The sequence below is a fragment of the Streptomyces spiroverticillatus genome, from assembly GCA_014650415.1.
GTDB classification, from domain to species: domain Bacteria; phylum Actinomycetota; class Actinomycetes; order Streptomycetales; family Streptomycetaceae; genus Streptomyces; species Streptomyces spiroverticillatus.
The window spans coordinates 1-114670 of sequence record BMUX01000019.1 but is presented as its reverse complement, the minus strand read 5'-3'; the positions used below and the strand labels follow the sequence as shown (position 1 = coordinate 114670).

The window sequence follows — 114670 nt, the reverse complement described above, 5'->3', positions numbered from 1 at the left end:
CCGCGTCACCCTCGGCGGCGACGCCCTGCGGAACTTCGTGCCGATGGGGTACGACCAGTGGTTCCGCGTCTTCCTCCCCACCGCCAAGGGTGTGCTCCGCCTCCCCAAGCGCACCAACGGCCTCTGGGTCGCCGAGTACATGCTCATGTCCAAGGACACCCGCCCCATCGGCCGCAACTACACCGTGCGCCACCACCGCACCGAGGGCCTCTACGGCGAAGGACCGGAGCTCGACGTCGACTTCGTCCTCCACGAGGACGCCGACGGCAAGCTCGGCCCCGCCTCCGCCTGGGCCCGCGACGCCGCGCCCGGCGACGAGATCGGCATCTTCGACGAGGGCATCACCTACCTGCCCCCGGCGCACACGACCTGGCGCCTCCTCGTCGGCGACGAAAGCGCGCTTCCCGCCCTCCTCGGCATCCTCGCCTCGGCCACCGACGACACCCCCACCGAGGTGTACGTCGAACTCCCCGACCCCGACGACGCCCAGCCCCTCCCCGCCCCCCGCCCGAACACCACCGTCCACTGGCTGACCCGACCCCCCGGCACCCCCGTCGGCGACACAGCCCTCGCCGCCCTCCGCGCCGCCACCCTCCCGGAAGGCCCCGGCTACGCCTGGACGGCGGGCGGCCGGCGCCTCGCCACGGGAGTCCGCCGCCACCTGGTCACCGACCGCGGCTTCCCCAAGGACACGGTGACCTTCACGGGCTACTGGCGCTGAGGCCCCAACGCCGTACCGGAGGCCGACGCCCACCCGGCCCCGCGTGCCCGGCCCGCACCGGAGCGATCTATTCTTCCGCTCGCGATCGGCTCGCGATCGGCTCGCGATCGGCTCGCGAAGCGAGAACGCGGGGGCGAGCAGGAAGCCGGGGCAGCAGGGCCGACGGCCGAGCCTGAGTGCCGGCACGGGTGCAGCGCCCGCCCGTCCTCGGCCGGGACGTCTCCGGCCGTGCCTTCCTGCTGATCGGACCGGCGACTCATGACGGGACGGGGCACGGATGAACATGGGCGGGACAACGCTCGAAGCGGCGGTCCGGCGCGGAGACGCGGATGCGGTGACCGCGTCGCTGGAGGCGGGAGCGGCCGCGGACACGGTCACTGACGACGGACTGCCCGTGCTGTGCCTGGCGATCGCCGCCCATGACGCCACCGTCGCGGAGGCGCTCGTCGAGGGCGGCGCGGACCCGGACCGCAGGCTGCCGGACGGAACGACTCCGCTGGTTCGGGCAGTCGACGGCGGCTCTCCAGCGGTGGCGCAGGCCGTGCTGGGCCGGGAACCCCGGCTGCGCCTCCCGGAGCCCGAACGGGAGCAACTGCTCGCCTTGGCCCGGCGCTGGTACGAGCGGGGCGCGCCGGACGAACTGCGCCGCCGGACGGGCCGGTCGGGCTCCCTGCGCCAGGCCCGAGTGATGGACGACGAATACGGCCATGTGACGCAGCTGACGCTCGGCGGCCTCACGGTCCGCGCCGGGCACGGCGCGATCCTCACCAACCTGGAGTGGGCCTTCCGGATCCTGACCCCGGTCGACGAGCTGGTGGCCAGGGCAGTGGCGCGACGTGACCCGGACCATGTCGACTGGGCGGCCGCCATGTGGGTCCTCAGCGAACGCCGCAGCAAGGAGACGTGGTCGGCCCTCACGGTGCACCGCCGCAATCCGGCTCCGGAGTACCGTCGCTTCGTCCTCGACGTCCTCCGCTGGTACGTGCTGACGCCGTTCAGCTGGCGGAACTCCTACGAGAAGGAGACGGCGGAACTGCTGGTCGCCTGGGCCGTCGACGGCGAGGACGACCCCGGCGTCCTCGCCGAGGTGCTCCGCGTCCTGAACGAGACGGAGCACCGGGAATCAGTGGCCGTGGGACTGCGGTACGCCGATCACCCGGACCCGCGCGTCCGCGCCCGGGTCCCCGACCTCCTGCTCTGCCGCGACACCGTTGGCCCCTCCCTCCGCGCGGAGGCCGGGACCGTACTGCTGGCGCTCGCCGGGGACCAGGACGGGGCGGTGCGGGCCGAAGCCGCCGAGGTGCTGATCGCGGCCCACGACGGCAGCTCCGGGTGCACGGACGCCGTCGTCCGGCTGCTCCAAGATCCGGTGGCCGAGGTGCGGGCCCGCGCCGCGTCGGCGGTCGCAGGCGGTGCGGACCGTACGGCAGCGGTCGCCGACGCCCTCCTGGCCCTGCTCGACGAGGACGACTTCGCGACACGGCTCAACGCCGCCTACGGCCTCCTGCGGCGGGACGACCCGCGCACGGGGGAGGCGATCGAACGGGTGGGCCCGCTCGATCGCCCCGGCTTCGAGCACGACCACCGTCTTTGTGCGGTCAGGAGTTGGCAGAGGAGCCGCGAGGACGGTTCCGCCCCCGGATAGGACCCGCGTTCCGGCGCCCTCGGCCGCACCCGCTCCGTACCACCCCCTGCCGCTCTTTGCATAAACCTGCGCTCGTACGTATAGTCATGCCATCGACAAGGAGGGTCCGATGGTGGTCAGGGCAGCAGTGGCGGGAGCGAGCGGATACGCGGGCGGGGAACTGCTGCGCTTCCTCCTCGTGCACCCCGACGTGGAGATCGGCGCCCTCACCGGCCACTCCAACGCAGGTCAGACGCTCGGCAGCGTCCAGCCGCACCTCGCGCCGCTCGCGGACCGCGTGCTGGAGCCGACCACGGCCGAGGTCCTCGCCGGACACGACGTCGTCTTCCTCGCGCTGCCGCACGGTCAGTCCGCCGCAGTGGCGGAGCAGCTCGGCGACGACGTGCTGATCGTCGACATGGGGGCCGACTTCCGGCTCACCGACGCCGCCGACTGGGAGAAGTTCTACGGCTCCCCGCACGCCGGCACCTGGCCCTACGGCCTGCCCGAACTGCCGGGTGCCCGCGCCGCGCTGGAGGGGTCCAAGCGCATCGCGGTGCCCGGTTGCTACCCCACGGCCGTCTCGCTGGGCCTCGTACCGGCGTACGCGGCCGGACTCGCCGAGCCCGAGGCCGTCATCGTCGCCGCGTCCGGCACCTCCGGCGCGGGCAAGGCCGCCAAGCCGCACCTGCTCGGCTCCGAGGTCATGGGCTCCATGTCCCCGTACGGCGTCGGCGGCGGCCACCGGCACACCCCCGAGATGATCCAGAACCTCAGCGCGGTCGCGGGGGAGCGGGTCACCGTCTCCTTCACCCCGACCCTGGCCCCGATGCCGCGCGGCATCCTCGCCACCAGCAGCGCGAAGGCCAGGCCCGGGGTGACGTACACGGACGTACGAGCCGCGTACGAAAAGGCATACGCGGACGAGCCGTTCGTCCGCCTCCTCCCCGAGGGGCAGTGGCCCGCCACCGCCTCCGTGTACGGGGCCAACGCCGCGCAGATCCAGGTCGCGTACGACGAGGCCGCGCACCGCGTCATCGTCGTCAGCGCCATCGACAACCTCGCCAAGGGCACCGCCGGCGGCGCGGTGCAGAGCATGAACATCGCCCTCGGACTCGACGAGTCCACGGGCCTCACTTCGATCGGAGTAGCACCGTGAGCGTCACGGCAGCACAGGGATTCACGGCGGCGGGCATCGCCGCCGGGATCAAGGCGAACGGCAACCCGGACCTGGCCCTCGTGGTCAACACCGGGCCGCGCCGCGCCGCCGCGGGCGTCTTCACCTCCAACCGCGTCAAGGCCGCCCCCGTCCTCTGGTCCGAGCAGGTCGTCAAGACCGGCGAGATCACCGCCGTCGTCCTCAACTCCGGTGGCGCCAACGCCTGTACGGGACCGAAGGGCTTCCAGGACACCCACGCCACCGCCGAGAAGGCGGCCGAGGTCCTGGAGATCGGCGCGGGCGAGGTCGCCGTCGCGTCGACCGGGCTCATCGGCGTGCTCCTCCCCATGGACAAACTGCTCCCCGGCATCGACAAGGCCGCCGCCGAGCTCTCCGTCCACGGCGGCGAGAAGGCCGCCATCGCCATCAAGACCACCGACACCGTGCACAAGACGTCCGTGCACACCAGCCCCGCGGGCTGGACCGTCGGCGGCATGGCCAAGGGTGCGGGCATGCTCGCCCCGGGCCTCGCCACCATGCTGGTCGTCCTCACCACCGACGCCGACCTCGAGGCCCCCGTCCTCGACAAGGCGCTGCGGGACGCCACCCGGCAGACCTTCGACCGGGTCGACTCCGACGGCTGCATGTCGACCAACGACACCGTGCTGCTGCTGGCCTCCGGTGCGTCCGAAGTCGCCCCCGGATACGAGGAGTTCGCGGCCGCCGTACGTACCGTCTGCGACGACCTCGCCCGCCAGCTCATCGGCGACGCCGAGGGGGCCAGCAAGGACATCCGTATCGAGGTGATCAACGCGGCCACCGAGGACGACGCCGTCGAGGTCGGCCGGTCCATCGCCCGCAACAACCTCCTCAAGTGCGCCCTGCACGGCGAGGACCCCAACTGGGGCCGGGTGCTCTCCGCCATCGGTACGACGAAGGCGGCCTTCGACCCGGACGAGCTGAACGTCGCCATCAACGGCGTCTGGGTCTGCAAGAAGGGCTCCGTCGGCGACGACCGCGACCTGGTCGACATGCGCTACCGGGAGATCAAGATCACCGCCGACCTCGCCGAGGGCTCCGAGTCCGCCGTGATCTGGGCGAACGACCTCACCGCCGACTACGTCCACGAGAACAGCGCGTACTCCTCATGAGCAGCCCCCAGAAGGCCTCCGCCCGCAAGCACACCGCCCTGCCCAAGGCGCAGATCCTCATCGAGGCCCTGCCGTGGCTGACCCGCCACCAGGGCAAGACCGTCGTGATCAAGTTCGGCGGCAACGCCATGGTCGACGAGGACCTGAAGGCCGCCTTCGCGCAGGACGTCGTCTTCCTGCACCACGCGGGCCTGAGGCCCGTCGTCGTGCACGGCGGCGGCCCGCAGATCAGCCGGCAGCTCGACGCGGCGGGCATCGTCAGCGAGTTCAAGGCGGGCCTGCGGGTCACCACGCCCGAGGCCATGGACGTCGTACGGATGGTCCTGGCGGGCCAGGTCCAGCGCGAGCTGGTCGGCCTGCTCAACCAGCACGGTCCCCTCGCGGTCGGCCTGACCGGCGAGGACGCGCACACCATCACCGCCACCCAGCACTTCCCGCAGATCGACGGCGAGTCCGTCGACATCGGCCGGGTCGGCGAAATCACCGCGATCGACACGGGCGCCATCGAGGCGCTCCTGGCGGACGGCCGCATCCCGGTCGTCTCCTCGATCGCCCGCTCCCAGGACGCTTCTGAGGGGGGACGTGTCTACAACGTCAATGCTGATACGGCGGCTGCGGCACTCGCTGCGGCGCTGGACGCCGAAACGCTGATGGTCCTCACCGACGTCGAGGGCCTCTACGAGGACTGGCCCAACAGCGACGACGTCATCAGCCGACTGACCGCCACCGAACTGGAGAAACTCCTGCCGGAGCTGGCCAGCGGCATGGTGCCCAAGATGCAGGGCTGCCTGCACGCCGTGCGCAACGGCGTCACCACCGCCCGCGTCATCGACGGACGGGTCCCGCACTCGATCCTGCTGGAGATCTTCACGGACGAGGGCATCGGCACGATGGTCGTCCCGGACGCCCCATACGCAGACCACGACACCCAGGGGGAGCCCCAGTCATGAGCAACGCCGACCTCACCGGACGGTGGCAGCACGCCCTCACCAACAACTACGGCACCCCGCAGCTCGCCCTCGTCCACGGCGAGGGCTCCACCCTCCGGGACGCCGACGGCAAGGAATACGCCGATTTCGTCGGCGGCATCGCGGTCAACGCCCTCGGCCACGCCCACCCGGCGATCGTCGAGGCCGTCTCCTCGCAGATCGCCTCCCTGAGCCACGTCTCCAACCTCTTCGTCGCCGAGCCGCCCGTCGCGCTCGCCGAGCGGATCGTCGAGCTGTCCGGCCGCCCCGGCAAGGTCTACTTCTGCAACTCCGGCGCCGAGGCCAACGAAGCCGCCTTCAAGATCGGCCGGCTCACCGGCCGCACCCACATGGTCGCCACCACCGGCGGCTTCCACGGCCGCACCATGGGCGCCCTGGCGCTCACCGGCCAGGAGGGCAAGCGGGCACCGTTCCAGCCGCTTCCCGGCGACGTCACGCACGTACCGTACGGAGACGTGGAAGCCCTGCGGGCAGCCGTCACCGAGGACACCGCCCTCGTGATCATCGAGCCCATCCAGGGCGAACTCGGCGTCGTGGTCCCCCCGCCCGGCTACCTCAAGGCCGCCCGGGAGATCACCCGCGCCACCGGCACCCTCCTGGTCCTCGACGAGGTCCAGACCGGCACGGGACGCACCGGCCACTTCCTCGCCCACCAGGCGGAAGAGGGCATCGACCCGGACATCGTGACCCTCGCCAAGGGCCTCGGCGGCGGTCTCCCGCTGGGCGCGACCGTCGCGTACGGAGCGGCCGCAGACCTTCTCAAGCCCGGCCACCACGGCTCCACCTTCGGCGGGAACCCGACCGCCTGCGCCGCCGGACTGGCCGTCCTGGACACCATCGCCGCCGACGGACTCCTCGACGAGACCAAGCGCAAGGGCGAGAAACTGCGGGACGGAATCCAGTCACTCGGACACCCGTTGGTATCCCACGTCCGGGGTGCGGGCCTGCTCCTGGGTATCGTCTTGTCCGAGTCCCTCGCTCCCCAGGTGCAGCAGGCGGCTCAGGACGCCGGTTTCCTCGTGAACGCGCCCGCCCCGGATGTCGTACGGCTCATGCCCGCCCTGACCATCGGCGACGACCTCCTGGACGCGTTCCTTGTGGCCCTGCCAGGCGTTCTCGACACGGCACACGGGGACCAACGATCCGGAGAATGACGCAGATGACCGAGGCGCACGCGCGGGACAACGAACACGGCGGCAACGGCGGCCCCGCCGTACCCCAGACCCGGACCGCACGCCACCGCCGGATCGTGGACATCCTCAACCGGCAGCCGGTGCGCTCGCAGAGCCAGCTCGCCAAGCTCCTCAGCGACGACGGGCTGAGCGTCACCCAGGCGACGCTCAGCCGGGACCTGGACGAGCTGGGCGCGGTGAAGATCCGCAACACCGGCGGCGAGCTGATCTACGCGGTGCCCAGCGAGGGCGGCTTCCGCACCCCGCAGGCGCCGCTGGGGGAGTCCGCCAAGGAGGAGCGGATGCGCCGCCTCTCCGCCGAACTGCTGATCTCGGCGGAGGCCTCGGCCAACCTGGTCGTCCTGCGTACGCCGCCGGGAGCCGCCCAGTTCCTGGCCTCGGCCATCGACCAGGCGGAACTGCGGGCGATCCTCGGCACGATCGCGGGCGACGACACGCTGATGCTGATCAGCCGCGACCCGGCGGGCGGCCAGGCCCTGGCCGACCACCTGCTGCGCCTCGCGCAGAAGGAGCGCTAGTCCTCCGCGAGGAGAGCTAGTCCCCGCTCTTCTTGCTGCGGTACGACATCCAGGCCGCCACCAGCGCGCCCGACACGTTGTGCCACACCGAGAAGACCGCCGACGGCAGCGCGGCCAGCGGGCTGAAGTGGGCGGTGGCCAGGGAGGCGGCGAGCCCGGAGTTCTGCATGCCGACCTCGAAGGCCATCGCCCGGCTCGCGGGCTTCCCGAGCCGGCCGAGCTTCCCCGCCCCGTACCCGAGGGCAAGCCCCAGCCCGTTGTGCAGCACGACGGCGACGAAGACGAGCAGTGCCGCCGACTTGATCGCGGCGGCGCTGCCCGCCACCACCACGGCCACGATGACCGCGATCGTGACGGCCGACAGCCACGGCAGCGCCCCGAGCACCCGCTCCAGATACCGCCCCGCCACCAGCCGCACCACGAGCCCCGCGATCACCGGCAGCAGCACGGTCTTCAGGATGTCCTCGACCATCGACCCGGCGTCGACGGGGAGGTACTCCCCGGCCAGCAGCAGTGTCAGCGGCGGCGTGACCAGCGGGGCCAGCATGGTCGACACGGTCGCGACGGATACCGACAGTGCCACATCGCCCCTGGCCAGATACGTCACCACATTCGACGCGGTCCCACTGGGCGCACACCCCACCAGAATCACCCCCGCCGCGAGCTGCGGCGGCAGACTCAGCGCGTGGGCGATGAGCCACCCGAGCCCCGGCATGATCACGTAGTGCGCCACGAGTCCGAGCAGCACCGCCCACGGCCGCTGGGCCACCCCCTTGAAGTCCACCGGCGTCATCGTCAGCCCCATGCAGAACATCACGATGCCCAGCAGGTACGGCACGGAGGTCTTCCAGTCGGCGAAGGTGCCCGGGGTCAGCAGCCCCAGGGCACCGGCGACGAGCACCAGCACGGGGAAGACCGTGACCGCCCGTCGGGCGGTCCTGTCGGTGTCGTCCTGGCTGGTCGGAGCGGGTGTCTCGGTTTCGGTACGCACGTCGTGATGCAACGCCCGTCCGCCCCGCCCATGCAACACCGTCTCGATATGTGGTCGCTACACGTACGCCTCAGTAGCGGGTGATCGCGGTCTTCCCCCTCATGGTCCCGACGGCGATATGCGGCTTCTGCCCCGGATCGACCCACCGCAGAATCTTCCGCATCGCCCCCTTCGGCACGGACACACAACCGGCCGTCGCACCGGGCCCGTTGACGTGCAGAAAGATGCCCGCACCCCGCCCGCGCACCGGCCGGTCATAGTTGAACCCCACCACCAACGCGTGCGCGTACTGCACCCCGTACGCATCCAGCTTCTCGGCCTCGCCCGCCCGGCAGTCCTCCGGAAGCCCCTCCACCCACCGGTTGTACGCGCGCGACCGATTGTCCTGACACCACCACGACGCCGCCCCGACCCGCCGGTACACGACCCGCGCCCCCTTCGGCGCGGCCTCGGTCCCGAACCCGTAGGGAAGCTCGTACAGCCCGGTCGGCGTCGTATTCGTGCTCTGCACCCTGACCGCCCCCTCGACCAGCCCCTTCGCCCCGAACCGCGCCGGAGCACTCCCGGCCGCCACCCACCGGGACCCCCGCCGCTCCCACCAGGTGACGGTCCCCGTGGTGGAGGCCGTGCCGTCCGCCACAGCGGTGACGAGCTGCCGCCCCCCACCGGTGTCGGCCATCCGCGCGGGAAGCGGGACTTCGGGGGTGTCCGGAGCGAGCAGACAGGACACCAGGACGGCACAACCGAGGGCGCGCGTGAGGATCATGTTCCGACGTTACGAAGCCCTCGGCGGCGGAAGCGGCAACGGCACCGTAGGCCACGGTGTGCTCGTCCTTCCGGCTCAACCGACCTGCCGTACCGGTGATTTCACCAGGTGGACGGGTGCTTGCCGGTCACGGCCTGGTACAGCCTCCGGGCGGCGAGCCGGGTCGGGGGCGGCACCTCCTCGCCGAGCCGTGCGGCGAACCAGGCCTCGGGGAGCCGGCCCGGCGACGGCAACAGCGCGTCGACGGCGGCGCGGACCACGGCGGGGTCCGGGTCGTCGACGAGGGGAAGCAACTCTGCGACGGCCACGACGTCGAGCGCCTTCAGGCCGGCCACGGCCTGGGCCCGGACCCGGGGAACGGGATGGGCGAGCAACGGCCGCAGCAGCGCGGCGTCCGCGCGCTCACCGCACTCGCCGAGTCCGGCGGCGGCAGCGGCCTGCGCGTGGTCCAACCGCCCCGCATCCGAGCACAGTTCGCGATACCGGGGCAGCGCAGGGGAACCGTGCTGCCGCAGCACCCACCGGGCACAGGCGCGTACGACGGGCGCCCGGTCGGTGAGGAACGGCTCGGCGCGCGCGGCCGAACCGAACCGGTTGAGCGCGCTGACACCGGTGGCACGGACCCTGGACTGCCGGGAGTCGAGCAACAGTGCCAGCACTGCCTCGGTCTCCTCGCCCGGAAGCGCGGCGACGGCCGCCTGCGCGAACCGGTCCTGGACCGTGACGTCGGACCCCTTCGCGGCGAACCGGGCGAGCTCGACGGGGGAGAACAGCTCCCGCTCGACGGCCTCCCGGGCGGCGAGCCGTCGCACCCGCCGTTCGGGCGCGCTCAGGCAGCGGGCGACGAAGTCGGGCGCAGAGTACCGGAGTTGGTGCTCCGCGAGTGCGAGCACACCCGCGCCGTGCCGCCGTTCCGCCACTCTTACGATCACTGCCGCGACGTCGCAGAAGGCCTGGACGGGGAGGGCGGGCAGGGCCGTGCGCAGGAGAGCCAGTGCTCGCTCCCGCACCGGAGCCGCCCAGTCCGTGCCGCGGATCGCGACAAGGGGCAGCAGCGCGGGAACGCCGGGCACGCGCGCGAGCGCCGCCTCCCGGACACGCCCGTCCGCGTGGCACAGCGCCACCGCCAGTTCCCGCTCGGTGGACCCGGGACCGAGGGGCACCGGCTTCGCCGGCTCGTCCCAGGGCCGCCACTCCCGGCGCAGGACGTCCCGGATGTCGAGATCCAGCGCGATCCAGGCACGCGGGTCGCGGACGTCCACGAGGTCCCGGATGCGGTCGGGCTCGGAACCGGAATTCCCGGTCGCCTGTTCGATGCTGTTCACCGGGCGAGCTTACGGCCAGGCTCACCCGGTGCGGGCCGGGACACCTGCGGGCCGGACCCCTACAGCTGCGCCCGCACGCCCGCCCCGTACTCCTTGACTTCCGCCGGGGACAGGTACGCCTTCGTCTGCTCGAAGTCCTGGAGGGTCTTCGGCTTGTTGTCCTGGAAGCCCGTGCGGACGAAATCGTCGCCCGCGACCGCGTTGAGGCCCCAGTTGACGACCACTCGGGCGCGGGCCGTCAGTGTGGGGAGGGCCATCACGTGGTAGCCGCGGGCCACCACCTGGGCCGGGAGGCCGTGCAGTTCCACGCCCAGGGGCTTGGAGACCGCGTCCGCGCCGCCCAGGTCGACGACCAGGCCCAGGTCCTTGTGGATGTACGGCTTGAGGGGCGCACCCGTCATGCTCGCCACGATGTTGTCCGCCAGGACCTTGCCCTGGCGCTGCGCGTGCTGTGCGGTCGGCGGGCAGATCGCGTCGCCGCCCTTGGCCACGTCCGGCACCGCCGCGACGTCTCCGGCCGCGTACAGGCCGTCGTATCCCGGCACCTTGAGGTGGTCGGAGGAGATGATCCGGCCTCGGACGGTCTCCGCGCCCAGTGTCGTGACCAGCGGGGACGCGGCGACGCCCGCCGTCCAGATGAGGGTGCGGGAGGGGAGGGTGCGGCCGTCGGTCAGCTTGACGGTCGTCTCGTCGACGGAGGCGACGGAGGTGTTGAGCGAGAACTCGATGCCGCGCTCGCGCAGCATCGCCATCGCCTTCACTCCGAGCCGCTCGCCCAGTTCGGGGAGCAGGCGCGGGGCCACGTCGACCAGGTGCCAGCGCACCAGGGACGGGTCCAGGCGGGAGTACCGCTTGAGGGCGTTGGTGGTGAGGCGCTGGAGGCAGGCGGCCGTCTCGACGCCCGCGTAGCCGCCGCCCACGACCACGAATTGCAGGCGCGCCCGGCGCTCCTCCTCGTCCACGGCGGCCGCAGCCAGGTCGAGCTGCTCGATCACGTGGTCGCGGATGTACGCGCCCTGGCCGAGGGTCTTCACGCCCAGCGCATGGTCGGTGAGGCCGGGGATGTCGAAGGTACGGGTCGTGGACCCGGCGGCGATGACCAGGTGGTCGTACGGCTTGGCGGTGATCTCGCCCGTCGTCTTGCGGACGATGCACACCTTCGCCTCGGCGTCGATGCCGATGGCCACGCCCGGCACGATCTTCGTACGGCGCAGTCGGCGGCGCAGCGAGACCGCGACGGACTGGGGGGTCAGGACGCCCGCCGCCACGTGCGGGAGGAGGGGGAGGTAGAGCTGGTAGTCCTGCGGGGAGATCAGGATCAGTTCGGCGTCGCGCGGGGAGAGCTTGCGCTCCAGGCGGTGCAGGCACTCGATCCCGACGAAGCCTGCGCCGACCACCACAATCCTCGGTCGCGTCATCGTGTCCACTGCTCCTTCGCTCCGGCGGGGAATCAGAGAAATCGCAGAACTGCAGAACTGGAGAAATCGCAGAACCAACAGAAAACGTCTCCAGCATCGGCGCTCTTGCGCCTGCCCGCTCGTTGGCAGGGGATTCGCGCGGCATCCGAGGGAGGCCGTCCCGTACCCCACCCGCAGTCCTTTGACAAAACATACGGACCTCTGCATAGTTATGCTTATCGCTGGATGGGCGACGTCGCCCGGCCGTCACTCGTTACTCGTACGAACCCGCCTCCTCCCCGTTCCTCCGCGCGGGGAGGAGGCAGCACATCCACACTGATCGAGGAGTTCCCGCTGTGAGCAGCAACACCGGTGAAGGTCGGCTCTGGGGCGGCCGGTTCGCCGACGGTCCGGCCGAGGCCCTGGCCAAACTGTCCGCGTCCGTCCACTTCGACTGGGTGCTCGCCCCGTACGACATCGCCGGCTCCCGCGCCCACGCCCGCGTCCTGCACAAGGCCGGACTGCTCACCGCCGACGAACTCACCCGCATGCTGGCCGGACTCGACCTGCTCGAAGAGGACGTCGCGTCCGGCGACTTCGTCGGCACGGTCGCCGACGAGGACGTCCACTCCGCCCTGGAGCGTGGCCTCATCGAGCGCCTCGGCGCCGACCTCGGCGGCAAGCTCCGGGCCGGCCGCTCCCGCAACGACCAGGTCGCCACCCTCTTCCGGATGTACCTGCGCGACCACGCCCGCACCATCGGCGGCCTCCTCGCCGAACTCCAGGACGCCCTGGTCGGGCTGGCCGAGGCGCACCCGGACGTCGCGATGCCCGGCCGCACCCACCTCCAGCACGCCCAGCCGGTCCTCTTCGCGCACCACATGCTGGCCCACGTCCAGCCCCTGGCCCGGGACGCGGAGCGGCTGCGGCAGTGGGACACCCGTACCGCCGTATCCCCTTACGGATCGGGCGCGTTGGCGGGATCCTCGCTCGGCCTGGACCCCGAGGCGGTCGCCGCCGACCTCGGCTTCGAGCACGGCTCGGTCGGCAACTCCATCGACGGCACGGCCTCCCGGGACTTCGTCGCCGAGTTCGCGTTCATCACCGCGATGATCGGCGTGAACCTCTCCCGGATCGCCGAGGAGATCATCATCTGGAACACGAAGGAGTTCTCCTTCGTCACCCTCCACGACGCCTTCTCCACCGGCTCCTCGATCATGCCGCAGAAGAAGAACCCGGACATCGCGGAGCTGGCGCGCGGCAAGTCGGGGCGCCTCATCGGCAACCTGACCGGCCTGATGGCGACCCTCAAGGCGCTGCCCCTGGCCTACAACCGGGACCTCCAGGAGGACAAGGAGCCCGTCTTCGACTCCTGCGAGACCCTCGAGGTCCTGCTGCCCGCCTTCACCGGCATGATGGCCACCCTCACCGTCAACCGCGAGCGCATGGAGGAGCTGGCCCCGGCGGGCTTCTCGCTCGCCACCGACATCGCCGAGTGGCTGGTCAAGCAGGGCGTGCCGTTCCGGGTGGCGCACGAGGTCGCGGGCGAGTGCGTGAAGGTGTGCGAGGCGGAGGGCATCGAGCTGGACCAGCTGACGGACGATCAGTTCGCCAAGATCTCCGAGCACTTGAAGCCCGAGGTGCGTACGGTCCTCAACGTCCCCGGCGCACTGGCCTCCCGCAGCGGCCGCGGCGGCACGGCCCCCTCGGCGGTCGCCGTGCAGCTCGCCGAACTGAAGGCGGACCTGGCGACGCAGCACGCGTGGGCCTCGGCGAAGCGGTAACGAGCGGTACGAACAGTGAGGGGCCCGGCCATCCCGTCCGGGCCCCTCTTCATGCCGCCCCCCGGAGGTGCCCCTTGCCGTCGCCGCCCCCCGGGCAAGGGGGTGGCCCACCCGATGCCGGGCCACCCCGGCTCCGCCCCTTGCCCCCGGCCGCACCCGTGAAAGGGGGCCCGGCCAACCCCGTACACCCCTTCGTGAGACACCCGCGTCTCATTCGGGCTATCCTCGTCTCATGACAGTCGACCGCGACCGCGTCCTCCGCTCCGCCGCCGCCCTCCTCACCCGCAAAGCCACCGCGACCATGGACGAGGTCGCCAAGGCCGCCGGCATCGGGCGGGCCACCCTGCACCGCCACTTCGCCGGGCGTGACGCCCTCATCAAGGCACTGGAGGACCTCGGTATCCGGGAGCTCGACGCCGCGCTCGACAAGGCCGCGCTCGACGAGGGCACCGCCACGGACGCCCTGCGCCGCCTCATCGCCGGATCCGAGCCCGTCGCCGGGCTCTTCGCCTTCCTCATCACCGAGAACCAGCTCTTCGAGGGCGAGCAGCACCAGGGCTGGGACCGCATCGACGCCCGCATCGCGGCCCTCTTCCGGCGCGGCCAGGAGAGCGGCGAATTCCGCATCGACCTCGGCCCCGCCTGGCTGACCGACGCCCTCTACGGGCTCGTCACCTCCGCCGCCTGGTCCATCCAGGACGGCCGGACCGCGGGCAAGGACTACCAGCACATGATCGTCGAGTTGCTGCTCGGCGGTGTACGACGGAGCGTGGAGAAATGACAAGCACCGAACAGCAGCACGCGGGAGCGGCGGAGTCCGGAGGCATAGCCAGCCCGGGCCGCTGGCTCGCGCTGGCCGTGCTCGTCTTCGCCGTACTCCTGGTGGCCGTCGACGCCACCGTCCTGGGCCTCGCGACGCCGTTCCTCAGCGAGGACCTGAAGCCCTCGGGCACCCAACTCCTGTGGATCGGCGACGTCTACTCCTTCATCATCGCGGGCCTGCTCGTGTCGATGGGCAGCCTCGGCGACCGGATCGGGCGCAAGAAGCTCCTGCTCACCGGTGCCGTCGCGTTCGGCGCGGTGTCCGTGCTCAACGCGTACGCCACCAGCCCCGAGATGATGATCGTCGCCCGCGCCCTGCTCGGCGTCGCCGGTGCGACCCTCATGCCGTCCACCCTCGCGCTGATCCGCAACATCTTCCACGACCCCAAGGAACGCAGCCTCGCCGTCGGCATCTGGGGCGCGGCGGCCTCCGCCGGTGCGGCCGTCGGCCCGGTCGTCGGCGGATTCCTCCTCGAGAACTTCTGGTGGGGCTCGGTCTTCCTGATCAACCTCCCGGTCATGGCCGTCCTGGTCGTCGTCGGCATCAAGCTGCTGCCCGAGTCCAAGGACCCCTCGCCCGGCCCCTGGGACCTGCTCAGCGTGCTGCTCTCGCTGGTCGGCATGGTCGCCGTCGTGTACGCCATCAAGGAAGCGGCCGTGCACGGCTTCCGCTGGGACATCGCGGCCGCGGCGGTCGTCGGACTGGGCGCGCTCTACTGGTTCGTACGCCGCCAACGCACCCTTCAGTCCCCGCTGCTGGACATGCGGCTCTTCCAGCACCGCGGCTTCTCCGGCGCTGTCCTGGCCGACCTGCTGACCATCCTCGGGCTCTCCGGACTGGTCTTCTTCCTCTCCCAGTTCCTCCAACTGGTCCAGGAACGCTCGCCGTTGCAGGCCGGACTCATCGAACTCCCGGCCGCCGTCGGTGCGGTGGGCGCGGGCCTGACCGCCGGATTCCTGGCCCGTCGTACGTCGGTGCGCCTCGCGGTGTCGGGCGGTCTGACCGCCGTCGGCCTCTCGCTGGCCGCGTGCACCCTGCTCACCGCCGACACCGGGATCGTGGCGCTCGGCTGCGCGCTGTTCCTCGGCGGGCTCGGAGCGGGCCTCGCCTTCACCGTCACCGCCGACGTGATCCTCTCCAGCGTCCCCAAGGAGCAGGCGGGCGCGGCCTCCGCCGTCTCGGAGACCGCCTACGAACTGGGCGCGGCCCTCGGCATCGCCCTGCTCGGCTCCATCGTCACCGGCATCTACCGGGGCTTCCCCGTCCCGGACGGCGTCCCGGCCGACGTGTCGGCGGCCGCCCACGACTCGCTGGGCGGGGCCGTGGAGTCGGCGGGCGTGCTGCCCCAGGACCAGGCGACGGCCCTTTTGGTGTCCGCCCGCGACTCCTTCACCGACGGCTTCCAGACCGCCGCCCTGGTCGGCGCGCTGGTGCTGTTCGCGACGGCCTGCGCGGCCTGGTTCATGCTGCGCGGCCAGAAGCTCGAAGAGGGCATCGAGCACTGACGTACGGCTGCACATGGATACGGGAGAGGGCCCGCCGGAATCGTCCGGCGGGCCCTCTCCCGTATCAACTTCCCTGCGGTCAGGCCGCCTTGGCCTTCGTGGCGTACATGTCCACGTACTCCTGGCCGGACAGCTGCATGACCTCCGACATCACCGAGTCGGTCACCGCGCGCAGCACGTACCGGTCGCGGTCCATGCCCTCGTAGCGGGAGAACTCCATCGGCTTGCCGAAGCGCACCGTCACCTTGCCCGGACGCGGCAGGCCCGCACCGCCGGGCTGGATCTTGTCGGTGCCGATCATCGCGAACGGGACGACCGGGGCGCCGGTCATCAGGGTCAGCCGCGCGATGCCGGTGCGGCCGCGGTAGAGGCGGCCGTCGGGGGAGCGGGTGCCCTCGGGGTAGATCGAGAACATCTTGCCCTCCTCCAGCACCCGGCGGCCGGTCATCAGGGCCGCGACGCCGCCGCGGCCGCCGTCCCGGTCGACCGGGATCATGCCGCAGCTGGTGAAGAACCACGCCATGAGACGGCCCTTGAGGCCCTTGCCCGTGACGTACTCGTCCTTGCCGATGTAGTGGACCTGGCGCTCCAGGCAGATCGGCATGATCATCGAGTCGATGAAGGTGAGGTGATTGCCGGCGAGGATCACCGGACCCGTCCCCGGGATGTTCTCCGCGCCCTCCACCTGGGGGCGGAACATCAGACGCAGGATCGGTCCGAGCACTGCCTTGATGAGCCCGAGACGGGACAACGGTTCCTCCGAAGTCGTGGGTTTCCGGCGAGCGGAATCAGGTTTACGCGGGACGGCGCAGGTGAGGACGATACTCGCGGGTCACCGCTGATCGCACATCGGGTTCACCAGTTGGATACGCAGTGTTGACGTGTGTTTGCGGTGCGTTCCGTCCAGTGTCTCCCCTCCTTCATGCGTACGCGTCTACGATCGGGCCGCCATCGGGGCACGGGCCGGTCAAGCCCGGGTCAAGAACTCGCCGTGCAGCGACAGGACATCGAGGAGATTTCATGACACAAGGTGCGGAATTCGGCCCCGGGCGGCGGGCGTTGCTCGGCGCGGCGGTTCTCGGCGCGTCCGGTGCGGCTCTCGGATTCTCCGGTACGGCACAGGCGGCCGAACCCGTGAGACGTGGCGACGGTCACGGTGGACCCGCCTACAAGCGGCTGCCCGTCCCGACCGTCGTCGCGCACCGGGGAGCGAGCGGCTACCGCCCCGAGCACACCCTCGGCTCCTACCAGCTCGCCCTCGACATGGGTGCGCACGTCATCGAGCAGGACCTCGTCCCCACCAAGGACGGCCACCTGGTCTGCCGCCACGAGAACGACATCACGGGCACCACGGACGTCGCCGACCACCCCGAGTTCACGGCCCGCAAGACCACCAAGACCGTGGACGGCGTGAAGCTCACCGGCTGGTTCACCGAGGACTTCACCCTCGCCGAACTCAAGACCCTCCGCGCCAAGGAGCGCATCCCGGCCGTCCGCCAGCGCAACACGATCTACGACGGCCGCTGGCAGATACCCACCTTCGAGGAGGTGCTGCGCTGGGCCGAGAAGGAGGGCCGCAAGCGTGACCGCCCGGTCTGGCTGCACGTCGAGACCAAGCACCCCACCTACTTCCGCGGCCTCGGCCTGGGCCTGGAAGAACCCCTCGCCCGCCTCCTGCGCAAGTACGGCCGCCACACCACGAACTCCCCGACCTTCCTCCAGTCCTTCGAGCCCAGCAGCATGCAGCGCATGGCCAAACTGGTCTCGGGCCCCCGGGTGGTCCTCCTGGGCGCCGCCACCGACCGCCCCTGGGACTTCGTCCAGTCCGGCGACCCGCGCACGGTGGCCGACCTGGTCAAGCCCGAGGGCCTGAAGTGGATCTCCTCGTACGCCCAGGGCATCGGCCCCACCCTCGACCTGGTCATCCCGCGCGACGCCTCCGGCAAGCTCGGCAAGCCCACCACCCTGGTCCGCGACGCCCACGCGCGCGGCCTGGTGCTCCACCCCTACACGGCCCGCAACGAGAACGCCTTCCTGCCCGCCGACTTCCGCAAGGGCACCGACCAGACCGCCTACGGCGACGTCTTCGCGGCCTTCCGCACCTACTTCGCCACGGGTATCGACGGCATCTTCTCGGACAACCCGGACACGGCCCTCCTCGCGGCCGCCGACCACCGCGCGTCGTAACTGCACTCCGTAATCAATCCGTTACCCGTACGAGTGAGACGCGCCCGGACCGGCAACCGCACCGGCTCCGGGCCGCGTCCCGCCGGGCATGGATCTACAGCCACAAGAGGTGCAGGCCCTCACCCCCCTCCTCGCCGCCGAGGCCGCGGCGGAGGCGCCGGGCGCGGGAGTCGACGCCGCCGACCTCGAACAGGCCGTCTGGGTAAGGCTGTTGGAGCACCCGGACGCGGCCCTCCCGGCGGAGCCCGCCGGCTGGGTGCGCGGCGCCGTCCGCGCGGAGGCCCGCCTCGCCCGCCGCCGGGTCAGGCGGGAGACCCCGTACGCCGCCGAACCGCCCACGGCGTACGAGACGGGCCCCGAACCGGAGATGCTCGCCGCCGAACGCCGCCGCGCCCTGCGCGCGGCAGTCCGCCGCCTCCCGGCCCGCTGCCGCCCGCTCCTGTCACTGTTGTTGTCGCCCTCCGACCCCACCTACCGGGAAATCGCAGGGGAGTTGGGAATGTCACAAGGGAGTTTGGGGCCCATGCGTTCCCGTTGCCTGGGATGCCTGCGCAGAATGCTCGCGGCGGAGGTTGCGCCCCCTGCGCGCAGGGGAATGGAGCCGTAGAACCGGCCGGTGGAGCGGGCGAGCAGGAGGCAGCACATGGGCACGAGCGTGATCATCTCTGTGGTGGCGGACGAACGGGACGCCGAGCAGATCCTCAAACTCCAGTACCTCTGCTACCAGAGCGAGGCGGAGCTGTACGACGACTACACGATCGAACCCCTCACGCAGTCCCTCGCGGACCTGACCGCCGAACTAGGCCGGGGTCACGCGCTGGTTGCCCGTCTCGGCGATGAGGTGGTCGGCTCGGTCCGGGCGACGGTCGACGAGGACGGCACGGCGCACATCGGTAAACTCGTCGTCCACCCGCGCATGCGCCACCACGGCCTGGGCGGCCGCCTGCTCGCGGCCATAGAGGCCCACGTCGCCGCATCCCTGGACGCCAAGCGCTTCCGCCTCTTCACGGGCCACCGCAGCGAACCGAACCTCAGCCTCTACCGCAGCAGGGGCTACGCAACGGTCTCCAAGCACCAGTCCACCCCGAAACTGACCCTGATCACCCTCGAAAAAGAGGCCGAAACCTACGCCACAAGCGCCCCATAGGGGCGCGGGGAACTGCGCGAGCAACCAAAAACCAAGCCGCGCGGCGAGCGCTTTAGGGAAGGGGCGGGTCAGGGGCCAAACCGGGGATCCGGGGGCAGCGCCCCCGGCCGGAACCGCAACCACCCGCCCACCCGCACAGCGCCTAAGCGCCCCGCCGAGCCCTCAGCCACAAGAGCCCCGTCACCGGCAGAATCACCGGAATCAGCAAATACCCCAACCCGAACTTCGACCACACGGTCGCATCGGGGAACGACCCCGGCGACACCAGCGTCCACGTCCCCACGACCAGCACACCCACCAGCTCCACCGCACAACACCCCAGTGCGACCCGCCGCGCGGTCTCCCCACCCCGCACCAGCGTGTACGTGATGAAGGCATAGACCACCGCCGCCACCGCCGACAGCGTGTACGCCAACGGCGCCCGGTCGAACTCCGTCGCGATCTGGTACGCCGACCGCGACACGGCCCCCACCGACATCACCCCGTACAACCACACGAGCAGCAGCCCGGGCCCCTTCACAAGCCTCTTCCGCTGCCCCGGGGCCGTCTCGGCACTCATCTCAGCCACTCCAGATGTCATACAGCCGTACCTCCAGCACCGCGAGCACCACCGCACCCGCCGCCACCGTGATCGACCCCCACTTGGTCCGCTCCGCCAGCGACATGAACCCGGCCGCCGGAACAGCGGCGAACGAGCCGATCAGATACGACACGAAGATCACGTTCCCCTCCGCCGGCTTCTCGCCCCGCGCGAGCTGCACGATGCCGATCACCAACTGGGCGAGCGCGAGAACCGACACCACGGCCATGCCGATGAAGTGCCAGTCCTTGGTGGGCTGGTCGCGGAAGGCGGCGTAACCGCACCACGCGGCGAGGGCGAGCGCGGCCACGGCGACCGCGACCGTCAGGGCGTCAAGCATGAGAGGGAGCGTACTGGGCGCTTCCGGACGCTTCCCCCGCAGCCCCCCACCCCCGCGCCCGGCGTGGCGGAGGCGTTACGGCCGCGTTGCCGCGCACGCGACGCCGACGTGGCGTTGACCACACGCCCCCACCCGCCCCCCTTGCCAGCAAAGGCCCGCACCCCCGAAAGGTGTCCACCCCTGGACACAACCTGTCCGCTATTCGGACAGAAGTGATCCCTCCGTACACCCGTCTGGTTTACTCGTTCCCATGACCACGACGAGCAGCCGCACCCTTGCGACCGAGGCGATGATGACGCCCGGTGCTCGTTGTATGTGTCGAATGTGCGACTTCTGAGGGCCCCCGCCTGAGCCTCGCGCCCCGAAGCGAGACCTGGTCCGGCAGCAACCGTACGCACCGCACCCAGCCCGCGTACGACCGCGCCGCCCGCCCGCGCGCCCTCGGCTCCCCAAGACCCCCCGAGCCGAGCTGAGCCGCGCCCCCGGACACCTGCCCCGTGCGTCCGGCGGACACGAACCGCCCCGCACTCGACAACAGTGATGGAAACCCTGTGATCACCACTACTGGCCTGACCAAGGTCTACGACTCGCGCGGCCGTGAGGTCACCGCCCTCGACGGCGTCGATCTGCACGTCCGCGAGGGCGAGGTGTTCGGCGTGATCGGTCAGAGCGGCGCCGGCAAGTCCTCGCTCATCCGCTGCGTCAACCTGCTGGAGCGCCCCACCTCCGGCACCGTGACCGTCGACGGCGTCGACCTCACCGCCCTCGCCGGACGCGGCCAGCGCGCGAGCAAGGAGCTGCGCGCCGCCCGCTCCCGCATCGGCATGGTCTTCCAGCACTTCAACCTGCTGTCCTCGCGCACCGTGCAGGGCAACATCGAGCTGCCCCTGGAGATCCTCGGCGTCTCCGGCAAGGAGCGCAGCCGCAAGGCTCTGGAGCTCCTCGACCTCGTAGGGCTGGCCGACAAGGCGAAGTCCTACCCCGGCCAGCTCTCCGGCGGCCAGAAGCAGCGCGTCGGCATCGCCCGCGCCCTGGCCGGCGACCCGAAGGTGCTGCTCTCCGACGAGGCCACCAGCGCCCTCGACCCCGAGACCACCCGCTCGATCCTCCAGCTCCTGCGCGACCTGAACCAGCAGCTCGGCCTGACCGTCCTGCTGATCACGCACGAGATGGACGTCGTCAAGACGATTTGCGACTCGGCCGCCCTGATGAAGCGCGGACGCGTCGTGGAGACCGGCACCGTCGCCGAACTGCTCGCCACCCCCGGCTCCGAGCTGGCCTCCGAGCTGTTCCCGGTGACCGGCCACGCGACCGGCCCCGGCCGCACCGTCGTCGACGTCACCTTCCAGGGCGAGGCCGCCAGCCAGCCGGTCATCTCCCAGCTCTCCCGGACGTACAACATCGACATCTCGATCCTGGGCGCCGCGATGGACACCGTCGGCGGCAAGCAGATCGGCCGGATGCGCATCGAGCTGCCCGGTCCGTACGAGGAGAACGTCGTGCCGATCGGCTTCCTGCGCGAGCAGGGCCTCCAGGTCGACGCCGTCGAGGACGCCGACGAGCCCACCGACGTACCGGCGCAGATTCCCGCCCTGGTCAAGGAGAACGCGAAGTGACCTGGTCCGAAATGCAGCCGCTGCTCTCGCAGGGCATCATCGACACCCTCTACATGGTCCTGTGGGCCACGATCGTCTCCGTGCTCGGCGGTCTGCCGCTCGGCCTGCTCCTCGTCCTCACCGACAAGGGCGGCCTGCTCCAGAACGCGGTGGTGAACAAGGTCGTCGGCGTGATCGTCAACATCGGCCGCTCCCTCCCCTTCATCGTGCTGCTGATCGCGCTGATCCCCTTCACGACCCTCGTGGTCGGTACGTTCATCGGCCCCAGCGCCATGGTCGTACCGCTCGCCATCGGTGCGATCCCCTTCTTCGCCCGCCTGGTCGAGACGGCCGTCCGCGAGGTCGACCACGGACTCGTCGAGGCCGCCCAGGCGATGGGCGGCGGCGTGCCGACGGTCGTCTTCAAGGTGCTTCTCCCGCAGGCCCTGCCCACCCTGATCTCCGCCGTCACCACCACGGTGATCGTCCTCGTCGGCTACTCGGCGATGGCGGGCGCGGTCGGCGGCGGCGGACTCGGCAGCGTGGCCGTCAACTACGGCTACAACCGCTTCGAGACCAACTTCATGCTCATCACCGTGGCGGTCCTGATCGTCCTGGTGACGGTCGTCCAGCTGATCGGCGACGGCGCGGTGCGCCTGCTCGCCCGCCGGGGCCGCACCTCCTGAACTTTCTTCCCCCGAGCCCGCACTCCTTGTCCGGGCGATCCATCCGCAAGATCAAGAAAGAGGCACTTTTCGTGCGCAAGAACATCAAGATCTCCCTCGCCGCCGCCGCTGTCACCGCGCTCGCCCTGGGCGTCTCCGCCTGCGGCACGGCCTCCGACCCGGGTGCCAAGAGCAAGACCGACGGTGCCAAGGCCGACACCAGCAAGCCGCTGACGGTGGCCGCGTCTCCGACGCCGCACGCCGACATCCTGGGCTTCGTCAAGAAGAACCTGGCGGAGAAGGCCGGCCTCAAGCTGGAGGTGAAGGAGTTCTCGGACTACGTCCTGCCGAACACCGCCACCCAGTCCGGCGAGGTCGACGCCAACTTCTTCCAGCACAAGCCCTACCTCGACGACTTCAACAAGAAGCGCGGCACGGACATCGTCCCGGTCGTCAACGTCGAGCTGGAGCCCCTCGCGCTCTACTCCAAGAAGATCGAGGACCTCAAGGGTCTCAAGCCCGGCCAGACCATCGCCGTGCCCAACGACACCACCAACGAGGGCCGCGCCCTGCACCTGCTCGCCGACAACGGCGTGATCGTCCTCCAGGACGGCGTGGGCATCGACGCCAAGCTGTCCGACATCAAGGACAAGAAGGGCCTGGAGTTCAAGGAGCTGGAGGCCGCCTCCGTGCCCCGCGCCCTGGACCAGGTCGACGCCGCCGTCATCAACGGCAACTACGCCATCCAGGCCAAGCTGAAGCCGTCCGAGGACGCCCTCGCCTCCGAGAAGGCCGACGGCAACCCGTACGCGAACTTCCTCGCCGTCAAGAAGGGCAACGAGAAGGACCCGCGCGTCGAGAAGCTCGCCAAGCTCCTCAACTCCGACGAGGTCAAGAAGTTCATCGAGGACAAGTACACCGGCCTGGTCGTCCCGTCCTTCGGCGCCGTCAAGTAACCCCGGCGCCCCGCGCCACCGCCAAGTGACCGTTCCCGTACGGCACTTGGCGCCCGGGCCCCGTACTCCCGCGCGGAGTGCGGGGCTTCGCGCATGTGACCGGGCGTCACCCGCACCACCGACCCGGCCATGCGCGTCGCCCGGGGCGTGCGGCATGCTGTGCGTTCACGCCCGTACGACCGCGGAATCGTTTCCCGTACGAACTTGGCCCGACGCCCCTTCGGTATGGAGCAGCGCATGACAACCACCTTCCCGGACGTCTCCATCAGCACGGACCGGCTGGTGCTGCGCCCCTACGAGGAGGCGGACATCCCCGCGCACATCGAGATGATGAACGACGAGGCGGTGACCGCCTGGACGAGTGCCCCGCACCCCTACACCGCGCGCGACGCCGAACGCTGGGTGCGCCGCATCGCGCCCACCGAGCGCACCCAGGGCCGCGGCATCGTCTTCGCCGTCACCGAGTTCCTCACCCAGCGCCTGGTCGGCCTCATCCACCTCTCCCGCACCGACTGGCACATTCAGGCCGCCGAAATCTCGTACGTGACCGCCCCCTGGGCCCGCGGCGAGGGCTACGCCACCGAGGCCGTCCTCGCGGTCGCCCAGTGGCTCTTCCGCGACCAGCGCTTCGAGCGCATCGAACTGCGCACCCCCGCCGACAACACCGCCGCCCAGCAGGTCGCCCAGCGGGTCGGCTGCATCAGCGAAGGCGTCCTGCGCAACGCCTGGATAGCGCGTACGCGCACCGAGAACGGCACCGACGGAGGCTGGACGAACATCCGCACCGACCTCATCGTGTGGAGCCTGCTGCCCGAGGACCTCGAAGGCGTCGCCGACCAGATGGCGGACGCGGGCGGCTACGCGTCGGCGTACACCGACTGGAACTGACGCCCCGCCCGGAACGCGTCAGTGGTCTGGACCAGGTACTCTCAGCCTGCCCTTCCACCCATGGGCGCACCCCTCCCTACCCCTCAGGAGACAGACCACGATGGCCGACCGCGTCACGGTGATCGGCTGGGACGGCTCGCCCCTCACCGCCGCGGCCACCTCCGCCCTCGCGGCCGCCACCCTCGTCGCCGGCGCCCCGCACCACCTGGACCTCCCCGAGGTCCCCGCGGGCGCCGAACGCATCCGGCTCGGCAGCGTCGACCTCGCCGCCCGCCGGATCGCCGGCCACCGGGGCACCGCCGTGGTCATGGCCGACGGCGACCCCGGCTTCTTCGGCGTCGTCCGCACCCTGCGCGCCCCCGAACACGGCTTGGAGGTCGAGGTCGTCCCGGCCGTCTCCTCCGTCGCCTCCGCGTTCGCCCGCGCCGGAATGCCCTGGGACGACGCCCAGGTGGTCGTCGCCCACCGCCGCACCCTGCGCCGCGCCGTCAACGTCATCCGCGCCCACACCAAGGTCGCCGTCCTCACCTCCCCGGGCGCGGGCCCCGCCGAACTCGCCCTCCTGCTCGACGGCGTGCACCGCACCTTCGTCATCTGCGAGGAACTCGGCACCGACCGCGAGCGCATCACCGTCCTCACCTCCGACAAGGCCGCCGACCACGCCTGGCGCGACCCCAACGTCGTCATCGCCGTCGGCGGCACCGCACCCCCCGCCCAGGGCGGCGGCTGGCTGCTCGGCCACGACAGCAACTACCCCGGCGAACTCCGCGGCTGGGCCCTGAACTCCCAGGAGTACGGCGAGGATCTCGCCGACGGCGAGACCCCCGGCCTGCGCGCCGCCCAGCTCGCCCGGCTCGGCCCGCGCACCGGCGACCTCGTCTGGGACATCGGCTCCGGCTGCGGCGCCCTCTCCGTGGAGGCCACCCGGTTCGGTGCGGCCGTCATCGCCGTCGACGAGAGCGCGGACGCGTGCGTACGGACGGCCGCCGCAGCCCGCCGCTTCGGCGTCCAGCTCCAGGTGGTGCGCGGCAGTGCCCCGCACGTCCTGGAGGACCTCCCCGAACCCGACGTCGTACGCATCGGGGGCGGCGGCGTCCCCGTCGTCGAAGCCTGCGTCGACCGCCGCCCGGAACGCATCGTGACGCACGCCCAGACCCGGGACGCCGCCGAGGAGATCGGCCGCACCCTGGAGGAGGGCGGGTACGCCGTCGAGTGCACCCTCTTCCAGACCGTCGACCTGCACGCGGCGGGGGAGTGGGAGGAACGCAGGCGCTCCGTCGTCTTCCTGCTCACCGGCCGCCGCCAGGAGCGCGCCACCCGCGACCCCCGCGTCTGACGCCCCTACCGCAGGCGGACCTCGCCCCGGGGCGATTCGGGACGGTCGTACCTGATCCGGCGGGACCATGTCCCCTTCTTCGCGCGGATGTTCTACGGATCGCTCCCCAGGGCGAGCGCTGTCGGTGGCGCGGGGTAGGCTGGCCGATCGTTGTACCGCAGATGGGCGGTTGGCGGATCGTTCGCCAATGTCCGGAAACGGGGCCCGCTTTGGGACCCCCGGCGGTGCGGCGGACCCGGGACGTGCGCGACGTGGCGCAGCCCACAGTGGGCCGTGGCAGTTCTCCCTGCCCCGGCTCCGAAGGGCCGCGACAATGCTTGGTGTCCGCGGAACCTTACGTGCCGCACGACACCCCCGCTCGTTCAACCAGGAACGGGCGCGGCCGTGTCGGGCGGTCGTTCCGGGCGACGGGGCCCTGCCGGCGGAAGGCGGCGCGGCCGAAGAAGCGTTGGCGGCACAGATGAGCGAGGGGTACGCATGACTGACACCGGCCAGGTCCCGGGCGAGGGACTGCCCAAGGACGCAGGCATGGTGGAGCAGCCGGGCGTACCCGCCCCGGGTGCCTACACCTACCTCGACCCCTCCGACCCCGCCGCCCACACCGGCGAATCCGGCGACTCCGGCCTGGAGGACGACGACCTCCTCCTGATGCCCGCCGCGCAGGGCGCGTGGAGCGACCCGCAGGTGGTCCCCGCGCAGCCGCCGCTCGCCCCGCAGCCCGAGGCCGGCACGCACGAGACCGGTGGCCGCGATTCCGGTTCGGTGGACTTCTCCGGCGTACGGATGCCCCCGCCGCCCGCGTCGATGACGCCGCCCGTCTCCCGCCGCCCGCTCCACATGGGCCCGCCCGTGCCGGACGCCTCCGGCGGTGTCGTACGGTCCCTGGCCGACCGCGGCCCGGCCGCCGCGGCGCAGGCCCCGCTGCCCCCGCAGGGCATGACGCCGGTCGCCGCGCCCGCTCCGGGCCAGTTCGCCACCCCGGCCGCCGCCACACCGATGCGGCAGGCCGGTCCGCCCACCACGGGCCCCGAGTACCTCGACATCCCGCGTGACGAGGCCGCGCTGCTGCCCGGCCCGCAGCTCGGCGAGATCCCCTCGCAGGGCCCGACGCCGTGGGCGCAGCAGCCGCAGGCCGCGCAGCCCGTGACCCAGCAGGTCCAGACGGCACCCGTGCCGGTGCCCGCGCAGGGCGTCCCGGCAGAGGGTGCCGCTCCTGTCGCTCCGGCTCCCGCTTCCTCGGCGCCGCAGGCCGCCGTGCCCGCGCAGGCCGAGGCGGCGGCGCAGACGCACGTCCAGGTGCAGACTCCGGCTGCTCCTCTGTCTCCGGTCGCTCCGGCGCAGCAGGCCGCCGCGCCGGAGGCGGTCGAGCCCCAGGTGTCCCAGGAGCCTCAGAACAGCACCGCAGAAACGGTCGTCCCGGAGCAGGCCGCTGCCCCGGAGCCCGCCGAGGCCGTCGCCCCGGAGGGCGCTGCTCCGGAGGCCGTCGCCCCCGAGGCCACGGACGCCGTTCCGGCGGAGGAGCCGACGGCCCCTGAGGCTGCCGCTCCTGCTGCTCCGGCCTCTCCCGCCGCTCCTGCCTCTCCGGCCGAGCAGCCGGTGGCCCCCGAAGGCACCGTGCCCGTCGCCCCCGTCGCCGAGGTCACGCCCGACGCGGCGTCGCTGTCGGCCGCCCCGAGCCCCGTGTCCCAGCCGGGCCCCGCGCACACCACCCCGGCGACTCCGATTCCGGCCCAGGGCGTGCCCCAGGCGATGCCGCAGGGCCAGTTCGTCCAGGTCGAGGGTTCGGTGCCGGACGGCACCCACCTGGCCCCGACGCCGATGGCACAGGCCGTGCCGGTCGCGGTGCCGGTGCCGGTTCCGGCAGAGGGCACCCCCGCTCAGGGCGTGCCGGTGGCCGAGACCCCCCAGGCCGCAGCCCCCGCCCCCGCCCCCGCGCAGGCGACCCCGGCGGAGGGCACTCCGGCCCAGCCCGTACAGGAGACTCCCGCAGCCGGAACCCCGGAGCAGGCGCAGCCCGCCGCACCGGTGGACCCGCAGCCCGCCCCGGAGGCACCCGTCGCACCCGTGCTGGTGGCCGAGCCCGAGCCCGTGGCCGTACAGCAGGAGCAGGCACAGGCGGAGCAGGCACAGCCGGAGGCCGAGCCGACCGAGCCCACCGAGACCCCGGCGGCTCCCGCCGAACAGCCCGGCGACGTACGGGCCGAGCAGCCCGACGACGTACCCGCCGAGCAGTCCGCGACCGTGCCCGCGCCGCGCGACGGCGGTCCGGCCGCCCGGCTGGCCGGGCAGCCCGACCCGGAGCACACTGAGGTCCGGGCCCAGGCGGCGGACGACGTCCAGCCGCAGCAGTCCCCGGCCGAAGAGCCCACCGGCCCGCAGGAGTCCGCGCCCGCAGAGGCCGCCGCCCCTGCCGAGGCCGTCCAGCCCGTTGTTGTCCCGTCCGCACCGCAGGAATCCGTACCGCCCCGGCCCGAGACGCAGCCGGAACCCGTACAGCCCGCGCAGCCCATACAGGAGGAATCCGTGCTGTCCGCACAGCCGGAGCCCGCCGCCCACGCCGGGCCCGAAGCACCGCAGGAACCGATCCGGACCCCCGAGGGCCCGCAGGTCATCGAGACGGCCGAGGTCCCCGAGAACACGGCGGAGACCCCCGAGCCCGCCCAGGCCGAGGCCCCGGCGACGCCCGCCGCCCCCGGCTACGACGAGGCCGAGCGCGAAGCGGTCCTGCGCGTGATGCGCGAGCGCCGCGACATCCGCAACGGCTTCCGCAGCGACCCCATCCCGCACGAGGTCCTCCTCCGCGTGCTTGAAGCCGCGCACACGGCCCCGAGCGTCGGCCACTCCCAGCCCTGGGACTTCGTCGTCATCCGCTCCGCCGAGACGCGCCGCGCGATGCACGAACTGGCCGCCCGCCAGCGCGACGCGTACGCCAAGTCGCTGCCCAAGGGCCGGGCCAAGCAGTTCAAGGAACTGAAGATCGAGGCCATCCTCGACACCCCGGTGAACATCGTCGTCACCGCCGACCCGACCCGCGGCGGCCGCCACACCCTCGGCCGCCACACGCAGCCGCAGATGGCCCCGTACTCCTCGGCGCTCGCCGTGGAGAACCTCTGGCTCGCCGCGCGCGCCGAGGGCCTGGGCGTCGGCTGGGTCAGCTTCTTCGACGAGCGCGAGATGGTCCGCGCCCTCGGTCTCCCCGAGCACCTCGAAGTCGTCGCCTACCTCTGCGTCGGTTACGTCGACGAGTTCCCCGAGGAGCCGGAGCTCCTCCAGGCGGGCTGGTCCAAGCGCCGCCCGCTCTCCTGGGTCGTCCACGAGGAGACGTACGGTCGCCGCGCCCTGCCCGGCGAGGAGCCGCACGACCTCCTCCAGGAGACGATCTCCAACATCCGCCCGCTGGACGCCAAGGCGCTCGGCGAGGCGTGGGAGCGCCAGAAGCGCATGACCAAGCCGGCCGGCGCACTGGGCATGCTGGAGATCATCTCCGCCCAGCTCAGCGGCCTCGCCCGGGTCTGCCCGCCGCCGATCCCGGAGCCCGCCGCCGTCGCGATCTTCGCGGGCGACCACGGGGTGCACGCCCAGGGCGTCACGGCCTGGCCCCAGGAGGTCACCTCGCAGATGGTGGCCAACTTCCTGGGCGGGGGAGCGGTCTGCAACGCGTTCGCCAACCAGGTCGGCGCGGAGGTCTGCGTGATCGACGTGGGCGTCGCGGGCGACCTCCCGGCCACCCCGGGCCTCCTCCCGCGCAAGGTCCGCGCGGGCACCGCCGACTTCACCACCGGCCCCGCCCTGTCCCGCGAGGACGTCCTCGCCTCGATCGAGGTGGGCATCGAAACCGCCCGCGACCTGGTGGCGGCGGGCAACAAGGCCCTCCTCACCGGCGAGATGGGCATCGCGAACACCACCGTCTCCGCCGCCCTGATCTGCGTCTACACGGGCCAGGACCCGGCCGAGGTCACGGGCCGTGGCACGGGCATCAACGACGAGATGCACGCCCGCAAGGTGGACGTGGTCCGCCGCGCCCTCGACCTCCACAAGCCGGACCCGGCCGACCCCATCGGCGTCCTGTCCGCCGTGGGCGGCCTGGAGCACGCGGCCCTCGTCGGCCTGATCCTGGGCGGCGCGTCCCTGCGCACCCCGGTCCTCCTGGACGGCGTGAGCGCGGGCGCCGCGGCCCTGGTCGCCCGGGCCGTCGCCCCGGAAGCCCTGGCAGCCTGCATCGCGGGCCACCGCAGCGCGGAACCGGGCCACGTCGCCGCCCTGAACAAGCTGGGCCTGCGCCCGCTGGTCGACCTCGACCTGCGCCTGGGCGAGGGCACGGGCGCGCTGCTGGCCCTGCCGGTGGTCCAGAGCGCGGCGCGTGCGATGCACGAGGTGGCGACGTTCGACTCGGCGGGAGTCACGGAGAAGTAGCGGCCGAGGGATCCGCCCCGAAAGGGGCGCGGGGCTGTGCCGATGTGCGGCTCCGCCGCGCGGGCGCGACCGGGCCACTGACCCGTGCCCCTTCAGGGGCGCGGGGAACTGCGCGACCAGCCACCCACCCACCCGCACGGAACCCTCCCATTTGCCCCTCGGGTTTAGGTGAAGGGGCGGGGCTGGGGCAGCGCCGCAGGCAATCGGGGTGCCGGGCACGGCACAAGCAGAGCCCCGCCGCACCCCGCCCCCCGGGGCGAACCGGACCCCGCCGAACGAACCCCGGCCCGGGGCCCAAGCCCCGAAGCGCCCCCCAACCCCCCGCCCCGTAAAGTAAGCCCCGCACCCGAAAACCCCTCCCCACCAGCGCCGCTCCACCGCCGCAGCGGCCCACCCGGCCCCGGCACCCCCTCCCCAGGCGGGGGCCCGCCAAGCCCCACCCTCCCGAGGAGCCGCACCCATGACCGCGCACGCCGCAGGCGCCCCGCACCAGGCCGGAGCGACGCAAGCAGTCGAGCCCCCGGCGTACCCCGTGGGCCTCCGCCTCTCCGGCCGCCGCACGATCGTCCTCGGCGGCGGTCAGGTCGCCCAGCGCCGCCTGCCCGCCCTCATAGCGGCCGGCGCGGACATCACCCTCATCTCGCCCTCCGCGACCCCCTCTGTCGAGGCGATGGCCGAAGCGGGCGAGATCACCTGGGAGCAGCGCCGCTACGCAGAGGGCGACCTGGCCGACGCCTGGTACGTCCTCATCTCCTCCAGCGACCCCGAGGCCAACACCACCGCCTCCGCCGAGGCCGAGCGCAACCGCACCTGGTGCGTGCGTTCCGACGACGCCGAAGCGGCCACCGCCTGGACCCCGGCCACCGGCCGCTGCGACGACGTCACCGTCGCAGTCCTGACCGGTCACGACCCTCGCCGCTCCGCCGCCCTGCGCGACGTCATCGTCGAGGGCCTGCGCAACGGTACCCTGGCCGCGCCCCACCACCGCCCCCGCACCGCCGACGACGCCCCCCGCGTCCACCTGGTCGGCGGCGGACCGGGCGACCCCGACCTGATCACCGTCCGGGGCCGCCGCCTCCTCGCCGAGGCCGACGTCGTCATCGCCGACCGCCTCGGCCCCCGCGACCTCCTGGACGAACTCCCGCCGCACGTCGAGGTCATCGACGCGGCCAAGATCCCGTACGGCCGCTTCATGGCCCAGGAAGCGATCAACCAGGCCCTCATCGACCACGCCCGCCAGGGCAAGACCGTCGTACGTCTCAAGGGCGGCGACCCCTTCGTCTTCGGCCGCGGCATGGAAGAAGCACAAGCCCTCGCCGCCGAAGGCATCCCCTGCACGGTCGTCCCCGGCATCTCCTCCACCATCAGCGTCCCCGGCGCGGCCGGCATCCCGGTGACCCACCGCGGGGTGGCTCACGAGTTCACCGTGGTCAGCGGCCATGTCGCCCCCGACGACCCGCGCTCCCTGGTCGACTGGGAGGCCCTGGCCCGCCTGCGCGGCACCCTCGTCCTCCTGATGGCCGTCGAGCGCATCGGTGCGATCGCCGAGGCCCTCGTCGCGTACGGCCGCTCGCCCGAGACACCCGTGGCGATAGTCCAGGAGGGCACGATGGCCACCCAGCGCCGCGTCGACGCGACCCTGGCCACCGTCGGCGAGAAGGCCAAGGCCGAGAACGTACGACCGCCCGCGGTCATCGTCATCGGCGACGTAGTCTCGGTGAACCCCGCTCAGTAACCCGGAGTAACAACCGCGCCCGCCCCTTGGGCACCGCACCCACGACAAGGCAGTATCACCCTGTGGCCGATCTCCTCACCATCGACGACCCCGACGACCCGCGCCTGCGCGACTACACGGGCCTGACCGACGTCGAGCTGCGGCGCCGCCGCGAGCCCGCCGAGGGCCTGTTCATCGCGGAGGGCGAGAAGGTCATCCGCCGGGCCCGCCAGGCCGGTTACGAGATGCGCTCGATGCTGCTCTCGGCCAAGTGGGTGGACGTCATGCGCGACGTCATCGACGAGGTCCCGGCCCCGGTGTACGCGGTCAGCCCGGACCTCGCCGAGCAGGTCACCGGCTACCACGTGCACCGGGGCGCCCTCGCCTCGATGCAGCGCAAGCCCCTCCCGGCCCCCGCCGACCTCCTCTCCACCGCCCGCCGCGTGGTGATCATGGAATCGGTCAACGACCACACCAACATCGGCGCGATCTTCCGCAGCGCGGCGGCCCTGGGCATGGACGCGGTCCTGCTCTCCCCGGACTGCGCGGACCCGCTCTACCGACGTTCCGTCAAGGTCTCGATGGGCGCGGTCTTCTCCGTACCGTACGCACGCCTGGAGTCGTGGCCCGCAGACCTGGAGACGGTCCGCGAGGCCGGCTTCACGCTCCTTGCCCTGACCCCGGCCGACAAGGCCCGCTCCCTGGACGAGGTCGCCCCGCACACGATGGACCGGGTCGCCCTCATGCTCGGCGCGGAGGGCGACGGCCTGTCGCGCCGTGCCCTGGTGGCGGCCGACGAATGGGTCCGCATCCCGATGGCCCACGGCGTGGACTCCCTGAACGTGGGCGCGGCCGCCGCCGTCTCCTTCTACGCGGTCACGACGGGCCGTCCCGTCCAGTAGCCCTCACTTGTACGAAAGAAGCTCCGCCGCGCGGCATTTGGCCACGCGGCGGAGCTTTTTCGCGTTACGCGGGGCACTCGGCCCCCGACGGCGGGCACCCGGCAGCGACCGTGCCCGTCACCACGACCCCCGCGCCCTTGGACCCCTTGGACTCCTTCGGCCCCTGGCAGCCCTGCGCAGCGGCAATCCCCAACGCCACCAGCAACGTCACCACCACAAAAACCACCAGCCGCTGCCGCAGCAGCCGGGGGTTCGCGGGCCGCAGCTTCCCGCCCGAGGTGGGCCGGCCGCCCGGCCGCGTCCCCTTGCGCGTGGCACCGGAACGGGTGGTGTTGCGCGCGGCGCCCTTCTTGCCGGGGCCGGACGAAGGCCCGGTGCGGCGAGGGCCCGACCCGCCCCGCGAACCCGCCTGCGCCGGGGGAGCGGCGGACCCGCGCGACGGCTGGCCGCCACCGCCCTCCGTGCGCTGCTGCATGCTCCGCTGGGTCCGCTGGTCGGCGTACGCGTCCCGATCGGCCCCGCGCTGTACGGGCGGACGCTTGTCGGCGCCGCCCGAAACGGAGCCCCCCTGCGCCTCCCGGGCGGCGATCTCCTTGAGCCGCATCGAGAGCTGGAGGGTGCTGGGACGTTCCTCCTGCTCCTTCGCCAGACAGGCCCGCACCAGCGGAGCCAGAGCGTCCGGTACGCCGTCGAGCAGCGGCTCCTCGTGGACCACCCGGTAGAGCATGACCTCGGAACTGCCCTGGCCGAACGGCGAGTCGGCCGTCGCCGCGTACGCCAGCGTCGCGCCCAGCGCGAAGACGTCCGTCGCGGGCGTCACGGCCGCCCCCCGCACCTGCTCCGGCGCGAGGAAGCCGGGGGAGCCCACGGCGGTCCCCACATGGGTCAGCGTGCTCGCGCCGGTCGCCCAGGCGATGCCGAAGTCGATGATCCGGGGGCCCTTGGGCGACAGCAGGATGTTCGACGGCTTCAGGTCGCGGTGCACGACGCCCGCCTCATGTACGGCGACGAGCCCTTCCGCCAGCGCCGCCCCGATCGCCGCGACCTCGGCCGCGACCAGCGAGCCCTCCTCGGCCACCCGGTCGTGCAGGGAGGGCCCGGGAACGTACTGCGTCGCGAACCACGGCCGGTCGGCGTCCAGGTCGGCGGCCACCAGCCGTGCCGTGCACCCGCCCCTGATCCGCCGCGCGGCGGACACCTCACGCGCGAACCGCGACCGGAATTCCTGATCCTCCGCCAGATCCGGCCGGATCACCTTCAGCGCGACCCGCTGGCCCCGCCGGTCCGAGCCCAGGTAGACGACACCCATGCCGCCCGCACCGAGCCGCCGGTGAATCCTGAACGAGCCGACGACACGCGGGTCCTCGCGCCGGAGCCGCATCATCGCCATGTCCGTCCCCTACCTCCGGTGGGGCCTCCCCCACCCCACTTCCGACCGGTCCGTTCGACGTGGCACAGCTTACGTACCCCCGGCGCAGTGTGCTCATAGGCCACACCCGCCCGAATCGATCGATTGTCAGTGCTGGGTGCGAAACTTGAGGAGTGGTCAGGGAACGTACGTTCCCATCTTCCTGACCCCTGCTCATTCCCAACGGGCAACAGCAGAAGGGGAATTGGATCCATGAAGGGTGATCGAGTCGAGATAGTGGTGGACGCCGGAGACACCACCCGGACGTACGAAATGGTGGCCAGCAGGGCGGGCCGAAGGGTCGAGACGGCGGTCCGCAGGGGGGTGGTGGAAGTGAGTGAAGTCACCCGCAACGGCACCGTCGTGCGCACCGCACGCTTCATGGCCACCCGTGTGCTCGCCCTGGTCGAACAGCCGGTACCCAGGGACGACGCCTCGGAGCGCGCCGGCACGGCGGAGTGAGGCGGGGCCGCCCGGGGGGAGGGCCCCCGGGCGACCCCTCGGGGAAGTCCCCGAGACCTCCACCCCTCTCTCCACCCAGGGGAGTACATCCTCACCCGGTGGGTCATCCTCCGGGAGGCCCAGCAATCGGTACGAGGGCATGACGACCCGTCCGGTCCCCGGACCTAATCTTGAACTCAAGCGGTGGGTGCAGCACTCGTCCCCCGAGGTCAGACACCCGCCGCTTACCAAGACGACAGGGAGAGGACCATGGCGGACACGGCATCGCGGACGATGATCCGCAGCGCTTCGATCCGCGTCCGCGGACGCCGCGCGCTCGCGGTGTTCGGCGGCCGCAACTCCGGCCCGCGCCACCCGCTGGTGGCGACGGCGATGGTCCTTCCTCTGGCGGCCCTGCTCCTCTTCCTCTTCGGAGGCTGGGAAGCGGTGGCCACGCAAGCGTCGTCCGTGGGCATGTTGCTGGGGCGCTGAGCGGCGCCCCTGACCCGGAAGAGCGGTCCGGGTCGGGACAACACCAAGCCCATCAGCCCCGTGGGGACGGGGGTGCGGCGGACGGCTGAGTTTGCCCGGACAGCTGGGGAGCTGTCCGGGCAAACGTGTTTCCGGTACGGGGTGCGGGTGTCGGCTGAGTGGGGGCTGTGCGGGTCGGTTCGTGGTCTCGGTCCCGTGCGGGTGCGTCGTGGCTGGTCGCGCAGTTCCCCGCGCCCCTGGATGGATGCCCTCCGGGCACCATCCTCCCCCCGCCTGTCGACGAAGCCGCCCTCCCCTTTCCGCTGAGTCCCCTTGGGCGGCGGGGCCGCCCCCCCGGGGGGGCGGAACGGGCGGGCAAGGGGGCGGCCCACCCGATCCGGGCCCACCCCGGTCCCGGCCCCTGCCCGCACCCCCGAGCACCGGCCAAGCCCGACCCCACCCCCCTCTAGGCTCCGGAGGACCATGCCCTCACCCGACCCCACCCCCGCCCCGGAACCCCTCGCCGACCGCCCCGACAGCACCGTCGTCCGCCACGGCCCCCTCGTCCTCAAGACCCACGCCCCCGACTCCGACCCCCTCGCCCTCACCACCCGCATCGCTGTCGCCGCCCACCCCCTCCTCACCGGCATCCTCCTGCCCCCACTCCCCACCCCCGCCGCAGCGACTCCCGCCCACCCCGGCCGTCCCCTCTCCGCCTGGCCCTACGGCACCCCCGTCGACCCGGACGACCCCGACGCCGCCCCGTGGGGGGAGACCGCGATCCTCCTCGCCCGCCTCCACCGCACCCCGCCGGAGGCCCTCCCCGCCCCCCTCCCGCCCATGCGCGGCCCCGCCAAAGCCGCCCGCGCCCTCGCCCGCATGCACGCCACCGCCCCGCACCCGGCCGCCCCCGACGCCCATCGCACCGTCCGCCACGCTTGGCACGGCCTCCCGGCCTGGGCCCGCGACGAACCGGACCCGGCCCGCCCCCTCACCACCCTCTGCCACGGCGACCTGCACCTCGGCCAACTCGTCCGCCACCCCGCCCCCGACGGCCCCTGGCATCTCATCGACGTCGACGACCTCGGCCTCGGCGACCCCGCCTGGGACCTGGCCCGCCCCGCCGCCTGGTACGCCGCCGGGCTCCTGCACCCCGACATCTGGCAGTGCTTCCTCGCCGCCTACCGCCACGCGGGCGGCCCCGCCGTACGCCCCGAGGGCGACCCGTGGCCCGAACTCGACATCGCCGCCCGCGCCCTGACGGTCCAGACGGCGGCCCTCGCCCTCGCCAAGTCCACCACCGAGGGCCGCCCCCTCGACGAGGTCGAGCAGCTCATGATCGACTCCTGCGCCCGCATCGCCTCCCTCCCGCCGGAGCTGGACGCAGCCCCTCCGCCGTAGGGTGAATCCCGGCCCACCGGGCATGCATCCCGGCGACGCACCGCCCGCAGAGGACCACCGAGCCGAGACCCATCGAGCCGCGACCCATCGAGGAGCGAACGCCATGCACTGTCCCAAGTGCCACGCCCCCATGCACACCTACAACCGCAACGGCGTCCAGATCGAGCAGTGCAGCAACTGCCGCGGCATCTTCCTGGACTACGGCGAGCTGGAGTCCCTGACCCGCCTCGAAGCCCAGTGGAACCAGCAGGCCCCGCCGCCGGCCGGCCCGCCCCCGCAGGCCTACCCGGCCGCCCCCGCCCCGGCCTGGGGCGCCCCGCAGCACGGCGGCCACGGCGCCCACTACGGAGGCCACCACGGCCACCACCGCCAGAAGGGCTTCGGCCGCATGCTCTTCTCCTCCTGAACCGGCCGCACCGCCGACCGGGGCTCGTCCCCGGCCCCGGTCGCCCGGCACTCCCGCCCTCCCCGCACCGGCACACCCCCGGCCCGTCACCTGGCCCAACCCCCCGTCCGGAACCTAGTGTTCGGCCCCATGACCTTCCTCGACAGGTCCCGGACCGTCGCCCCACCCGGCTGGAGCCGCTGGCTCGTCCCGCCCGCCGCGCTCGCCGTGCACCTCTCCATCGGGCAGGCGTACGCCTGGAGCGTCTTCAAGCCCCCGCTCGAAACCTCCCTCGGCCTCTCCGGCACCGCCAGCGCCCTCCCCTTCCAGCTCGGCATCGTCATGCTCGGCCTGTCCGCCGCGTTCGGCGGCACCCTCGTCGAGCGCAACGGACCCCGCTGGGCCATGTTCGTCTCCCTCGTCTGCTTCTCCTCCGGCTTCCTGATCTCCGCCCTCGGCGCCGCCACCCACCAGTTCTGGCTGATCGTCCTCGGCTACGGCTTCGTCGGCGGCATCGGCCTGGGCATCGGCTACATCTCCCCGGTCTCCACCCTCATGAAGTGGTTCCCGGACAGGCCCGGCATGGCCACCGGCATCGCCATCATGGGCTTCGGCGGGGGAGCCCTCATCGCCTCGCCCTGGTCCTCCCAGATGCTGGCGTCCTTCGGCGGCGACAAACCCGACGGCGACAGCGGCATCGCGCTGACCTTCCTGGTCATGGGCCTCGCGTACGCCGTCTTCATGTCGCTGGGCGTCCTCCTCGTCCGCGTACCGCCCCCGGACTGGAAGCCGGACGGCTGGCAGCCCGACCCCACCAGGACCCGCGCCCTGATCACCACCGCCGACGTCTCCGCCCGCAACGCCCTGCGCACCCCGCAGTTCTGGTGCCTGTGGGTGGTCCTGTGCCTCAACGTCACCGCCGGCATCGGCATCCTCGAAAAAGCCGCCCCGATGATCAAGGACTACTTCGCGGACACCCCGGCCCCCGTCTCGGTCTCCGCCGCCGCCGGATTCGTCGCCCTGCTCTCCCTCGCGAACATGACCGGCCGCATCCTCTGGGCCTCCACCTCCGACCTCATCGGCCGCAAGTCCATGTACCGCATCTACCTCGGCGTCGGCGCCCTCACCTATCTCGCCCTCGCCCACTTCGGCAACGACTCGAAACCCCTCTTCATCATCTGCGCCCTGGTGATCCTGTCCTTCTACGGCGGCGGCTTCGCCACCATCCCCGCCTACCTCAAGGACCTCTTCGGCACCTACCAGGTCGGCGCCATCCACGGCCGCCTGCTCACCGCCTGGTCCACCGCGGGCGTCCTCGGCCCCCTCATCGTCAACCGGGTCGCCGACGCCCAGGAACAGGCCGGCCACAGCGGCCCCAGCCTCTACACGACCTCCATGTACGTCATGATCGGCCTGCTCCTCGTCGGCTTCGTCGCCAACGAACTCGTCCGCCCGGTGAACCCCCGCTTCCACGAGCCCCGCCCGACCGCCCCCGAAGGGAACACCGCCCATGCCGCCCCGCAGCAGTAGCCCCCGCGCACTCGCCGTCGCCGTCTGGCTCTGGGTCCTGCTGCCCTTCGCCTACGGCAGTTACGAACTCATCCGCAAGGCCACCCAGCTCTTCACCGGCTGACCCCGCCGACCAGGAGAAACACGAAGAAGCCCCCGACCGATAACCGGCCGGGGGCTTCAACTGCTGTGCGCGATACTGGGATTGAACCAGTGACCTCTTCCGTGTCAGGGAAGCGCTCTCCCGCTGAGCTAATCGCGCGGGACGGTCCTTGCGAACCGGATCTTGCGTGGTACTGCGTGCGCGATACTGGGATTGAACCAGTGACCTCTTCCGTGTCAGGGAAGCGCTCTCCCGCTGAGCTAATCGCGCGGGACGATCCATGCGGACCGTATCTGTTCAGTTGTTCTGCGTGCGCGATACTGGGATTGAACCAGTGACCTCTTCCGTGTCAGGGAAGCGCTCTCCCGCTGAGCTAATCGCGCTTGGAGGTGGAGACGGGATTTGAACCCGTGTAGACGGCTTTGCAGGCCGTTGCCTCGCCTCTCGGCCACTCCACCAGGAGTGCTAGTAAGGGTATCGGGATGATTCCCCCACTATAGAGCGGACGACGAGACTCGAACTCGCGACATCCACCTTGGCAAGGTGGTGCTCTACCAACTGAGCTACGTCCGCTTGTCTGTTCCGTTTCACTTGCGTGTCCCGGCGACGTGTTGAACTCTAGCGGATTCCTGGGCCAGCACAAAAACGCGTTTGTGCAGCGTGCTGCGGGGTCCTCGCCGAGGAGAGGGGCAGGCACCCCCGCCCTAGACTCGACGGCGTGTCCGACCTCCCCTCCCTGGCCCGCTTCGGCGGCCTCGTCGCCTCCGATCTGCGCGATGTGACCAGCGATCCAGCGGCCCTCGACTCCACCGGCTTCTGGGCCGTCGCGGCCGACTTCGAAGGCCGTCTCGTCTGCGCCCGCTTCGGCGACGTCCGCAAGCAGCCGGTGCCCGCCCCCGTCCCCGGCGCCTGGCGCGGCCCCGCCGCCACCGACTGGACGTCCTCCCTGGACCGCGCCGCCTACACCGCGGGCGTGCGCCGCATCCGGGAGCACATCGCGAAGGGGGAGGTCTACCAGGCCAACCTCTGCCGCGTGCTGAGCGCACCCGTGGAGCCCGGGGCGGACGTCGACGCCCTCACCGCGCTCCTCGCGCGGGGCAACCCCGCTCCGTACGCAGGAACGATCCGCCTGCCCGCGCACGGCGTGGAGATCGCCACCGCGTCCCCCGAGCTCTACCTGCGCCGCGACGGCCGCACGGTGGAGTCGGGGCCCATCAAGGGCACCGGACGGACCGCGGCGGACCTCCTGGAGAAGGACCACGCCGAGAACGTGATGATCGTCGACCTGGTCCGCAACGACCTGGGCCGCGTCGCCGTCACCGGCTCCGTCACCGTCCCGCAGCTCTGCGAGGTCGAACCGCACCCCGGGCTCGTCCACCTCGTCTCGACCGTACGGGCCGAGCTGAGCCCCCACGAGGGCTGGGGCGGCCTGCTGCGCGCCACCTTCCCGCCCGGCTCCGTCACCGGCGCCCCCAAGGCCAGCGCCCTGGAGATCATCCGCGCGCTGGAGACCTCGCCGCGCGGCCCCTACTGCGGCGGCATCGGCTGGGTCGACGCCGACCGCAGGACCGGCGAGCTGGCCGTCGGCATCCGTTCGTTCTGGATCGACCGCACCGCCCCCGGCGGACCGCAGCTGCGCTTCGGTACCGGAGCGGGCATCACCTGGGGCTCCGACCCCGAGCGCGAGTGGGCCGAGACCGAGCTGAAGGCGTCCCGGCTGCTCGCGGTAGCGTCGGGTGCCTACGAGGTCACCGCGCGTACGGCATGAACAGCAGCACGACGCACAGCGCGTGGACGAAGAACAGTGAGAGAGAAGGCCGCGTCATGCAGATTTGGGTCAATGGGGGACTGGTCGACGCCGACTCGGCCCGCGTTTCCGTCCTGGACCACGGGATCACCGTGGGCGACGGCGTCTTCGAGACCATGAAGGCGACCGACGGGCAGGCCTTCGCCCTCACCCGCCACCTGGACCGGCTCACCGCCTCCGCCCGGGGCCTCGGCCTGCCCGACCCCGACCACGACGAGGTCCGCCGGGCCTGCGCCGCCGTCCTGGCCGCCAACCCGATGCCGCTGGGCCGGCTCCGCGTCACGTACACCGGCGGCCTCTCGCCGCTCGGCTCCGACCGGGGCGACGCCCCCGCCACACTGGTCGTCGCGCTCGGCGAGTCGACGCGCCGCCCCGACTCCACCGCCGTGATCACCGTCCCCTGGACGCGCAACGAGCGCAGCGCGCTGGCCGGGCTCAAGACCACCTCGTACGCGGAGAACGTCGTCGCCCTCGCCAGGGCGCGTGAGAACGGGGCGTCGGAGGCACTCTTCGCGAACACCGTCGGGCAGCTCTGCGAGGGAACGGGGTCGAACGTCTTCGTCGTCCTCGACGGACAGCTCCTCACCCCGCCCGTCGCCTCCGGCTGCCTGGCCGGCATCACCCGCGCGCTCGCCGTCGAGTGGACCGGCGCCCAGGAGGCCGACCTGCCCTTCGACGTGCTGGAGCGGGCCGACGAGATCTTCCTGACCTCCACCCTGCGCGACGTGCAGGCCGTCCACCGCGTCGACGGACGCGACCTGCCCGGGGCTCCCGGACCGGTGACCGCCAAGGCGATGCGGGTCTTCGAGGAGCGCGCGCAGGACAATCTCGAACCGTAAAACGTGATGACGGGCGGTCCCCGCAGGGGTACAACTCCCGTGATGACGACGACCCTACGGCCGACCGGGCCGCTTTCGACCAGCGCCGACGGCGCGCGCACGCGCCCCTACGAAGTGTGCGTCAACAGCCGCCCCGTCGGCACCGCCCGCATCGAGACCGTGCCCGAGTTCGGCACCAAGGTCGGCCGGATCGCCTCGCTGCACATCGAGGAGCCGGACCGCCGCCGGGGCCGCGGCACGGTCGCGGCGCTGGCCGCCGAGGAGGTCCTGCGCGGCTGGGGCTGCGACCAGATCGAGGTCTCCGTACCCGCGGACGCCGAACCGGCCCTGCGCATGACGACCGCACTCGGCTACGTCGAGCGCAGCCGCAACATGCTCAAGGACCTCCCCGCCGAGCCCCCGCCGCTGCCCGCCGAGGTGACCTTCCGGCCCGTGACGCAGGAGGAGTACGACGCCTGGCGCGCCCAGGACACCGCGAACTTCGCGCAGAACTGGATCGACCGGGGCCTCACCCCCGCCCAGGCCCGCGCCAAGGCGGAGTCGAGCGAACGCCGCTTCCTCCCCGAGGGCCTGGCCACCCCGCACACCTGGATCAGCCGCCTGGTGCGCGAGGGCGAGCCGGTCGGCCTGCTGTGGCTCGGCCGGCACACGTCCGAGGAGGGCGAGCACAGTGCCTTCGTGTACTCCGTCGAGGTCGACGAGGACCAGCGCGGCCGCGGCTACGGGCGGGCCCTCATGACGGTGGCCGAGCGGATCGCCCTCCAGGCCGGCGAGCGCCGCATCGGCCTGCACGTCTTCGCCGGGAACACCCCGGCCCTGCGCCTGTACGAGTCCCTCGGCTACCGCACGACCACCGTGAACAGCTTCAAGCAGCTGCTCTAGTACGTCTCAGCCCTGCTGCTCGGCCAGCAGCTTGTCCGCGATCTCCTCGATGCGCTCCCGCAGCCCCGACTGGTCCTTGCTGCCGTCGAGGAGCTGCCCGCCGATCTCGTACGTCGGCGTGCCCGTCACCTTGACCGCCTTGCCCTCGGCCTGGTCGGCGTCCACGATCAGCATGTGCCGCCCGTCGATCAGCGCGGTGTCGAACTCCTCGGCGTCCAGGCCGAGTTCACCCGCCACCTCGATCAGCACCGGCTTCCCGCGCTCGCCCAGCTCCTCGGTGCGGGCCAGCACCGCCGTCACGTACTCCCAGCCCTTGCCCTGCTGGTACGCCTCCTCGGCGGCCTGCGCGGCGTCGTGGGCGTGGGCGTGCTTCTCCAGCGGGAAGTGCCGCAGCCGGATGTCGATGCGGTCGCCATAGCGGGCCCGCAGGGCGTCGAGGTCGGTGAGGGCGGTGCGGCAGTCGGGGCACTGGAGCTCGCACCAGACGTCCAGGACGACGGGGGAGACGGGGGAGGGGTTGCTCATGGGGCCAGTCTCCCAGTCGTACGGGCGCGGCCCCAACCGGGACCTGGGGAGGAGCCGCACCCCGGAGATCTCCCTGAGACCGGGGCCGGGGATGGCCGCGCGCGTGCGGGGCGGTGCAGGATGGAAGGGACCGTACTTTCCACCGCTGGAGGACCGATGCTGCTGGTTGAGACCGTCTGTTCCGCGGTGTCCGCCGCAGGCCTGGGCATTGCCGCGATCACGGCGTACCGGAAGCGCTTCCTCACCGCGACCCGCCTGGCCGCCTACTCGCTGGTGCCGGTCGGCCTGGTGATGATCGGGGCGGTCGGCTGGCTGTCCGACATCGTCTTCAAGCCGGTCGTCTGGGCGGGCCTCGGCGTACTGGGCCTGGCCTGGCTGCTCTTCGTCACCACCCGCTTCGTGGAACGCCGCAGCGGCGGCACCCGCAAGGAGCGCAAGGCCGCGAAGGCGGCACAGCGCGAGGCCGTCGCCCCGGCGGCGTCCGCCCCCTCGCTCGGCACGGCACGCCCCGCGGGCACGCCGGCCGCTGCCCCGGCTCAGGCACCCGCGCAGGCCAAGGGCAAGAAGCCCGACGACGACTTCGCCGACATCGAGGCGATCCTGAAGAAGCACGGGATCTGATCCGGTCGAGAACCTCACCGGGTTTCGCGCGGACCGGTCGAACGAACACACCGGAGCCGCCCAATCCGGTGAACTGCCGCCATTCGTGGGCGTGATGGTCATCCCGTACCACCGGGCTGCGTCATCATCAGCCCGAGATGCTCCAGACCTCCCCTGACGAGACCCCGGCACCCGCGCCCGCCGAAGAAGCGCGCGGGTGCCTCTTCGCGCTCTCCCAGCCGCCGCTGATGATCTTCCTCGCGTTCATCGGCACGCTGCTCCTGATGGGAGCGGTCCATGACCTGTTTTTGGACTGACGCAGCCTGGACTGACACGGCCCGGACCGGGACCTTCGCGCCCGGCCGTCAGCCGGAGGCTTCCTTACGCCGCGCCCGGTAGGCCGCCACGTGCAGCCGGTTCCCGCAGGTCCGGCTGTCGCAGTAGCGCCGGGAGCGGTTGCGCGAGAGGTCCACGAACGCGTGCCGGCAGTCCGGCGCCTCGCAGCGCCGCAGCCGCTCCAGCTCCCCGGACACCAGGATGAACGACAGGGCCATCCCGCAGTCCGCCGCCAGGTGGTCCGCCATCGAGGCGCCGGGCGCGAAGTAGTGCACGTGCCAGTGGTAGCCGTCGTGGTCGGTCAGCCGGGGCGTCGTCCCGGCCGCCGCGATCAGCTGGTTGATCAGCTCGGCCGCCGTGCGCGGGTCGGACGCCCCGAACACGTCCGCGAAGCGGGCCCGTACCTCTCGTACGGCACGGACGTCGGCCCAGGTCAGCTCGCCGACGTCGCTCACGTCGTAACGCACCGCGAAATCGGTCAGCGCCTCGACGTCCGTGAGGCGGTCCGTGGGCTCGCTCTCCGGCGCGGTGTTCACGAGGCCGACGACGACGTCGAGGGCTCGCCGGGTGTCGTGGGGGATCAGCACGCTTTGCTCCCTGGCCTGCGCGGGCCGTTGCCCGCCGATGCTCGCCGACTCTAGCCGCTCGTGCCCAGAACGCTACGGACAGTGCCCCGCCCCTGGCGCGATCCTGGCGGAAGCGGGCACGGCTGCGCCGCCGTCGCGGTGGATTCCGCGACGGCGGCGCAGTCGGCAAGGCTTATGAAGTTGTCCCTATGAGGTTGTCCGATCCGCGCCGTCTCCCCGAGTCGGACGGCGAGGAACGACTCTCGACCTGGCTCAGCTTTCGGCCAGGATGTGAGAGAGCTCCGTGTCGAGGTCGAAGTGCCGGTGTTCAGTGCCGGGTGGCACTGCGGCATCCGTCCTCTTCAGGAACGACTCAAGCGCCCGCGCCGGGGCTTCGAGCAGGGCCTCGCCCTCCGGTGAGCTCAGGGCGATGCAGACGACGCCCTGACCGTGGCTCCGGGACGGCCAGACTCGGACGTCGCCGGTTCCGGTGGGCCGGTGCAGGCCCTCGGCGAGGAGATCGCGGGCGAAGACCCACTCGACCGTTTCCTCGGCTCCGGTGTGGAAGGTGGCATGCACGGCATAGGGATCGGCCGTGTCGTACCGCAGGCCCGCGGGTACAGGCAGTGATGACTCGCTCGACACAACGAGGCGCAGGTGCAGCTCGCAGCTGACCGTGGTGTTCATAAGCGCCAGGGCCTTTCGCTCAGTGTGCGCTCGGGGATTCGCACGTCGGCGAAATCGACATGCCACCTCCAGGGCCGTTGTAAACCCTTATGAGTGTTTTGAGTCTCTTGATGTCGCTCGTACGGCCGAGTCCGGACTTGACTCGTACGGCCATTCCAGTGAAGGCGATCGGTCCGGTAGGTTGGGCCCATGAATGCGGAGAGTGACGAGCGGGACGGGGTCGTCGCGACGCCGACGACCGGTCCCGAAACGGGGGGCGCCACCGACGGGCGAGGGCTCGGATCGCGTGCGCCGCAGTACATCCAGGCACGGAAGACGCTCCACCTCAGCTGGCAGGTCGGGGTCTTCGTCGTCGGCCTCGCGGTCGTGATCGCGGGCATCATCATGCTTCCGCTGCCGGGACCCGGCTGGGTCGTGATCTTCGGCGGCATGGCGATCTGGGCGACCGAGTTCGTCTGGGCCCAGCTGGTGATGCGCTGGACGAAGCGGAAACTCACCGAGGCGGCCCAGAAGGCCCTCGACCCGAAGGTTCGGCGGCGGAACATCATCCTCACCACCATCGGGTTGGTGATCATCGCCGTACTGGTCGGGATCTACGTCTGGAAGTTCGGCATCGTGATGCCGTGGAAGATCAACGAGTGACGATCGCGGACCACCCGGGAAAGTGGTCGGGGGCACGCGCTGACATGCGGTAATGTTCTGTCTGTGCCCGGGCGATTAGCTCAGTGGGAGAGCACTTCGTTCACACCGAAGGGGTCACTGGTTCGAACCCAGTATCGCCCACCCGGGATCAGAGGCCCGAGAGACGCAAACCGTCTCTCGGGCCTCTGGCGTTTCCTCGGGACCCTCGCGGGAGGGCCCCGGGGAAGCCGCCGTCAGCGGAGCCGGCCGATCCGCTCCCGCAGCCTGCGGGCATCACGCAGGCGCTGCTCGTACGTCGCCCCCACGGCCAGCAGCAGCATCCCGGCCAGCGCCGGCGGCAGCCAGCGGGGCAGTGCGTCGACGACCTGGACGGCGTACGGAGCCAGCTCGTGCAGCGAGACCAGGCTCAGCACCACCGCACCGAGCAGCAGCGGCGCCCCCAGCCGGAACCTGGCGCCCAGCAGGGTCACCACCAGCGCCGCCACCCCCAGCAGCAGCGGACGCTGCCAGTGCGTGTCCGCCCAGGCCGCGATCAGGCTCGGCACCAGGGTCATCGACAGCCCCGCGCCGTACGCGAGCCAGGAGGACGCCTGCGGGTCGCGGCGGCGGCGCAGCACGCCCACCGTCAGCGCCAGGATGCTCGCAGGGATCGTGTACGCCTCCGGGTCGGCGACCTCCGAGGCCGCCAGCCGCGCCCAGGTCGCCGCGACGAACAGGCCCCCGGCCGCCCAGCCCACCGCCCGGCGCTCCGGCCGGACCGCCGTGCCGGCGGCGATCACACCGCACAGGGCCAGGACGAGGGAGAACGTGGGCAGGTGGGCCGCCGCGAGGACCGGCGGAACCAGGCCCGAGACCGCGCCCGCGATCTCCAGAGGGACGCTGCGCACCCGTACCGCCAGCAGCGCCACCAGGGCGGGCACCGCGAGGGCCAGGAGCGCCGTGTGCTGCGCCGGGAGGCCGAGGGCGGCCCCCGAGGCGCAGGCCAGTGCCATGGCGTGCACGACGCAGGAGACCACGCCCAGGGCCCGTACGAGAGACGCCTGCGTACGGACGGTCAGGACGAGCCCGAGCAGGAGCAGGGCGCCGAGGACGGCGAACGTGGTGCCGCGGCTCGCCAGCGCCAGGAAGGACACCGTGACGGAGACCACCGCGCCGGTTGCCAGCGCCGCGTGCGAGGAGGCGGACGGAGCGGTCCGCGCCGCGAGGGCCAGGGCGGTGGCCGCCACGACGACGTACAGGGCGAGCCCGACGACGTACGGCAGGTTCAGCGCGACCGGGACGGCCAGCAGCGCGGCGGCCGTGAGCAGGACCGTGCCGACGGCGGACGCGGGGTGCGGGCGGCGGCGGTGGAAGAGCGCCAGGGCGGCTGCCGAGGCCAGGAGGATCAGCGGCGCGGTCGACATCGCCTCCCAGGGCAGGGCCCACTCCTCGCCGTCGGCCAGGATGCTCCGGAAGGTCCCCGGCAGGCCCTGCCACGTGGCGGCGAGGGCCGAGAGCGGGGCCGACATCAGGGTCAGCATCAGCGCGGGCAGCGTGGAGAGCACCGCGCCCGTCGTGACGGCGGCCGAGGACCAGGCCAGGCCGTGCCGGACGGGCCGGGACAGACGCGAGGCCGCCGCGACCGCTGCGAGCAGGGCCAGCGCGCACGCCAGGTACAGCGGAACCGTCCAGGCGAGCGGCAGCGCGGGCCGCAGGAGACCGCCGACGGCAGCCGTGACGGCCAGACCCGCAACCACGGCCGTCGCGACCTGCGGACGCCGCAGGGAGGCACCGAGGGCGAGCACACCGCCCGCGAGCAGCAGGGCGCAGGAGGTCAGCGCATCGGCGGGGGAGCCCGCGAAGGGGGACAGGAACAGGGCGGTCAGCAGGACGGCGGACCCGGCCGCCCACGCGAGCACCGCAGCGAGGACCCGCAGGGCGGCGAACGGGGGCGCGATGGCAGCGGCAGGGGCCGGGGCACCGGTGGGCCCGCCGCCGGCCGGTGCCGCGGGGTGCGGGGTGGCTGCGGGGGCCCTGTGCGGCAGCTTGCGGAGGGCGAGCAGGGTGTCCAGGGCGGCGGTGGTCAGGAGGGCCCAGAGGACAGGCGTTGGGGTGGTGGAGTGGGACAAGGCATAGAGCGGGAGCGGGAGTTGGGCGAGCAGGAGGGCGGCGGGGAGAGGGGTGCGCAGGCGAGGGAGGAGGAGACCGTACGACGCCCAGAGGACGGCGAGAGCGGTCGAGGCCGCCGCCGTGTAGGCCGTGCCGTCCGCATCGGGGAAGGCCACTTGGTGCAGCGCGTACGCGTCCAGCATCGTCAGGACGAGACCGAGCACCGCCACCGACTCCGCCGTCGCCACCAGACCCCGGCGGATCAGCAACGCCGGAGCGGCCAGCGCCGCCGCCGTCACCAGGGCCAGCACGGCGGAACGCCCCGCGATCCCCAACTGCCCCCAGCCCACCAGCGTGAACGCCAGCGCGGCAACGGCCAGCAGGATGCCGCCCAGGGTGAGCAGCACGTTCTGCGCACTCGGACCGGGCTGCGGCGCAACGTTCCCCGCGGGGGCGGCCGGCCCGGGCGGCGGCGGGACCGGGGAATGGAGGAGGTGCAGCAGCCAGGCGCGGCGGCGCAGCAACTGGGCGCGGTGCGCGTCGAGTCGCAGCAGCTCCTGGTCGAGCCGGCGCAACTCCTCGGCCGGTGCGAGCGGCGGAACGTTCGTCATGGGGCGAGTGTGCGGCCGTACGAGGGCCAGGTCATGGGCGCGGATACTCACGCAGGTACTCATGATTGGCGGGCGGCGTCCGGAGCACACTGAGGCCATGGACTGGAGCCACTACCGATTCCTCAGCATCTGGAAAGTGCCCGCCCCGCCCGCCGCCGTCTTCGCCGTGCTGGAGCACGCCGAGGACTACCCCCGCTGGTGGCCCCAGGTGCGCGAAGTCGCCCGCGTCGACGAACACAGCGGCACCGCACGCTTCCGCTCCCTGCTCCCGTACGACCTCCTCGTCGGCGTCCGCGAGGGGCGCGGCTCGCTCGACGCCGGGCTTTTGGAGGTGCGGCTGACGGGCGATCTGGAGGGCTGGGTGCGCTGGACGCTGCGCCCGCACGGCGCCGGGACCGTCGTCCGCTACGAGCAGGAGGTCGACGTGAACAAACCGCTGCTGCGCAGACTGGCCGTCCCCGGACGCCCCTTCTTCCTCGCCAACCACGCCCTGATGATGCGCGCCGGACGCCGCGGACTCGCCGCCCGTGCCACGGCACTGAGGGCGGCCGGGGGCGCGGTTTGAACCAAACCCGAAAAGCGCTGTATGGTTCAACCCGTTCCCGGGCGATTAGCTCAGTGGGAGAGCACTTCGTTCACACCGAAGGGGTCACTGGTTCGAACCCAGTATCGCCCACCTGGGAAAGGCCGGTCCGTCACAGACGGACCGGCTTTTTGCATGCCCGGACACCGCGTGGCGGGCGTCGTGGTGGTGCTGACGACACCATCGGTCCGGGTGCGGACGCCCTGTTACGGGGCGAGCGGCCTTCCTAGCGTTGTCGGTGGGAAAACCCCCGTACTCACACACAGGAGAACCGCCCCGATGGACACCACCATGACCAAGACGATGCTCTGGACCCTGCTCGCGATCGCCGTCGCCGCGAACGGACTCCTCAGCTCCCAGCTGGACGGCGTCTTCCAGGTGCTGCTCAGCGCCGTCGCCGGAATCGTCGGCCTCGCCGCCATCGCCGGGCTGATCGCCCTCAAGCGGGGCTCCTCCGCCTGACCGGGCCGCCCGATCAGGCCGCCTGGGCACGCACCTCGGGGCGCAGCGGCCACGCCGGATCGACCGCCTCGTCGGAACCGTTGCGGGCGAACCAGGCCTGGAGACCGCGCGCCTGCGCCGCATGCCACACCGCCTGGAGCGTGTGCAGCTCCGCCGGGGAGAGCCGCTCCAGCCGGGCCGAGAAACGCCGGCCCACGGCCCGCACCAGCTCCAGCGACGCCGTCGCGTCCGCCACCGCGTCGTGCGCCCCGTCCAACTCCACGCCGTAGTGCGCGCACAGATCGGTGAGGGTGCGGCGGCCCTTGCGGTACCGGTCCAGATGCTTGTCCAGGACCCGCGGGTCCAGTACGTGCAACGGCCGCGCTTCCAGATAGCGGCCCAGCGACGACGCCCGGTGCCGCCGCAACTCCCGGTCCAGCAACGTCAGATCGAACGGCGCGTTCATGATCACCAGCGGGCGGCCCGCCGCGCACTGCTCGGCCAGCGCCCGCGCTATCTCCTCCATCACCGGCGACGGCCACCGGCCGTTGCGCTGGAGGTGCTCGTCCGTCAGCCCGTGGATCTCGGTGGCCCCCGCGGGCACCGGAACACCCGGATTCACCAGCCACTTGGTGGCCCGGAAGCGCGACCCCGCGGCGTCCTGCACGACGAGAGCGGCCGAAACTATCCGGTCACCCTCCACGTCCACACCCGTGGTCTCCGTGTCGAAGGCCGCCAAGGGCCCCTCGTACCAGCACGTCATGTCCCCAACTCCTCATGCTCCGACGGCAGACGGCGTGCTCACGGAACGGACCCGGTGCGCTTTCTGCCCGAAGCGGTGATACCCGGGCCGTTTACGCCATAAGCCGTACGGAGACAACACAGGTGACGGCCAGGGGAGTTGATGGTCCGTCGATTACCAGTCGAAAAGCATCGCGGCACCCATCGCGGCGTCAATGCGGCACCAACGCGGCACCCATCGATCGGCACGGCCCGGAAGGCACACGTCAGCCATGGCGCTCACGCAGCCCGAACCGGGCGGGCTGCTGCCCGAGCGGACCACCCCGCTCAGAGGCGCGCTCGCCACCACCGCCTGCATGGAGACACTCCAGGTGGGCTATCTGCACGCAGTCGCGGCAGCCGCGGGCTGCTCGCTCTCCCAGCCGTTTCCGGACAACGGAATCGACTGGCACGTCAGCCACGGATCCCCCGTGCACACCATCGACGACGAAGTGACCATCAAGGTCCAGCTCAAGTGCACGTACCAGATCGCCCCGCACCCACCGGGCGCCGCCTTCTCCTTCACCCTCGACAACGACCACCTGGTGAAGCTGGCGCGCACCCCCGTCTCGGTGCACAAGATCCTGGTCGTGATGCTCGTGCCGCGCAGCCGCGACGACTGGCTGCGCGCCGGGCACGACCGGCTCGACCTGCGGCACTGCTGCTACTGGATCAACCTGGCCGGACACCCGGTGACCGGCAGGCACAGGACCAACGTGCGGGTCCCCACCTCGCGGATATTCGACGACCGAGCCCTCTGCGAGATCATGACCCGCGTCGGGGAGGGAGGGAGACCCTGATGCACCGGTACCGGCCCATCGACGACTCCGGACGACCGCACCCCGGGGAACCCCCCGGCAGCTGGGACGGCGGCGGCCCCGAACCCGCCCAGGTCGACCCCGCCGTCCTCGGCACCCTCCTCGCCCGGCACGGCTGGCAGCGGCGCGGCGGAGCCGCCGGCCGCTACGCCCGCTGGACACCGCCCGGCCCCTCCGGCCGGGGCACGAGCCTCCTCGTACCGGAATCGCGTGCCTTCCCCGACAGCGAGGACCTGCTCGGGGAGGCGCTGTACGCCCTGGAACGCTGCCCCGCACCCTCCGCGCGCGAAGTGCTGGTCCAGCTCGCCGTGCCCAGCGACGAGATCCGCTGGTCGCGCGACGTGCCCGAAGAAGTGACGGGAGCAGCCGCCTGGCCCGCGCAGGAGAAGCTGCGGGCGGCGGCCCGGCAGATGCTGCTCGCCGGGGCGCTCGCCGCGCGCGGGCGCGCCGGGTACTACGGGGCACGGCACCGGCGTCAGGCGCAGGCCTCGCTGGAGGGCGTGCTGGTCGGGGCCGCGACGGGCGGGCGGAAGCTGACGGCCTTCGTACCGGTGGCGGGCGGGCGCGGCACCGTCGTACGGCTGCACCACGCGCTGCACGCGGCGCGGGAAGCCACGGACTACCAGCGGGCCACCGGGGGGATGGAGGCGTTCGACGCGGCCGTCGAGGCGGGAGTCAGCCATGAACTGACGGAGGCCGTCGTCGCGTTGGTGCAGGGTGCGGAGGGTGCGCGGATCGCTCTGGACTGGGCGCCGGCGGCCGGGGCGCCGCCCGGGTGCGCGGTGCGGCCGGAGGTCGTGGAGTTCTCGCCCGGGGACCTGCCCGCGCTCCGCTCGGCGGGGGCGCGCTATCTGCGGGACGAGCCGTCGGTGCCGGTGCGGATCACCGGGGCGGTGGTACGGATGCGCAGGTCGGACCCGCGGGGCGGCGGGACGGTACGGCTGCGGGTGCTGGCCGGGGCGGAGGTGCCGCACGTACGGCTCGTACTGGACGAGGAGGCGTACCGGATCGCCGGGCACGCACATCTGGTCGGGCTGCCCATCCAGGTCGGCGGGCGGCTGGAGCGCAGGGGCGGATTCCGGCGGCTGACGGGGGCGGTCGGGGTGGCTCCGGTACAGGTGGACGAAGCGGAACGGGACCGGCTGATGAAGGCGCTGCACGAGAACCTGGACTTCTTCGAGGAGGCGTGCAGCGGGGAGGAGTGAGGGGCCGGACGAATACCGTTTCGCGAGAGGGGCCGGTCGCTCGGTACGATTCGGGGGCGTGCCGCTTCCACAGGCACGTACCCCCTCAGTCAGGAGAGACCGGTGTCAGACGTCCGTGTGATCATCCAACGCGATTCCGAGCGGGAAGAGCGCGTGGTGACGACGGGCACTACGGCAGCCGAGCTCTTCGCCGGCGAGCGCTCGATCGTCGCCGCCCGCGTGGCCGGTGAGCTGAAGGACCTCAGCTACGCGGTGCAGGACGGCGAGGAGGTCGAGCCCGTCGAGATCACCTCCGAGGACGGCCTCAACATCCTGCGCCACTCCACCGCGCACGTCATGGCGCAGGCCGTGCAGGAGCTCTTCCCCGAGGCCAAGCTGGGCATCGGCCCGCCGGTCAAGGACGGGTTCTACTACGACTTCGACGTCGAGAAGCCCTTCACCCCGGAGGACCTCAAGGCGATCGAGAAGCAGATGCAGGTCATCCAGAAGCGGGGGCAGAAGTTCTCGCGTCGGGTGGTCAGCGACGAGGCGGCCCGCGAGGAGCTCGCGAACGAGCCGTACAAGCTGGAGCTCATCGGCATCAAGGGTTCGGCTTCGAGCGACGACGGCGCGGACGTCGAGGTGGGCGGCGGCGAGCTGACCATCTACGACAACCTCGACGCGAAGACCGGCGAGCTGTGCTGGAAGGACTTGTGCCGCGGGCCGCACCTGCCTTCGACCCGCAACATTCCGGCTTTCAAGCTGATGCGCAATGCCGCCGCCTACTGGCGCGGCAGCGAGAAGAACCCGATGCTCCAGCGCATCTACGGCACCGCGTGGCCGTCGAAGGACGAGCTGAAGGCGTACCTGGAGTTCCTCGCCGAGGCCGAGAAGCGCGACCACCGCAAGCTCGGCAACGAGCTGGACCTCTTCTCCGTCCCGGAGCAGATCGGCTCCGGCCTCGCGGTCTTCCACCCCAAGGGCGGCATCATCCGCCGGGTCATGGAGGACTACTCGCGCCGCCGGCACGAGGAGGAGGGGTACGAGTTCGTCTATACCCCGCACGCCACGAAGGGGAAGCTTTTCGAGCAGTCGGGGCACCTGGACTGGTACGCCGACGGCATGTACCCGCCCATGCAGCTCGACGAGGGCACGGACTACTACCTCAAGCCCATGAACTGCCCGATGCACAACCTGATCTTCGATGCGCGCGGGCGCTCCTACCGTGAACTGCCGCTGCGCCTCTTCGAGTTCGGCACCGTGTACCGGTACGAGAAGTCGGGCGTCGTGCACGGTCTGACCCGTGCCCGGGGCTTCACGCAGGACGACGCGCACATCTACTGCACCAAGGAGCAGATGGCGGAGGAGCTCGACAAGACGCTCACCTTCGTCCTCGGGCTGCTGCGCGACTACGGTCTGACCGACTTCTACCTGGAGCTGTCCACCAAGGATCCGGAAAAGTTCGTCGGCTCGGACGAGATCTGGGAAGAGGCCACCGCGACGCTCCAGCAGGTTGCCGAGAAGCAGGGGCTGCCCCTGGTTCCGGACCCGGGTGGGGCTGCCTTCTACGGGCCGAAGATCTCGGTGCAGGCGCGTGACGCCATTGGCAGGACCTGGCAGATGTCGACCGTGCAGCTCGACTTCAATCTTCCGGAGCGCTTCAACCTGGAGTACACCGGGCCGGACGGGTCGAAGCAGCAGCCGGTCATGATTCACCGCGCGCTGTTCGGCTCGATCGAGCGCTTCTTCGCGGTGCTGCTTGAGCACTACGCGGGCGCGTTCCCGGCGTGGCTGGCGCCCGTCCAGGCGGTCGGCATCCCGATCGGTGACGGTCACATCCCGTACCTCCAGGAGTTCGCCGCCGAGGCGAAGAAGAAGGGGCTGCGGGTCGAGGTGGACGCCTCGTCCGACCGGATGCAGAAGAAGATCCGCACGCATCAGAAGCAGAAGACCCCGTTCATGATCATCGTGGGTGATGAAGACATGGCGGCGGGCACGGTGTCGTTCCGCTACCGCGACGGCTCGCAGGAGAACGGCATTCCGAAGGCCGACGCGATCGCGAAGCTGGTCGACGTGGTGGAGCGCCGCGTCCAGGTCTGACCGTAAGAGCGCGGATGAGGGCGGTTCCCTTCGGGGAGCCGCCCTCTCTGCCGTTCTCCCAGGTCGTACGCCTATGCTTTCCGCATGACGAGTGAGCCGGAGCAGCAGAGTGGACCGGTGGGTGAGCCGGACGGGTTCGGGCGGCTGTGGACGCCCCACCGGATCGCGTACATCCAGGGTGAGAACAAGCCGACCGGACCGGGGTCCGGGGACGGCTGTCCCTTCTGCGAGGCTCCGAAGCACAGCGACGAGGAGTCGCTGATCGTCGCGCGCGGAACGAGCGTCTTCGCGATCATGAACCTGTACCCCTACAACGGCGGCCACATGATGGTCATGCCGTACCGGCACGTCGCCGACTACACGGAGCTGGACGACGCCGAGACCGCCGAGCTCGCCCTCTTCACCAAGAAGGCGATGACCGCACTGCGGAAGGCGTCCGGGGCGCACGGGTTCAACCTGGGGATGAACCAGGGCTCCGCCGCCGGTGCCGGGATCGCCGCGCACCTGCACCAGCACGTGGTGCCCCGCTGGGGCGGGGACACCAACTTCATGCCGGTCGTCGGGCACACCAAGGTGCTGCCGCAGCTCCTCGCGGACACCCGGAAGATGCTCGCCGACGTGTGGCCGGAGAGCGCGTAGCGCTTACGCGTCGTACAGGTCGGCCTTGCGCGGTGACGGGTCCTGGATCATGCCGCTGAGGAACGTCGAACGCCCGCTGAAGCGTTCGGTGTCGACTCCGTGGTCCTCCAGGACCTTGATCGCGGCCGTGTGCACGACCCGCAGGACGGGCGTCGCCGCGCGCAGGGCGTCGTCCGCCATGAAGCGGTGCCGCCAGGGCTTCTCGGCCCACACGTGCCGCAGGCCGAAGGGCTCGGGCAGGGAGAGCTTGCCGCCGAGGAAGTCCAGGACGTTCGGGAACCAGGTGAACGGGGCGCGCACGCTCAGGCGGACGACGTCGCTGGTCTCCATGAGGGGGAGCTGCCGTTCCTTGGTCTCCCAGAAGCGCACCGTCTTGCTGACCGTGACCGTCTTGGCCTTGGGCTTCGTGGTGAACAGGGAGTGCACCGGGCCGAGCGCGTGACCGGTGACCTCGATGCGCAGGGTCTCGTGCAGGACGGTCACCGTGATGAGCATGGTGATGACCAACTGGCCGTCCCACAGGGTGAATTGGACGCCGAGGTAGTGCCGGTTGCCCGCGCCGAACTGCTGCTCGTTGCAGATGCGCTGTATCTCGTGGGTCTTGATCTGGTACTGGTCGACGTCCTGGCCGTCGGGGCGGCTGACCTCGCCCGCGTTCTCGCCGACCGGGGCGACGATCCAGTGTTTGACCGAGGGGGTCGGGAAACCGTTGGTGTGCAGGGTGCTGCGCTCCAGCATGCGCAGCTGGTCGTGGATGGCGCGGATGACGTCCCAGCTGCGGAAGCCGTGGATCTCCTTGCCGGGGTCGGCGGGGCTGAGTTCTTCGGCGAGCTGCCAGCTGCCCCAGCGGGTGCCCATGCCGAGTATGCCCTTGGGGCCGGCGTAGAAGACCGAGTTGGACTGCTGCTCGGCGGTGAGCCGGGCGAGGCCCTGGCGGAGTTCCTCGGCGGTGCTCTGGCTGGGGTCGCGGGGGACGGCCTCGGGGATCTTGGGGCCGACGCTGCCGCCGCCGAGCAGGGAGGACCAGCGGTCCCGCAGGTCCTTGGCGGTGGATTCGCAGACCTGCTTGGCCCAGAGCCAGCCGATCACCGGTGCGACGACCATGGCGCGCAGGTAGATGCCGAGTATCCCGTCGAACGGCAGCTTGATCAGGAAGATGACGGCGAGGCCGCCGACGGCCACCAGGAGCGCCGTGCCGAGGGCGCCGGACTTCTTGTCCTTGGCTCCGGCGATGGTGCGGCGCAGTTGGAAGACCGCGAGCCAGATGAGGAGTCCGGGCAGGAAGAGCAGGCCGAAGACGGCCATGATGATGGTGAGTTTGGTGTCGCGGGCCTTGCGGATGTTGATCGCGGCGAGGCAGTGTTCGACGACGGTCTGCGGTTCGGTGCCGAAGGACTGGATGAGGGCATTGCGGGCGCCGCCGAGCATCCGGACCCGTACGGCGCGGGAGAAGGCCTCGCCGAGGTCGGGTTCGAAGAGGGACAGTTTGCCCTTCTTCACGTCGGACTTGTGCCATTCGTTGTTCGCGTCCAGCAGGACGGTCACCGGGCTGTCGCGGTACGCCGCGGAGGCGAGCGCGTTGGTCGCCGCGGTCTGTCCGGCCGCGCCCAGGAGCGGTACCTGTGCACCGGGTGTGAAGTCGAATCCCGAGTCCGCCACTACCGCCCCCATCGACCGTCCGCGTCCGTGGAGCCCTGTGCTCTCCACGTCGTTCCCGCAACTTGGCGTTGTTCCCAACCGCCGCGCCCCGCACACCTTCTGAGCTGGGGTCACAGCGTATCGACGCTTGGTCCTTTCCGTCATGGGAGCGCGGAATGCCGCCCACCGCAAGGGAATTGGGCGGGCGGCATTGCCGCAAATCGGTCAACTAGGCGTCAACTAGCTGCCGTTATGCTCCTGTTCGCGGAATTTGCCTGCGATCTGTGGAGGCATGGGTTCGTGTCGGGCGTACGTGCGGTGGAAGCGGCCCGTGCCGTGCGAGACGGACCTCAGGTCGACGGCGTACCGGCCGATCTCGATCTCGGGGACCTCGGCCCGCACCAGGGTGCGGCCGTGGCCCGCCTGTTCGGTGCCGACGACCCGCCCGCGCCTGCCGGACAGGTCGCTCATCACCGGGCCGACGTAGTCGTCGGGGACCAGGACGGTGACGGAGGCGACCGGTTCGAGGAGGTCGATGCGGGCGTCGGCGGCGGCCTCGCGCAGGGCGAGGGCCCCCGCCGTCTGGAATGCGGCGTCGGAGGAGTCCACGGAGTGGGCCTTGCCGTCCCGCAGAGTGATCCGTACGTCGACGAGCGGATACCCGGTGGCCAGGCCGCGGGCGGCCTGGGCGCGTACGCCCTTCTCGACGGAGGGGATGAACTGGCGTGGCACCGCACCGCCGACCACCTTGTCGACGAATTCGATGCCGGTACCGGGTGGCAGTGGCTCGACGTCGATCTCGCAGATGGCGTACTGGCCGTGGCCGCCGGACTGTTTGACGTGCCTGCCGCGCCCGGCGGTCTTCTCACCGAAGGTCTCGCGCAGGGACACCTTGTGGTCGACGGCGTCGACCTGGACTCCGTACCGGGAGCGCAGTCGTTCGAGGGCGACGTCGCGGTGGGCCTCGCCCAGGCACCACAGGACGAGCTGGCGGGTGGCCTGGTTCTGCTCCAGGCGCATGGTGGGGTCCTCGGCGACGAGGCGGGCGAGGCCTTGCGAGAGCTTGTCCTCGTCGGCCTTGCTGTGGGCCTGGATGGCGAGGGGGAGGAGCGGGTCGGGCATCTGCCAGGGCTCCATGAGCAGCGGGTTGTCCCGGGCGGAGAGGGTGTCGCCGGTCTCGGCGCGGGTGAGTTTGGCCACGCAGGCGAGGTCGCCGGCGATGACGTGGGAGAGGGTGCGCTGCTGTTTGCCGAAGGGGGAGGAGAGCGCGCCGACGCGTTCGTCGACATCGTGGTCCGCGTGTCCCCGGTCGGCCATGCCGTGGCCGGAGACGTGGACGGTCTCGTCGGGGCGCAGCGTCCCGGAGAAGACGCGGACCAGGGAGATCCGGCCGACGTACGGGTCGGAGGCGGTCTTGACCACCTCGGCGACCAGCGGGCCCGCCGGGTCGCAGGTCATTGGGGGTGCGGGCGTGCCCTGCGGGGTGGTGACGGCGGGGAGTTCGTGTTCGGCGGGGGTCGGGAAGCCGCCGGTGATCAGCTCCAGGATCTCCACCGTGCCGAGGCCTTGGCGGCTGCCCTCGGGGGCGGGCGCGGCGGCGAGGACGGGGTGGAAGGTGCCGCGGGCGACGGCCCGTTCGAGGTCGTCGATGAGGGTCTTGAGGTCGATGTCCTCGCCGTCGAGGTAGCGGTCCATCAGGGACTCGTCCTCGCTCTCGGCGATGATGCCCTCGATGAGCCGGTTGCGGGCCGCCTCGATGCGGGGGAGCTGGGCGGGGTCGGGGGCGAGTTCCTTGCGTTCGCCGGACGAATAGTCGTAGATCTGCTGCGAGAGCAGGCCGAGGAGTCCGGCGACGGGGGCGTGCCCGTCGGGCCCGTGGTCCCCGTACAGGGGCAGGTAGAGCGGGAGGACGGCGTCGGGGTCGTCGTTGCCGAAGGCCGAGGCGCAGAAGTCCGTCATGGACTCGAAGTTGGCGCGGGCGGCTTCCAGGTGGGTCACCACGATGGCGCGCGGCATGCCGACGGCCGCGCACTCCTCCCACACCATGCGGGTCGCGCCGTCGACGCCGTCGGAGGCGGAGACGACGAAGAGGGCCGCGTCCGCAGCCCGCAGACCGGCCCTCAGTTCCCCGACGAAGTCGGCGTAGCCGGGGGTGTCGATGAGGTTGATCTTGATGCCGTCCCATTCGACGGGGACGAGGGAGAGCTGTACGGACCGTTGTTGGCGGTGCTCGATCTCGTCGTGGTCGGAGACGGTCGTGCCGTCCTCGACGCGGCCCGCCCGGTTTACTGCCCCCGCGGCGAGCGCGAGGGCCTCCACCAGGGTGGTCTTGCCCGATCCGCTGTGGCCGACCAGCACCACGTTCCGTACGGATGCGGGGCGGTCGGCCATTGGAGCCCTGCCGGCGGCTCCGGGGTGTGCGCTCGTGTGACTCTTGTCGCCCATGGTTTCCGGCCTCCCGAGGAAATGTGCACGGTGAGGAGAAGGGCGCGGACGCAAGGAGCCGCAGCGGCGTGGCGGCACCGGTGACGCCCGCGGTCATTCGAGCTTTCCACTCGGGTCACTGTGCGTCCATACCCCGGTCCGTTGCGTGTTTGGCTCCGGTACGAGGCCGGGAGTGCGGCCATCTGTCGTAGGGACACGGCGGTCGGCGGGTGCCCGGCGGTGCGGTCGGGCGGTCGTGGCTACGATGGGCCAGCCGGTGGCCATAGGGGCCGCTCGGCGATCCGACCCCTCGGGAAGGCCATGCTGAACAAGTACGCGCGTGCATTCTTCACGCGTGTCCTCACACCGTTTGCCGCATTTCTGCTCCGCCGGGGAGTGAGTCCGGATGCGGTCACGCTCGTCGGCACTGCCGGGGTGATGGCGGGTGCGCTGGTCTTCTTCCCTCGCGGGGAGTTCTTCTGGGGCACCATCGTCATCACCCTCTTCGTCTTCTCCGACCTGGTCGACGGCAACATGGCCCGGCAGGCCGGGGTGTCCAGCAGGTGGGGCGCGTTCCTCGACTCGACGCTGGACCGGGTGGCCGACGCGGGCATCTTCGGCGGGCTCGCCCTCTGGTACGCGGGCAACGGCAACGACAACGTGCTGTGCGCGGTGTCCATCTTCTGTCTCGCGAGCGGCCAGGTCGTGTCGTACACGAAGGCCCGCGGTGAGGCCATCGGGCTGCCGGTGGCGGTCAACGGTCTGGTCGAGCGGGCGGAGCGGCTCGTGATCACGCTGGTCGCGGCCGGTGTCGCCGGTCTGCACACGTTCGGGCTGCCCGGTGTGGAGATCCTGCTGCCGATCGCGCTGTGGGTCGTCGCCGTGGGGTCCCTGGTGACGCTGGGGCAAAGGGTGGTGACGGTGCGCCGGGAGTCCGCCGAGGCGGACGCGGCGACGGGGAACGGGGCCACGTCATGAGCAAGCCCGCTGAGGAAGAGAAGCTTTCGGCGAAGGACCGGCTGGTCGACGGGTTGTACGGGCTCGGCTGGGCCGGTGTGAAGAAGCTCCCCGAGCCGGTGGTCGACCGGCTCGGCCGCACCATCGCCGACCAGACCTGGAAGCGGCGCGGCAAGAGCGTGCTGCGCCTGGAGTCCAACCTCGCCCGGGTCGTCCCCGACGCGAGCGAGGCCCGGCTGCGGGAACTGTCCCGGGCGGGCATGCGCTCGTACATGCGGTACTGGATGGAGTCCTTCCGGCTGCCCTCGTGGACGCCGGAACGGATCGCCGCCGATGTCCGCATCACCGACAAGCACCGGATAACCGAGGCGCTGGAGAGCGGCCGGGGCGTGGTGCTCGCGCTGCCGCACATGGGGAACTGGGACCTGGCGGGCGTCTGGGTCACCAGCCACCTCGGGTATCCCTTCACGACGGTCGCCGAGCGGCTGAAGCCGGAGTCCCTGTACGACAGGTTCGTGGCGTACCGCGAGAGCCTCGGCATGGAGGTCCTCCCGCACACGGGCGGCTCCGCCTTCGGGACGCTGGCGCGCAGGCTGCGCGGCGGCGGGCTGGTCTGCCTGGTCGCCGACCGGGACCTGTCCGCCTCGGGCGTCGAGGTCAAGTACTTCGGCGAGAGCGCTAGGATGCCCGCCGGGCCCGCGATGCTCGCGCAGCAGACGGGGGCGCTGCTGCTGCCCGTGACGCTCTGGTACGACGGGCCGAGGGCGATGCGGGGGCGTGTGCACCCGCCGGTCGACGTGCCCGAGACGGGCACGCGCAGCGAGAAGACGTCCACGATGACCCAGGCGCTGGCCGATGCCTTCGCCACCGGGATCGCCGAGCATCCGGAGGACTGGCACATGCTGCAGAGGCTGTGGACCGCGGATCTGGAGCCCCGGCGGGAGGGCCAGGAGTGAAGGTCGGCATCGTCTGCCCGTATTCGTGGGACGTGCCGGGCGGCGTCCAGTTCCACATCCGGGACCTCGCGGAGCATTTGATCGGGCTCGGGCACGAGGTGTCGGTGCTGGCTCCGGCGGACGACGACACACCGCTGCCCCCGTACGTGGTGTCGGCGGGGCGGGCGGTTCCGGTTCCGTACAACGGGTCGGTGGCGCGGCTGAGTTTCGGGTTCCTGTCGGCGGCGCGGGTGCGCAAGTGGCTGCACGACGGGGCCTTCGACGTGGTGCACATCCACGAGCCGGCCGCGCCGTCGCTGGGGCTGCTGACGTGCTGGGCGGCGCAGGGGCCGATCGTGGCGACCTTCCACACGTCGACGGCGCGCTCGCGGGTCATGCTCGCTGCGTATCCGATCCTCCAGCCCGCGCTGGAGAAGATCAGCGCGCGGATCGCGGTGAGCGAGTACGCGCGGCGCACCCTGGTGGAGCACCTGGGCGGGGACGCCGTCACCATCCCCAACGGCGTGGATGTCGACTTCTTCGCGAAGGCCGAGCCCAAGGAGGAGTGGCAGGGCGAGACCCTCGGCTTCATCGGGCGCATCGACGAACCCCGCAAGGGCCTGCCGGTGCTGATGAGGGCGCTGCCCCGCATCTTCGCCGAACGGCCCGGAGCGCGGCTGCTGGTCGCGGGGCGCGGCGACGAGAAGGAGGCCGTCGCCTCCCTCCCGGAGGAGCTGCGTTCGCGGGTGGAGTTCCTCGGCATGGTCAGCGACGAGGACAAGGCGCGGCTGCTGCGCAGTGTCGATGTGTACGTCGCGCCCAACACGGGCGGGGAATCCTTCGGGATCATCCTGGTCGAGGCGATGTCGGCGGGCGCGCCGGTGCTGGCCAGCGACCTGGACGCGTTCGCGCAGGTCCTGGACCAGGGCGCGGCCGGTGACCTGTTCGCCAACGAGGACGCGGACGCGCTGGCGGACGCGGCGGTGCGGCTGCTGGGCGACGCCTCGCGGCGGGCCGGGCTGAGCGAGCGGGGCACGGCGCACGTGCGGCGCTTCGACTGGTCGACGGTCGCGGCCGACATCCTGGCCGTGTACGAGACGGTGACGGACGGCGCGAACGCGGTCGCGGCGGAGGACGTGGGGGAGCGGAGCGGGCTGCGGGCGAGGGCCCGGGCGCGGATGGGGCGGGAGTAGGCAGGTGTGAGGGTGGGGCTGCGGGGGCCGGGTGCCCCCGCAGCCCCGTGTCTTACGGGGTCAGGAGCGGCCAGAAGTCCCGGTCCGCCGTGGTGCTCCACACCGGGTCCGCGTGTCCGTAGCCGGGGACGACCCGGAAGGTCACCTGCCGGTTGCCTCCGGCGCGTATCAGCTCCGCGCCGTGCGGTTCGTCGCCGCGGCCCAGTGCCGCGTTGACCCAGACGACCTGTGCGCGGATGCCCGACCAGTCGAAGGGGTACGTCGTGGTGTCCCCGGCCCATATCGCGGCGAGGTCGCGCAGCAGGGCGTTCGGGACCAGGCCGCTGCCGAGGGCCTGCGTGGCCTCGCCCCAGGTGGCGAGGGGGGTGTGGGTGAGGGAGAAGCGGTCGTCGAGCGGGGTGGCGCCGAAGGCGAAGGTGCCCGCGCTGTAGCCCTGCTTGTAGATCCAGTTGGTGTCGCCGGGGAACGAGCTCGTACGGATCAGTGCGAAGTGGGCGAAGGCGGCGTGGGTGAAGCGGGTGGCCGGGTCCGGCGGGCGGGGGACCGGCGAGGCGCCGTTCGGGTCGGTCAGGGCGCGGGAGACCAGCCCCTTCAGGCCCGTGTCCCCGTACAGGACCCCTGTGTCGAGCTGGGCCTGGATCGCGTCCCGCATCCGTGCCGCCCGGGCCTGCTGGTCGCCCGTGTACGGGCCGGTCGTGTCGATCGGCACCACCCGGCGAAGGCGCGGCGAACGGTTGGTCGAGGCCAGGTCGAGGGCGAGGGCGGCTCCCGCCGAGTGGCCGACGAGCTGGTACGGCAGGCGCAGGGCGCCGTCGACGGCGGCGATCACCTTCGCCGCGTCGGCCTTGTGCGCCGCCTGGCCCCAGGAGGCCGTCAGGTCGGCGGGCTTCGCCAGGTCCTCGCGGGGGCTGATGCCGATGACCAGGAAGCCCTGGGAGCGGAAGTGGTGGGCGAGGTTGCGGGCGCGCGGGGTGAAGAAGTCGGCGGCGAAGTTGAGGCCGCCGCCGGGGAGGAGGTAGGCGATGCCCTGCGGGGGCCGGCGGGTGTCGGCGAGGACGTCGACGCCGAGGGGGACGGGGGCGTCGGGGAGGGTGAGACGGACGTGGGTCCAGCCGTCGCCGTGGGAGAGGTGCGAGGGGGTGGCGTCCAGGGTGCGGGCGATGCGGGGGAGGGGGTCGGGGGCGGTGGGGGCGGCGTGGGCGGTGGCTGCGGGGAGGGTGCTCGCGAGGGCTGCGGCGGTGCCTGCGGTCAGGAGGGTCCGTCTGTCCATGGGTGGTTGTCCCCCGGGGAGTCTCGGCGCGCTCGTGCGGCGCGGCGGGGTCGCAGTCTTGCGGAAGGGGGCCGGGGGTTCCAAGGGGGGTGCTCCAGGTACGGGACCTTCCGGTCGGGGCGCTGTGGCGAGGGGCGGCGCGGTCGCCGGTAGCCTTGCGGGCCGTGACCACCCTCATTTGGATCGTCGTCGGATTGTTCGCGATCGGTCTGTATCTCAGTTGGACCGCCGGGCGGCTGGACCGCCTGCATGCCCGTATCGACGCCTCCCGTGCCGCGCTCGACGCACAGCTGCTGCGGCGGGCCTCCGTGGCGCAGGAGCTGGCGACGTCCGGGGTGCTCGATCCGGCGTCGTCGATCGTGCTGTACCAGGCCGCCCACGAGGCCCGTCAGGCCGAGGAGGAGCAGCGGGAGGTCGCCGAGAGCGAGCTGAGCCAGGCGCTGCGGGCGGTGTTCGGGGAGCAGGAGCAGGTGGAGGCGGTGAAGCTGGCCCCCGGCGGCGAGGAGGCCGCAGGGGAGCTGGCGGCCGCGGTGCGCCGGGTGCCGATGGCGCGGCGGTTCCACAACGACTCCGTACGGGCCGCCCGCGCCCTGCGCCGGCACCGCAAGGTGCGGTGGTTCCGGCTGGCCGGGCACGCCCCGTTCCCGATGGCCTTCGAGATGGACGACGAGGCCCCGGTGGCACTGGCCGACCGCCCGGGAACGTAGGTGGTGGCGGAGGGCGACCGCCCGGGAACGTAGGTGGTGGCGCAGGGCGACCGCCCGGGAAGGTAGGCGGTGGCGCAGGGCGACCGCCCGGGCACGTAGGTGGTGGCGCAGGGCGACCGCCCGGGAAGGTAGGCGGTGGCGCAGGGCGACCGCCCGGGCACGTATCCCCGTATCCACTCCGCGGGGAGAAAACGATCCACCGCCTCCCCATTGGCCCTTGCAGTGGACTGGTCGCAGGGCGTTTCCTCGGCTGTGCGGGCAGCGTGCGGCACACGACAGCGCGCCCGCATCGCACTAACGCCTGTCTTTCGTCATCGAGCGAGGTCGAACATGTCCAGCACCCCCACCCCCCAGTCCCCGGCCACCGGCACCGACCGCGTCAAGCGCGGCATGGCCGAGCAGCTCAAGGGCGGCGTGATCATGGACGTCGTCAACGCCGAGCAGGCGAAGATCGCCGAGGACGCGGGCGCGGTCGCCGTCATGGCGCTGGAGCGGGTCCCGGCCGACATCCGCAAGGACGGCGGCGTGGCCCGGATGTCCGACCCGAACATGATCGAAGAGATCATCGAGGCCGTGTCGATCCCCGTCATGGCGAAGTCCCGGATCGGCCACTTCGTCGAGGCCCAGGTCCTCCAGTCGCTCGGCGTCGACTACATCGACGAGTCCGAGGTCCTCACCCCGGCCGACGAGGTCAACCACTCCGACAAGTGGGCGTTCACCACCCCCTTCGTCTGTGGCGCCACCAACCTGGGCGAGGCCCTGCGCCGCATCGCCGAGGGCGCGGCCATGATCCGCTCGAAGGGCGAGGCCGGTACCGGCAACGTCGTCGAGGCCGTCCGTCACCTGCGCCAGATCAAGAACGAGATCGCCAAGCTGCGCGGCTTCGACAACAACGAACTGTTCGCCGCCGCCAAGGAGCTCCGCGCCCCGTACGAGCTGGTCAAGGAGGTCGCCGAGCTCGGCAAGCTCCCCGTGGTGCTCTTCTCCGCCGGTGGTGTGGCCACCCCCGCCGACGCCGCGCTGATGCGCCAGCTCGGTGCCGAGGGCGTCTTCGTCGGCTCCGGCATCTTCAAGTCCGGCGACCCGGCCAAGCGCGCCGCCGCCATCGTCCGCGCCACCACCTTCTTCGACGACCCGAAGATCATCGCGGACGCCTCCCGCAACCTCGGCGAGGCCATGGTCGGCATCAACTGCGACACGCTCCCCGAGTCCGAGCGCTACGCCAACCGGGGCTGGTAACTCGTATGAAGAGCAACCCCGTTGTCGGCGTCCTGGCCCTCCAGGGCGACGTCCGGGAGCACCTGATCGCCCTGGCCGTGGCCGACGCCACGGCCCGGGAGGTCCGGCGCCCCGAGGAGCTGGCGGAGGTCGACGGGCTGGTCATTCCCGGCGGCGAGTCCACCACCATCTCCAAGCTGGCCACCCTCTTCGGGCTCCTCGAACCGCTGCGCGAGCGCATCGCCGCCGGGATGCCCGTGTACGGCACCTGCGCCGGGATGATCCTCCTCGCGGACAAGATCCTCGACCCGCGTTCGGGCCAGGAGACCCTGGGCGGCATCGACATGATCGTCCGCCGCAACGCCTTCGGCCGCCAGAACGAGTCCTTCGAGACGACCGTCGACGTCACGGGCGTCGAAGGCGGCCCCGTCGAGGGCGTCTTCATCCGCGCCCCGTGGGTCGAGTCGGTCGGCGCGGAGGTCGAGGTGCTGGCCGAGCACGGCGACCACATCGTGGCCGTACGGCAGAAGAACGCGCTCGCGACGTCCTTCCATCCGGAGCTCACCGGCGACCACCGGATGCACGCGATGTTCGTCGACATGGTGCGTGCGGCCGCCTGAGCGCAGCCATCGGCGGGGATCCCGGTAGGATCTCTGCCGAACGCAGCAGAATTGGTTACGCGAAGGAGACAGGCAGATGTCCGGCCACTCTAAATGGGCTACGACGAAGCACAAGAAGGCCGTGATTGACGCCAAGCGCGGCAAGCTCTTCGCGAAGATGATCAAGAACATCGAGGTCGCGGCGCGCACGGGCGGCGCCGACCCGGCGGGCAACCCGACCCTCTTCGACGCCATCCAGAAGGCCAAGAAGAGCTCGGTCCCGAACAAGAACATCGACTCCGCGGTCAAGCGCGGCGCCGGCCTCGAAGCCGGTGGCGCCGACTACGAGACGATCATGTACGAGGGCTACGGCCCGAACGGTGTCGCGGTGCTCATCGAGTGCCTCACCGACAACCGCAACCGTGCCGCCTCCGACGTGCGTGTCGCCATGACCCGCAACGGCGGCTCCATGGCCGACCCGGGCTCCGTGTCGTACCTCTTCAACCGCAAGGGCGTCGTCATCGTCCCCAAGGGCGAGCTCACCGAGGACGACGTGCTGGGCGCGGTCCTGGACGCGGGTGCCGAAGAGGTCAACGACCTCGGCGACACCTTCGAGGTGCTCAGCGAGGCCACCGACCTGGTCGCGGTCCGCACCGCGCTCCAGGAGGCGGGCATCGACTACGACTCCGCCGACGCCAACTTCGTCCCGACCATGCAGGTCGAGCTGGAGGAAGAGGGCGCGCGCAAGATCTTCAAGCTGATCGACGCGCTGGAGGACAGCGACGACGTGCAGAACGTCTTCGCCAACTTCGACGTCAGCGACAAGGTCATGGCGGCGATCGACGGCGAGTGATCGCCGGTTGCCGGTACGACGACGGGCCGACGGGAGACCTTCCCGTCGGCCCGTCGCGTTGCCGGGCCCGCGGCGGCGGGCCTGTGTTGGCGGCCCTGATTGTCAGTGCGAGCCGATAGCCTGCACAAACAGGTGAGCGAAGGAGGGGGCGGCGTGAGGGTACTGGGCGTGGACCCGGGGCTGACCCGGTGCGGTGTCGGTGTCGTCGAAGGCGTCGCCGGGCGCCCCCTGACCATGTGCGGAGTGGGCGTCGTACGGACGCCTCCCGACGCCGAGTTGGGGCTGCGCCTGGTCGCCATCGAGCAGGGCATCGAGCAGTGGCTCGACGACTACCGCCCCGAAGTCCTCGCCGTGGAGCGCGTCTTCAGCCAGCACAACGTCAGTACGGTCATGGGCACCGCCCAGGCCAGCGCCGTGGCCATGCTCTGCGCGTCCCGGCGCGGCATCCCCGTCGCCCTGCACACCCCCAGCGAGGTCAAGGCCGCCGTCAGCGGCAGCGGCCGGGCCGACAAGGCGCAGGTCGGGGCCATGGTGACCCGGCTGCTGCGGCTCGACGCCCCGCCCAAGCCGGCGGACGCGGCCGACGCCCTCGCCCTCGCCATCTGCCACATCTGGCGGGCCCCCGCGCAGAACCGGCTCCAGCAGGCCGTCGCCGCGCACAAGTCCCGTACCGCACCCGTCCGTTCAGTCGTCAGGAAAGGCCGCACCTCATGATCGCCTTCGTCAGTGGCCCGGTGGCCGCGCTCGCCCCCACCACCGCGGTGATCGAGGTCGGCGGCGTCGGCATGGCCGTCCAGTGCACCCCGAACACCCTGTCCACCCTGCGCATGGGCCAGGAGGCGAAGCTCGCCACCTCCCTGGTCGTACGGGAGGACTCGCTCACGCTGTACGGCTTCGCCGACGACGACGAGCGGCAGGTCTTCGAGCTGCTCCAGACCGCCAGCGGCGTCGGCCCCCGTCTCGCCCAGGCCATGCTCGCCGTGCACAGCCCCGACGCGCTGCGCCTCGCGGTGTCCACCGGTGACGAGAAGGCGCTCACCGCCGTCCCCGGCATCGGGAAGAAGGGTGCGCAGAAGCTGCTGCTGGAGCTGAAGGACCGGCTCGGAGCCCCGCTCGGCACCGGCGGACAGCTCGGCGCCCAGCGCGTCGCCCCCGGTCCCGCCCCCTGGACCGAGCAGCTCAGCGCCGCCCTCGTCGGCCTCGGCTACGCCCCCCGCGAGGCCGCCGAGGCGGTGAGCGCCGTCACCCCGCAGGCCGAGGCCGCCCTCTCCACGGGCTCCCAGCCGCCCGTGCCGGAGCTGCTGCGGGCCGCCCTCCAGACCCTCAACCGCGCCCGCTGACCCGCACGGTCCCTCCGTACAGCACCCGACCCGAGAGCGATCCGCACATGAACTGGGACGAGACCGGACCCGACACCGCCGCCGATCCGAGGCTGGTCGACTCCTCCGCCGACGGCGAGGACCAGGCCGTCGAGGCCGCGCTGCGCCCCAAGGACCTGGAAGAGTTCATCGGCCAGGAGAAGGTGCGCGAGCAGCTCGACCTGGTGCTGAAGGCCGCCCGGGCGCGCGGGGCCACCGCCGACCACGTCCTGCTGTCCGGTGCCCCCGGCCTCGGCAAGACCACCCTCTCGATGATCATCGCCGCCGAGATGGGCGCCCCGATCCGCATCACCTCCGGGCCCGCCATCCAGCACGCCGGTGACCTCGCCGCGATCCTCTCCTCCCTCCAGGAGGGCGAGGTCCTCTTCCTCGACGAGATCCACCGGATGTCCCGCCCGGCGGAGGAAATGCTGTACATGGCGATGGAGGACTTCCGGGTCGACGTCATCGTCGGCAAGGGCCCCGGCGCCACCGCGATCCCGCTGGAACTGCCCCCCTTCACCCTGGTCGGAGCCACCACCCGGGCCGGGCTGCTGCCGCCGCCGCTGCGCGACCGCTTCGGCTTCACCGGCCACATGGAGTTCTACGAACCCGCCGAGCTGGAGCGCGTCGTCCACCGCTCCGCCCGCCTCCTCGACGTCGAGATCGCCGCCGACGGCGCTGCCGAGATCGCCGGCCGCTCCCGGGGCACCCCCCGCATCGCCAACCGGCTGCTGCGCCGGGTCCGCGACTACGCCCAGGTCAAGACCGACGGCGGCATCATCGACAAGGACGTCGCCGGCGCCGCCCTGAAGGTGTACGAGGTGGACGCGCGCGGCCTGGACCGCCTCGACCGGGCCGTCCTGGAGGCGCTCCTCAAGCTCTTCGGCGGCGGACCGGTCGGCCTGTCCACCCTCGCCGTCGCGGTGGGGGAGGAGCGGGAGACCGTGGAGGAAGTGGCCGAGCCGTTCCTCGTACGAGAAGGTCTTCTGGCCAGAACACCGCGCGGCCGGGTTGCCACGCCCGCCGCGTGGGCGCACCTGGGGCTCGTGCCGCCCCAGCAGGGCCTGGGGAAAGGCGGACAACCGGGTCTGTTCGGGACGTGACGGCGCGGAGGCTCGCACGCTCAGGAACCCCAGTGCGATGCTGGACGTTGTTCCAGATACGCGGACTCGCTTAGACTCCGCCGATGCCGACCTTCCCGTCGGCATGCCCACCCCCGTATATACAGGCCGCCCTCGTCGCGGTCGTGCGAAGGAAGTTCCGTCCCGTGAGTCTCATGACCTTCCTCCCCTTCATCGTGCTCATCGGGGCCATGTTCCTGATGACCCGGTCCGCCAAGAAGAAGCAGCAGGCCGCTGCGCAGATGCGCAACGAAATGCAGCCCGGCACCGGCGTGCGCACCATCGGCGGCATGTACGCCACGGTCAAGGAGGTTCACGACGACACGGTCCTTCTTGAGGTCGCCCCCGGCGTCCACGCCGTCTACGCGAAGAACGCCATCGGCGCGGTCCTCCCCGACGAGGAGTACAACCGCATCGTCCACGGCGAGCAGATCGCGGCCGACCTCGAGTCCGACACCCCCGTCGTCCCGGACGACGCGTCCTCGCTGACCGCGGCGGACTCCGCCGACGACACCGACGCCGCGCGCATCGACCTCGGCAAGAAGCCCGAGGCCGACGCCGAGCCGAAGGACAAGAAGACCGACGGCGAGGGCGACGCGAAGTAGCCACCTCCGCGGACCGCGGCGCACCCCACCGGGAGCGCCGCGGTCCGCGGATCGTGCATACCTCTGCGGGGGACCGCCCCCACAACACTTCGTGGCCGCATCGACGCACATCCCGGCGCGTGCGGTTGGACAGGGAGAAACGAGAAGGTGGCAGCACCGAAGAAGGGCCGCAAGGTCTCGGGGGCCCCGGGCAGGCCGGGGCGCGCCCTGGCACTGATCACGATCGTGATCCTCGCCCTCGCGGGCGGGATGTTCGCATCCGGGCACACCACGCCCCGCCTGGGCATCGACCTCGCCGGCGGTACGAGCATCACGCTCAAGGCGCAGAACGAGCCGGGCCAGCCCAACGCGATCAACAAGACGAACATGGACACGGCCGTCGCCATCATGGAGCGGCGCGTCAACGGCATGGGTGTCTCCGAGTCCGAGGTGCAGACCCAGGGCACGGACAACATCATCGTCAACATCCCCAAGGGCACCAACTCCAAGCAGGCCCGCGAGCAGGTCGGCACCACCGCCAAGCTCTACTTCCGGCAGGTGCTCGCCCAGACGCAGGGCACGCCGCTCCCGGACCCGGGCAAGACGCCGAAGCCCGACCCGACGTCCACGAAGAAGCCGGACGAGGCCAAGGACCCGAAGGACAAGGACGGCAAGGACAAGGACAGCAAGGACAAGAAGTCCTCGCCGACCCCCGACCCGACCAAGACCTCGCAGGGCCGTGCCGTCACCGACGCGCTGAAGGCCCCGACGCCCACTCCGACGCCGGGCGCCTCCAAGACGCCCGACCCGAAGACGACGCCGCCCGCGCAGGACCCGGCCACCGCGAAGCTGGAGAAGGCGTTCGCCGCCCTCGACTGCACCAAGCCGGAGCAGCGTGAGAAGGCCGGCGACGGCATCAAGCCGAGCGAGCCGACGATCGCGTGCGGCAAGAGCATCACCGGCAAGGTCTGGGACGGGAAGAGCTGGGACAAGTTCATCCTCGGCCCGGCGGAGCTCGAAGGCACCGACGTCAAGAAGGCCTCGGGCACGTTCGACACCCAGCGCGCGCTGTGGAAGGTCGACATGGAGTTCACCAAGGAGGGCTCCGACAAGTTCGCCAAGACCACCGGCAAGCTGATGAAGCTCCAGCAGCCGCTGAACCAGTTCGGCATCGTCCTCGACGGCAACGTCGTCTCGGCGCCCTCGGTCTCCACGGTCCTCAGCGGCAACGCCGAGATCACCGGCAGCTTCACCCAGGAGACCGCCCAGGAGCTGGGCAACATCCTCTCCTACGGCTCCCTGCCGCTGACCTTCAAGGAAGAGACCGTCACCACGGTCACCCCGGCGCTCGGCAGCGACCAGCTGGAGGCCGGCCTCATCGCCGGTGCCATCGGTCTCGCCCTCGTCGTGATCTACCTGGTGCTGTACTACCGGGGTCTGTCCTTCGTGGCGCTCCTCAGCCTCCTGGTCTCCGGCATCCTGACGTACACGATCATGGCCCTGCTCGGCCCGGCCATCGGCTTCGCGCTGAACCTCCCCGCCGTCTGCGGTGCCATCGTCGCGATCGGCATCACCGCGGACTCGTTCATCGTGTACTTCGAACGCATCCGGGACGAGATCCGCGACGGCCGCACGCTGCGCCCCGCCGTCGAGCGGGCCTGGCCGCGTGCCCGGCGCACCATCCTGGTGTCCGACTTCGTGTCGCTGCTGTCCGCCGTGGTGCTCTACATCGTCACCGTCGGCAAGGTGCAGGGCTTCGCGTTCACGCTGGGTCTGACCACCCTGCTCGACGTCGTCGTGGTGTTCCTCTTCACCAAGCCGCTGATGACGCTGCTCGCCTCGAAGACCAAGTTCTTCGGCAACGGCCACAAGTGGTCCGGTCTGGACCCGAAGCGTCTGGGCGTGCAGCCCCCGCTGCGCCGCACCCGCCGTTCTGTCGTTCCCACCGAACCGAAGGAGGCGTGAGATGTCGCGACTCGGCAGCATCGGCGCCCGGCTGTACCGCGGCGAGGTCGGCTACGACTTCGTCGGGAAGCGGATGATCTGGTACGGGATCTCCGTACTGATCACCGTCGTCGCCATCGCGGGGCTCGCCTTCAAGGGCCTCAACATGGGCATCGAGTTCCAGGGCGGTGCGCTCTTCACGACGCCCCCCACCTCGGTCTCCGTGGAGAAGGCGAAGGAGGACGCCGAGAAGGCGTCCGGCCACGACGCCATCGTCCAGAAGCTCGGCAACGACACCCTGCGCATCCAGGTCGGCGGCCTCGACACCAAGACCGCCGCTCCGGTCACCGAGAAGCTCGCGCAGGACCTCGGCGTCCCGACCGAGAAGATCAACACCGAGCTGGTCGGCCCCAGTTGGGGCGAGCAGATCGCCAACAAGGCCTGGACCGGTCTCGCGGTCTTCATGGTCCTGGTGGTGATCTACCTGGCCATCGCCTTCGAGTGGCGGATGGCCGTCGCCGCCCTCATCGCCCTGGTCCACGACCTCACGATCACCGTGGGCATCTACGCCCTGGTGGGCTTCGAGGTCACCCCGGGCACCGTGATCGGTCTGCTGACGATCCTCGGTTACTCCCTCTACGACACCGTCGTCGTCTTCGACGGTCTCAAGGAGGGCGCGAAGGACATCACCAAGCAGACCCGCTTCACCTACAGCGAGATCGCCAACCGCAGCCTCAACGGCACCCTGGTGCGTTCCATCAACACCACGGTCGTCGCCCTGCTGCCGGTCGCCGGTCTGCTGTTCATCGGTGGCGGTGTGCTGGGTGCGGGCATGCTCAACGACATCTCGCTGTCGCTGTTCGTCGGCCTCGCGGCCGGTGCGTACTCCTCGATCTTCATCGCCACTCCGCTGGTCGCCGACCTGAAGGAGCGCGACCCGGCGATGAAGGCCCTGAAAAAGCGCATCCTCGCCAAGCGCGCCGCCGAGGCCAAGAACGGCCCGGCCGCCGAGGGCGACGCCCCGCAGGACGCCGTCCCGGCCGCCGTGGTCGGCCCGCGGCCCAGCCGCGGCCGTCCCGCATCGGGGAAGCGCCGATGACGTACACGGACACCACCCGCGAGCTCCTGCTCAGCCGCATCAAGGACGTGCAGGACTACCCGAAGCCCGGCGTCGTCTTCAAGGACATCACGCCGCTGCTCGCCGACCCGGAGGCCTTCACGGCCCTCACCGACGCCCTCGCGGAGCTGTGCGTCAAGCACGGCGCCACGAAGATCGTCGGCCTGGAGGCGCGCGGCTTCATCCTGGCCGCCCCGGTGGCCGTCCGCGCGGGCCTCGGGTTCATCCCGGTCCGCAAGGCCGGCAAGCTGCCCGGCGCGACGCTCTCGCAGGCGTACGAGCTGGAGTACGGCACCGCCGAGATCGAGGTGCACGCCGAGGACCTGAACGCGGGCGACCGCGTCATCGTCATCGACGACGTCCTCGCCACCGGAGGCACCGCCGGGGCCGCGCTGGAGCTGATCCGCCGGGCCGGGGCCGAGGTCGCCGGAGTCGCCGTGCTCATGGAGCTCGGCTTCCTGGGCGGCCGCGCCAAGCTGGAGCCCGCACTCCGGGGGGCACCGCTGGACACCCTGATCGCGGTCTGACCGCACACCGTACGAAGGAAAGGCGGGCCACCGGGACACCCCGGGGCCCGCCTTTCCCGTACCTCCACTTCCGGCCCAGGAAGAACGGGCGGCCAAGGGTCGATACCATGGGCGTTCCGGACCCGACCGGGAGAGAACCTGAACCGGGCCGCCCCACACGGGGGAGCCCCGGAGCCCAGGCCCGTACGAGGAGCGCCCTTGCCTGACGAGGCCCAGCCAGTCGCCACCCCGCAGCCGGACAAGGCCGCGGCGGGCGCCACGCCCCCGAAGACCCCGGCCGAGAAGCCCAAGCCGCCGGTGGCCCCGGAGCGCGCCAACGGCCCGGCCCCGGCACCCGCCGTCCGCCCCGCGCCCCCCGCGGGCCCCACGGCCCGCACGGGAGGTTCCTCGAACCGCGTGCGCGCCCGGCTCGCCCGCCTCGGCGTGCAGCGCCAGTCCCCGTACAACCCGGTCCTGGAGCCGCTGCTGCGGATAGTGCGCAGCAACGACCCCAAGATCGAGACGGCGACGCTGCGCACCATCGAGCGCGCCTACCAGGTCGCCGAGCGCTGGCACCGGGGTCAGAAGCGCAAGAGCGGCGACCCGTACATCACGCACCCGCTCGCCGTGACGACGATCCTCGCCGAGCTGGGCATGGACCCGGCGACGCTGATGGCCGGTCTGCTGCACGACACCGTCGAGGACACCGAGTACGGGCTCGACACGCTGCGCCGCGACTTCGGCGACCAGGTCGCCCTGCTGGTCGACGGCGTCACCAAGCTCGACAAGGTCAAGTTCGGCGAGGCCGCGCAGGCCGAGACCGTACGCAAGATGGTCGTGGCGATGGCCAAGGACCCGCGCGTCCTGGTGATCAAGCTCGCCGACCGCCTGCACAACATGCGCACCATGCGCTACCTCAAGCGCGAGAAGCAGGAGAAGAAGGCGCGCGAGACCCTGGAGATCTACGCGCCGCTCGCCCACCGCCTGGGAATGAACACCATCAAGTGGGAGCTGGAGGACCTCGCCTTCGCGATCCTCTACCCCAAGATGTACGACGAGATCGTGCGCCTGGTCGCCGAGCGCGCGCCCAAGCGCGACGAGTACCTGGCCATAGTGACCGACGAGGTGCAGAGCGACCTGCGGGCCGCACGCATCAAGGCGACCGTCACCGGGCGGCCCAAGCACTACTACAGCGTCTACCAGAAGATGATCGTGCGAGGACGGGACTTCGCCGAGATCTACGACCTGGTGGGGATTCGTGTACTTGTCGACACGGTACGGGACTGCTACGCGGCCCTGGGTACCGTGCACGCGCGCTGGAACCCGGTTCCGGGGCGCTTCAAGGACTACATCGCGATGCCCAAGTTCAACATGTACCAGTCGCTGCACACGACGGTCATCGGGCCCAGCGGCAAGCCGGTCGAGCTGCAGATCCGCACGTTCGACATGCACCGCCGTGCCGAGTACGGCATCGCCGCGCACTGGAAGTACAAGCAGGAGGCCGTCGCCGGAGCCTCCAAGGTCCGCACCGACGTGCCCCGGCACAAGGACGACGCCGTCAACGACATGGCGTGGCTGCGGCAGTTGCTGGACTGGCAGAAGGAGACGGAGGACCCCAGCGAGTTCCTGGAGTCGCTGCGCTTCGACCTGTCCCGCAACGAGGTCTTCGTCTTCACCCCCAAGGGCGACGTCATAGCGCTCCCGGCGGGCGCGACCCCGGTCGACTTCTCGTACGCGGTGCACACCGAGGTCGGGCACCGGACGATAGGAGCGCGGGTCAACGGGCGGCTCGTACCGCTCGAATCGACCCTGGACAACGGCGACCTGGTGGAGGTCTTCACCTCCAAGGCGGACGGTGCGGGACCCTCGCGGGACTGGCTCGGCTTCGTCAAGTCGCCGCGGGCGCGCAACAAGATCCGGGCGTGGTTCTCCAAGGAGCGCCGCGACGAGGCGATCGAGCAGGGCAAGGACGCCATCGCGCGTGCCATGCGCAAGCAGAACCTGCCGATCCAGCGGATCCTGACGGGCGATTCGCTGGTCACCCTCGCCCACGAGATGCGCTACCCGGACATCTCGTCCCTGTACGCGGCGATCGGCGAGAGCCATGTCACCGCGCAGTCCGTCGTGCAGAAGCTGGTCCAGTCGCTCGGCGGCGAGGACGCGGCCAACGAGGACATCGCGGAGAGCTCGCCGCCCTCGCACAGCCGCAGCAAGCGCCGGTCCAACGCCGACCCCGGTGTCGTCGTCAAGGGCACGGACGACGTGTGGGTCAAGCTGGCGCGGTGCTGCACGCCCGTCCCCGGCGACCCGATCATCGGCTTCGTGACGCGCGGCAGCGGAGTCTCCGTGCACCGCGCGGACTGCGTGAATGTCGACTCGCTGTCGCAGCAGCCCGAGCGGATCCTCGAAGTCGAGTGGGCGCCCACCCAGTCCTCGGTCTTCCTGGTCGCCATCCAGGTCGAGGCCCTCGACCGGTCCCGGCTGCTCTCGGACGTCACCCGCGTCCTGTCCGACCAGCACGTCAACATCCTGTCGGCGGCCGTCCAGACCTCCCGCGACCGGGTGGCCACCTCCCGCTTCACCTTCGAGATGGGCGACCCCAAGCACCTGGGGCACGTCCTGAAGGCGGTCCGGGGAGTGGAGGGCGTGTACGACGTGTACCGGGTGACGTCGGCGCGACGTCCCTAGTCGGTACGAGGAAGGGGCCCCCGGCGCGATGCCGGGGGCCCCTTCCGCATACCTGGGACGCTGAGGATCAGCCGCCGAACTCCTCCAGGCCCTTCAGCGCCTGGTCGAGCAGGGCCTGACGGCCCTCCAGCTCACGCGCCAGCTTGTCGGCCTTGGCGTTGTTGCCGGCCGAGCGGGCGGCGTCGATCTGCTTCTGGAGCTTCTCGACGGCGTCCTGGAGCTGACCGGTGAGGCCGGCGGCACGGGCACGCGCCTCCGGGTTGGTGCGCCGCCACTCGTTCTCCTCCTGCTCCTGGAGAGCGCGCTCGACGGCCTGCATCCGGCCCTCGACCTTCGGACGGGCGTCGCGCGGCACGTGGCCGATGGCCTCCCAGCGCTCGTTGAGGGCCCGGAACGCGGCGCGCGCGCTCTTCAGGTCCTTCACCGGCACCAGCTTCTCGGCCTCGGCGGCGAGCTCCTCCTTCAGCTTGAGGTTCTCGCCCTGCTCCGCGTCCCGCTCGGCGAAGGTCTCGCCGCGGGCGGCGAAGAAGACGTCCTGGGCGCCGCGGAAGCGGTTCCACAGATCGTCCTCGAACTCGCGCTGGGCGCGGCCCGCCGCCTTCCACTCGGTCATCAGCTCGCGGTAACGCGCCGCCGTGCCGCCCCAGTCGGTCGACTTCGACAGCGACTCGGCCTCGGCGACCAGCTTCTCCTTGGCCTTGCGGGCCTCCTCGCGCTGCGCGTCCAGCGACGCGAAGTGCGCCTTGCGGCGCTTGGAGAACGCCGAGCGGGCGTGCGAGAAGCGGTGCCACAGCTCGTCGTCCGCCTTGCGGTCCAGCCGGGGCAGACCCTTCCAGGTGTCCACCAGGGCCCGCAGCCGCTCGCCCGCCGAACGCCACTGGTCGCTCTGCGCCAGCTCCTCCGCCTCGGTGACCAGCGCCTCCTTCGCGGACTTGGCCTCGTCGGCCTGCTTGGCCTTCTCCGCCTTGCGCTCCTCGCGGCGCGTCTCGACCGTCGAGACGAGTGCGTCCAGGCGCTTGGTCAGCGCCGCCAGGTCGCCCACCGCGTGGTGCTCGTCGACCTGCGTCCGCAGGTGGTCGATCGCGGTCTGGGCGTCCTTCGCCGACAGGTCGGTGGTCTTCACCCGGCGCTCAAGAAGCCCGATCTCGACGACCAGGCCCTCGTACTTGCGCTCGAAGTAGGCCAGAGCCTCCTCGGGAGAGCCCGCCTGCCAGGAACCGACGACCTTCTCACCGTCGGCCGTACGCACGTACACGGTGCCCGTCTCGTCGACACGGCCCCACGGGTCGCTGCTCACAGCGCCTCCTCCACATGATGCCCGCCGAGACTCGTGAGCCCCCGGACATCGTCCACACGTCTTTCAACGTCCACAGTTGATCGCGGGGCGACAGACGCCCTGCACACCGCCAACATAGGCGACGTGCAGGGCGGCTGTCCGCATCCCGCACATCTGGGTTTACCCAGTGGTCTACTTCGTGACGGTCGCCTTGTCGATGACCACCGTGGCGTTCGGGGCCCCGTCGCCCGTCCCGGCCGACTCACCCGCACCAGCGATCTTCTCCAGCACGTCCTGACCCGCCTTGATGGTGCCGAACGGCGTGTAGTTCGGCGGCAGCGGGCTGTCCTTGTAGACCAGGAAGAACTGGCTGCCTCCGGTGTTCGGGCCCGAGTTGGCCATCGCGACCGTGCCCGCCGGGTAGGTGCCGCCCTTGACCTTCGGGTCCTTCAGGTTCTCGTCCGGCAGCTTGTAGCCGGGGGTGCCGGTGCCCGCGGCGGTCGGGTCGCCGCACTGCAGGACGTAGATGCCCTGGGTGGTGAGGCGGTGGCACTTGGTGTGGTCGAAGTAGCCCTTGTTCGCGAGGAAGTTGAAGGAGTTGACCGTGCGCGGGGCGTTCTTCGCGTCCAGGTCGAGAGCGATGTCGCCGCAGGTCGTGGCCAGCTTCATCCGGTACGTCGCCGACTTGTCGACGTCGAGCTTCGGCTCCTTGTCGAAGGAGAGCTTGGCTGTCTGACCCGGGGCGGGCTTCTTGCACGGATCGGGCTTCTTCGTGGGCGTCGGGGGCGGGGCGTCGGCGACGTTGGTCCCGTCCTCCTTGTCCTTGACGGACTTGCCGTCGAAGACGCCCGTGGCGAACGCCGTCGCCGCCGCCGCGACGACCACGGCCACCGCCGCGCCGATCACGGCCGCGCGCCGGCGTGCCCTGCGCTGCTTCTCGGCACGCCGCTGCTGCTGGCGCTCGAACTTCTCCCTGGCGAGCTGCCGCCGCCGCTGATCGCTGCTGACCACCGGGTCTTCTCCTCGTACGTGTCGTCTGGTGCCGGACAGATGTCCGACCGGGCCCGAGCTAGCCCGTACCGTATATGGGTTACCTGTGGGACGAGGAGCGCCGGTAGGCTCTGATCTATTGCACGTGCAATGGACAAAGACTGGCTGGACGACCACGAAGAGGACGATCGTGCTTATTGCCGGGTTCCCCGCCGGGGCCTGGGGGACCAACTGCTACCTGGTCGCCCCCGCCGCAGGCGAGGAGTGCGTCATCATCGACCCCGGCCACCAGGCCACCCAGGGTGTCGAGGAGACGCTGAAGAAGCATCGGCTGAAGCCCGTCGCCGTCGTGCTCACCCACGGCCACATCGACCACGTCGCCTCCGTCGTCCCCGTGTGCGGCGCGAAGAACGTGCCCGCCTGGATCCACCCCGAGGACCGCTTCATGATGAGCGACCCGGAGAAGGCCCTCGGCCGCTCCCTGGGCGCCCAGCTCATGGGCGAGCTGACCGTGGGGGAGCCGGACGACGTCAAGGAGCTGCACGACGGCGCCGAGCTGAAGCTCGCCGGTCTGGACCTGACCGTGTCGCACGCGCCCGGCCATACGAAGGGGTCGGTGACCTTCGGGCTGCCCGAGGCGGCGGACATCCCGCCGATCCTCTTCTCGGGCGACCTTTTGTTCGCCGGCTCCGTCGGACGCACCGACTTTCCCGGCGGCTCCCACGCCGATCTCCTGAAGTCGCTGGCCCGAGTGTGCCTGCCGCTTGAGGACTCGACCGTGGTGCTGTCCGGGCACGGCCCCCAGACGACCATCGGCCAGGAGCGCGCGACCAACCCGTACCTGCGGGGACTGGACGACGCGCCCGCCCCTCGACGAGGAATGTGAAACCCCTCCCGTGAGCACCTTCAAGGCCCCCAAGGGCACGTACGACCTGCTTCCCCCGGACTCCGCGAAGTTCCTCGCTGTGCGCGAGGCCATCGCCGCGCCGCTGAAGAACTCCGGCTACGGCTACATCGAGACCCCCGGCTTCGAGAACGTCGAGCTGTTCGCGCGCGGTGTCGGCGAGTCCACCGACATCGTGACCAAGGAGATGTACACCCTCACCACGAAGGGCGGCGACGAGCTCGCCCTGCGTCCCGAGGGCACCGCCTCCGTGCTGCGCGCCGCCCTGGAGGCCAACCTCCACAAGGTCGGCAACCTGCCCGTCAAGCTCTGGTACTCCGGCTCGTACTACCGCTACGAGCGCCCCCAGAAGGGCCGCTACCGCCACTTCTCGCAGGTCGGAGCCGAGGCCATCGGCGCCGAGGACCCGGCGCTGGACGCCGAGATGATCATCCTGGCGGACCAGGCGTACCGCTCGCTCGGCCTCCAGAACTTCCGCATCCTCCTCAACTCGCTCGGCGACAAGGAGTGCCGCCCCGTCTACCGGGAGGCCCTCCAGTCCTTCCTGCGCGGCCTCGACCTCGACGAGGAGACGATCCGCCGCGCCGAGATCAACCCGCTGCGCGTCCTCGACGACAAGCGCGCCGACGTACAGAAGCAGCTCGTCGGCGCCCCGGTGCTGCGCGACTACCTGTGCGACGCGTGCAAGGCGTACCACGAGGAAGTACGGGCACTGATCACGGCCGCCGGCGTCGCCTTCGAGGACGACGAGAAGCTGGTGCGCGGCCTGGACTACTACACCCGCACCACCTTCGAGTTCGTCCACGACGGTCTCGGCTCGCAGTCCGCGGTGGGTGGCGGCGGCCGTTACGACGGCCTCTCCGAGATGATCGGCGGCCCCGCGCTGCCCTCCGTCGGCTGGGCGCTCGGCGTCGACCGCACGGTCCTCGCGCTGGAGGCCGAGGGCGTCGAGCTCGACATCCCCGCCGCCACCTCGGTGTACGCGGTGCCGCTCGGCGAGGAGGCCCGCCGGGTGCTGTTCGCCAAGGTCGTCGAGCTGCGGAAGGCCGGGGTCGCGACCGACTTCTCCTTCACCGGACGCGGTCTGAAGTCGGCCATGAAGAACGCCCACCGCAGCGGCGCGCGCTACGTCGTGGTCGCCGGTGAGCGCGATCTCGCCGAGGGCCAGGTCCAGATCAAGGACATGGATTCCGGCGAGCAGGAGCCGGTCGCGCTGGACGCGGTCGTCGCGGAGCTCCAGCGCCGCCTGGGCTGATTTTTCGCGGTCGTACGTCGACGGGGGCGCCCGGAATCACCGATTCCGGGCGCCCCCGCCTCGTACCCTCACCCGTCCTGCTTGCTCTTCCACCGGAACGTCAGCAGACACAGCACCAGACCGCCGATCACCCACGCCCCGAGCACCAGCGCGATCCGGTCGTACTCCCACGCCCCCGCGTGCTCCAGCGACGCCGCCGACTCCGGCAGGAACACCCCGCGCAGCCCCTGGCACATCCACTTCAGCGGGAACAAGGACCCGACCGACAGCATCCAGTCGGGCAGCTCCTTGGTCGGGATGTACACCCCGGACATGAACTGGAGCAGCAGGAACGGCAGGATCACCACCGACGACGCACTCTTGCCCGAGGTGGGCAGGCTGCTGACCGCGATGCCCAGCAGGGCGCACCCCGTCAGCCCCAGCACGAAGATCCACACGAAGGTCAGCCACTTGCCCGCCGTCGCCGGGAGATCCACGTCGAACAGGGTGGAGCCTACCGCCAGCAGGATCACCGCCTCCGCGACCCCGGTGGCCAGCACCAGCCAGATCTTCCCCAGGAAGTACGCGGCCGGCGGCATCGGCGTCCCGCGCAGCCGCCGCAGCACCTTCTCGTCGCGCTCGACGGCGATCGAGATGCCCAGCGACTGGAAGCTGACCGACATCAGACCCGAGGCCAGCATCGTCGGCACGTACAGCTGGGAGGCGGTGATGCCGGTGCCCTCCAGGTTGTCGCGGAAGATCGACGCGAACAGGGCCAGGAAGACGATCGGGAACGCGAAGGTGAAGATCACCTGGTCGCGCTGGCGGAAGAACTGCTTGATCTCGACGCCGCCCCGCTGGAGCCCGATCGTCCACACGCCGGGCAGCGGGGGAGTCTCGGCGGACGCGGTCCTCGTCTTCGTGCCGGGGTCCGTGGTCACGGCGCCACCTCCTGTCCGGTGAGGCGCAGGTAGACGTCCTCCAGGGTGGGGCGGGTGATCCGCAGGCCCGGGATCTCCCCGTCGAAGCGGCCCGTCAGCTCGGCGACGGTCCGGGTCGGGGTCCGGGTGCGCTCCGAGCGCGGAGCGCCGTCGGCCTCCTGCCACTCCACCGTCGCGTACGTGCCGTACTCGGCCCGCAACTGGGCCGGGTTGCCCTCCGCGACCACCTTGCCCGCCGCGATCACCGCCAGCCGGTCGGCGAGTGCCTCGGCCTCCTCCAGGTAGTGCGTGGTCAGCACGATCGTCGTGCCCTCCGCCGCCAGCATCCGGATCAGCTCCCAGAACTGGCGCCGTGCTCCCGGGTCGAAACCGGTCGTCGGCTCGTCGAGGAGCAGCAGCTCGGGGCCTCCGATCACACCGAGCGCCACGTCCAGGCGCCGCCGCTGGCCGCCGGACAGGCTCTTGATCCGGGCCTTCGCCTTCGCCTCCAGGCCGACCAGGGCGATCACCGCGTCGGGGTCCCGGGGCTTCGGGTAGTAGCGGGCGAAGTGCGTCACCGTCTCCCGTACGGTCAACTCCGCCGGTGCGGATTCGTCCTGCCAGACGATGCCCACCCGGGCGTGCCAGGCGCGGTCGGCGGTCGCCGGGTCCGCGCCCAGCACCGCCACTTCTCCGTCGTCGCGGCTGCGGTGGCCCTGGAGGATCTCCACCGTGGTGCTCTTGCCGGCCCCGTTCGGCCCGAGCAGGCCGAACACTTCGCCGTACCGGATGCCCAGGTCCAGGCCGTCGACGGCGGTCACGTCGCCGTACCGTTTGTGCAGGCCGCGCACTTCCACTGCGTGTGCTGTCATGGCTTACGAGAATGGGCGCGAATACGCGATTCCGCCCCGCCCTTGCACTGTTCCCGTCCGGGGCCGACCCTGTCCGTACGGGGCTGTTGGTGGGTTGCTGTTCCCGATGGGGCTACGCCCCTCGCCCCCTGCACGGGCTGCGCCCGCGCGTCCTCAAACGCCGGACGGGCTGATATGCCGCCCGAAGGGCAGGCATCTCAGGGGCGCGGCGAACTGCGCGACCAGCCACGACGCACCCGCACGGAACCGTGCAACTGCCCCGCGGGTGTAGGTGAAGGGGCGGGGCTGGGGCGAAACCCGCCCCCCGGCACCGGGTGCCCAGCCGACCGAGCCGCATCGCCCCGCGCTCCAGCGGCAAGCACTGTGCGGCAGAATGAGCGAGCCCAACAAGGCCCAGCAGCGACGGAACGGCGATATGACGACGACAGAGGTTGACGACGTGTCAGAGGGCGCGTCTGCGGACACGGACGAGCGGGACGGCACCGGCCTCATCGGGGCGGGCAAGGGCCTCGCCTGGATGCTGATCATCACCGGAGCGGCCGGCCTGCTCGCCGCCTGGGTGATCACGATCGACAAGTTCAAGCTGCTCGAGGATCCGAGCTTCACCCCCGCGTGCAGCCTCAACCCCGTCGTCGCCTGCGGCAACATCATGAAGAGCGACCAGGCGTCCTTCTTCGGGTTCCCGAACCCGATGCTCGGACTGGTCACGTACGGCATGGTGATCGCGATCGGCGTCGCCCTGCTCGCGGGCGCGCGCTACAAGCGCTGGTACTGGCTCGGGCTCAACGCCGGCACCCTCTTCGGCGTCGTCTTCTGCACGTACCTCCAGTACCAGTCGCTGTACACGATCCGCTCGCTGTGCCTGTGGTGCTGCCTGGCCTGGGTCGCCACCATCTTCATGTTCTGCTACGTGACCACCCACAACCTCAAGCACCGTGTGCTGCCCGCCCCGCGCGCCCTGCGCAACGGGCTGGTCGAGTTCCCCTGGGTCGTGCCGGTGCTGTGGATCGGCGTCATCGGGATCCTGATCCTGACCAACTGGTGGAGCTTCTGGACCAGCTGACCCCCTCGCCCGAGGGCGTTGTCAGTGGGCTGACCTAGGCTTCAGGTTGTGGAGCCCGATCTCTTTACCGCAGCCGCAGAAGAACGCCAGGCGAGCGACCCGTCCAGCAGCCCCCTGGCCGTCCGGATGCGCCCGCGCACCCTCGACGAGGTCTTCGGGCAGAAGCACCTGCTCAAGCCGGGTTCCCCGCTGCGCCGCCTGGTGGGGGAGGGCGGCGGTGGTCCCGCCGGGGCGTCCTCCGTGATCCTGTGGGGGCCGCCCGGCATCGGCAAGACGACCCTGGCGTACGTGGTCAGTCAGGCCACCCAGAAGCGGTTCGTGGAGCTGTCCGCGATCACGGCGGGGGTGAAGGAAGTACGGGCCGTGATCGAGGGCGCCCGTCGGGCCTCCGGGGGGTACGGCAAGGAGACCGTCCTCTTCCTCGACGAGATCCACCGCTTCAGCAAGGCCCAGCAGGACTCCCTGCTGCCCGCCGTGGAGAACCGCTGGGTGACGCTCATCGCGGCGACGACCGAGAATCCGTACTTCTCGATCATCTCGCCGCTGCTGTCCCGGTCTCTGCTCCTCACCCTTGAGTCTCTTACCGACGAGGATCTGCGCGGGCTGCTGCACCGGGCCCTCGCCGAGGAGCGCGGCCTCGGCGGCGCGGTCACTCTGCCCCAGGACGCCGAGGACCACATCCTGCGGATCGCGGGCGGTGATGCCCGGCGCGCCCTGACCGCCCTGGAAGCGGCGGCAGGGGCGGCGATCTCCAAGGGGGAGGAGGAGATCTCCCTGGAGACGGTCGAGGAGGCCGTCAACCGGGCCGCCGTACGGTACGACCGCGACGGCGACCAGCACTACGACGTCGCCAGCGCCCTCATCAAGTCCATCCGGGGGTCCGACGTGGACGCCGCGCTGCACTATCTGGCACGGATGATCGAGGCCGGTGAGGATCCCCGCTTCATCGCCCGGCGGCTCATGATCTCCGCCAGCGAGGACATCGGCCTCGCCGACCCCACCGCCCTGCCGACCGCCGTCGCCGCCGCCCAGGCCGTCGCCATGATCGGCTTCCCCGAGGCCGCCCTCACCCTCAGCCACGCCACCATCGCCCTCGCGCTGGCCCCGAAGTCCAACGCCGCGACCCTCGCCATCCAGGCCGCCCAGGCAGATGTACGGAACGGTCTGGCCGGCGCCGTCCCCCCGCACCTGCGCGACGGGCACTACAAGGGCGCCGCCAAGCTCGGCCACGCCCAGGGGTACGTCTACCCGCACGACGTGCCGGGCGGAATCGCCGCCCAGCAGTACGCCCCGGACGAGGTCAAGGACAAGCGGTACTACACGCCCACCCGCTACGGCGCCGAAGCCCGGTACGCGGACGTGGTGGAGAAGGTGCGGGAGAGGCTCAACGGGAAGGGGTGAGGTTCCACGGGGCGGGGCGTACGCGACGGGCGGGAGTGTGCCCGCGCGACTACGCTCCGGAACATGGCCCGACGAACGGCGGTACTCCTCGTCTGCCTCGCGGCGGCCACCGCCTGCCACCAGGCCGAGACCCCGCCCGAGCGGCCCTCGCCCGTCCCCCTCACCAGCCACGGCTTCCCGCCCGACACCGCGACCGCCCGCCGCGAGCTGGCCGGGCTCACCGTCGCCTGGGGCAAGAACTGGGAGACGTACAAGAGGGCGGAGTTCGGCGAGACCTGGTCGGACGAGACCGACGCCCCCGGCGGGCGCAACGGCTGCGACACCCGCGACGACGTCCTCCACCGGGACCTCACCGTCACCGACCAGGGCGACCCGGACGCCTGCGTGCCCCTGTCCGGCGTCCTCCACGACCCGTACACCGGCAAGGAACTCCCGTACTCCTACCGCCGGGCCTCCCAGATCCAGACCGACCACGTCGTCCCGCTCGGCGCCGCCTGGCGGGCCGGGGCCTGGGCCTGGACGCCGGAGAAGCGGCTGACGTACGCCAACGACCTGGACGTACTCCTCGCGGTCGACAAGCAGGCGAACTACGACAAGAGCAGCAAGACCCCCGACAAGTGGAAGCCCCGGCGTGAATACTGGTGCGAGTACGCGCGCCGCTGGACCGGCATCAAAGCCAAGTACGCGCTGACCGTGACCCCGCCCGAGAAGGGCGCGCTCTTCGAGATGCTGGGGACCTGCGGCTGACGGGCGGCCCGGTCCGCACCATCGCGCCCGACCCCGTACAATCGACCGAAGCGCTGCGTCCCGTGTCCGGTCTCGTACCGGCATCACCAGAACGGGACATGCAGCCGGAGCCCCTTTCGAGGGTGTTCCAGGAGCGTCGCGCACCGTTGAAGGTGTCGCGGGCAGCCCATCATCCCCGGGATTCCCGAAGGATCGGTGGGCCACTCGCGTGCTGCACATAGTGCCCAGACCAGGGAGCGGCTGCCCGTCCGGCGACGGAGGGGTTTCCCAGGCTGCGGATGCGACCTCCCTTAACCCTGGTGAAGCCGTTATCCACACAGATAGAGAGGTTGGTTCGTGCCGAACCAGTCCCGCCCCAAGGTCAAGAAGAGCCGCGCGCTCGGCATTGCGCTGACGCCGAAGGCCGTCAAGTACTTCGAGTCGCGCCCCTACCCGCCGGGCGAGCACGGCCGTGGCCGCAAGCAGAACTCGGACTACAAGGTCCGTCTGCTCGAGAAGCAGCGTCTGCGCGCCCAGTACGACATCAGCGAGCGCCAGATGGCGCGCGCCTACGACCGCGCCAAGAAGGCCGAAGGCAAGACGGGCGAGGCGCTGGTCGTCGAGCTCGAGCGTCGCCTCGACGCCCTGGTCCTGCGTTCGGGCATCGCCCGCACCATCTACCAGGCCCGCCAGATGGTCGTCCACGGCCACATCGAGGTCAACGGTGGCAAGGTCGACAAGCCGTCGTTCCGTGTCCGTCCCGACGACGTCGTGATGGTCCGCGAGCGCAGCCGCGAGAAGGTCCCCTTCCAGGTCGCCCGCGAGGGTGGCTACGCCCCGGAGGGTGAGACCCCGCGCTACCTCCAGGTCAACCTGAAGGCCCTGGCCTTCCGCCTGGACCGCGACCCGAACCGCAAGGAAATCCCGGTCATCTGCGACGAGCAGCTGGTCGTCGAGTACTACGCCCGCTGATTCGGCGTAGCACTTACGCACGTGCGTGCACTGCCCGTCGTCTTCCCGCTCCCTCACCGGAGCGGGGAGCGGCGGGTTTGCGCGTTGTGGGGCCGCCCCGGCGGGGCGTGCGATATCCGGTACGGAGCGCTTGCCCCGGCGCGATAGGCTCGCGGAACGACTTTTCGTCCCGCAAACATCTTGATCACAAGGGAGCGCATCGTGTCCGGTGGAGAGGTGGCCGGCATCCTGGTGGCCGTCTTCTGGGCGATCCTCGTCTCCTTCCTGGCCCTGGTGCTGGTGAGGCTGGCGCAGACGCTCAAGGCGACGACCCGCATGGTGGCCGACGTGACGGACCAGGCGGTTCCGCTGCTGGCCGACGCCTCCGCGACCGTCCGCTCCGCGCAGACGCAGCTCGACCGGGTCGACGCGATCGCCTCCGACGTCCAGGAAGTCACCTCGAACGCCTCGGCGCTCTCCACCACCGTCGCCTCCACCTTCGGCGGCCCCCTGGTCAAGGTCGCCGCCTTCGGGTACGGCGTGCGCCGGGCGATCGGCCGCCGCAAGTCGCCGGAGCCGCCGGCTCCGGAACGCACCGTGATCGTCGGCCGGACTCTGCCCGCAGCGCGCCGCCGCAAGCAAGGGTCCCGCGGAAACAAGAACTGAGGCTGCGATGTTCCGCCGTACATTCTGGTTCACCGCAGGCGCCGCAGCCGGCGTGTGGGCCACCCAGAAGGTCAACCGCAAGATCAAGGCGCTGAGCCCCGAGAGCCTCGCCGCGCAGGCCGCCGACAAGGCGGTCGAAGCGGGCCACAGGCTCAAGGACTTCGCGCTCGACGTCCGGGCCGGAATGGTCCAGCGCGAGGCCGAACTGGGCGACGCGCTCGGCCTCGACGCGGCGCCCGACAACGTACGAGAGCTTCCCCCGCAGCGGTACGCCGTTGCCCTCGACAACCCCAGAACCCCGTACACCAACGGGACTTCGTACAACCGGAATGAGGACCACTGATGGAGTCGGCAGAAATTCGTCGCCGCTGGCTGAGCTTCTTCGAGGAGCGCGGTCACACCGTTGTCCCTTCGGCGTCGCTCATCGCGGACGACCCGACTCTGCTCCTGGTCCCGGCGGGCATGGTGCCCTTCAAGCCGTACTTCCTGGGTGAGGTCAAGGCCCCCTGGCAGCGCGCCACCAGCGTCCAGAAGTGCGTCCGCACCCCGGACATCGAAGAGGTCGGCAAGACCACCCGGCACGGCACGTTCTTCCAGATGTGCGGCAACTTCTCCTTCGGGGACTACTTCAAGGAAGGGGCCATCCGCTTCGCCTGGGAGATCCTGACGAAGTCCGTCGACGACGGCGGTTACGGCCTCGACCCCGAGCGCCTGTGGATCACCGTCTACCTCGACGACGACGAGGCCGAGGAGATCTGGCGCGAGAAGATCGGTGTCCCCGCCGAGCGCATCCAGCGCCTGGGCAAGAAGGACAACTACTGGTCGATGGGCGTCCCCGGACCCTGCGGACCCTGCTCGGAGATCAACTACGACCGCGGTCCCGAGTTCGGCGTCGAGGGCGGCCCGGCCGTCAACGACGAGCGCTACGTGGAGATCTGGAACCTGGTCTTCATGCAGTACGAGCGCGGCGCCGGCATCGGCAAGGAGGACTTCGAGATCCTCGGCGAGCTGCCGTCCAAGAACATCGACACGGGTCTGGGTCTTGAGCGTCTCGCCATGATCCTCCAGGGCGTACAGAACATGTACGAGACCGACACCCTGCGCGTCGTCATGGACACCGCCACCGAGCTGACCGGCGTCCGCTACGGCGCCGCCCCCGCCAGCGACGTCTCGATGCGCGTGGTCGCCGACCACATGCGCACCTCCGTCATGCTCATCGGCGACGGCGTCACCCCCGGCAACGAGGGCCGCGGCTATGTGCTGCGCCGCATCATGCGCCGCGCCATCCGCAACATGCGCCTCATGGGTGCCACCGGAGCCGTCGTCCAGGAACTGGTCACCACGGTCATCGACACCATGGGCCAGCAGTACCCGGAGCTCATCACCGACCGCCAGCGCATCCTGGGCGTCGCCCTCGCCGAAGAGGCCGCCTTCCTCAAGGCCCTCAAGGGCGGCACCAACATCCTGGACACCGCCGTCACCGAGACCAAGGCCGCCGGCGGCAGCGTCCTCTCCGGCGACAAGGCGTTCCTGCTCCACGACACCTGGGGCTTCCCGATCGACCTCACCCTCGAAATGGCCTCCGAGCAGGGCCTTTCGGTGGACGAGGAGGGCTTCCGCCGCCTCATGAAGGAGCAGCGGGACCGCGCCAAGGCCGACGCCCAGGCCAAGAAGCACGGCCACGCCGACATGTCCGGCTACCGCGAGATCGCGGACGCCTCCGGCGAGACCGACTTCATCGGCTACACCTCCACCTCCGGCGAGTCCCGCGTGGTCGGCATCCTGGTGGACGGCGTGCCCTCGCCGGTCGCCACCGAGGGCGACGACGTCGAGATCGTCCTGGACCGCACCCCCTTCTACGCCGAGGGCGGCGGCCAGATCGGCGACACCGGCCGCATCAAGCTGGACAGCGGCGCCATCGTCGAGGTCCGCGACTGCCAGAAGCCCGTCCCGGGTGTGTACGTCCACAAGGGCGTCGTCCAGGTCGGCGAGGTCACCGTCGGAGCCCAGGCCCAGGCGATCATCGACGTGCACCGTCGCAACGCCATCGCCCGCGCCCACTCCGCCACGCACCTCACCCACCAGGCGCTGCGCGACGCGCTGGGTCCGACGGCCGCCCAGGCCGGTTCCGAGAACCAGCCCGGCCGCTTCCGCTTCGACTTCGGCTCCCCGGCCGCGGTGCCCGGCAACGTACTCATCGACGTCGAGCAGCGCATCAACGAGGTCCTCTCGCACGAGATGGACGTCCACGCCGAGGTCATGTCGATCGACGAGGCCAAGAAGCAGGGCGCCATCGCCGAGTTCGGCGAGAAGTACGGCGAGCGGGTGCGCGTCGTCACCATCGGCGACTTCTCCAAGGAGCTGTGCGGCGGCACGCACGTCCACAACACCGCCCAGCTCGGTCTGGTGAAGCTGCTCGGCGAGTCGTCCATCGGCTCGGGCGTGCGCCGCATCGAGGCCCTGGTCGGCGTGGACGCGTACAAGTTCCTGGCCCGTGAGCACACGGTCGTCGCCCAGCTCCAGGAGCTGGTCAAGGGCCGTCCCGAGGAGCTCCCGGAGAAGATCTCCTCCATGCTCGGCAAGCTGAAGGACGCCGAGAAGGAGATCGAGAAGTTCCGCGCGGAGAAGGTCCTGCAGGCCGCCGCCGGACTCGTCGCCGGAGCCAAGGACGTCAAGGGCGTCGCCCTGGTCACCGGCCAGGTGCCCGACGGCACCTCCGCCGACGACCTGCGCAAGCTCGTCCTCGACGTGCGCGGCCGCATCCAGGGCGACCGGGCCGCCGTCGTGGCCCTGTTCACCACGGCCAACGGCCGCCCGCTGACCGTCATCGCCACCAATGAGACGGCCCGTCAGCGCGGCCTGAAGGCAGGCGACTTGGTGCGCACCGCCGCCAAGACCCTCGGCGGGGGCGGCGGCGGCAAGCCGGACGTCGCCCAGGGCGGCGGCCAGAGCGTCGAGGCCATCGGCGACGCCATCGACGCCGTCGAGCGCATGGTCGGGGAAACGGCCTGATGCGGCGCGGACGCCGTCTCGCGATCGACGTCGGGGACGCCCGGATCGGGGTCGCCTCGTGCGACCCCGACGGGGTCCTCGCCACCCCGGTGGAGACCGTGCCGGGACGTGACGTCCCGGCCGCCCACCGGCGGCTGCGCCAACTGGTCGAGGAGTACGAACCCCTCGAAGTCGTCGTCGGACTCCCTCGCTCCCTCAACGGGGGCGAGGGCCCGGCCGCGGCCAAGGTCAGGAAGTTCGCCCAGGAGCTCGCCAAGGGCATTGCCCCGATCGGCGTACGGCTGGTCGACGAGAGGATGACCACGGTGACGGCCACTCAGGGGCTGCGCGCTTCGGGCGTGAAGTCCAAAAAGGGGCGGTCCGTCATCGACCAGGCCGCCGCGATCGTCATTCTTCAGAACGCCCTGGAGTCCGAACGGGTGTCGGGAGAGCTTCCCGGCGAAGGCGTCGAAGTGGTTGTCTGATCGCGATACGGTAACGTTCCGCGCCGTGGCGGCGTTCGAACAGCTGCCGCACAGGAATTGAGGCGGGACGGATGCCGTGCCCCACGCGCGCCACACCCGCCGCCTCGCGGCTCTAGGGGACCGATGACTGAGTATGGCCGGGGCCAAGGCTCCGAACCGTGGCACCCTCAGGACCCGCTGTACGGGGACCAGGGTGACCAGGGTTGGGGCGGACAGCAGGCCGGAAACGGCTCGGTCCCCTACGACCCGACGTACGGCGGCCAGCAGCAGTACCCGCAGCAGCAGGGTCAGCCCCAGCAGCCGTACTACGACAGCGGCCAGTACCAGCAGGTCCCCAACGGGCAGTACGGCCAGGGCCACGACAGCGGTCAGTACCCCCAGGCCCAGCAGCAGTACGGCCAGGGGCACGACAGCGGCCAGTACCCGCAGGCCCCGTACGACAGCGGGCAGTACGCGCAGGCCCAGCAGGGCGGCCAGTACCCGCAGCAGCAACAGGGGTACGGCCAGCAGCAGGGCGACTGGGACACCGGTCAGGGCCAGGCCGTTCCGTACGGGATGAACGCGGCCGACCCCTACAGCGGCCAGCAGCCCGGCTACGGCGGCGAGAACCAGGACTACTACGGCACCCCCGACGCCTACCCGCCGCCGCAGCCCCCTGCCCAGCGGAGGGCGGCCCCCGAGCCCGAGACCGACTGGGACGCGGACGCCCCCGTGAAGGAGGAGCACCCCTTCTTCACCGGCACCGACGACACCCGGGCCGGCCGCGGCGGTGGTGGCGGTGACGACGACGAGTACGACGACGAGCCCGCCTCGCGCCGGGGCAAGGGCGGCGGCAAGGGCAAGAAGAAGGGCCGCAACGGCGTCGCGTGCCTGGTGGTTTCGGTGGTCATCCTCGGGGGACTCGGTGGGGTTGCCTACGTCGGATACGACTTCTGGAAGGCGCGTTTCGGACCGGCCGAGGACTTCGACGGCGAGGGCTCCGGGCAGGTCGAGCTGGAGATCAAGGACGACGCGGGGATCAACGAGATCGGCAACGCGCTGAAGAAGGCGGGCGTCGTCAAGAGCGTCGACGCCTTCACGGCCGCGGCGGAGAAGAACCCCAAGGGGCGGACGCTCCAGCCCGGTTCGTACATCCTGCGCAAGGGGATGTCGGCGGCCAGCGCCGTCGAGCTGATGCTCGACCCGAAGAGCCGCAACAACTACGTCCTCACCCCCGGCACCCGGAACGTCGCTGTCTACGCCCAGATCGACAAGCGGCTCGGACTCAAGCCGGGCACCACGAAGGATGTCGCCAAGGCCCAGGCCGACAGCCTCGGCCTGCCGGCCTGGGTGCCCAAGGACCCGGAGATCAAGGACAGGCTGGAAGGGTTCCTGCAGCCCGCCACCTACTCGATGCCGAAGGGGACGAAGCCCGAGGCGATCCTCAAGAGGATGGTCTCGAAGGCCACCTCCTACTACGAGGCGCAGAACATCACCGAAGAGGCGTCGAAGCTGAAGCTCAAGCCCTTCGAGCTGCTCATCGGGGCGAGCCTCGTCGAGGCCGAGGGCAAGACGCACGACGACTACCGCAAGATCGCCGAGGTCATCTACAACCGGCGCAAGTACAACGCCCAGACCGTGGGGATGCTCCAGTTCGACTCGACCTACAACTACGCCAAGGGCCAGAGCAACATCAACATCGGCGAAGACGCGGTCAAGAAGGACAAGGACCCCTACAACACCTACACCCACCCCGGTCTGCCGCCCGGCCCCATCAACAATCCCAGCAACGACGCCCTCGCCGCGGCGGCGAACCCGACGAACGACGGCTGGCTCTACTTCGTGGCGACCGACGGCAAGAGCAAGACCGAGTTCGCCAAGACGCACGCCGAGTTCCTCAAGCTGAAGGACAAGTTCAATGAGAGCCAGAAGGGCCGCTGACGCACGGCGGGCCGCCGTCCTCGGCAAGCCCATCGCCCACTCCCTGTCCCCGGTCCTGCACCGCGCCGCCTACGCGGAGCTGGGGCTGGAGGGCTGGTCGTACGACCGCTTCGAGGTGGACGAAGCCCAACTCCCCGCATTCGTACGGGAGTTGAACCAGGAGTGGGCCGGGCTCTCACTGACCATGCCGCTCAAGCGGGCGATCATGCCGCTGCTCGACGAGGTCAGCGAGACGGCGGCCTCCGTGGAGGCGGTCAACACCGTCGTCCTCACCGAGGACGGGCGCAGGCTCGGCGACAACACCGACATCCCCGGCATGATCGCCGCCCTGCGTGAGCGCGGGGTGGAGAAGGTCGACTCCGCCGCGATCCTCGGCGCCGGGGCCACCGCCTCCTCGGCGCTGGCCGCACTGCGCCGGATATGCACCGGACCGGTCACCGCGTACGTACGCAGTGAAGCGCGCGCGGCCGAGATGCGGACCTGGGGCGAGCGGCTGGAAGTCGACGTCCGCACCGCCGACTGGAACGACGCCCGCGAGGCCTTCGCCGCGCCCCTGGTGATCGCGACCACCCCGGCCGGAACCACGGACGCGCTGGCCACGGACGTGCCGCAGTCCGCCGGGACGCTCTTCGACGTGCTGTACGAGCCGTGGCCGACCCCCCTCGCGAGCGCCTGGTCGGCGCGCGGGGGAGCGGTGGTCGGCGGGCTGGATCTGCTCGTTCACCAGGCGGTGCTCCAGGTCGAGCAGATGACGGGTGCACCCGTCGCGCCGCTCGCCGCGATGCGGGCCGCCGGCGAGCGGGCACTGTCGATGCGTTGATCTTCCGGTCCGAGTGCTGGACCGGGGGCAGGGGCCCGTCGCCGGACGTGGGAGGATCGGGGGTGGCGGGTCCGGGCCGCGCACCCGGGCTGCGTCGTAGCAGTTCCGGGCGCGAGCATGAGGAGCATCGTTGAGCAGGTTGCGCTGGCTGACCGCGGGAGAATCCCACGGACCCGCACTCGTCGCGACGCTGGAGGGTCTTCCCGCCGGCGTGCCGATCACCACGGAGATGGTGGCGGACGCGCTGGCCAGGCGACGGCTCGGCTATGGGCGCGGCGCCCGGATGAAGTTCGAGAAGGACGAGGTCACCTTCCTCGGCGGCGTACGGCACGGCCTCACCATGGGCGGCCCCGTCGCGATCATGGTGGGCAACACCGAGTGGCCCAAGTGGGAGAAGGTCATGTCGGCCGACCCGGTCGATCCCGAGGAGCTGGCGACGATGGCGCGCAACGCGCCGCTGACCCGCCCCCGCCCCGGCCACGCCGACCTTGCGGGCATGCAGAAGTACGCTCTGGACGAGGCCCGTCCGGTCCTGGAGCGCGCGAGTGCCCGGGAGACCGCGGCGCGGGTGGCGCTGGGCACGGTGGCCCGTTCGTACCTCAAGCAGACGACCGGCATCGAGATCGTCTCGCACGTCGTGGAGCTGGCGGCGGCGAAGGCTCCGTACGGTGTCCTGCCCGTCCCCTCCGACGAGGCGAAGCTCGACGAGGACCCGGTGCGGTGCCTGGACGCGGACGCGTCGAAGGCGATGGTCGCGGAGATCGACCAGGCCCACAAGGACGGCGACACCCTCGGTGGTGTGGTCGAGGTGCTGGCGTACAACGTGCCGGTGGGTCTTGGCTCCTTCACGCACTGGGACCGGCGGCTGGACTCCCGGCTGGCGGGTGCGCTGATGGGCATCCAGGCGATCAAGGGTGTCGAGGTCGGCGACGGCTTCGACCTGGCGCGGGTGCCGGGCTCGAAGGCGCACGACGAGATCGTGCCGACGGTGGACGGCGTGAAGCGTACAACCGGGCGGGCGGGCGGCACCGAGGGCGGCATGTCCACGGGCGAGCTGCTGCGCGTACGGGCGGCGATGAAGCCGATCGCGACGGTGCCGCGCGCGCTGGCGACGATCGACGTGGCGACCGGTGAGGTCGCTGCCGCGCACCACCAGCGCTCCGACGTGTGCGCGGTTCCGGCGGCGGGCATCGTGGCCGAGGCCATGGTGGCGCTGGTGCTGGCGGACGCGGTCGCCGAGAAGTTCGGCGGGGACAGCGTGGGGGAGACGCGGCGCAACGTGCAGTCGTACCTCGACAACCTCCAGATCCGGTGAGCGGCACTTCGAACGGGCCGAAGGTCGTACTGGTCGGGCCGATGGGGGTCGGGAAGACCACCGTCGGCGCGCTGCTCGCCGAGCGGCTCGGTGTCCCGCACCGGGACACCGACGCGGACATCGTCGCAGCTCAGGGCCGTGAGATCGCCGACATCTTCGTGGATGAGGGCGAGTCGTACTTCCGTGGGCTTGAGCGGGAGGCGGTGCGTACGGCCGTCGCCGAGCACGCGGGCGTGCTCGCCCTCGGCGGCGGGGCGATCCTCGACGAGTCGACCCGGGAGCTGCTCTCCGCGCATCCGGTTGTCTATTTGTCGATGGATGTCGAGGAGGCGGTGAAGCGCACCGGGCTGAACCAGGCCCGTCCGCTGCTCGCCGTCAATCCGCGCAAGCAGTGGCGTGAGCTGATGGAGGCCCGCCGCACCCTGTACACCGAAGTCGCCCGGGTGGTCGTCGCCACCGACGGGCGTACCCCCGAAGAGGTCGCCCAGGCGGTCCTGGACGCACTGGAGTTGAAGGACGCATGACCGAGCAGGTAGCAGCGCCGACGCGGATCACCGTCGGCGGCACGGACGGCACCGAGGCGTACGAGGTGCTGGTGGGGCGGCAGTTGCTGGGCGAGCTTCCCGGGCTGATCGGCAAGCAGGCCAAGCGGGTCGCCGTACTGCACCCCGAGGCCCTCGCCGAGACCGGTGAGGCGCTGCGCGCGGACCTCGCGGACCAGGGCTACGAGGTCATCGCGATCCAGCTGCCCAACGCCGAGGAGTCCAAGACCGTCGAGGTCGCGGCGTACTGCTGGAAGGCGCTGGGCCAGACCAACTTCACCCGCACCGATGTGATCGTCGGCGTCGGGGGAGGGGCCACGACCGATGTCGCGGGCTTCGTCGCGGCGACCTGGCTGCGCGGGGTGCGGTGGATCGCCGTACCGACGACCGTGCTCGGCATGGTGGACGCGGCCGTCGGCGGCAAGACCGGCATCAACACCGCCGAGGGCAAGAACCTCGTCGGGGCCTTCCACCCGCCGGCCGGGGTGCTGTGCGACCTGGCGGCGCTGGACTCGTTGCCGGTGAACGACTACGTGTCGGGGCTCGCGGAGATCATCAAGGCCGGGTTCATCGTGGACCCGGTGATCCTGGATCTGATCGAGGAGGACCCTCAGGCGGCGCGCACGCCTGCCGGGCCGCACACCGCCGAGTTGATCGAGCGTTCTATTCGGGTCAAGGCGGAGGTGGTGTCCGGGGACCTCAAGGAGGCCGGGCGCCGCGAGATCCTCAATTACGGCCACACCCTCGGCCACGCCATTGAGAAGAACGAACGTTACAACTGGCGGCACGGCGCGGCCGTGTCCGTGGGCATGGTCTTCGCCGCCGAACTCGGCCGGATCGCCGGCCGGTTGGACGACGCCACCGCCGACCGGCACCGGTCGATCCTGGAGTCGGTCGGGCTGCCGCTCACCTACCGGGGCGACCAGTGGCCGAAGCTGGTCGAGAACATGAAGGTCGACAAGAAGTCGCGCGGCGACCGCTTGCGCTTCATCGTCCTGGACGGGCTGGGCAAGCCGGTCGTCCTGGAGGGTCCCGACCCGGCGATGCTGCTGGCCGCACACGCAGAGATCGCGGCGTGAGCGGCGGCAGCGGCGGCCGCCAGGTGCGCGGTACGCGGTACGCGCGCCGGGTGTTCGTGCTGAACGGGCCGAACCTCGGGCGGCTCGGGTCGCGGGAGCCGGACGTGTACGGGGCGACCTCGTACGCCGGGCTGGTCGAGGCCTGCCAGGGGCTCGGCAAGGAACTGGGCCTCGAGGTCGAGGTCCGGGAGACCAACGACGAGGGCGAACTGATCCGCTGGCTGCACGAGGCGGCGGACGGCTCGATTCCGGTCGTGCTCAACCCGGGGGCCTTCACCCACTACTCGTACGGGATGCGGGACGCGGCGGCCCAGCGCACCGCCCCGCTGATCGAGGTGCACATCTCGAACCCGTACACCCGTGAGGAATTCCGGCACACCTCGGTCGTTGCCGCTGTTGCCAGTGGGACGATCGCGGGCTTCGGGATCGGGTCGTACCGGCTCGCACTGCGGGCGCTCGCGGAGGAACTCGACGGCTGAGACTGCCGTCTGACAGGGCAGGGCACTTAGGATCGCCCCCGGCCGTTCACCTGGTGAACGACGGGGGCGGTACCGTTCGAGGGTTCGACCCGGTCCTTTCGGGTCAGCATCACAACGGTTCCGGTGCGTCGAGTCGGTTTCGAATCGAGTCGGTTTCGACGCACCGGTCAGCCCGGCAACAGTCGCCTGTACGAGACGGAGTGGCACCGGATGCAGCACGTAGTGGGGGCGCCGCTGCCACCGCCGCACGGTTCTGGCCAGAGCTGGGCGGGGGGTGCCCCGCACCCGCCCGTCGGCCCGCCGGCACCGCAGGGGCCTCCGCTGCCGCCGCACACGCCGCCGCAGGGGCCCGTGCCGGGATTCACGGCGCCGCACGGCAATGGGAACGGGCACGGGCATGGTGCGCCCCAGCCCGGCACCGGCCCGCAGCACGCGCCCGTGCCGTCGGGGGCCAGGGACACCACCGGGCACATCCAGCTGCCGCCGGGCGGCCCCGTACCGCTGCCGCAGGCGCCGGGGGCGCAGGGGCACGCGGGCACGGGCAACACCACGCTCGCCGTGCTGCTCATAGGTCCGGCGGGGGCGGGCAAGACCACCGTGGCCAAGTACTGGGCGCAGAGCCGCCGGGTGCCGACGGCGCACATCAGCCTGGACGACGTGCGGGAGTGGGTGTGCTCCGGGTTCGCCGACCCGCAGTCCGGGTGGAACGACCACTCCGAGGCGCAGTACCGGCTGGCGCGGCGGACGTGCGGGTTCGCGGCGCGGAACTTTCTGGCGAACAACATTTCGTGCATCGTCGACGACGCGGTCTTCCCGGACTGGCCCGTGGTGGGGCTCGGGGGGTGGAAGCGGCACGTGGGGCCCGGGCTGCTGCCCGTGGTGCTGCTGCCGGGGCTCGAGGTCGTCCTGGAGCGGAACGCCAAGCGGAGCGGGAACCGGCGGCTCAGCGACGAGGAAGTCGCGCGGATCCATGGGCGGATGGCCGGGTGGTACGGGTCGGGGCTGCCCATCATCGACAACTCGCAGTTCGATGTGGCGACGACGGCGAGGCTGCTGGATGAGACGCTTGCGAGGGCGATGGCGAGTCCGCCGACGTGGTAGGCGGGGGCTTTCCGCCGCAGCCGACGCCTCGGCTGCCTGCGGCGTCGCTCCGGCCGTGCCCCCCTGTTTCCCTCGCCTCCTTGGGCGGCGGCCCTCTCCGCCCCAGCCCCCTTGGGCGGGCCTCCCCTTCCACCACCCCCGTGCCCTCGGGTGGCGGGGCCGCCCCCACCTCCCTCTCCCCAGCCCCCTTGGGCGGCGGGGCCGCCCCCCGGGGGCGGGACGGGCGGGCAAGGGGGCGGCCCCCTCGCTCCGGGCCCGCCCCGGCACCGGCCTCTGCCCGCACCTTCCGTGCCGGGTGCGCGCAGCCCCGGGGCTCTCGGGGCGCCTCCCCGTGCCGGGTACGTGAAGCTCCGGCCCGCTGGGCCAGGGGGTCCCCAGCCCCGCCCCTTCACCTAAAGCGCTCGCCGCGCGGCTGGGTGGGTGGCTGGGCGCGCAGTTCCCCGCGCCCCTGAAGGGGTGCGGAAAGGGAGCGGCCCGTATGGGCAGGGCGCGCCCGCGCGGCGGAGCCGCACATCGGAGCAGCCCCGCGCCCCTGACGGGGCGCTGTCTCGCCGCAGCGGAGTTGCGCAGCGGAACAGCCCCGCGCCCCTGAAGGGGCACGGAAGAGTCCGCGCAGCGGAGCCGCACAGTGGCCCCCGGTCGGACGCGCTCGGGCGGCGGGGTGGGGGTGGCGTACCTACGTTGAGGGCATGTCCGATGCGCATGGAGTTCGTCGTGGGCGGCTGCGCGATCGTGCGGCCGCCGCCGGGAGCGAGGCGGCGCTCGTTTCGAGGCCCGCCAACGTCCGTTATCTCGCCGGGAGCGCCCCGCCCGGGGCCGTGCTGCTCGTCGGGCCCGGGGGGCCGGAGAGCGATGTGCTGCTGTGTCCGCGTACGCCGGAGGGGACGCCCGTGGAGGGGCGGCCCGACGAGGCGCTCAGGGTCAGTGTGCTGCCCGTTCCCGGGGCGGATGCGGCTGTGGCGGCTGCCGGGTTCGCCGCGGCGGCAGGGGCCGGGTCGCTGGCCGTGGAGGAGCACCACCTGACCGTCGCCCGGTACCGGGCGCTCGGGTCGGTCGCCCCGCGGGTGCGGCTCGCGGAGCTGGGGGCCGCCGTCGAGCAGCAGCGGATCGTGAAGGATCAGGAGGAGATCGCGTGTCTGCGGACGGCTGCGGAGATCACTGATCAGGCGTTGGGGGAGTTGCTGGAGTCGATTCTGGTGGGCAGGACGGAGCGGCATCTCGCGTTGGAGCTGGAGCGGCGGCTCGTGGATCACGGGGCGGATGCGCCGGCTTTCGCGACGTCCGTCGGGACCGGGCCGAATTCGGGCCGAAGCGGGCATCGGCCGACCGATCGGCGGGTGGAGGAGGGGGATTTCCTGTCCGTGTGCCTCGGGGCCAATTTCCGGGGATACCGGTGCGAGATCGGGCGTACGTTCGTGATCGGGACCGCCCCCGCGGACTGGCAGATCGAGCTGTACGACCTGGTGTTCGCCGCGCAGAGGGCGGGGAGAGAGGCCCTCGCGCCCGGTGTCGAGTACCGGGAAGTGGACCGTGCGGCCCGGCAGGGACTGGAGGCCGCAGGGTACGGCGAAGCCCTTCCGGCGGCCACCGGACACGGCGTGGGGCTCGAAATCGTGGAGGACCCGCAGTTGGCACCGTCGGCCATGGGTAAACTGGACGCTTGTGTGCCGGTCACCGTCGAACCGGGGGTTCACCTCCCAGGTCGGGGCGGAGTCCGGATTGACGACACTCTCGTCGTACGCCCCGAGGCGGACGGCGGACCCGAGCTACTCACCATTACGACCAAAGAGCTCCTCGCGCTCTAGCCGAGGCGTTCCGTCGGTCGTTCCACCAGTCCAGGAGATTCCGCAACCGTGGCTTCCACGAACGACCTCAAGAACGGCATGGTGCTCAAGCTCGACGGAGGCCAGCTCTGGTCCGTCGTCGAGTTCCAGCACGTCAAGCCCGGCAAGGGCCCTGCCTTCGTGCGCACCAAGCTGAAGAGCGTCATGTCCGGCAAGGTCGTCGACAAGACGTTCAACGCCGGCACCAAGGTCGACACGGCCACCATCGACCGTCGCGACATGCAGTTCTCGTACATGGACGGCGACTACTTCGTCTTCATGGACATGGACACGTACGACCAGCTCATGGTCGACCGCAAGGCCGTCGGCAACACCGCCAACTTCCTCATCGAGGGCTTCACCGCCTCGGTCGCGCAGCACGAGGGCGAGGTGCTCTACGTCGAGCTCCCGGCCGCCGTCGAGCTGACCATCCAGCACACCGACCCGGGCGTGCAGGGCGACCGCTCCACCGGTGGCACCAAGCCCGCCACCCTGGAGACCGGTTACGAGATCGGCGTCCCGCTGTTCATCACGACCGGCGAGAAGATCAAGGTCGACACCCGCACGGGCGACTACCTCGGCCGGGTGAACAGCTAACCGTGGCCGCTCGCAACAACGCCCGCAAGCGCGCGTTCCAGATCCTCTTCGAGGCCGATCAGCGCGGCACGTCCGTGCAGAATGTCCTCGCGGACTGGGTCCGGCACTCGCGGAGCGACGAGCGACAGCCGCCGGTGACCGAATACACGATGGAGCTGGTCGAGGGGTACGCGCAGTACGCGCCCCGCATCGACGAGCTCATCGAGACCTATGCCGAGGGCTGGGACCTCGACCGCATGCCGGTCGTGGACCGCAACATCGTCCGGCTCGGTACGTACGAGCTGGTGTGGGTGGACGGGACCCCGGACGCCGTGGTGATCGACGAGGCGGTTCAGCTCGCCAAGGAGTTCTCCACCGACGAGTCCCCGTCGTTCGTGAACGGCCTCCTCGGCCGCTTCAAGGATTTGAAGCCGAAGCTGCGCCGCGAGGAGAGCTGACGCTCTCGGTGCGCGGAGTGCGCCGCTGAACGTAGGGCCTGCGGTACGGGTGACCCCGTACTGCAGGCCCTACGACGCGTCCGGGGCACCGCGCCTTATGGGCTCTGCGGGGCGGGGCCGGCGCCGGGGTGGGCCCGGAGCGAGAGGGGCCGCCCCCTTGCCCGCCCGTTCCGCCCCCTTGGGGCGGCCCCGTCGCCCAAGGGGGCTGGGGTGTGCCCCACGGGTACGGAAAAACCGCCGGGGGCGGTGGGAACCCCATGGTTCCCACCGCCCCCGGCGGTACGTTTCTTCTCTTGCGGCACCCGGCTTCCCGGGGTGCCGGTCAGACCTCTTCGTGCCCGACCGCGCGACGCGCGTCCGCGTCCAGGACGCCCCAGCTGATGAGCTGTTCGGTCAGGACCGAGGGCGACTGGTCGTAGATCACGGCCAGGGTGCGCAGGTCGTCCTGACGGATCGACAGCACCTTGCCGTTGTAGTCGCCGCGCTGCGACTGAATGGTGGCCGCGTACCGCTGGAGGGGGCCGGCCTTCTCCGCCGGAACGTGCGCGAGACGCTCCAGGTCGAGGCGCAGCTTCGGCGGCGGCTCGGCGGCACCGCCGGGGGTCGTGCCGGGCAGGAGCTCCTGGACGGGGACCCCGTAGAAGTCCGCCAGCTCGGCGAGGCGCTGCACGGTCACGGCACGGTCGCCGCGCTCGTACGAACCCACCACGACCGCCTTCCAACGGCCCTGGGACTTCTCCTCGACACCGTGGAGGGAAAGGCCCTGCTGGGTGCGGATGGCGCGGAGCTTGGCCCCGAGCTGCTTGGCGTATTCGCTGGACATAAAGCTCCCCGGACGCTGGAACATTGCGGCTCCGCCGCGTGGCTGGTAACTCACTGTGAGGTTACGCAGCGTTACTTGGCTGCGTCAAGCCGAACGGGTGGGAGCCCCGTGGGACAAGGGATCCAAGGGGTTCGCCACCCTGGGGGAGAGGCATTACGGGCCCCCTGGTACCGTGGAACACGCACATCCCGACGTCCTTTAAGAACCGTCCCGTGAGGCGGAGAAGGAGGTCCGTTTTTTATGGACACCAGTAACACGCTTAATTCCGGAATTTCCGGCGAAGGCGATGCGGCGCGGCCCGTTCTCGAAGGCCCCGACATCGCCCGGGTACTGACTCGTATCGCCCACGAAATCGTCGAACGCGCCAAGGGCGCCGACGATGTGGTGCTCCTCGGCATTCCGACCCGCGGTGTTTTCCTCGCCCGCCGGCTCGCCGCCAAGCTCGAAGAGATCACCGGCCGCCCGATGCCGGTCGGCTCCCTCGACATCACGATGTACCGCGACGACCTGCGGATGCGCCCCGCGCGTGCCCTGGCTCGTACGGAAATCCCCGGCGACGGCCTCGACGGCCGCCTGGTGGTCCTCGTCGACGACGTCCTCTTCTCCGGCCGCACCATCCGCGCCGCCCTCGACGCCCTGGGCGACCTCGGCCGCCCCCGCGCGGTCCAGCTCGCGGTCCTCGTCGACCGCGGCCACCGCGAACTGCCGATCCGCGCCGACTACGTCGGCAAGAACCTCCCCACGTCCCTGCGGGAGACGGTCAAGGTCCAGCTCGCCGAGGAGGACGGTCGCGACACCGTGCTGCTCGGTGTCAAGCAGACCGCCCCGGCCGACAGCAAGTAGCCCCTGCCGCCCCGTACGGCCCGCGATCCGGGTCGTAGGGACGCTGCTGCCTGCCGTCCTGCCTGCTGCCCACCTCCTCCGTACACCTGGAGAGAACCCCCGATGATGCGTCACCTCATCTCGGCCGCCGACCTCACCCGCGACGACGCCGTCCTGATCCTCGACACCGCCGAAGAGATGGCCCGGGTCGCCGACCGGCCCATCAAGAAGCTGCCCACGCTGCGCGGGCGGACCGTCGTCAATCTCTTCTTCGAGGACTCGACCCGGACCCGGATCTCCTTCGAGGCCGCCGAGAAGCGGCTCTCCGCGGACGTCATCAACTTCACCGCGAAGGGGTCGTCCGTCAGCAAGGGCGAGTCGCTCAAGGACACCGCGCAGACGCTGGAGGCCATGGGCGTCGACGCCGTCGTCATCCGGCACGGCGCGAGCGGGGCCCCGTACCGCCTCGCCACCTCCGACTGGATCGACGCGACCGTCATCAACGCCGGTGACGGCACCCACCAGCACCCCACCCAGGCCCTGCTGGACGCCTTCACCATGCGCCGCCGGCTGGTCGGGCGGGACGCGGGCCTCGGCCAGGACCTCGAAGGCAAGCGGATCACGCTCGTCGGCGACGTCCTGCACAGCCGGGTCGCGCGGTCGAACGTCGACCTGCTGCACACCCTCGGCGCCGAGGTCACCCTCGTCGCGCCGCCCACCCTGCTGCCGATCGGCGTCGAGAACTGGCCCGCCGAGGTCTCGTACGACATCGACAGCGTCCTCGCCAAGTCCGACGCGGTGATGATGCTCCGCGTCCAGCGCGAGCGCATGAACGCCGCCTTCTTCCCGACCGAGCGCGAATACTCGCGCAGGTACGGGCTGGACGGCGAGCGGATGGCGAAGATGCCCGAGCACGCCATCGTCATGCACCCCGGCCCGATGGTCCGCGGCATGGAGATCACCGCCGAGGTCGCCGACTCCGACCGCTGCACGGTCGTCGAGCAGGTCGCCAACGGAGTCTCCGTGCGGATGGCCGTCCTGTATCTGCTTCTCGGCGGCAACGAGTCCGCCGCCGCCCAGTAACACCCTTCGTACCGAGGAGAGCAAGAAATCATGAGCAAGACCCTGATCCGTGGTGCGAAGGTGCTGGGCGGCGAGGTCCAGGACGTCCTGATCGACGGCGAGACCATCGTCCAGGTCGGCAGCGGCCTGTCCGACGAGGGCGCCGAGGTTGTCGAGGCCGACGGCAAGGTCCTCCTGCCGGGTCTGGTCGACCTGCACACCCACCTGCGCGAGCCGGGCCGTGAGGACTCCGAGACCGTGCTGACCGGTACGCGGGCCGCCGCCTCCGGTGGTTACACCGCCGTCTTCGCGATGGCCAACACCTTCCCGGTCGCCGACACCGCCGGCGTGGTCGAGCAGGTCTACCGGCTCGGCAAGGAGTCCGGCTACTGCGACGTGCAGCCCATCGGCGCCGTCACCGTCGGCCTGGAGGGCAAGAAGCTCGCCGAGCTGGGGGCCATGCACGACTCGGCCGCCGGGGTGAAGGTCTTCTCCGACGACGGCAAGTGCGTCGACGACGCGGTCATCATGCGCCGCGCGCTGGAGTACGTGAAGGCATTCGGCGGCGTCGTCGCCCAGCACGCCCAGGAGCCCCGCCTCACCGAGGGCGCCCAGATGAACGAGGGCGTCGTCTCGGCCGAGCTGGGTCTGGGCGGCTGGCCGGCCGTCGCCGAGGAGTCGATCATCGCCCGTGATGTGCTGCTCGCCGAGCACGTCGGCTCGCGCGTGCACATCTGCCACCTGTCGACCGCCGGTTCGGTGGAGATCGTACGGTGGGCCAAGTCGCGCGGCATCGACGTGACCGCCGAGGTCACCCCGCACCACCTGCTGCTCACCGACGAGCTGGTCCGCTCGTACAACCCGGTCTACAAGGTGAACCCGCCGCTCCGTACGGAGAAGGACGTCCTGGCGCTCCGCGAGGCGCTGGCCGACGGCACGATCGACATCGTCGCCACCGACCACGCCCCGCACCCGCACGAGGACAAGGACTGCGAGTGGGCCGCCGCCGCCATGGGCATGGTCGGCCTGGAGACCGCCCTGTCCGTCGTCCAGCAGACGATGGTCGAGACGGGCCTGCTCGACTGGGCCGGTGTCGCCGAGCGCATGTCCGCCAAGCCCGCCGCCATCGGCCGCCTGGAGGGCCACGGCCGTCCGATCGCCGTCGGGGAGCCCGCGAACCTGACCCTTCTCGACGCCGCTTACCGTGGACAGGTGGACCCCGCGGGCTTCGCCTCCCGCAGCCGCAACACCCCCTACGAGGGCCGCGAGCTGCCGGGACGCGTCACCCACACCTTCCTGCGGGGCCGGGCAACGGTCGTGGACGGGAAACTCGCGTGACATCACTCCTCATCACCCTGGCAGCGGACGCCGAGCAGAAGTCGGCGGAGGTGACGAACTGGGCCGGACGCATCGGCTGGGTCGTCGGACTCGCCCTCTTCGTCGCCCTCGTCTACTGGCTGATGCGCCAGGGCTGGAAGTGGCGCGGCACCCTCCAGTCGGACCTGCCCGAGCTCCCCGAATCGCCGTCGGAGCCGGGTGAGGCGAAGCTGAGGATGAGCGGCCGGTACCACGGCTCCACGACCGCCGGGCAGTGGCTCGACCGGATCGTCGCCCACGGGCTCGGCACGCGCAGCCGGGCCGAGCTCACCCTGACCGACCAGGGGCTGGACGTCGTACGCCCCGGCGCGGACGACTTCTTCATCCCGCGCGCGCAGCTCGTCGAGGCCCGCCTCGACAAGGGCATCGCGGGCAAGGTCCTCGCGGAGGGCGGCCTCCTGGTCGTCACCTGGGAGCACGGGGAGAAGCAGCTCGACTCCGGCTTCCGCTCCGACAAGGCCGCCGAGCACGCGGCCTGGGTCGAGGCCATCAACACCATGAACAACGCAGTTACTACGGAAGGCACCGCACGATGACGATCTCCACCCGGGGAGCCGCACAGGCTCCCGCCGTACTCGTCCTGGAGGACGGCCGCAGCTTCCGCGGCCGCGCCTACGGGGCCGTGGGGGAGACCTTCGGCGAGGCGGTGTTCAACACCGGCATGACCGGCTACCAGGAGACCCTCACCGACCCCTCGTACCACCGCCAGGTCGTCGTGATGACCGCCCCGCACGTGGGCAACACCGGCGTCAACGACGAGGACGACGAGTCGGCGAAGATCTGGGTCGCCGGGTACGTGGTCCGCGACCCCGCCCGCATCCCGTCCAACTGGCGCTCGCAGCGCTCCCTGGACGACGAGCTGAGCAAGCAGGGCGTCGTCGGGATCTCCGGCATCGACACCCGCGCCCTCACCCGCCACCTGCGCGAGCGCGGCGCGATGCGCGTCGGCATCTTCTCCGGCGAGGCCCTGGCCGACGAGGCCACCCTCCTGGAGCGGGTCAAGCAGGCCCCGCAGATGAAGGGCGCCGACCTCTCCGCCGAGGTCGCCACCAAGGAGACGTACGTCGTCCCCGCCGTCGGTGAGAAGCGCTTCACCGTCGCCGCCATCGACCTCGGCATCAAGGGCATGACCCCGGCGCTGATGGCCGAGCGCGGCATCGAGGTCCACGTGATGCCCGCCACGGCCACCGCCGAGGACCTGTACGCCGTCGGCCCCGACGGTGTCTTCCTCTCCAACGGCCCCGGCGACCCGGCCACCGTCGACCTGACCGTCATCAAGGAGGTCCTCGCCAAGAAGACCCCCCTGTTCGGCATCTGCTTCGGCAACCAGATCCTCGGCCGCGCGCTCGGCTTCGGCACGTACAAGCTGAAGTACGGCCACCGCGGCATCAACCAGCCGGTGCAGGACCGCACCACCGGCAAGGTCGAGGTCACCGCGCACAACCACGGCTTCGCCGTCGACGCGCCCCTCGACAAGGTCTCGGACACGCCCTACGGCCGCGCCGAGGTCTCCCACGTCTGCCTGAACGACAACGTGGTGGAGGGCCTCCAGCTCCTCGACCAGCCCGCGTTCAGCGTCCAGTACCACCCCGAGGCAGCTGCGGGTCCGCACGACGCCGCGTACCTGTTCGACCGCTTCGTAACGCTCATGGAGGGCCAGCGTGCCTAAGCGCACCGATATCCAGTCCGTCCTGGTCATCGGCTCCGGCCCGATCGTCATCGGCCAGGCCGCGGAGTTCGACTACTCCGGCACCCAGGCCTGCCGCATCCTCAAGGCCGAGGGCCTGCGGGTCATCCTGGTCAACTCGAACCCCGCGACGATCATGACCGACCCGGAGATCGCCGACGCCACGTACGTCGAGCCGATCACCCCGGAGTACGTCGAGAAGATCATCGCCAAGGAGCGCCCCGACGCCCTCCTGCCCACCCTCGGCGGCCAGACCGCGCTCAACACCGCGATCTCCATGCACGAGCAGGGCGTCCTGGAGAAGTACGGCGTGGAGCTGATCGGCGCCAACGTCGAAGCCATCAACAAGGGCGAGGACCGCGACCTCTTCAAGGGCGTCGTCGAAGAGGTCCGCAAGAAGATCGGCCACGGCGAGTCCGCCCGCTCGGTCATCTGCCACTCCATGGACGACGTCCTCAAGGGCGTCGACACCCTCGGCGGCTACCCCGTCGTCGTCCGCCCCTCCTTCACCATGGGCGGCGCCGGCTCCGGCTTCGCCCACGACGAGGAGGAGCTGCGCCGCATCGCCGGACAGGGCCTCACGCTCTCCCCGACCACCGAGGTGCTCCTGGAGGAGTCCATCCTCGGCTGGAAGGAGTACGAGCTGGAGCTGATGCGCGACAAGAACGACAACGTCGTGGTCGTCTGCTCCATCGAGAACTTCGACCCGATGGGCGTCCACACCGGCGACTCGATCACCGTCGCCCCGGCGATGACGCTGACCGACCGCGAGTACCAGCGCCTGCGCGACATCGGCATCGCGATCATCCGCGAGGTCGGCGTCGACACCGGCGGCTGCAACATCCAGTTCGCGGTCAACCCCGACGACGGCCGCATCATCGTCATCGAGATGAACCCGCGCGTCTCGCGCTCCTCGGCGCTCGCGTCGAAGGCGACCGGCTTCCCGATCGCCAAGATCGCGGCCCGTCTCGCCGTCGGCTACACGCTGGACGAGATCCCCAACGACATCACCGAGAAGACGCCGGCCTCCTTCGAGCCGACCCTCGACTACGTCGTCGTGAAGGTCCCGCGCTTCGCCTTCGAGAAGTTCCCGGCCGCCGACGCCACCCTCACCACCACCATGAAGTCGGTGGGCGAGGCCATGGCCATCGGCCGCAACTTCACCGAGGCCCTCAACAAGGCGCTGCGCTCGCTGGAGAAGAAGGGCAGCCAGTTCACCTTCGTCGGCGAGCCCGGCGACAAGGCCGAGCTGCTCGAAATCTCCAAGGTCCCCACCGACGGCCGCATCAACACCGTCATGCAGGCCATCCGGGCCGGTGCAACCCAGGAAGAGGTCTTCGACGCCACGAAGATCGACCCCTGGTTCGTCGACCAGCTGTTCCTGATCAAGGAGTACGCGGACGAGCTGGCCGCCGCCGACAAGCTCGACCCCGAGCTGCTCGCCGACGCCAAGCGCCACGGCTTCTCCGACGTGCAGATCGCCGAGATCCGCGGCCTGCGCGAGGACGTCGTCCGTGAGGTCCGGCACGCGCTGGGCGTGCGCCCGGTCTACAAGACGGTCGACACCTGCGCCGCCGAGTTCGCCGCCAAGACCCCGTACTTCTACTCCTCGTACGACGAGGAGAGCGAGGTCGCGCCGCGCGAGAAGCCCGCAGTGATCATCCTGGGCTCCGGCCCGAACCGTATCGGCCAGGGCATCGAGTTCGACTACTCCTGCGTCCACGCCTCCTTCGCGCTCAGCGACGCGGGCTACGAGACCGTGATGGTCAACTGCAACCCGGAGACCGTCTCCACCGACTACGACACCTCCGACCGCCTGTACTTCGAGCCGCTGACGCTCGAAGACGTGCTGGAGATCGTCCACGCGGAGTCCCTCGCGGGCCCCATCGCCGGTGTCGTCGTCCAGCTCGGCGGCCAGACCCCCCTCGGTCTCGCCCAGGCGCTCAAGGACAACGGCGTGCCCGTCGTCGGCACCCCGCCGGAGGCCATCCACGCCGCCGAGGACCGCGGCGCCTTCGGCCGCGTGCTCGCCGAGGCCGGTCTGCCGGCCCCCAAGCACGGCACCGCGACCACCTTCTCCGAGGCCAAGGCCATCGCCGACGAGATCGGCTACCCCGTCCTCGTCCGCCCGTCGTACGTGCTCGGCGGCCGCGGCATGGAGATCGTCTACGACGAGACCCGCCTCTCCTCCTACATCGAGGAGTCCACCGAGATCAGCCCGGACCGCCCGGTCCTGGTCGACCGTTTCCTCGACGACGCGATCGAGATCGACGTCGACGCCCTCTACGACGGCACCGAGCTCTACCTCGGCGGCGTCATGGAGCACATCGAGGAAGCCGGCATCCACTCCGGCGACTCCGCCTGCGCGCTGCCCCCGATCACCCTCGGCGGCCACGACATAAAGCGCCTGCGCGCCTCCACCGAGGCCATCGCCAAGGGCGTCGGCGTGCGCGGACTGATCAACATCCAGTTCGCCATGGCCGGGGACATCCTGTACGTCCTGGAAGCCAACCCGCGCGCCTCGCGCACCGTCCCCTTCACCTCGAAGGCGACCGCGGTGCCGCTGGCCAAGGCCGCCGCCCGCATCTCGCTGGGCGCCACCGTCGCCGAACTGCGCGCCGAGGGCATGCTCCCGGCCACCGGCGACGGCGGCACGCTGCCGCAGGACGCGCCGATCTCCGTCAAGGAGGCCGTGATGCCGTGGAGCCGCTTCCGCGACATGCACGGACGCGGCGTCGACACGGTCCTCGGCCCGGAGATGCGCTCCACCGGCGAGGTCATGGGCATCGACTCGGTCTTCGGCACGGCGTACGCCAAGTCGCAGGCCGGCGCGTACGGCCCGCTGCCCACCAAGGGCCGCACCTTCATCTCGGTCGCCAACCGCGACAAGCGCTCGATGATCTTCCCGGCCCGCGAGCTGGTCGCCCACGGCTTCGAGCTGCTGGCCACCTCCGGCACGGCCGAGGTCCTCAAGCGCAACGGCATCAACGCCACCGTCGTGCGCAAGCAGTCCGAGGGCGAGGGCCCCAACGGCGAGAAGACCATCGTCCAGCTGATCCACGACGGTGAGGTCGACCTCATCATCAACACTCCGTACGGCACGGGCGGCCGCCTCGACGGCTACGAGATCCGTACGGCCGCTGTCTCCCGCGGCGTCCCCTGCCTCACCACGGTCCAGGCGCTCGCCGCCGCCGTGCAGGGCATCGACGCGCTCAACAGCGGAGACGTCGGAGTCCGCTCCCTCCAGGAACACGCGGAACATCTGATCGCGGCCCGCGAGGACTAGCCGCCACAGAGGGGGACACCAGAAGCATTCGGTGTCCCCCTCTTCGCGAGCCCCCTCACCCAGACTTCTGCGAAGGCACCCATGTACAAGTTCTTCTTCAACCTCGTCTTCAAGCGGATGGACCCCGAGAAGGCCCACTATCTGGCCTTCCGCTGGATCCGCCTGGCCGCCCGCATTCCTGTTTTGCGTACGTTCGTGGCCGCCGCCCTCGCGCCCCGCTACAAGGAGCTGCGCACCGAGGCACTCGGCCTGCGCATGCACGGCCCCTTCGGCCTCGCCGCCGGCTTCGACAAGAACGCGGTCGCCATCGACGGCATGACGATGCTCGGCTTCGACCACATCGAGATCGGCACCGTCACCGCCCAGCCGCAGCCCGGCAACCCCAAGAAGCGCCTCTTCCGCCTGATCGCGGACCGTGCGCTCATCAACCGCATGGGCTTCAACAACGAGGGCTCCGAGGCCGTCGCCGCGCGCCTGGCGGCCCGCAACCCGGTCTTCAAGGCCACGGTCGGCGTCAACATCGGCAAGACCAAGGTCGTCCCGGAGGAGGAAGCGGTCGGCGACTACGTGACGTCCACCGAGCGCCTCGCCGCCCACGCCGACTACCTCGTCGTCAACGTCTCCTCCCCGAACACCCCCGGCCTGCGCAACCTCCAGGCCACGGAGTCCCTGCGTCCGCTGCTCACCGCCGTCCGGGAAGCAGCCGACCGCACGGTCACCGACCGCCGCGTCCCGCTCCTGGTCAAGATCGCCCCGGACCTCGCGGACGAGGACGTCGACGCGGTCGCCGACCTGGCCCTGGAGCTGGGCCTCGACGGCATCATCGCCACCAACACGACGATCGCCCGCGAGAGCCTCGGCCTGAAGTCCTCCCCGGACCTCTGCAAGGAGACCGGCGGCCTCTCCGGCGCACCCGTCAAGGCGCGCTCCCTGGAGGTCCTGCGCCGCCTGTACGCCCGCGTGGGCGACGACCTCACCCTCATCGGGGTGGGCGGCATCGAGAACGCCGAGGACGCCTGGCAGCGCATCCTCGCGGGCGCCACCCTCATCCAGGGCTACAGCGCCTTCATCTACGAGGGCCCCTTCTACGCCCGCGCCCTCCACAAGGGCCTGGCCGCGCGCCTCGCCAACAGCCCGTACAAGACCCTCGCCGAGGCCGTCGGCGCAGACACCAAGAAGGCCGCCGCATGACTGTGATCCCCTTCGGTACCCGACTCCGTAAGGCCATGGACACCCGCGGCCCCCTCTGCGTCGGCATCGACCCGCACGCCTCCCTCCTCGACGCCTGGGGCCTGGACGACGACATCAAGGGCCTGGAGACCTTCACCCGCACCGTCGTCGAGGCACTGGCCGACCGGGTCGCCGTCCTCAAGCCGCAGTCCGCGTTCTTCGAGCGCTTCGGCTCGCGCGGCATCGCCGTCCTGGAGAAGGCCGTCGAGGAGTCCCGCGCCGCCGGGGCCCTGGTCCTGATGGACGCCAAGCGCGGCGACATCGGCTCCACCATGGGCGCGTACGCCGCCACCTACCTGGACCCGGCCTCCCCGCTCTTCTCCGACGCGGTGACCGTCTCCCCGTACCTCGGCTTCGGCTCGCTGCGCCCCGCGCTGGACCTCGCCAAGGAGAACGGCGCGGGCGTCTTCGTGCTCGCCCTCACCTCGAACCCCGAGGGCGCCGAGGTGCAGCGCGCCACCGCCGCCGACGGGCGCTCGCTGGCCCAGCTGATGCTGGACCACATGGCCGCCGAGAACGCCGGCGCGGACCCGATGGGCTCCGTCGGCGCGGTCGTCGGCGCGACCCTGGGCGACGCGGGCGCGGACCTCGCGATCAACGGCCCGCTGCTCGCCCCCGGCATCGGCGCCCAGGGCGCGACCCCGGCCGACCTTCCGGGCGTCTTCGGCGCGGCGGTGGGCAACGTCGTACCGAGCGTGAGCCGGGGCGTACTCCGTCACGGACCGGACCTGACCGGACTGAGGGATTCCGCACAGCGCTTCGCGGACGAGGTGCGCGAGGCGGTCTCCGGGGCCTGAGGGGCTCGTCGGAGGGTGCACGGAAGCCCTGAGGGCGCGGACCGGAACCGGGTTCGCGCCCTTCGTGCGTCGGGCCCGGGCGCGATGTTGACGAAATCCTTACCCGAAACCAGGGTGATATGGGGCAAATGTCCTGGTCGTCTGAGGCTGACCAGGACTTTTAGTCCGTTCTCACTGACGGGAGCGGCCAACCCCGCTAGTCTCCGACGAGAGCAAACGCACAGCTCCACCGTGTGTTTGGTCACCGCGTGCGGGGTTACTAGCTCTGCGCCGGTCCGTATCCGACAGTTCGACATCCGAGGTGACGTAGGCGTGGCTCTTCCGCCCCTTACCCCTGAACAGCGCGCAGCCGCGCTCGAAAAGGCCGCCGCGGCTCGCCGGGAGCGGGCCGAGGTCAAGAATCGACTCAAGCACTCCGGCGCTTCCCTCCACGAGGTCATCAAGCAGGGCCAGGAGAACGACGTCATCGGGAAGATGAAGGTCTCCGCTCTCCTTGAGTCCCTGCCCGGCGTGGGCAAGGTCCGTGCCAAGCAGATCATGGAGCGGCTCGGCATCTCCGAGAGCCGTCGCGTGCGCGGTCTCGGCTCCAACCAGATCGCATCCCTGGAGCGCGAGTTCGGCGGCAGCCCGGCCTGACCGTCCCCCTGGGACGGCCGGTTCGGACTCCCCGTCCGCGCACACGGCGATTGACTCGCGGTCCGGGCACGCCCGGGAAGCTGGAATAATCGCTCCATGGCTGCAACATCCCGGGGGACGTCCCCCGTACCCCCGGACGTACGTCCGCGGCTGACCGTGCTCTCCGGCCCCTCCGGGGTCGGCAAGAGCACGGTCGTGTCGCATATGCGCAAGGTCCACCCCGAGGTCTGGCTCTCCGTGTCGGCCACCACCCGCAAGCCGCGGCCCGGTGAGAAGCACGGTGTGCACTACTTCTTCGTCACCGACGAGGAGATGGACAAGCTGATCGCCAACGGCGAGCTGCTGGAGTGGGCCGAGTTCGCGGGCAACCGCTACGGCACCCCGCGCAACGCGGTCGTCGAGCGCCTGGAGGCCGGCGAGCCCGTCCTCCTGGAGATCGAGCTCGAAGGTGCCCGCCAGGTCAAGGAGTCGATGTCGGACTCCCAGCTGGTCTTTCTCGCCCCGCCGAACTGGGACGAACTGGTCCGCCGCCTCACCGGGCGCGGCACCGAGTCGGCCGAGGTCATCGAGCGCCGGCTGGCCGCCGCCAAGATCGAACTGGCCGCCGAGTCCGAGTTCGACACCACCCTTGTCAACACCTCCGTCGAGGACGTAGCACGCGAGCTGCTAGCCTTGATGGAAGTTGTTTGATCTTTGTCCACTTTTTCGGGCGCCCCAGAAGACCGGTCCTCCGGGAAGCCGGGTATCCCGGAAGTTTTCGGAAGGTAGAGCGTGTCCTCTTCCATCACCACGCCCGAGGGCATCATCAACCCGCCGATCGATGAGCTGCTTGAGGCCACGGACTCCAAGTACAGCCTCGTGATCTACGCGGCCAAGCGCGCGCGTCAGATCAACGCGTACTACTCCCAGCTCGGCGAGGGCCTGCTGGAGTACGTCGGTCCGCTGGTGGACACCCACGTCCACGAGAAGCCCCTCTCGATCGCCCTGCGTGAGATCAACGCGGGTCTGCTGACGTCCGAGGCCATCGAGGGCCCCGCGCAGTAGGCACTATCTGGCACCTTCACCACAGGCCCGACGGGACTCCCGTCGGGCCTGTGGTGTGTGATGGTCCTGTACGAATCCGAAGAGTGCGGGGAGTCGCAGTGGTGGAGAAGCCGAAGGTCGTCCTGGGAGTCAGCGGGGGCATCGCCGCGTACAAGGCGTGCGAGCTGCTGCGCCGGCTGACCGAGTCCGGCCACGACGTACGGGTCGTGCCGACCGAGGCGTCCCTGCACTTCGTGGGCGCGGCCACCTGGTCGGCCCTGTCCGGCAACCCGGTCTCCACCGAGGTCTGGGACTCCGTCCACGAGGTCCCGCACGTGCGCATCGGCCAGCACGCCGACCTCGTCGTCGTCGCCCCCGCCACCGCCGACATGCTGGCCAAGGCCGCGCACGGCCTCGCCGACGACCTCCTCACCAACACCCTCCTCACCGCCCGCTGTCCGGTGCTCTTCGCCCCGGCCATGCACACGGAGATGTGGGAGCACCCGGCCACCCAGGAGAACGTCGCCACGCTGCGCCGCCGGGGCGCGGTCGTCCTGGAGCCCGCCGTGGGCCGCCTGACCGGCGTCGACACCGGCAAGGGCCGCTTCCCGGACCCGGTCGAGATCTTCGAGACCTGCCGGCGCGTCCTGGCGCGCGGGGTCGCGGAACCCGACCTCACCGGCCGCCACGTCGTCATCAGCGCGGGCGGCACCCGCGAGCCGCTGGACCCGGTCCGCTACCTGGGGAACCGATCCTCCGGCAAGCAGGGGTACGCGCTCGCGCGCACCGCCCTGGCGCGCGGCGCACGGGTCACGCTCATCGAGGCGAACACCGGCCTGCCCGACCCGGCGGGCGCCGACATCGTGCGCGTGGGCACCGCCGTGCAGCTCCGCGAGGCGGTCCTGAAGGCCGCCGCCGACGCGGACGCGGTGGTGATGGCCGCGGCCGTGGCCGACTTCCGCCCCGAGACGTACGCCACAGGAAAGATCAAGAAGCAGGACGGCCAGGAGCCCGCACCGGTCGCCCTCGTCCGCAACCCGGACATCCTCGCCGAGGTCGCGGGCGGCGGCACCGGCGCCCGGCTGCGCCCCGGTCAGGTGGTGGTCGGATTCGCCGCCGAGACCGACGACGTACTCGCCAACGGGCGCAAGAAGCTCCAGCGGAAGGGCTGCGACCTCCTCGTCGTCAACGAGGTGGGGGAGCGCAAGACCTTCGGCTCGGAGGAGAACGAGGCGGTCGTGCTCGCGACGGACGGGGCGGAGACGCCCGTTCCGTACGGTCCCAAGGAAACGCTGGCGGATGTCGTGTGGGACTTGGTCGTCCCTCGTCTGGGACCTGAGTCCGCCTAGTGCATCCCTCGCCCCCCGGAGGAACCTCCGGGGGGTCTCCAGGACCTCTCCGGGGGAGAAAATGCCGCTAATTGGCCATTTTCGACCCCTCTCCCCGCCGTTTTGTCGTACCGCACGAGGCAGTGCCTCGGATCACACAATTGCCATTCGGTGAGACACGTGGTCCAGCGGGCGGGCGCGACCGATAAAGTGGTCGCGGACCGACGCCGGGCGCAGCTCCCGGCAGGTCCGCCAATGATCAGCCAGCAGCCGCTGCAACCCCAGGGAGCGTTGTGTCCCGTCGTCTCTTCACCTCGGAGTCTGTGACCGAGGGCCACCCCGACAAGATCGCTGACCAGATCAGCGACACGATTCTC

At 71.0% G+C, this 114670-nt stretch carries 108 protein-coding genes and 7 tRNA genes (1 of these 115 cut by a window edge); 89 read left to right on the top strand and 26 right to left on the bottom strand.

All coding sequences use genetic code 11. The features are described 5' to 3' along the window. From IE269_RS35675 to IE269_RS35645, 7 genes are all read left to right on the top strand, one after another. On the top strand, positions 1–721 hold the 3' portion of the coding sequence (locus IE269_RS35675; protein WP_189827433.1) for a siderophore-interacting protein. The gene continues 92 nt to the left of window position 1, outside the view; 721 of the gene's 813 nt are visible here — the last part of the coding sequence; the start codon falls outside the window, past its left edge; it ends in the stop codon at positions 719–721. A 283-nt stretch (positions 722–1004) separates the two neighbouring features. Then, on the top strand, positions 1005–2366 hold the full coding sequence (locus IE269_RS35670; protein WP_189827432.1) for an ankyrin repeat domain-containing protein: 1362 nt from the start codon (positions 1005–1007) through the stop codon (positions 2364–2366). Between the two features lie 109 nt (positions 2367–2475). Then, positions 2476–3504 carry an N-acetyl-gamma-glutamyl-phosphate reductase gene (gene argC, locus IE269_RS35665; RefSeq protein ID WP_189827431.1) on the top strand — a complete coding sequence of 343 codons (1029 nt, stop codon included), beginning with the start codon at positions 2476–2478 and terminating at the stop codon, positions 3502–3504. Continuing rightward, on the top strand, positions 3501–4655 hold the full coding sequence (gene argJ / locus IE269_RS35660) for a bifunctional glutamate N-acetyltransferase/amino-acid acetyltransferase ArgJ (protein WP_189827430.1): 1155 nt from the start codon (positions 3501–3503) through the stop codon (positions 4653–4655). The genes argC and argJ overlap by 4 nt, the downstream gene beginning before the upstream one ends. After that, a complete protein-coding gene (argB, locus tag IE269_RS35655) occupies positions 4652–5605 on the top strand; it encodes an acetylglutamate kinase (protein WP_189827429.1) in 954 nt (317 codons plus the stop codon). Before argJ ends, argB begins: the two co-directional genes overlap by 4 nt. Further along, entirely contained in the window at positions 5602–6798 is a 1197-nt protein-coding gene (locus IE269_RS35650; RefSeq protein WP_189827428.1) for an acetylornithine transaminase, read from the top strand. Before argB ends, IE269_RS35650 begins: the two co-directional genes overlap by 4 nt. A gap of 5 nt (positions 6799–6803) precedes the next feature. After that, positions 6804–7355 carry an arginine repressor gene (locus IE269_RS35645; protein WP_189827480.1) on the top strand — a complete coding sequence of 184 codons (552 nt, stop codon included), beginning with the start codon at positions 6804–6806 and terminating at the stop codon, positions 7353–7355. A gap of 16 nt (positions 7356–7371) precedes the next feature. Here the strand turns inward: IE269_RS35645 and IE269_RS35640 are convergent, their stop codons facing one another. The 4 genes from IE269_RS35640 to IE269_RS35625 form a co-directional block, all read right to left on the bottom strand. Beyond that, positions 7372–8346: a bile acid:sodium symporter family protein gene (locus IE269_RS35640; protein WP_229898133.1), complete on the bottom strand. Its 975-nt coding sequence runs from the start codon at positions 8344–8346 to the stop codon at positions 7372–7374. Positions 8347–8416: 70 nt separating this feature from the next. Continuing rightward, positions 8417–9112 carry a L,D-transpeptidase family protein gene (locus tag IE269_RS35635; RefSeq protein ID WP_229898131.1) on the bottom strand — a complete coding sequence of 232 codons (696 nt, stop codon included), beginning with the start codon at positions 9110–9112 and terminating at the stop codon, positions 8417–8419. Between the two features lie 101 nt (positions 9113–9213). Next, complete coding sequence (locus IE269_RS35630) at positions 9214–10437, bottom strand: HEAT repeat domain-containing protein (protein WP_189827426.1); 1224 nt, start codon at positions 10435–10437, stop codon at positions 9214–9216. A 59-nt stretch (positions 10438–10496) separates the two neighbouring features. Next, positions 10497–11855 carry an NAD(P)/FAD-dependent oxidoreductase gene (locus IE269_RS35625; protein ID WP_189827425.1) on the bottom strand — a complete coding sequence of 453 codons (1359 nt, stop codon included), beginning with the start codon at positions 11853–11855 and terminating at the stop codon, positions 10497–10499. 335 nt (positions 11856–12190) lie between these two features. Here IE269_RS35625 and argH point away from each other — a divergent pair, with 335 nt between their 5' ends. The 3 genes from argH (at position 12191) to IE269_RS35610 (ending at position 15946) form a co-directional block, all read left to right on the top strand. Beyond that, on the top strand, positions 12191–13618 hold the full coding sequence (gene argH / locus IE269_RS35620; protein WP_189827424.1) for an argininosuccinate lyase: 1428 nt from the start codon (positions 12191–12193) through the stop codon (positions 13616–13618). Between the two features lie 232 nt (positions 13619–13850). Beyond that, a complete protein-coding gene (locus IE269_RS35615) occupies positions 13851–14399 on the top strand; it encodes a TetR/AcrR family transcriptional regulator (RefSeq protein WP_189827423.1) in 549 nt (182 codons plus the stop codon). Continuing rightward, positions 14396–15946 carry an MFS transporter gene (locus IE269_RS35610; RefSeq protein ID WP_189827422.1) on the top strand — a complete coding sequence of 517 codons (1551 nt, stop codon included), beginning with the start codon at positions 14396–14398 and terminating at the stop codon, positions 15944–15946. Before IE269_RS35615 ends, IE269_RS35610 begins: the two co-directional genes overlap by 4 nt. A 79-nt stretch (positions 15947–16025) precedes the next feature. On the opposite strand, the gene IE269_RS35605 is transcribed toward IE269_RS35610, so the two are convergent. Continuing rightward, entirely contained in the window at positions 16026–16697 is a 672-nt protein-coding gene (locus IE269_RS35605) for a lysophospholipid acyltransferase family protein (RefSeq protein WP_189827421.1), read from the bottom strand. 269 nt (positions 16698–16966) lie between these two features. Between IE269_RS35605 and IE269_RS35600 the strand changes: the two genes are divergently transcribed. The 3 genes from IE269_RS35600 to IE269_RS35590 all read left to right on the top strand — a co-directional run bounded on the left by IE269_RS35600 (position 16967) and on the right by IE269_RS35590 (position 19280). Continuing rightward, positions 16967–18133 (top strand): glycerophosphodiester phosphodiesterase, encoded by a 1167-nt coding sequence (locus IE269_RS35600; RefSeq protein WP_189827420.1) that lies wholly within the window; start codon positions 16967–16969, stop codon positions 18131–18133. 88 nt (positions 18134–18221) lie between these two features. Next, positions 18222–18740 carry a sigma-70 family RNA polymerase sigma factor gene (locus IE269_RS35595; protein WP_189827419.1) on the top strand — a complete coding sequence of 173 codons (519 nt, stop codon included), beginning with the start codon at positions 18222–18224 and terminating at the stop codon, positions 18738–18740. Positions 18741–18776: 36 nt separating this feature from the next. Further along, positions 18777–19280: a GNAT family N-acetyltransferase gene (locus IE269_RS35590; protein WP_189827418.1), complete on the top strand. Its 504-nt coding sequence runs from the start codon at positions 18777–18779 to the stop codon at positions 19278–19280. A gap of 142 nt (positions 19281–19422) precedes the next feature. Here the strand turns inward: IE269_RS35590 and IE269_RS35585 are convergent, their stop codons facing one another. Beyond that, positions 19423–19839 (bottom strand): hypothetical protein, encoded by a 417-nt coding sequence (locus IE269_RS35585; protein ID WP_229898129.1) that lies wholly within the window; start codon positions 19837–19839, stop codon positions 19423–19425. A gap of 1 nt (position 19840) precedes the next feature. After that, positions 19841–20200, bottom strand: a complete 360-nt coding sequence (locus IE269_RS35580) for a hypothetical protein (RefSeq protein WP_189827416.1) — start codon at positions 20198–20200, stop codon at positions 19841–19843. 551 nt (positions 20201–20751) lie between these two features. On the opposite strand from IE269_RS35580, the gene IE269_RS35575 reads away from it, so the two are divergent. From IE269_RS35575 to IE269_RS35540, 8 genes are all read left to right on the top strand, one after another. Continuing rightward, on the top strand, positions 20752–21816 hold the full coding sequence (locus IE269_RS35575) for a methionine ABC transporter ATP-binding protein (protein ID WP_189827415.1): 1065 nt from the start codon (positions 20752–20754) through the stop codon (positions 21814–21816). Continuing rightward, a complete protein-coding gene (locus IE269_RS35570; RefSeq protein ID WP_189827414.1) occupies positions 21813–22481 on the top strand; it encodes a methionine ABC transporter permease in 669 nt (222 codons plus the stop codon). Before IE269_RS35575 ends, IE269_RS35570 begins: the two co-directional genes overlap by 4 nt. A gap of 71 nt (positions 22482–22552) precedes the next feature. Next, a complete protein-coding gene (locus IE269_RS35565; protein WP_189827413.1) occupies positions 22553–23416 on the top strand; it encodes a MetQ/NlpA family ABC transporter substrate-binding protein in 864 nt (287 codons plus the stop codon). Between the two features lie 237 nt (positions 23417–23653). Then, positions 23654–24304 carry a GNAT family N-acetyltransferase gene (locus IE269_RS35560; RefSeq protein WP_229898127.1) on the top strand — a complete coding sequence of 217 codons (651 nt, stop codon included), beginning with the start codon at positions 23654–23656 and terminating at the stop codon, positions 24302–24304. A gap of 100 nt (positions 24305–24404) precedes the next feature. Then, the gene (gene cbiE, locus IE269_RS35555) at positions 24405–25640 is read left to right on the top strand and encodes a precorrin-6y C5,15-methyltransferase (decarboxylating) subunit CbiE (protein WP_189827411.1); all 1236 of its coding nucleotides are present in this window, start codon (positions 24405–24407) and stop codon (positions 25638–25640) included. Between the two features lie 477 nt (positions 25641–26117). After that, positions 26118–30053, top strand: a complete 3936-nt coding sequence (gene cobT, locus IE269_RS35550) for a nicotinate-nucleotide--dimethylbenzimidazole phosphoribosyltransferase (protein WP_189827410.1) — start codon at positions 26118–26120, stop codon at positions 30051–30053. A gap of 460 nt (positions 30054–30513) precedes the next feature. Further along, complete coding sequence (gene cobA, locus IE269_RS35545) at positions 30514–31788, top strand: uroporphyrinogen-III C-methyltransferase (protein WP_189827409.1); 1275 nt, start codon at positions 30514–30516, stop codon at positions 31786–31788. A gap of 62 nt (positions 31789–31850) precedes the next feature. Continuing rightward, positions 31851–32669 carry a TrmH family RNA methyltransferase gene (locus tag IE269_RS35540; RefSeq protein WP_189827408.1) on the top strand — a complete coding sequence of 273 codons (819 nt, stop codon included), beginning with the start codon at positions 31851–31853 and terminating at the stop codon, positions 32667–32669. Between the two features lie 64 nt (positions 32670–32733). Here IE269_RS35540 and IE269_RS35535 read toward each other — a convergent pair whose 3' ends face one another. Beyond that, the gene (locus IE269_RS35535; protein WP_189827407.1) at positions 32734–34059 is read right to left on the bottom strand and encodes a serine/threonine-protein kinase; all 1326 of its coding nucleotides are present in this window, start codon (positions 34057–34059) and stop codon (positions 32734–32736) included. A 231-nt stretch (positions 34060–34290) separates the two neighbouring features. Here IE269_RS35535 and IE269_RS35530 point away from each other — a divergent pair, with 231 nt between their 5' ends. The 6 genes from IE269_RS35530 (at position 34291) to IE269_RS43465 (ending at position 38408) form a co-directional block, all read left to right on the top strand. After that, positions 34291–34539, top strand: a complete 249-nt coding sequence (locus IE269_RS35530) for a hypothetical protein (RefSeq protein WP_189827406.1) — start codon at positions 34291–34293, stop codon at positions 34537–34539. A gap of 249 nt (positions 34540–34788) precedes the next feature. Further along, positions 34789–35010, top strand: a complete 222-nt coding sequence (locus IE269_RS35525; protein ID WP_189827405.1) for a hypothetical protein — start codon at positions 34789–34791, stop codon at positions 35008–35010. 462 nt (positions 35011–35472) lie between these two features. After that, positions 35473–36390 carry a phosphotransferase gene (locus tag IE269_RS35520; RefSeq protein ID WP_189827404.1) on the top strand — a complete coding sequence of 306 codons (918 nt, stop codon included), beginning with the start codon at positions 35473–35475 and terminating at the stop codon, positions 36388–36390. Between the two features lie 103 nt (positions 36391–36493). After that, the gene (locus tag IE269_RS35515) at positions 36494–36796 is read left to right on the top strand and encodes a TFIIB-type zinc ribbon-containing protein (protein WP_189827403.1); all 303 of its coding nucleotides are present in this window, start codon (positions 36494–36496) and stop codon (positions 36794–36796) included. A 129-nt stretch (positions 36797–36925) separates the two neighbouring features. Continuing rightward, complete coding sequence (locus IE269_RS35510) at positions 36926–38305, top strand: L-lactate MFS transporter (protein ID WP_189827402.1); 1380 nt, start codon at positions 36926–36928, stop codon at positions 38303–38305. Continuing rightward, positions 38286–38408 (top strand): MFS transporter small subunit, encoded by a 123-nt coding sequence (locus IE269_RS43465; RefSeq protein WP_268253618.1) that lies wholly within the window; start codon positions 38286–38288, stop codon positions 38406–38408. Before IE269_RS35510 ends, IE269_RS43465 begins: the two co-directional genes overlap by 20 nt. 66 nt (positions 38409–38474) lie before the next feature. Here the strand turns inward: IE269_RS43465 and IE269_RS35505 are convergent. From IE269_RS35505 to IE269_RS35485, 5 genes are all read right to left on the bottom strand, one after another. Then, positions 38475–38546, bottom strand: a tRNA-Val gene (locus IE269_RS35505). A 39-nt stretch (positions 38547–38585) separates the two neighbouring features. Next, positions 38586–38657 (bottom strand) — tRNA-Val (locus IE269_RS35500). A gap of 41 nt (positions 38658–38698) precedes the next feature. After that, positions 38699–38770, bottom strand: a tRNA-Val gene (locus tag IE269_RS35495). A 1-nt stretch (position 38771) separates the two neighbouring features. Further along, a tRNA-Cys gene (locus IE269_RS35490) sits at positions 38772–38845 on the bottom strand. Positions 38846–38887: 42 nt separating this feature from the next. After that, positions 38888–38960 (bottom strand) — tRNA-Gly (locus IE269_RS35485). Positions 38961–39105: 145 nt separating this feature from the next. Between IE269_RS35485 and IE269_RS35480 the strand changes: the two genes are divergently transcribed. Genes IE269_RS35480 through IE269_RS35470 form a run of 3 tightly spaced genes read left to right on the top strand, consistent with a single transcriptional unit; the run spans position 39106 to position 41915 of the window. Continuing rightward, entirely contained in the window at positions 39106–40155 is a 1050-nt protein-coding gene (locus IE269_RS35480; RefSeq protein WP_189827401.1) for a chorismate-binding protein, read from the top strand. Between the two features lie 56 nt (positions 40156–40211). Next, positions 40212–41033: an aminotransferase class IV gene (locus IE269_RS35475; protein ID WP_189827400.1), complete on the top strand. Its 822-nt coding sequence runs from the start codon at positions 40212–40214 to the stop codon at positions 41031–41033. A 42-nt stretch (positions 41034–41075) separates the two neighbouring features. Continuing rightward, positions 41076–41915, top strand: a complete 840-nt coding sequence (locus tag IE269_RS35470; RefSeq protein ID WP_189827399.1) for a GNAT family N-acetyltransferase — start codon at positions 41076–41078, stop codon at positions 41913–41915. A 6-nt stretch (positions 41916–41921) separates the two neighbouring features. Here the strand turns inward: IE269_RS35470 and IE269_RS35465 are convergent, their stop codons facing one another. Further along, entirely contained in the window at positions 41922–42440 is a 519-nt protein-coding gene (locus IE269_RS35465; RefSeq protein ID WP_189827398.1) for a DsbA family protein, read from the bottom strand. A 159-nt stretch (positions 42441–42599) separates the two neighbouring features. Between IE269_RS35465 and IE269_RS35460 the strand changes: the two genes are divergently transcribed. Further along, positions 42600–43061 (top strand): hypothetical protein, encoded by a 462-nt coding sequence (locus IE269_RS35460; RefSeq protein ID WP_189827479.1) that lies wholly within the window; start codon positions 42600–42602, stop codon positions 43059–43061. 137 nt (positions 43062–43198) lie between these two features. Then, positions 43199–43357 carry a hypothetical protein gene (locus IE269_RS35455; RefSeq protein ID WP_189827397.1) on the top strand — a complete coding sequence of 53 codons (159 nt, stop codon included), beginning with the start codon at positions 43199–43201 and terminating at the stop codon, positions 43355–43357. Positions 43358–43405: 48 nt separating this feature from the next. On the opposite strand, the gene IE269_RS35450 is transcribed toward IE269_RS35455, so the two are convergent. Next, entirely contained in the window at positions 43406–43963 is a 558-nt protein-coding gene (locus IE269_RS35450; protein ID WP_189827396.1) for a CGNR zinc finger domain-containing protein, read from the bottom strand. Between the two features lie 252 nt (positions 43964–44215). Next, positions 44216–44629, bottom strand: coding sequence for an SsgA family sporulation/cell division regulator (locus IE269_RS35445; protein ID WP_003959770.1), 414 nt, complete (start codon positions 44627–44629; stop codon positions 44216–44218). Positions 44630–44818: 189 nt separating this feature from the next. Here IE269_RS35445 and IE269_RS35440 point away from each other — a divergent pair, with 189 nt between their 5' ends. Next, positions 44819–45271, top strand: a complete 453-nt coding sequence (locus IE269_RS35440) for a TIGR02611 family protein (protein ID WP_189827395.1) — start codon at positions 44819–44821, stop codon at positions 45269–45271. A gap of 69 nt (positions 45272–45340) precedes the next feature. Then, positions 45341–45412, top strand: a tRNA-Val gene (locus tag IE269_RS35435). A gap of 92 nt (positions 45413–45504) precedes the next feature. Here IE269_RS35435 and IE269_RS43460 read toward each other — a convergent pair. Continuing rightward, complete coding sequence (locus IE269_RS43460; protein WP_229898125.1) at positions 45505–47970, bottom strand: SCO7613 C-terminal domain-containing membrane protein; 2466 nt, start codon at positions 47968–47970, stop codon at positions 45505–45507. Positions 47971–48067: 97 nt separating this feature from the next. Here IE269_RS43460 and IE269_RS35425 point away from each other — a divergent pair, with 97 nt between their 5' ends. The 3 genes from IE269_RS35425 (at position 48068) to IE269_RS35415 (ending at position 49015) form a co-directional block, all read left to right on the top strand. Beyond that, the gene (locus IE269_RS35425) at positions 48068–48535 is read left to right on the top strand and encodes an SRPBCC family protein (RefSeq protein WP_189827394.1); all 468 of its coding nucleotides are present in this window, start codon (positions 48068–48070) and stop codon (positions 48533–48535) included. A 39-nt stretch (positions 48536–48574) separates the two neighbouring features. Then, a tRNA-Val gene (locus tag IE269_RS35420) sits at positions 48575–48646 on the top strand. 186 nt (positions 48647–48832) lie between these two features. Beyond that, on the top strand, positions 48833–49015 hold the full coding sequence (locus IE269_RS35415; protein ID WP_189827488.1) for a hypothetical protein: 183 nt from the start codon (positions 48833–48835) through the stop codon (positions 49013–49015). Between the two features lie 13 nt (positions 49016–49028). Here the strand turns inward: IE269_RS35415 and IE269_RS35410 are convergent, their stop codons facing one another. After that, positions 49029–49757 (bottom strand): 3'-5' exonuclease, encoded by a 729-nt coding sequence (locus tag IE269_RS35410; RefSeq protein WP_189827393.1) that lies wholly within the window; start codon positions 49755–49757, stop codon positions 49029–49031. Positions 49758–50007: 250 nt separating this feature from the next. On the opposite strand from IE269_RS35410, the gene IE269_RS35405 reads away from it, so the two are divergent. The 4 genes from IE269_RS35405 to IE269_RS35390 all read left to right on the top strand — a co-directional run bounded on the left by IE269_RS35405 (position 50008) and on the right by IE269_RS35390 (position 54515). Further along, on the top strand, positions 50008–50574 hold the full coding sequence (locus IE269_RS35405) for a DUF4365 domain-containing protein (protein WP_189827392.1): 567 nt from the start codon (positions 50008–50010) through the stop codon (positions 50572–50574). Next, positions 50574–51797 (top strand): hypothetical protein, encoded by a 1224-nt coding sequence (locus tag IE269_RS35400; RefSeq protein ID WP_189827391.1) that lies wholly within the window; start codon positions 50574–50576, stop codon positions 51795–51797. The genes IE269_RS35405 and IE269_RS35400 overlap by 1 nt, the downstream gene beginning before the upstream one ends. 102 nt (positions 51798–51899) lie before the next feature. After that, complete coding sequence (thrS, locus tag IE269_RS35395) at positions 51900–53876, top strand: threonine--tRNA ligase (protein WP_189827390.1); 1977 nt, start codon at positions 51900–51902, stop codon at positions 53874–53876. A gap of 84 nt (positions 53877–53960) precedes the next feature. Beyond that, a complete protein-coding gene (locus IE269_RS35390; RefSeq protein WP_189827389.1) occupies positions 53961–54515 on the top strand; it encodes an HIT family protein in 555 nt (184 codons plus the stop codon). 3 nt (positions 54516–54518) lie between these two features. Here the strand turns inward: IE269_RS35390 and IE269_RS35385 are convergent, their stop codons facing one another. Together IE269_RS35385 and IE269_RS35380 are read right to left on the bottom strand one after the other, a co-directional pair. Beyond that, a complete protein-coding gene (locus tag IE269_RS35385) occupies positions 54519–56186 on the bottom strand; it encodes a hypothetical protein (RefSeq protein ID WP_189827388.1) in 1668 nt (555 codons plus the stop codon). Between the two features lie 207 nt (positions 56187–56393). Next, on the bottom strand, positions 56394–58598 hold the full coding sequence (locus tag IE269_RS35380; RefSeq protein WP_189827387.1) for an elongation factor G-like protein EF-G2: 2205 nt from the start codon (positions 58596–58598) through the stop codon (positions 56394–56396). Positions 58599–58898: 300 nt separating this feature from the next. Here IE269_RS35380 and pgsA point away from each other — a divergent pair, with 300 nt between their 5' ends. Genes pgsA through IE269_RS35365 form a run of 3 tightly spaced genes read left to right on the top strand, consistent with a single transcriptional unit; the run spans position 58899 to position 61662 of the window. Beyond that, positions 58899–59555 carry a phosphatidylinositol phosphate synthase gene (gene pgsA, locus IE269_RS35375; protein ID WP_189827386.1) on the top strand — a complete coding sequence of 219 codons (657 nt, stop codon included), beginning with the start codon at positions 58899–58901 and terminating at the stop codon, positions 59553–59555. After that, complete coding sequence (locus IE269_RS35370; protein ID WP_189827385.1) at positions 59552–60490, top strand: phosphatidylinositol mannoside acyltransferase; 939 nt, start codon at positions 59552–59554, stop codon at positions 60488–60490. The genes pgsA and IE269_RS35370 overlap by 4 nt, the downstream gene beginning before the upstream one ends. After that, on the top strand, positions 60487–61662 hold the full coding sequence (locus IE269_RS35365; protein ID WP_189827384.1) for a glycosyltransferase family 4 protein: 1176 nt from the start codon (positions 60487–60489) through the stop codon (positions 61660–61662). The genes IE269_RS35370 and IE269_RS35365 overlap by 4 nt, the downstream gene beginning before the upstream one ends. A 52-nt stretch (positions 61663–61714) precedes the next feature. Here the strand turns inward: IE269_RS35365 and IE269_RS35360 are convergent, their stop codons facing one another. Further along, positions 61715–62932 (bottom strand): thioesterase domain-containing protein, encoded by a 1218-nt coding sequence (locus IE269_RS35360; protein ID WP_189827383.1) that lies wholly within the window; start codon positions 62930–62932, stop codon positions 61715–61717. A gap of 164 nt (positions 62933–63096) precedes the next feature. On the opposite strand from IE269_RS35360, the gene IE269_RS35355 reads away from it, so the two are divergent. The 12 genes from IE269_RS35355 (at position 63097) to IE269_RS35300 (ending at position 75630) form a co-directional block, all read left to right on the top strand. Continuing rightward, on the top strand, positions 63097–63639 hold the full coding sequence (locus IE269_RS35355; protein ID WP_438817609.1) for a hypothetical protein: 543 nt from the start codon (positions 63097–63099) through the stop codon (positions 63637–63639). A 330-nt stretch (positions 63640–63969) separates the two neighbouring features. Beyond that, on the top strand, positions 63970–64878 hold the full coding sequence (gene pdxS, locus IE269_RS35350) for a pyridoxal 5'-phosphate synthase lyase subunit PdxS (protein WP_189827381.1): 909 nt from the start codon (positions 63970–63972) through the stop codon (positions 64876–64878). 5 nt (positions 64879–64883) lie between these two features. Beyond that, entirely contained in the window at positions 64884–65477 is a 594-nt protein-coding gene (gene pdxT, locus IE269_RS35345; RefSeq protein ID WP_189827380.1) for a pyridoxal 5'-phosphate synthase glutaminase subunit PdxT, read from the top strand. Between the two features lie 76 nt (positions 65478–65553). After that, entirely contained in the window at positions 65554–66309 is a 756-nt protein-coding gene (locus IE269_RS35340; RefSeq protein ID WP_189827379.1) for a YebC/PmpR family DNA-binding transcriptional regulator, read from the top strand. Positions 66310–66462: 153 nt separating this feature from the next. Continuing rightward, positions 66463–67023, top strand: coding sequence for a crossover junction endodeoxyribonuclease RuvC (ruvC, locus tag IE269_RS35335; protein WP_189827378.1), 561 nt, complete (start codon positions 66463–66465; stop codon positions 67021–67023). Beyond that, a complete protein-coding gene (gene ruvA / locus IE269_RS35330; RefSeq protein ID WP_189827377.1) occupies positions 67020–67649 on the top strand; it encodes a Holliday junction branch migration protein RuvA in 630 nt (209 codons plus the stop codon). Before ruvC ends, ruvA begins: the two co-directional genes overlap by 4 nt. Before the next feature lie 47 nt (positions 67650–67696). Beyond that, positions 67697–68773 carry a Holliday junction branch migration DNA helicase RuvB gene (gene ruvB, locus IE269_RS35325; protein WP_189827376.1) on the top strand — a complete coding sequence of 359 codons (1077 nt, stop codon included), beginning with the start codon at positions 67697–67699 and terminating at the stop codon, positions 68771–68773. Between the two features lie 164 nt (positions 68774–68937). Next, a complete protein-coding gene (gene yajC, locus IE269_RS35320) occupies positions 68938–69396 on the top strand; it encodes a preprotein translocase subunit YajC (RefSeq protein WP_189827375.1) in 459 nt (152 codons plus the stop codon). A 147-nt stretch (positions 69397–69543) separates the two neighbouring features. Beyond that, on the top strand, positions 69544–71340 hold the full coding sequence (secD, locus tag IE269_RS35315; protein ID WP_189827374.1) for a protein translocase subunit SecD: 1797 nt from the start codon (positions 69544–69546) through the stop codon (positions 71338–71340). Position 71341: 1 nt separating this feature from the next. Next, positions 71342–72418, top strand: a complete 1077-nt coding sequence (gene secF / locus IE269_RS35310) for a protein translocase subunit SecF (protein WP_189827373.1) — start codon at positions 71342–71344, stop codon at positions 72416–72418. After that, on the top strand, positions 72415–72963 hold the full coding sequence (locus tag IE269_RS35305; RefSeq protein WP_189827372.1) for an adenine phosphoribosyltransferase: 549 nt from the start codon (positions 72415–72417) through the stop codon (positions 72961–72963). The genes secF and IE269_RS35305 overlap by 4 nt, the downstream gene beginning before the upstream one ends. Positions 72964–73161: 198 nt before the next feature. Beyond that, the gene (locus IE269_RS35300; RefSeq protein WP_189827371.1) at positions 73162–75630 is read left to right on the top strand and encodes a RelA/SpoT family protein; all 2469 of its coding nucleotides are present in this window, start codon (positions 73162–73164) and stop codon (positions 75628–75630) included. A 67-nt stretch (positions 75631–75697) separates the two neighbouring features. On the opposite strand, the gene IE269_RS35295 is transcribed toward IE269_RS35300, so the two are convergent. Beyond that, positions 75698–76927 carry a DUF349 domain-containing protein gene (locus IE269_RS35295; RefSeq protein ID WP_189827370.1) on the bottom strand — a complete coding sequence of 410 codons (1230 nt, stop codon included), beginning with the start codon at positions 76925–76927 and terminating at the stop codon, positions 75698–75700. Positions 76928–77098: 171 nt separating this feature from the next. Beyond that, positions 77099–77917 carry a peptidylprolyl isomerase gene (locus IE269_RS35290; protein ID WP_189827369.1) on the bottom strand — a complete coding sequence of 273 codons (819 nt, stop codon included), beginning with the start codon at positions 77915–77917 and terminating at the stop codon, positions 77099–77101. 169 nt (positions 77918–78086) lie between these two features. Between IE269_RS35290 and IE269_RS35285 the strand changes: the two genes are divergently transcribed. Together IE269_RS35285 and hisS are read left to right on the top strand one after the other, a co-directional pair. Then, a complete protein-coding gene (locus IE269_RS35285) occupies positions 78087–78782 on the top strand; it encodes an MBL fold metallo-hydrolase (protein ID WP_189827368.1) in 696 nt (231 codons plus the stop codon). A gap of 10 nt (positions 78783–78792) precedes the next feature. Further along, the gene (hisS, locus tag IE269_RS35280) at positions 78793–80055 is read left to right on the top strand and encodes a histidine--tRNA ligase (protein WP_189827367.1); all 1263 of its coding nucleotides are present in this window, start codon (positions 78793–78795) and stop codon (positions 80053–80055) included. Positions 80056–80123: 68 nt separating this feature from the next. On the opposite strand, the gene IE269_RS35275 is transcribed toward hisS, so the two are convergent. Together IE269_RS35275 and IE269_RS35270 are read right to left on the bottom strand one after the other, a co-directional pair. Then, complete coding sequence (locus IE269_RS35275; protein WP_189827366.1) at positions 80124–80975, bottom strand: ABC transporter permease; 852 nt, start codon at positions 80973–80975, stop codon at positions 80124–80126. Next, on the bottom strand, positions 80972–81826 hold the full coding sequence (locus tag IE269_RS35270) for an ABC transporter ATP-binding protein (RefSeq protein WP_189827365.1): 855 nt from the start codon (positions 81824–81826) through the stop codon (positions 80972–80974). The genes IE269_RS35275 and IE269_RS35270 overlap by 4 nt, the downstream gene beginning before the upstream one ends. Before the next feature lie 415 nt (positions 81827–82241). On the opposite strand from IE269_RS35270, the gene IE269_RS35265 reads away from it, so the two are divergent. The 18 genes from IE269_RS35265 to nusB all read left to right on the top strand — a co-directional run bounded on the left by IE269_RS35265 (position 82242) and on the right by nusB (position 100222). Next, complete coding sequence (locus tag IE269_RS35265; RefSeq protein WP_189827478.1) at positions 82242–82889, top strand: vitamin K epoxide reductase family protein; 648 nt, start codon at positions 82242–82244, stop codon at positions 82887–82889. Between the two features lie 48 nt (positions 82890–82937). Further along, positions 82938–84290: a replication-associated recombination protein A gene (locus IE269_RS35260; RefSeq protein ID WP_189827364.1), complete on the top strand. Its 1353-nt coding sequence runs from the start codon at positions 82938–82940 to the stop codon at positions 84288–84290. A 63-nt stretch (positions 84291–84353) separates the two neighbouring features. Beyond that, the gene (locus tag IE269_RS35255; RefSeq protein WP_189827363.1) at positions 84354–85037 is read left to right on the top strand and encodes an HNH endonuclease family protein; all 684 of its coding nucleotides are present in this window, start codon (positions 84354–84356) and stop codon (positions 85035–85037) included. A gap of 336 nt (positions 85038–85373) precedes the next feature. Further along, positions 85374–85988 carry a 30S ribosomal protein S4 gene (rpsD, locus tag IE269_RS35250; RefSeq protein ID WP_189827362.1) on the top strand — a complete coding sequence of 205 codons (615 nt, stop codon included), beginning with the start codon at positions 85374–85376 and terminating at the stop codon, positions 85986–85988. 201 nt (positions 85989–86189) lie between these two features. Next, the gene (locus IE269_RS35245) at positions 86190–86633 is read left to right on the top strand and encodes a DUF948 domain-containing protein (protein ID WP_189827361.1); all 444 of its coding nucleotides are present in this window, start codon (positions 86190–86192) and stop codon (positions 86631–86633) included. Positions 86634–86640: 7 nt separating this feature from the next. Further along, positions 86641–86976: a DUF6167 family protein gene (locus IE269_RS35240; protein WP_189827360.1), complete on the top strand. Its 336-nt coding sequence runs from the start codon at positions 86641–86643 to the stop codon at positions 86974–86976. After that, the gene (alaS, locus tag IE269_RS35235; protein ID WP_189827359.1) at positions 86976–89645 is read left to right on the top strand and encodes an alanine--tRNA ligase; all 2670 of its coding nucleotides are present in this window, start codon (positions 86976–86978) and stop codon (positions 89643–89645) included. Before IE269_RS35240 ends, alaS begins: the two co-directional genes overlap by 1 nt. Beyond that, positions 89645–90109 (top strand): Holliday junction resolvase RuvX, encoded by a 465-nt coding sequence (gene ruvX, locus IE269_RS35230; RefSeq protein ID WP_189827358.1) that lies wholly within the window; start codon positions 89645–89647, stop codon positions 90107–90109. Before alaS ends, ruvX begins: the two co-directional genes overlap by 1 nt. A gap of 123 nt (positions 90110–90232) precedes the next feature. Next, positions 90233–92029 (top strand): endolytic transglycosylase MltG, encoded by a 1797-nt coding sequence (gene mltG, locus IE269_RS35225; RefSeq protein WP_189827357.1) that lies wholly within the window; start codon positions 90233–90235, stop codon positions 92027–92029. Further along, positions 92007–92849: a shikimate dehydrogenase gene (locus tag IE269_RS35220; protein WP_189827356.1), complete on the top strand. Its 843-nt coding sequence runs from the start codon at positions 92007–92009 to the stop codon at positions 92847–92849. Before mltG ends, IE269_RS35220 begins: the two co-directional genes overlap by 23 nt. 130 nt (positions 92850–92979) lie before the next feature. Then, positions 92980–94164 carry a chorismate synthase gene (gene aroC, locus IE269_RS35215; protein WP_189827355.1) on the top strand — a complete coding sequence of 395 codons (1185 nt, stop codon included), beginning with the start codon at positions 92980–92982 and terminating at the stop codon, positions 94162–94164. A 41-nt stretch (positions 94165–94205) separates the two neighbouring features. Next, positions 94206–94688 (top strand): shikimate kinase, encoded by a 483-nt coding sequence (locus tag IE269_RS35210; RefSeq protein ID WP_189827477.1) that lies wholly within the window; start codon positions 94206–94208, stop codon positions 94686–94688. Beyond that, positions 94685–95785 (top strand): 3-dehydroquinate synthase, encoded by a 1101-nt coding sequence (aroB, locus tag IE269_RS35205; protein ID WP_189827354.1) that lies wholly within the window; start codon positions 94685–94687, stop codon positions 95783–95785. The genes IE269_RS35210 and aroB overlap by 4 nt, the downstream gene beginning before the upstream one ends. Further along, complete coding sequence (gene aroQ, locus IE269_RS35200; RefSeq protein ID WP_229898121.1) at positions 95782–96264, top strand: type II 3-dehydroquinate dehydratase; 483 nt, start codon at positions 95782–95784, stop codon at positions 96262–96264. The genes aroB and aroQ overlap by 4 nt, the downstream gene beginning before the upstream one ends. Positions 96265–96474: 210 nt before the next feature. After that, positions 96475–97365, top strand: coding sequence for a Pro-rich N-terminal domain-containing protein (locus IE269_RS35195; RefSeq protein ID WP_189827353.1), 891 nt, complete (start codon positions 96475–96477; stop codon positions 97363–97365). 689 nt (positions 97366–98054) lie between these two features. Continuing rightward, complete coding sequence (locus IE269_RS35190) at positions 98055–99170, top strand: M24 family metallopeptidase (RefSeq protein ID WP_189827352.1); 1116 nt, start codon at positions 98055–98057, stop codon at positions 99168–99170. Between the two features lie 48 nt (positions 99171–99218). Beyond that, positions 99219–99785 (top strand): elongation factor P, encoded by a 567-nt coding sequence (efp, locus tag IE269_RS35185; protein WP_189827351.1) that lies wholly within the window; start codon positions 99219–99221, stop codon positions 99783–99785. A gap of 2 nt (positions 99786–99787) precedes the next feature. Further along, positions 99788–100222, top strand: coding sequence for a transcription antitermination factor NusB (gene nusB / locus IE269_RS35180; protein ID WP_189827350.1), 435 nt, complete (start codon positions 99788–99790; stop codon positions 100220–100222). Positions 100223–100544: 322 nt separating this feature from the next. Here the strand turns inward: nusB and bldD are convergent, their stop codons facing one another. Next, positions 100545–101045, bottom strand: coding sequence for a transcriptional regulator BldD (gene bldD / locus IE269_RS35175; RefSeq protein ID WP_185030598.1), 501 nt, complete (start codon positions 101043–101045; stop codon positions 100545–100547). Between the two features lie 240 nt (positions 101046–101285). On the opposite strand from bldD, the gene pyrR reads away from it, so the two are divergent. The 13 genes from pyrR to IE269_RS35110 all read left to right on the top strand — a co-directional run. Continuing rightward, entirely contained in the window at positions 101286–101888 is a 603-nt protein-coding gene (gene pyrR, locus IE269_RS35170) for a bifunctional pyr operon transcriptional regulator/uracil phosphoribosyltransferase PyrR (protein WP_189827349.1), read from the top strand. Positions 101889–101990: 102 nt separating this feature from the next. Further along, complete coding sequence (locus IE269_RS35165; RefSeq protein WP_189827348.1) at positions 101991–102950, top strand: aspartate carbamoyltransferase catalytic subunit; 960 nt, start codon at positions 101991–101993, stop codon at positions 102948–102950. 30 nt (positions 102951–102980) lie between these two features. Beyond that, a complete protein-coding gene (locus IE269_RS35160; protein WP_189827347.1) occupies positions 102981–104267 on the top strand; it encodes a dihydroorotase in 1287 nt (428 codons plus the stop codon). Next, a complete protein-coding gene (locus IE269_RS35155; RefSeq protein ID WP_189827346.1) occupies positions 104264–104842 on the top strand; it encodes a PH-like domain-containing protein in 579 nt (192 codons plus the stop codon). The genes IE269_RS35160 and IE269_RS35155 overlap by 4 nt, the downstream gene beginning before the upstream one ends. Then, on the top strand, positions 104839–105975 hold the full coding sequence (gene carA / locus IE269_RS35150) for a glutamine-hydrolyzing carbamoyl-phosphate synthase small subunit (RefSeq protein WP_189827345.1): 1137 nt from the start codon (positions 104839–104841) through the stop codon (positions 105973–105975). The genes IE269_RS35155 and carA overlap by 4 nt, the downstream gene beginning before the upstream one ends. After that, entirely contained in the window at positions 105968–109279 is a 3312-nt protein-coding gene (gene carB, locus IE269_RS35145) for a carbamoyl-phosphate synthase large subunit (RefSeq protein ID WP_189827344.1), read from the top strand. The genes carA and carB overlap by 8 nt, the downstream gene beginning before the upstream one ends. A gap of 81 nt (positions 109280–109360) precedes the next feature. Next, complete coding sequence (locus IE269_RS35140) at positions 109361–110470, top strand: quinone-dependent dihydroorotate dehydrogenase (protein ID WP_189827343.1); 1110 nt, start codon at positions 109361–109363, stop codon at positions 110468–110470. Further along, the gene (gene pyrF, locus IE269_RS35135; RefSeq protein ID WP_189827342.1) at positions 110467–111306 is read left to right on the top strand and encodes an orotidine-5'-phosphate decarboxylase; all 840 of its coding nucleotides are present in this window, start codon (positions 110467–110469) and stop codon (positions 111304–111306) included. The genes IE269_RS35140 and pyrF overlap by 4 nt, the downstream gene beginning before the upstream one ends. Before the next feature lie 312 nt (positions 111307–111618). After that, on the top strand, positions 111619–111942 hold the full coding sequence (locus IE269_RS35130) for an integration host factor (protein WP_003970367.1): 324 nt from the start codon (positions 111619–111621) through the stop codon (positions 111940–111942). Between the two features lie 96 nt (positions 111943–112038). Further along, positions 112039–112632 carry a guanylate kinase gene (gmk, locus tag IE269_RS35125; RefSeq protein ID WP_189827341.1) on the top strand — a complete coding sequence of 198 codons (594 nt, stop codon included), beginning with the start codon at positions 112039–112041 and terminating at the stop codon, positions 112630–112632. 81 nt (positions 112633–112713) lie between these two features. Beyond that, positions 112714–112986: a DNA-directed RNA polymerase subunit omega gene (gene rpoZ / locus IE269_RS35120; RefSeq protein WP_003970369.1), complete on the top strand. Its 273-nt coding sequence runs from the start codon at positions 112714–112716 to the stop codon at positions 112984–112986. A gap of 101 nt (positions 112987–113087) precedes the next feature. Continuing rightward, positions 113088–114314 (top strand): bifunctional phosphopantothenoylcysteine decarboxylase/phosphopantothenate--cysteine ligase CoaBC, encoded by a 1227-nt coding sequence (gene coaBC, locus IE269_RS35115; protein WP_189827475.1) that lies wholly within the window; start codon positions 113088–113090, stop codon positions 114312–114314. A gap of 272 nt (positions 114315–114586) precedes the next feature. Next, positions 114587–114670: S-adenosylmethionine synthetase N-terminal domain-containing protein (locus IE269_RS35110; protein WP_189823287.1), on the top strand; the 84-nt coding region annotated here is incomplete at its 3' end.

Bases quoted from the DNA above. Each gene is read 5' to 3' on its own strand.
- IE269_RS35470 (WP_189827399.1), top strand. From the start codon at position 41,076: ATGACGACGACCCTACGGCCGACCGGGCCGCTTTCGACCAGCGCCGAC.
- IE269_RS35415 (WP_189827488.1), top strand. From the start codon at position 48,833: ATGGACACCACCATGACCAAGACGATGCTCTGGACCCTGCTCGCGATC.
- pgsA (WP_189827386.1), top strand. From the start codon at position 58,899: ATGCTGAACAAGTACGCGCGTGCATTCTTCACGCGTGTCCTCACACCG.
- IE269_RS35525 (WP_189827405.1), top strand. From the start codon at position 34,789: ATGGCGGACACGGCATCGCGGACGATGATCCGCAGCGCTTCGATCCGC.
- IE269_RS35425 (WP_189827394.1), top strand. From the start codon at position 48,068: ATGGACTGGAGCCACTACCGATTCCTCAGCATCTGGAAAGTGCCCGCC.
- ruvA (WP_189827377.1), top strand. From the start codon at position 67,020: ATGATCGCCTTCGTCAGTGGCCCGGTGGCCGCGCTCGCCCCCACCACC.
- IE269_RS35270 (WP_189827365.1), bottom strand. From the start codon at position 81,826: ATGACAGCACACGCAGTGGAAGTGCGCGGCCTGCACAAACGGTACGGC.
- argC (WP_189827431.1), top strand. From the start codon at position 2,476: ATGGTGGTCAGGGCAGCAGTGGCGGGAGCGAGCGGATACGCGGGCGGG.
- pyrF (WP_189827342.1), top strand. From the start codon at position 110,467: ATGACTGTGATCCCCTTCGGTACCCGACTCCGTAAGGCCATGGACACC.
- IE269_RS35615 (WP_189827423.1), top strand. From the start codon at position 13,851: ATGACAGTCGACCGCGACCGCGTCCTCCGCTCCGCCGCCGCCCTCCTC.
- IE269_RS35670 (WP_189827432.1), top strand. From the start codon at position 1,005: ATGGGCGGGACAACGCTCGAAGCGGCGGTCCGGCGCGGAGACGCGGAT.
- IE269_RS35255 (WP_189827363.1), top strand. From the start codon at position 84,354: ATGGCCCGACGAACGGCGGTACTCCTCGTCTGCCTCGCGGCGGCCACC.
- pdxS (WP_189827381.1), top strand. From the start codon at position 63,970: ATGTCCAGCACCCCCACCCCCCAGTCCCCGGCCACCGGCACCGACCGC.
- gmk (WP_189827341.1), top strand. From the start codon at position 112,039: ATGGCTGCAACATCCCGGGGGACGTCCCCCGTACCCCCGGACGTACGT.
- IE269_RS35165 (WP_189827348.1), top strand. From the start codon at position 101,991: ATGATGCGTCACCTCATCTCGGCCGCCGACCTCACCCGCGACGACGCC.
- IE269_RS35535 (WP_189827407.1), bottom strand. From the start codon at position 34,059: ATGGCGATGATGCGGCTCCGGCGCGAGGACCCGCGTGTCGTCGGCTCG.
- IE269_RS35595 (WP_189827419.1), top strand. From the start codon at position 18,222: ATGGATCTACAGCCACAAGAGGTGCAGGCCCTCACCCCCCTCCTCGCC.
- IE269_RS35340 (WP_189827379.1), top strand. From the start codon at position 65,554: ATGTCCGGCCACTCTAAATGGGCTACGACGAAGCACAAGAAGGCCGTG.
- alaS (WP_189827359.1), top strand. From the start codon at position 86,976: ATGGAGTCGGCAGAAATTCGTCGCCGCTGGCTGAGCTTCTTCGAGGAG.
- IE269_RS35390 (WP_189827389.1), top strand. From the start codon at position 53,961: ATGACGAGTGAGCCGGAGCAGCAGAGTGGACCGGTGGGTGAGCCGGAC.
- IE269_RS35140 (WP_189827343.1), top strand. From the start codon at position 109,361: ATGTACAAGTTCTTCTTCAACCTCGTCTTCAAGCGGATGGACCCCGAG.
- IE269_RS35370 (WP_189827385.1), top strand. From the start codon at position 59,552: ATGAGCAAGCCCGCTGAGGAAGAGAAGCTTTCGGCGAAGGACCGGCTG.
- ruvX (WP_189827358.1), top strand. From the start codon at position 89,645: ATGCGGCGCGGACGCCGTCTCGCGATCGACGTCGGGGACGCCCGGATC.
- pdxT (WP_189827380.1), top strand. From the start codon at position 64,884: ATGAAGAGCAACCCCGTTGTCGGCGTCCTGGCCCTCCAGGGCGACGTC.
- IE269_RS35220 (WP_189827356.1), top strand. From the start codon at position 92,007: ATGAGAGCCAGAAGGGCCGCTGACGCACGGCGGGCCGCCGTCCTCGGC.
- IE269_RS35600 (WP_189827420.1), top strand. From the start codon at position 16,967: ATGACACAAGGTGCGGAATTCGGCCCCGGGCGGCGGGCGTTGCTCGGC.
- IE269_RS35585 (WP_229898129.1), bottom strand. From the start codon at position 19,839: ATGAGTGCCGAGACGGCCCCGGGGCAGCGGAAGAGGCTTGTGAAGGGG.
- IE269_RS35305 (WP_189827372.1), top strand. From the start codon at position 72,415: ATGACGTACACGGACACCACCCGCGAGCTCCTGCTCAGCCGCATCAAG.
- mltG (WP_189827357.1), top strand. From the start codon at position 90,233: ATGACTGAGTATGGCCGGGGCCAAGGCTCCGAACCGTGGCACCCTCAG.
- IE269_RS35610 (WP_189827422.1), top strand. From the start codon at position 14,396: ATGACAAGCACCGAACAGCAGCACGCGGGAGCGGCGGAGTCCGGAGGC.
- IE269_RS35445 (WP_003959770.1), bottom strand. From the start codon at position 44,629: ATGAACACCACGGTCAGCTGCGAGCTGCACCTGCGCCTCGTTGTGTCG.
- argB (WP_189827429.1), top strand. From the start codon at position 4,652: ATGAGCAGCCCCCAGAAGGCCTCCGCCCGCAAGCACACCGCCCTGCCC.
- IE269_RS35625 (WP_189827425.1), bottom strand. From the start codon at position 11,855: ATGACGCGACCGAGGATTGTGGTGGTCGGCGCAGGCTTCGTCGGGATC.
- IE269_RS35465 (WP_189827398.1), bottom strand. From the start codon at position 42,440: ATGAGCAACCCCTCCCCCGTCTCCCCCGTCGTCCTGGACGTCTGGTGC.
- IE269_RS35515 (WP_189827403.1), top strand. From the start codon at position 36,494: ATGCACTGTCCCAAGTGCCACGCCCCCATGCACACCTACAACCGCAAC.
- IE269_RS43465 (WP_268253618.1), top strand. From the start codon at position 38,286: ATGCCGCCCCGCAGCAGTAGCCCCCGCGCACTCGCCGTCGCCGTCTGG.
- IE269_RS35560 (WP_229898127.1), top strand. From the start codon at position 23,654: ATGACAACCACCTTCCCGGACGTCTCCATCAGCACGGACCGGCTGGTG.
- IE269_RS35360 (WP_189827383.1), bottom strand. From the start codon at position 62,932: ATGGACAGACGGACCCTCCTGACCGCAGGCACCGCCGCAGCCCTCGCG.
- IE269_RS35160 (WP_189827347.1), top strand. From the start codon at position 102,981: ATGAGCAAGACCCTGATCCGTGGTGCGAAGGTGCTGGGCGGCGAGGTC.
- IE269_RS43460 (WP_229898125.1), bottom strand. From the start codon at position 47,970: ATGACGAACGTTCCGCCGCTCGCACCGGCCGAGGAGTTGCGCCGGCTC.
- pyrR (WP_189827349.1), top strand. From the start codon at position 101,286: ATGGACACCAGTAACACGCTTAATTCCGGAATTTCCGGCGAAGGCGAT.
- IE269_RS35380 (WP_189827387.1), bottom strand. From the start codon at position 58,598: ATGGGCGACAAGAGTCACACGAGCGCACACCCCGGAGCCGCCGGCAGG.
- IE269_RS35510 (WP_189827402.1), top strand. From the start codon at position 36,926: ATGACCTTCCTCGACAGGTCCCGGACCGTCGCCCCACCCGGCTGGAGC.
- carA (WP_189827345.1), top strand. From the start codon at position 104,839: ATGACGATCTCCACCCGGGGAGCCGCACAGGCTCCCGCCGTACTCGTC.
- IE269_RS35210 (WP_189827477.1), top strand. From the start codon at position 94,206: ATGGGGGTCGGGAAGACCACCGTCGGCGCGCTGCTCGCCGAGCGGCTC.
- IE269_RS35650 (WP_189827428.1), top strand. From the start codon at position 5,602: ATGAGCAACGCCGACCTCACCGGACGGTGGCAGCACGCCCTCACCAAC.
- IE269_RS35240 (WP_189827360.1), top strand. From the start codon at position 86,641: ATGTTCCGCCGTACATTCTGGTTCACCGCAGGCGCCGCAGCCGGCGTG.
- IE269_RS35580 (WP_189827416.1), bottom strand. From the start codon at position 20,200: ATGCTTGACGCCCTGACGGTCGCGGTCGCCGTGGCCGCGCTCGCCCTC.
- IE269_RS35195 (WP_189827353.1), top strand. From the start codon at position 96,475: ATGCAGCACGTAGTGGGGGCGCCGCTGCCACCGCCGCACGGTTCTGGC.
- IE269_RS35635 (WP_229898131.1), bottom strand. From the start codon at position 9,112: ATGATCCTCACGCGCGCCCTCGGTTGTGCCGTCCTGGTGTCCTGTCTG.
- aroB (WP_189827354.1), top strand. From the start codon at position 94,685: ATGACCGAGCAGGTAGCAGCGCCGACGCGGATCACCGTCGGCGGCACG.
- cobA (WP_189827409.1), top strand. From the start codon at position 30,514: ATGACCGCGCACGCCGCAGGCGCCCCGCACCAGGCCGGAGCGACGCAA.
- bldD (WP_185030598.1), bottom strand. From the start codon at position 101,045: ATGTCCAGCGAATACGCCAAGCAGCTCGGGGCCAAGCTCCGCGCCATC.
- IE269_RS35400 (WP_189827391.1), top strand. From the start codon at position 50,574: ATGCACCGGTACCGGCCCATCGACGACTCCGGACGACCGCACCCCGGG.
- cobT (WP_189827410.1), top strand. From the start codon at position 26,118: ATGACTGACACCGGCCAGGTCCCGGGCGAGGGACTGCCCAAGGACGCA.
- cbiE (WP_189827411.1), top strand. From the start codon at position 24,405: ATGGCCGACCGCGTCACGGTGATCGGCTGGGACGGCTCGCCCCTCACC.
- IE269_RS35590 (WP_189827418.1), top strand. From the start codon at position 18,777: ATGGGCACGAGCGTGATCATCTCTGTGGTGGCGGACGAACGGGACGCC.
- IE269_RS35440 (WP_189827395.1), top strand. From the start codon at position 44,819: ATGAATGCGGAGAGTGACGAGCGGGACGGGGTCGTCGCGACGCCGACG.
- IE269_RS35475 (WP_189827400.1), top strand. From the start codon at position 40,212: ATGCAGATTTGGGTCAATGGGGGACTGGTCGACGCCGACTCGGCCCGC.
- IE269_RS35455 (WP_189827397.1), top strand. From the start codon at position 43,199: ATGCTCCAGACCTCCCCTGACGAGACCCCGGCACCCGCGCCCGCCGAA.
- IE269_RS35410 (WP_189827393.1), bottom strand. From the start codon at position 49,757: ATGACGTGCTGGTACGAGGGGCCCTTGGCGGCCTTCGACACGGAGACC.
- IE269_RS35530 (WP_189827406.1), top strand. From the start codon at position 34,291: ATGAAGGGTGATCGAGTCGAGATAGTGGTGGACGCCGGAGACACCACC.
- IE269_RS35520 (WP_189827404.1), top strand. From the start codon at position 35,473: ATGCCCTCACCCGACCCCACCCCCGCCCCGGAACCCCTCGCCGACCGC.
- IE269_RS35190 (WP_189827352.1), top strand. From the start codon at position 98,055: ATGTCCGATGCGCATGGAGTTCGTCGTGGGCGGCTGCGCGATCGTGCG.
- IE269_RS35645 (WP_189827480.1), top strand. From the start codon at position 6,804: ATGACCGAGGCGCACGCGCGGGACAACGAACACGGCGGCAACGGCGGC.
- IE269_RS35405 (WP_189827392.1), top strand. From the start codon at position 50,008: ATGGCGCTCACGCAGCCCGAACCGGGCGGGCTGCTGCCCGAGCGGACC.
- IE269_RS35265 (WP_189827478.1), top strand. From the start codon at position 82,242: ATGACGACGACAGAGGTTGACGACGTGTCAGAGGGCGCGTCTGCGGAC.
- secF (WP_189827373.1), top strand. From the start codon at position 71,342: ATGTCGCGACTCGGCAGCATCGGCGCCCGGCTGTACCGCGGCGAGGTC.
- ruvB (WP_189827376.1), top strand. From the start codon at position 67,697: ATGAACTGGGACGAGACCGGACCCGACACCGCCGCCGATCCGAGGCTG.
- IE269_RS35385 (WP_189827388.1), bottom strand. From the start codon at position 56,186: ATGGGGGCGGTAGTGGCGGACTCGGGATTCGACTTCACACCCGGTGCA.